General features: G+C 40.4%; 99 protein-coding genes, 4 tRNA genes and 1 pseudogene (1 of these 104 running past the window's edge). 65 read left to right on the top strand and 39 right to left on the bottom strand.

Annotated elements, in window-relative coordinates:
• Both ACSLUK_RS14090 and queF read right to left on the bottom strand, forming a co-directional pair.
• A protein-coding gene (locus ACSLUK_RS14090) for a GGDEF domain-containing protein (protein WP_448549304.1) crosses the window boundary here: on the bottom strand, positions 1-357 show its beginning. The gene continues 1,248 nt to the left of window position 1, outside the view; the window shows 357 of its 1,605 coding nt (coding positions 1-357); its start codon is at positions 355-357; its stop codon lies off the left edge, out of view.
• 219 nt (positions 358-576) lie between these two features.
• On the bottom strand, positions 577-1,422 hold the full coding sequence (gene queF, locus ACSLUK_RS14085) for an NADPH-dependent 7-cyano-7-deazaguanine reductase QueF (protein ID WP_448549303.1): 846 nt from the start codon (positions 1,420-1,422) through the stop codon (positions 577-579).
• Between the two features lie 50 nt (positions 1,423-1,472).
• Here queF and syd point away from each other — a divergent pair, with 50 nt between their 5' ends.
• Positions 1,473-2,033, top strand: a complete 561-nt coding sequence (gene syd, locus ACSLUK_RS14080; RefSeq protein WP_448549302.1) for a SecY-interacting protein — start codon at positions 1,473-1,475, stop codon at positions 2,031-2,033.
• Between the two features lie 8 nt (positions 2,034-2,041).
• On the opposite strand, the gene ACSLUK_RS14075 is transcribed toward syd, so the two are convergent.
• The gene (locus ACSLUK_RS14075; protein ID WP_448549301.1) at positions 2,042-2,371 is read right to left on the bottom strand and encodes a hypothetical protein; all 330 of its coding nucleotides are present in this window, start codon (positions 2,369-2,371) and stop codon (positions 2,042-2,044) included.
• A 184-nt stretch (positions 2,372-2,555) separates the two neighbouring features.
• Here ACSLUK_RS14075 and ACSLUK_RS14070 point away from each other — a divergent pair, with 184 nt between their 5' ends.
• Positions 2,556-2,933, top strand: a complete 378-nt coding sequence (locus tag ACSLUK_RS14070; RefSeq protein ID WP_448549300.1) for a DUF3192 domain-containing protein — start codon at positions 2,556-2,558, stop codon at positions 2,931-2,933.
• Between the two features lie 265 nt (positions 2,934-3,198).
• Positions 3,199-3,840 carry a GNAT family N-acetyltransferase gene (locus ACSLUK_RS14065; protein ID WP_448549299.1) on the top strand — a complete coding sequence of 214 codons (642 nt, stop codon included), beginning with the start codon at positions 3,199-3,201 and terminating at the stop codon, positions 3,838-3,840.
• Positions 3,841-4,573: 733 nt separating this feature from the next.
• Here ACSLUK_RS14065 and ACSLUK_RS14060 read toward each other — a convergent pair.
• Positions 4,574-5,650, bottom strand: a complete 1,077-nt coding sequence (locus tag ACSLUK_RS14060; RefSeq protein WP_448549298.1) for a hypothetical protein — start codon at positions 5,648-5,650, stop codon at positions 4,574-4,576.
• 762 nt (positions 5,651-6,412) lie between these two features.
• On the opposite strand from ACSLUK_RS14060, the gene ACSLUK_RS14055 reads away from it, so the two are divergent.
• Positions 6,413-7,575 (top strand): IS3 family transposase gene (locus ACSLUK_RS14055; RefSeq protein ID WP_448549297.1). Its coding sequence is split into 2 segments (ribosomal slippage): positions 6,413-6,668 and positions 6,668-7,575, totalling 1,164 coding nucleotides; the frame shifts between segments, so codons are not numbered across the junction.
• A gap of 1,217 nt (positions 7,576-8,792) precedes the next feature.
• Here ACSLUK_RS14055 and ACSLUK_RS14050 read toward each other — a convergent pair.
• Positions 8,793-9,095: a DUF3301 domain-containing protein gene (locus ACSLUK_RS14050; protein WP_448549296.1), complete on the bottom strand. Its 303-nt coding sequence runs from the start codon at positions 9,093-9,095 to the stop codon at positions 8,793-8,795.
• Positions 9,096-9,125: 30 nt separating this feature from the next.
• Positions 9,126-10,151 carry a DUF3549 family protein gene (locus tag ACSLUK_RS14045; RefSeq protein ID WP_448549295.1) on the bottom strand — a complete coding sequence of 342 codons (1,026 nt, stop codon included), beginning with the start codon at positions 10,149-10,151 and terminating at the stop codon, positions 9,126-9,128.
• A gap of 80 nt (positions 10,152-10,231) precedes the next feature.
• On the opposite strand from ACSLUK_RS14045, the gene ACSLUK_RS14040 reads away from it, so the two are divergent.
• Both ACSLUK_RS14040 and truC read left to right on the top strand, forming a co-directional pair.
• Positions 10,232-10,588 carry a YqcC family protein gene (locus ACSLUK_RS14040; RefSeq protein WP_448549294.1) on the top strand — a complete coding sequence of 119 codons (357 nt, stop codon included), beginning with the start codon at positions 10,232-10,234 and terminating at the stop codon, positions 10,586-10,588.
• Positions 10,588-11,361, top strand: coding sequence for a tRNA pseudouridine(65) synthase TruC (gene truC, locus ACSLUK_RS14035; protein WP_448549293.1), 774 nt, complete (start codon positions 10,588-10,590; stop codon positions 11,359-11,361). The genes ACSLUK_RS14040 and truC overlap by 1 nt, the downstream gene beginning before the upstream one ends.
• Positions 11,362-11,383: 22 nt before the next feature.
• Here the strand turns inward: truC and ACSLUK_RS14030 are convergent, their stop codons facing one another.
• The 5 genes from ACSLUK_RS14030 to ACSLUK_RS14010 form a co-directional block, all read right to left on the bottom strand.
• Positions 11,384-11,725: a hypothetical protein gene (locus ACSLUK_RS14030; protein ID WP_448549292.1), complete on the bottom strand. Its 342-nt coding sequence runs from the start codon at positions 11,723-11,725 to the stop codon at positions 11,384-11,386.
• Positions 11,726-11,976: 251 nt separating this feature from the next.
• Entirely contained in the window at positions 11,977-12,807 is an 831-nt protein-coding gene (gene dapD, locus ACSLUK_RS14025; protein WP_448549291.1) for a 2,3,4,5-tetrahydropyridine-2,6-dicarboxylate N-succinyltransferase, read from the bottom strand.
• A 19-nt stretch (positions 12,808-12,826) separates the two neighbouring features.
• Complete coding sequence (gene glnD / locus ACSLUK_RS14020) at positions 12,827-15,472, bottom strand: [protein-PII] uridylyltransferase (protein ID WP_448549290.1); 2,646 nt, start codon at positions 15,470-15,472, stop codon at positions 12,827-12,829.
• Positions 15,473-15,499: 27 nt separating this feature from the next.
• Positions 15,500-16,288: a type I methionyl aminopeptidase gene (map, locus tag ACSLUK_RS14015; protein WP_448549289.1), complete on the bottom strand. Its 789-nt coding sequence runs from the start codon at positions 16,286-16,288 to the stop codon at positions 15,500-15,502.
• A gap of 120 nt (positions 16,289-16,408) precedes the next feature.
• On the bottom strand, positions 16,409-17,011 hold the full coding sequence (locus ACSLUK_RS14010; RefSeq protein ID WP_448549288.1) for a hypothetical protein: 603 nt from the start codon (positions 17,009-17,011) through the stop codon (positions 16,409-16,411).
• A gap of 380 nt (positions 17,012-17,391) precedes the next feature.
• Here ACSLUK_RS14010 and rpsB point away from each other — a divergent pair, with 380 nt between their 5' ends.
• The 19 genes from rpsB to ACSLUK_RS13915 all read left to right on the top strand — a co-directional run bounded on the left by rpsB (position 17,392) and on the right by ACSLUK_RS13915 (position 39,406).
• Positions 17,392-18,120 carry a 30S ribosomal protein S2 gene (rpsB, locus tag ACSLUK_RS14005; protein ID WP_448549287.1) on the top strand — a complete coding sequence of 243 codons (729 nt, stop codon included), beginning with the start codon at positions 17,392-17,394 and terminating at the stop codon, positions 18,118-18,120.
• Positions 18,121-18,217: 97 nt separating this feature from the next.
• Positions 18,218-19,051 carry a translation elongation factor Ts gene (gene tsf / locus ACSLUK_RS14000; RefSeq protein ID WP_448549286.1) on the top strand — a complete coding sequence of 278 codons (834 nt, stop codon included), beginning with the start codon at positions 18,218-18,220 and terminating at the stop codon, positions 19,049-19,051.
• A 131-nt stretch (positions 19,052-19,182) separates the two neighbouring features.
• Positions 19,183-19,923 (top strand): UMP kinase, encoded by a 741-nt coding sequence (pyrH, locus tag ACSLUK_RS13995; RefSeq protein ID WP_448549285.1) that lies wholly within the window; start codon positions 19,183-19,185, stop codon positions 19,921-19,923.
• A 62-nt stretch (positions 19,924-19,985) separates the two neighbouring features.
• Positions 19,986-20,507, top strand: coding sequence for a ribosome recycling factor (gene frr, locus ACSLUK_RS13990; RefSeq protein ID WP_448549317.1), 522 nt, complete (start codon positions 19,986-19,988; stop codon positions 20,505-20,507).
• Positions 20,508-20,584: 77 nt separating this feature from the next.
• A complete protein-coding gene (uppS, locus tag ACSLUK_RS13985) occupies positions 20,585-21,325 on the top strand; it encodes a polyprenyl diphosphate synthase (RefSeq protein ID WP_448549284.1) in 741 nt (246 codons plus the stop codon).
• A 25-nt stretch (positions 21,326-21,350) separates the two neighbouring features.
• On the top strand, positions 21,351-22,217 hold the full coding sequence (locus tag ACSLUK_RS13980; RefSeq protein WP_448549283.1) for a phosphatidate cytidylyltransferase: 867 nt from the start codon (positions 21,351-21,353) through the stop codon (positions 22,215-22,217).
• Positions 22,218-22,220: 3 nt separating this feature from the next.
• Positions 22,221-23,441 carry a 1-deoxy-D-xylulose-5-phosphate reductoisomerase gene (ispC, locus tag ACSLUK_RS13975; protein ID WP_448549282.1) on the top strand — a complete coding sequence of 407 codons (1,221 nt, stop codon included), beginning with the start codon at positions 22,221-22,223 and terminating at the stop codon, positions 23,439-23,441.
• Position 23,442: 1 nt separating this feature from the next.
• On the top strand, positions 23,443-24,798 hold the full coding sequence (rseP, locus tag ACSLUK_RS13970) for a sigma E protease regulator RseP (RefSeq protein WP_448549281.1): 1,356 nt from the start codon (positions 23,443-23,445) through the stop codon (positions 24,796-24,798).
• A gap of 35 nt (positions 24,799-24,833) precedes the next feature.
• Positions 24,834-27,308: an outer membrane protein assembly factor BamA gene (gene bamA, locus ACSLUK_RS13965; RefSeq protein WP_448549280.1), complete on the top strand. Its 2,475-nt coding sequence runs from the start codon at positions 24,834-24,836 to the stop codon at positions 27,306-27,308.
• A 63-nt stretch (positions 27,309-27,371) separates the two neighbouring features.
• Positions 27,372-27,890 (top strand): OmpH/Skp family outer membrane protein, encoded by a 519-nt coding sequence (locus ACSLUK_RS13960; protein ID WP_448549279.1) that lies wholly within the window; start codon positions 27,372-27,374, stop codon positions 27,888-27,890.
• A gap of 155 nt (positions 27,891-28,045) precedes the next feature.
• Positions 28,046-29,086: a UDP-3-O-(3-hydroxymyristoyl)glucosamine N-acyltransferase gene (gene lpxD, locus ACSLUK_RS13955; RefSeq protein WP_448549278.1), complete on the top strand. Its 1,041-nt coding sequence runs from the start codon at positions 28,046-28,048 to the stop codon at positions 29,084-29,086.
• On the top strand, positions 29,079-29,558 hold the full coding sequence (fabZ, locus tag ACSLUK_RS13950; RefSeq protein WP_448549277.1) for a 3-hydroxyacyl-ACP dehydratase FabZ: 480 nt from the start codon (positions 29,079-29,081) through the stop codon (positions 29,556-29,558). Before lpxD ends, fabZ begins: the two co-directional genes overlap by 8 nt.
• Positions 29,559-29,573: 15 nt before the next feature.
• Positions 29,574-30,362 carry an acyl-ACP--UDP-N-acetylglucosamine O-acyltransferase gene (gene lpxA, locus ACSLUK_RS13945; RefSeq protein ID WP_448549276.1) on the top strand — a complete coding sequence of 263 codons (789 nt, stop codon included), beginning with the start codon at positions 29,574-29,576 and terminating at the stop codon, positions 30,360-30,362.
• A 3-nt stretch (positions 30,363-30,365) separates the two neighbouring features.
• Complete coding sequence (gene lpxB, locus ACSLUK_RS13940; protein ID WP_448549275.1) at positions 30,366-31,547, top strand: lipid-A-disaccharide synthase; 1,182 nt, start codon at positions 30,366-30,368, stop codon at positions 31,545-31,547.
• Positions 31,547-32,155, top strand: coding sequence for a ribonuclease HII (rnhB, locus tag ACSLUK_RS13935; RefSeq protein ID WP_448549274.1), 609 nt, complete (start codon positions 31,547-31,549; stop codon positions 32,153-32,155). Before lpxB ends, rnhB begins: the two co-directional genes overlap by 1 nt.
• Before the next feature lie 14 nt (positions 32,156-32,169).
• Positions 32,170-35,691, top strand: coding sequence for a DNA polymerase III subunit alpha (gene dnaE / locus ACSLUK_RS13930; protein WP_448549273.1), 3,522 nt, complete (start codon positions 32,170-32,172; stop codon positions 35,689-35,691).
• A gap of 70 nt (positions 35,692-35,761) precedes the next feature.
• Positions 35,762-36,718, top strand: coding sequence for an acetyl-CoA carboxylase carboxyl transferase subunit alpha (gene accA / locus ACSLUK_RS13925; RefSeq protein WP_448549272.1), 957 nt, complete (start codon positions 35,762-35,764; stop codon positions 36,716-36,718).
• A 37-nt stretch (positions 36,719-36,755) separates the two neighbouring features.
• Positions 36,756-38,162 (top strand): tRNA lysidine(34) synthetase TilS, encoded by a 1,407-nt coding sequence (gene tilS, locus ACSLUK_RS13920; protein WP_448549271.1) that lies wholly within the window; start codon positions 36,756-36,758, stop codon positions 38,160-38,162.
• 56 nt (positions 38,163-38,218) lie between these two features.
• Positions 38,219-39,406 carry a dicarboxylate/amino acid:cation symporter gene (locus ACSLUK_RS13915; RefSeq protein WP_448549270.1) on the top strand — a complete coding sequence of 396 codons (1,188 nt, stop codon included), beginning with the start codon at positions 38,219-38,221 and terminating at the stop codon, positions 39,404-39,406.
• A 709-nt stretch (positions 39,407-40,115) separates the two neighbouring features.
• Here the strand turns inward: ACSLUK_RS13915 and ACSLUK_RS13910 are convergent.
• Entirely contained in the window at positions 40,116-41,429 is a 1,314-nt protein-coding gene (locus ACSLUK_RS13910) for an SPM autocatalytic domain-containing protein (RefSeq protein ID WP_448549269.1), read from the bottom strand.
• A gap of 760 nt (positions 41,430-42,189) precedes the next feature.
• Here ACSLUK_RS13910 and ACSLUK_RS13905 point away from each other — a divergent pair.
• Positions 42,190-43,092 (top strand): DMT family transporter, encoded by a 903-nt coding sequence (locus ACSLUK_RS13905; RefSeq protein ID WP_448549268.1) that lies wholly within the window; start codon positions 42,190-42,192, stop codon positions 43,090-43,092.
• A 62-nt stretch (positions 43,093-43,154) separates the two neighbouring features.
• Here the strand turns inward: ACSLUK_RS13905 and ACSLUK_RS13900 are convergent, their stop codons facing one another.
• Positions 43,155-44,999: a DUF885 domain-containing protein gene (locus ACSLUK_RS13900; RefSeq protein WP_448549267.1), complete on the bottom strand. Its 1,845-nt coding sequence runs from the start codon at positions 44,997-44,999 to the stop codon at positions 43,155-43,157.
• Between the two features lie 150 nt (positions 45,000-45,149).
• Between ACSLUK_RS13900 and ACSLUK_RS13895 the strand changes: the two genes are divergently transcribed.
• Positions 45,150-45,596, top strand: a complete 447-nt coding sequence (locus ACSLUK_RS13895; protein WP_448549266.1) for a GNAT family N-acetyltransferase — start codon at positions 45,150-45,152, stop codon at positions 45,594-45,596.
• A 69-nt stretch (positions 45,597-45,665) separates the two neighbouring features.
• Here ACSLUK_RS13895 and ACSLUK_RS13890 read toward each other — a convergent pair whose 3' ends face one another.
• The gene (locus ACSLUK_RS13890; protein WP_448549265.1) at positions 45,666-47,000 is read right to left on the bottom strand and encodes a M20/M25/M40 family metallo-hydrolase; all 1,335 of its coding nucleotides are present in this window, start codon (positions 46,998-47,000) and stop codon (positions 45,666-45,668) included.
• Positions 47,001-47,177: 177 nt separating this feature from the next.
• Positions 47,178-49,439 (bottom strand): YgiQ family radical SAM protein, encoded by a 2,262-nt coding sequence (locus ACSLUK_RS13885; RefSeq protein ID WP_448549264.1) that lies wholly within the window; start codon positions 49,437-49,439, stop codon positions 47,178-47,180.
• 312 nt (positions 49,440-49,751) lie between these two features.
• Here ACSLUK_RS13885 and ACSLUK_RS13880 point away from each other — a divergent pair, with 312 nt between their 5' ends.
• On the top strand, positions 49,752-52,253 hold the full coding sequence (locus ACSLUK_RS13880; protein WP_448549263.1) for a S9 family peptidase: 2,502 nt from the start codon (positions 49,752-49,754) through the stop codon (positions 52,251-52,253).
• 69 nt (positions 52,254-52,322) lie between these two features.
• Here ACSLUK_RS13880 and ACSLUK_RS13875 read toward each other — a convergent pair whose 3' ends face one another.
• Genes ACSLUK_RS13875 through rrtA form a run of 3 tightly spaced genes read right to left on the bottom strand, consistent with a single transcriptional unit; the run spans position 52,323 to position 54,543 of the window.
• The gene (locus ACSLUK_RS13875; protein WP_448549262.1) at positions 52,323-53,111 is read right to left on the bottom strand and encodes a substrate-binding periplasmic protein; all 789 of its coding nucleotides are present in this window, start codon (positions 53,109-53,111) and stop codon (positions 52,323-52,325) included.
• Positions 53,111-53,905, bottom strand: a complete 795-nt coding sequence (locus tag ACSLUK_RS13870; RefSeq protein WP_448549261.1) for a substrate-binding periplasmic protein — start codon at positions 53,903-53,905, stop codon at positions 53,111-53,113. Before ACSLUK_RS13870 ends, ACSLUK_RS13875 begins: the two co-directional genes overlap by 1 nt.
• Positions 53,906-53,934: 29 nt before the next feature.
• The gene (gene rrtA, locus ACSLUK_RS13865) at positions 53,935-54,543 is read right to left on the bottom strand and encodes a rhombosortase (protein ID WP_448549260.1); all 609 of its coding nucleotides are present in this window, start codon (positions 54,541-54,543) and stop codon (positions 53,935-53,937) included.
• Between the two features lie 57 nt (positions 54,544-54,600).
• Here rrtA and ACSLUK_RS13860 point away from each other — a divergent pair, with 57 nt between their 5' ends.
• Positions 54,601-55,185, top strand: coding sequence for a tRNA-uridine aminocarboxypropyltransferase (locus tag ACSLUK_RS13860; RefSeq protein ID WP_448549259.1), 585 nt, complete (start codon positions 54,601-54,603; stop codon positions 55,183-55,185).
• A gap of 33 nt (positions 55,186-55,218) precedes the next feature.
• Positions 55,219-56,979, top strand: coding sequence for a gamma-glutamyltransferase (gene ggt / locus ACSLUK_RS13855; protein WP_448549258.1), 1,761 nt, complete (start codon positions 55,219-55,221; stop codon positions 56,977-56,979).
• A gap of 110 nt (positions 56,980-57,089) precedes the next feature.
• On the opposite strand, the gene ACSLUK_RS13850 is transcribed toward ggt, so the two are convergent.
• On the bottom strand, positions 57,090-57,530 hold the full coding sequence (locus tag ACSLUK_RS13850; RefSeq protein ID WP_448549257.1) for a hypothetical protein: 441 nt from the start codon (positions 57,528-57,530) through the stop codon (positions 57,090-57,092).
• A gap of 194 nt (positions 57,531-57,724) precedes the next feature.
• Positions 57,725-58,693, bottom strand: coding sequence for a cysteine synthase A (gene cysK / locus ACSLUK_RS13845; RefSeq protein WP_448549256.1), 969 nt, complete (start codon positions 58,691-58,693; stop codon positions 57,725-57,727).
• 209 nt (positions 58,694-58,902) lie between these two features.
• Here cysK and ACSLUK_RS13840 point away from each other — a divergent pair, with 209 nt between their 5' ends.
• Genes ACSLUK_RS13840 through ACSLUK_RS13825 form a run of 4 tightly spaced genes read left to right on the top strand, consistent with a single transcriptional unit; the run spans position 58,903 to position 62,359 of the window.
• Positions 58,903-59,748: an AAA family ATPase gene (locus ACSLUK_RS13840; RefSeq protein ID WP_448549255.1), complete on the top strand. Its 846-nt coding sequence runs from the start codon at positions 58,903-58,905 to the stop codon at positions 59,746-59,748.
• A 13-nt stretch (positions 59,749-59,761) separates the two neighbouring features.
• Complete coding sequence (locus ACSLUK_RS13835) at positions 59,762-60,934, top strand: vWA domain-containing protein (RefSeq protein WP_448549254.1); 1,173 nt, start codon at positions 59,762-59,764, stop codon at positions 60,932-60,934.
• 23 nt (positions 60,935-60,957) lie between these two features.
• Positions 60,958-61,782 carry an RDD family protein gene (locus tag ACSLUK_RS13830; protein ID WP_448549253.1) on the top strand — a complete coding sequence of 275 codons (825 nt, stop codon included), beginning with the start codon at positions 60,958-60,960 and terminating at the stop codon, positions 61,780-61,782.
• Between the two features lie 46 nt (positions 61,783-61,828).
• The gene (locus ACSLUK_RS13825; protein WP_448549252.1) at positions 61,829-62,359 is read left to right on the top strand and encodes a hypothetical protein; all 531 of its coding nucleotides are present in this window, start codon (positions 61,829-61,831) and stop codon (positions 62,357-62,359) included.
• Positions 62,360-62,375: 16 nt separating this feature from the next.
• Here ACSLUK_RS13825 and ACSLUK_RS13820 read toward each other — a convergent pair whose 3' ends face one another.
• The 3 genes from ACSLUK_RS13820 to ACSLUK_RS13810 form a co-directional block, all read right to left on the bottom strand.
• Positions 62,376-63,176, bottom strand: coding sequence for a substrate-binding periplasmic protein (locus ACSLUK_RS13820; protein WP_448549251.1), 801 nt, complete (start codon positions 63,174-63,176; stop codon positions 62,376-62,378).
• Positions 63,177-63,202: 26 nt separating this feature from the next.
• Positions 63,203-65,587, bottom strand: coding sequence for a carbohydrate binding family 9 domain-containing protein (locus ACSLUK_RS13815; protein WP_448549250.1), 2,385 nt, complete (start codon positions 65,585-65,587; stop codon positions 63,203-63,205).
• 151 nt (positions 65,588-65,738) lie between these two features.
• Positions 65,739-68,120 carry a carbohydrate binding family 9 domain-containing protein gene (locus ACSLUK_RS13810; protein WP_448549249.1) on the bottom strand — a complete coding sequence of 794 codons (2,382 nt, stop codon included), beginning with the start codon at positions 68,118-68,120 and terminating at the stop codon, positions 65,739-65,741.
• 258 nt (positions 68,121-68,378) lie between these two features.
• On the opposite strand from ACSLUK_RS13810, the gene ACSLUK_RS13805 reads away from it, so the two are divergent.
• The 10 genes from ACSLUK_RS13805 to ACSLUK_RS13760 all read left to right on the top strand — a co-directional run bounded on the left by ACSLUK_RS13805 (position 68,379) and on the right by ACSLUK_RS13760 (position 73,450).
• Entirely contained in the window at positions 68,379-69,107 is a 729-nt protein-coding gene (locus tag ACSLUK_RS13805; RefSeq protein ID WP_448549248.1) for a DUF599 domain-containing protein, read from the top strand.
• Positions 69,097-69,597: a DUF2919 family protein gene (locus ACSLUK_RS13800; protein ID WP_448549247.1), complete on the top strand. Its 501-nt coding sequence runs from the start codon at positions 69,097-69,099 to the stop codon at positions 69,595-69,597. The genes ACSLUK_RS13805 and ACSLUK_RS13800 overlap by 11 nt, the downstream gene beginning before the upstream one ends.
• A gap of 34 nt (positions 69,598-69,631) precedes the next feature.
• A complete protein-coding gene (gene dnaQ, locus ACSLUK_RS13795; RefSeq protein WP_448549246.1) occupies positions 69,632-70,354 on the top strand; it encodes a DNA polymerase III subunit epsilon in 723 nt (240 codons plus the stop codon).
• Entirely contained in the window at positions 70,342-71,655 is a 1,314-nt protein-coding gene (locus ACSLUK_RS13790) for a TIGR03503 family protein (protein WP_448549245.1), read from the top strand. The genes dnaQ and ACSLUK_RS13790 overlap by 13 nt, the downstream gene beginning before the upstream one ends.
• A gap of 158 nt (positions 71,656-71,813) precedes the next feature.
• Positions 71,814-71,890: transfer RNA gene (locus tag ACSLUK_RS13785), tRNA-Asp, on the top strand.
• A 26-nt stretch (positions 71,891-71,916) separates the two neighbouring features.
• A tRNA-Asp gene (locus ACSLUK_RS13780) sits at positions 71,917-71,993 on the top strand.
• Between the two features lie 42 nt (positions 71,994-72,035).
• A tRNA-Asp gene (locus ACSLUK_RS13775) sits at positions 72,036-72,112 on the top strand.
• Positions 72,113-72,187: 75 nt separating this feature from the next.
• Positions 72,188-72,264: transfer RNA gene (locus ACSLUK_RS13770), tRNA-Asp, on the top strand.
• Between the two features lie 179 nt (positions 72,265-72,443).
• Positions 72,444-72,902, top strand: a complete 459-nt coding sequence (locus ACSLUK_RS13765) for a hypothetical protein (RefSeq protein WP_448549244.1) — start codon at positions 72,444-72,446, stop codon at positions 72,900-72,902.
• An 83-nt stretch (positions 72,903-72,985) separates the two neighbouring features.
• Positions 72,986-73,450 carry a cupin domain-containing protein gene (locus ACSLUK_RS13760; protein ID WP_448549243.1) on the top strand — a complete coding sequence of 155 codons (465 nt, stop codon included), beginning with the start codon at positions 72,986-72,988 and terminating at the stop codon, positions 73,448-73,450.
• A gap of 43 nt (positions 73,451-73,493) precedes the next feature.
• On the opposite strand, the gene ACSLUK_RS13755 is transcribed toward ACSLUK_RS13760, so the two are convergent.
• On the bottom strand, positions 73,494-73,793 hold the full coding sequence (locus ACSLUK_RS13755; protein ID WP_448549242.1) for a hypothetical protein: 300 nt from the start codon (positions 73,791-73,793) through the stop codon (positions 73,494-73,496).
• A 105-nt stretch (positions 73,794-73,898) separates the two neighbouring features.
• Positions 73,899-74,333, bottom strand: a complete 435-nt coding sequence (locus tag ACSLUK_RS13750) for a GNAT family N-acetyltransferase (RefSeq protein WP_448549241.1) — start codon at positions 74,331-74,333, stop codon at positions 73,899-73,901.
• Between the two features lie 192 nt (positions 74,334-74,525).
• Between ACSLUK_RS13750 and ACSLUK_RS13745 the strand changes: the two genes are divergently transcribed.
• From ACSLUK_RS13745 to ACSLUK_RS13730, 4 genes are all read left to right on the top strand, one after another.
• Positions 74,526-74,684 (top strand): MerR family DNA-binding transcriptional regulator, encoded by a 159-nt coding sequence (locus tag ACSLUK_RS13745; protein ID WP_448549240.1) that lies wholly within the window; start codon positions 74,526-74,528, stop codon positions 74,682-74,684.
• Between the two features lie 346 nt (positions 74,685-75,030).
• The gene (locus ACSLUK_RS13740; RefSeq protein ID WP_448549239.1) at positions 75,031-75,291 is read left to right on the top strand and encodes a MerR family DNA-binding protein; all 261 of its coding nucleotides are present in this window, start codon (positions 75,031-75,033) and stop codon (positions 75,289-75,291) included.
• A 131-nt stretch (positions 75,292-75,422) separates the two neighbouring features.
• Positions 75,423-77,243 (top strand): acyl-CoA dehydrogenase C-terminal domain-containing protein, encoded by a 1,821-nt coding sequence (locus tag ACSLUK_RS13735; RefSeq protein WP_448549238.1) that lies wholly within the window; start codon positions 75,423-75,425, stop codon positions 77,241-77,243.
• Positions 77,244-77,423: 180 nt separating this feature from the next.
• On the top strand, positions 77,424-79,475 hold the full coding sequence (locus tag ACSLUK_RS13730; protein ID WP_448549237.1) for a spermidine synthase: 2,052 nt from the start codon (positions 77,424-77,426) through the stop codon (positions 79,473-79,475).
• A 72-nt stretch (positions 79,476-79,547) separates the two neighbouring features.
• On the opposite strand, the gene ACSLUK_RS13725 is transcribed toward ACSLUK_RS13730, so the two are convergent.
• Positions 79,548-79,967: a VOC family protein gene (locus ACSLUK_RS13725; RefSeq protein WP_448549236.1), complete on the bottom strand. Its 420-nt coding sequence runs from the start codon at positions 79,965-79,967 to the stop codon at positions 79,548-79,550.
• 173 nt (positions 79,968-80,140) lie between these two features.
• Positions 80,141-80,737 (bottom strand): hypothetical protein, encoded by a 597-nt coding sequence (locus tag ACSLUK_RS13720; RefSeq protein WP_448549235.1) that lies wholly within the window; start codon positions 80,735-80,737, stop codon positions 80,141-80,143.
• Positions 80,738-81,132: 395 nt separating this feature from the next.
• Here ACSLUK_RS13720 and ACSLUK_RS13715 point away from each other — a divergent pair, with 395 nt between their 5' ends.
• Both ACSLUK_RS13715 and paeA read left to right on the top strand, forming a co-directional pair.
• Positions 81,133-81,867: a substrate-binding periplasmic protein gene (locus tag ACSLUK_RS13715; RefSeq protein WP_448549234.1), complete on the top strand. Its 735-nt coding sequence runs from the start codon at positions 81,133-81,135 to the stop codon at positions 81,865-81,867.
• Positions 81,868-82,151: 284 nt separating this feature from the next.
• Positions 82,152-83,471: a polyamine export protein PaeA gene (gene paeA, locus ACSLUK_RS13710; RefSeq protein ID WP_448549233.1), complete on the top strand. Its 1,320-nt coding sequence runs from the start codon at positions 82,152-82,154 to the stop codon at positions 83,469-83,471.
• A 112-nt stretch (positions 83,472-83,583) separates the two neighbouring features.
• On the opposite strand, the gene ACSLUK_RS13705 is transcribed toward paeA, so the two are convergent.
• On the bottom strand, positions 83,584-85,494 hold the full coding sequence (locus ACSLUK_RS13705; RefSeq protein WP_448549316.1) for an aminotransferase class V-fold PLP-dependent enzyme: 1,911 nt from the start codon (positions 85,492-85,494) through the stop codon (positions 83,584-83,586).
• A 306-nt stretch (positions 85,495-85,800) separates the two neighbouring features.
• On the opposite strand from ACSLUK_RS13705, the gene ACSLUK_RS13700 reads away from it, so the two are divergent.
• Both ACSLUK_RS13700 and ACSLUK_RS13695 read left to right on the top strand, forming a co-directional pair.
• Positions 85,801-86,808: a YncE family protein gene (locus tag ACSLUK_RS13700; protein WP_448549232.1), complete on the top strand. Its 1,008-nt coding sequence runs from the start codon at positions 85,801-85,803 to the stop codon at positions 86,806-86,808.
• Between the two features lie 267 nt (positions 86,809-87,075).
• The gene (locus ACSLUK_RS13695) at positions 87,076-88,329 is read left to right on the top strand and encodes a S41 family peptidase (protein WP_448549231.1); all 1,254 of its coding nucleotides are present in this window, start codon (positions 87,076-87,078) and stop codon (positions 88,327-88,329) included.
• A gap of 162 nt (positions 88,330-88,491) precedes the next feature.
• Here ACSLUK_RS13695 and nth read toward each other — a convergent pair whose 3' ends face one another.
• The 9 genes from nth to ACSLUK_RS13650 form a co-directional block, all read right to left on the bottom strand.
• Entirely contained in the window at positions 88,492-89,124 is a 633-nt protein-coding gene (gene nth / locus ACSLUK_RS13690; RefSeq protein WP_448549230.1) for an endonuclease III, read from the bottom strand.
• A gap of 34 nt (positions 89,125-89,158) precedes the next feature.
• Positions 89,159-89,860: an electron transport complex subunit E gene (gene rsxE / locus ACSLUK_RS13685; RefSeq protein WP_448549315.1), complete on the bottom strand. Its 702-nt coding sequence runs from the start codon at positions 89,858-89,860 to the stop codon at positions 89,159-89,161.
• Between the two features lie 2 nt (positions 89,861-89,862).
• The gene (rsxG, locus tag ACSLUK_RS13680; RefSeq protein ID WP_448549229.1) at positions 89,863-90,492 is read right to left on the bottom strand and encodes an electron transport complex subunit RsxG; all 630 of its coding nucleotides are present in this window, start codon (positions 90,490-90,492) and stop codon (positions 89,863-89,865) included.
• An 11-nt stretch (positions 90,493-90,503) separates the two neighbouring features.
• On the bottom strand, positions 90,504-91,550 hold the full coding sequence (gene rsxD / locus ACSLUK_RS13675) for an electron transport complex subunit RsxD (protein WP_448549228.1): 1,047 nt from the start codon (positions 91,548-91,550) through the stop codon (positions 90,504-90,506).
• 4 nt (positions 91,551-91,554) lie between these two features.
• Positions 91,555-94,044 carry an electron transport complex subunit RsxC gene (rsxC, locus tag ACSLUK_RS13670; RefSeq protein WP_448549227.1) on the bottom strand — a complete coding sequence of 830 codons (2,490 nt, stop codon included), beginning with the start codon at positions 94,042-94,044 and terminating at the stop codon, positions 91,555-91,557.
• A 9-nt stretch (positions 94,045-94,053) separates the two neighbouring features.
• Positions 94,054-94,608 (bottom strand): electron transport complex subunit RsxB, encoded by a 555-nt coding sequence (rsxB, locus tag ACSLUK_RS13665; RefSeq protein WP_448549226.1) that lies wholly within the window; start codon positions 94,606-94,608, stop codon positions 94,054-94,056.
• Positions 94,608-95,189, bottom strand: a complete 582-nt coding sequence (gene rsxA, locus ACSLUK_RS13660) for an electron transport complex subunit RsxA (RefSeq protein WP_448549225.1) — start codon at positions 95,187-95,189, stop codon at positions 94,608-94,610. Before rsxA ends, rsxB begins: the two co-directional genes overlap by 1 nt.
• Positions 95,190-95,356: 167 nt before the next feature.
• Positions 95,357-95,695, bottom strand: a complete 339-nt coding sequence (locus ACSLUK_RS13655; RefSeq protein WP_448549314.1) for a GNAT family N-acetyltransferase — start codon at positions 95,693-95,695, stop codon at positions 95,357-95,359.
• A gap of 54 nt (positions 95,696-95,749) precedes the next feature.
• A complete protein-coding gene (locus ACSLUK_RS13650; RefSeq protein ID WP_448549224.1) occupies positions 95,750-97,630 on the bottom strand; it encodes an EAL domain-containing protein in 1,881 nt (626 codons plus the stop codon).
• A gap of 476 nt (positions 97,631-98,106) precedes the next feature.
• Between ACSLUK_RS13650 and rimP the strand changes: the two genes are divergently transcribed.
• The 10 genes from rimP to ACSLUK_RS13600 all read left to right on the top strand — a co-directional run bounded on the left by rimP (position 98,107) and on the right by ACSLUK_RS13600 (position 110,440).
• On the top strand, positions 98,107-98,565 hold the full coding sequence (rimP, locus tag ACSLUK_RS13645) for a ribosome maturation factor RimP (protein WP_448549223.1): 459 nt from the start codon (positions 98,107-98,109) through the stop codon (positions 98,563-98,565).
• Between the two features lie 24 nt (positions 98,566-98,589).
• Positions 98,590-100,086, top strand: a complete 1,497-nt coding sequence (gene nusA / locus ACSLUK_RS13640; RefSeq protein ID WP_448549222.1) for a transcription termination factor NusA — start codon at positions 98,590-98,592, stop codon at positions 100,084-100,086.
• Between the two features lie 22 nt (positions 100,087-100,108).
• The gene (gene infB / locus ACSLUK_RS13635) at positions 100,109-102,775 is read left to right on the top strand and encodes a translation initiation factor IF-2 (RefSeq protein ID WP_448549221.1); all 2,667 of its coding nucleotides are present in this window, start codon (positions 100,109-100,111) and stop codon (positions 102,773-102,775) included.
• Positions 102,776-102,858: 83 nt separating this feature from the next.
• A complete protein-coding gene (gene rbfA, locus ACSLUK_RS13630; RefSeq protein WP_448549220.1) occupies positions 102,859-103,257 on the top strand; it encodes a 30S ribosome-binding factor RbfA in 399 nt (132 codons plus the stop codon).
• 3 nt (positions 103,258-103,260) lie between these two features.
• Complete coding sequence (truB, locus tag ACSLUK_RS13625; RefSeq protein WP_448549219.1) at positions 103,261-104,214, top strand: tRNA pseudouridine(55) synthase TruB; 954 nt, start codon at positions 103,261-103,263, stop codon at positions 104,212-104,214.
• Positions 104,215-104,365: 151 nt separating this feature from the next.
• Positions 104,366-104,635, top strand: coding sequence for a 30S ribosomal protein S15 (gene rpsO / locus ACSLUK_RS13620; protein WP_448549218.1), 270 nt, complete (start codon positions 104,366-104,368; stop codon positions 104,633-104,635).
• 188 nt (positions 104,636-104,823) lie between these two features.
• Complete coding sequence (locus ACSLUK_RS13615; RefSeq protein WP_448549217.1) at positions 104,824-105,516, top strand: flagellar brake domain-containing protein; 693 nt, start codon at positions 104,824-104,826, stop codon at positions 105,514-105,516.
• Positions 105,517-105,814: 298 nt separating this feature from the next.
• Positions 105,815-107,944 carry a polyribonucleotide nucleotidyltransferase gene (gene pnp, locus ACSLUK_RS13610; RefSeq protein WP_448549216.1) on the top strand — a complete coding sequence of 710 codons (2,130 nt, stop codon included), beginning with the start codon at positions 105,815-105,817 and terminating at the stop codon, positions 107,942-107,944.
• Between the two features lie 145 nt (positions 107,945-108,089).
• Positions 108,090-108,980: a protease adaptor lipoprotein NlpI gene (nlpI, locus tag ACSLUK_RS13605; RefSeq protein WP_448549215.1), complete on the top strand. Its 891-nt coding sequence runs from the start codon at positions 108,090-108,092 to the stop codon at positions 108,978-108,980.
• A gap of 23 nt (positions 108,981-109,003) precedes the next feature.
• Entirely contained in the window at positions 109,004-110,440 is a 1,437-nt protein-coding gene (locus ACSLUK_RS13600) for a tetratricopeptide repeat protein (RefSeq protein WP_448549214.1), read from the top strand.
• 18 nt (positions 110,441-110,458) lie between these two features.
• Here ACSLUK_RS13600 and ACSLUK_RS13595 read toward each other — a convergent pair whose 3' ends face one another.
• Positions 110,459-110,668, bottom strand: coding sequence for a hypothetical protein (locus ACSLUK_RS13595; protein WP_448549213.1), 210 nt, complete (start codon positions 110,666-110,668; stop codon positions 110,459-110,461).
• Between the two features lie 267 nt (positions 110,669-110,935).
• On the opposite strand from ACSLUK_RS13595, the gene ACSLUK_RS13590 reads away from it, so the two are divergent.
• The gene (locus tag ACSLUK_RS13590; protein WP_448549212.1) at positions 110,936-112,603 is read left to right on the top strand and encodes a SufS family cysteine desulfurase; all 1,668 of its coding nucleotides are present in this window, start codon (positions 110,936-110,938) and stop codon (positions 112,601-112,603) included.
• On the opposite strand, the gene tcdA is transcribed toward ACSLUK_RS13590, so the two are convergent.
• Positions 112,596-113,396 carry a tRNA cyclic N6-threonylcarbamoyladenosine(37) synthase TcdA gene (gene tcdA / locus ACSLUK_RS13585; protein WP_448549211.1) on the bottom strand — a complete coding sequence of 267 codons (801 nt, stop codon included), beginning with the start codon at positions 113,394-113,396 and terminating at the stop codon, positions 112,596-112,598. The two genes, ACSLUK_RS13590 and tcdA, sit on opposite strands and share 8 nt — an antisense overlap.
• Positions 113,397-113,858: 462 nt before the next feature.
• On the opposite strand from tcdA, the gene ACSLUK_RS13580 reads away from it, so the two are divergent.
• Both ACSLUK_RS13580 and ACSLUK_RS13575 read left to right on the top strand, forming a co-directional pair.
• A complete protein-coding gene (locus ACSLUK_RS13580; RefSeq protein ID WP_448549210.1) occupies positions 113,859-114,845 on the top strand; it encodes a GlxA family transcriptional regulator in 987 nt (328 codons plus the stop codon).
• 387 nt (positions 114,846-115,232) lie between these two features.
• Positions 115,233-115,343: pseudogene (locus ACSLUK_RS13575) on the top strand (IS110 family transposase); the annotation flags it as partial.

Genomic DNA, 115,343 nt, shown 5'->3' with positions numbered 1-115,343 from the left:
TAATCCTTGAATTTTTTGTAGCGCCTTGCCTGCACTATGAAAGCTTTCGTGCATTTGATTGATTTGCTGTTCATTGTGCAAACTATGTCGTGTAAGGATCTGGGAAATTTCAACAATTAGATCTTCAACATCTGAAAATGTCGATGAATTATTCAACGTGTTTCTCAGTTTTGCCAGTTTGTTGTCTAGCAAAACATCGATGCCTTTTGTGGCTAGAGATAGTTTGGCGATAAACTGCGCGAGTGAGTTCGTTTGGTGTTTAAAGTCGTCTTCAAGCGTTGCTCGAGAGTTAATGGCTGTTTCCAGCTTTCTTTTTAGCGCAATGATTTGAGTATCTGTGCTTGATAACTGACTCATGAATGTAATTTTTCCTTAATCTAAACTGCAATTCACTCTAACGGAATATTAATGCAGACACTGACAACAACGTTATCTCAAATGAACAGCGTTTTATATAATACTAACCATAAGTCAGCAAAAAGTCAGCAACGAAAAACCGTGTTGGCGCATAATATACTAACTTTCTGAAAAACAGTCTTTTACTGGGTGATATATTAGGGAAATAGTGCCGCTTCGTTATTGTCTATGTGTCCTGAAATTAGGTAACTCATCTAGGTGAGTACTTCTAAACGGATTGATGTCTAGTCCGCCACGCCGAGTATACCGAGCATATACCGTAAGCTTCGTTGGAGCACAAATCTTCATGATATCAGCAAATATTCTTTCCACGCATTGTTCATGAAACTCATTGTGTTGGCGAAATGAGATGAGGTACTTCAAAAGAGAGGCTTTGTCGATAGCTCTTCCCTGATATTCAATGACAACACTTGCCCAGTCTGGTTGATTGGTAATTAAGCAATTCGATTTGAGTAAGTGACTGTGCAAAACTTCATCAATGATATCGTTGCTTTCTGTACATTTAAGAAGTTCTGGCTTTAAATCGTAGTGTTCAATTGATACGTCGATATCATCAATGCATTCGCCTGGTAACTGGCGTGTTTCGATAGCGTCAAATTTATCTACAGGATGTAAACTGACTTGTGATTGTTGTCCAGCAATTTGGCTTAAATCTCTACTCATAATTGTCTGAACAGCATCTATATTCTCAAATTTACTTTGATTAAAGCTGTTAAGGTAAAGTTTGAACGATTTTGATTCGACAATATTAGCGCTCGTACACGGAAATCTGAATTCAGCCACTGCAACAATCGGCTTTCCTTTGTTGTTTAGCCACGAGACTTCGTATCCGTACCAGACATCTTCACCTAAGAAAGGTAAGGAATCACTCTGAATGTCGATCTGATCTCGGTTTAAACTTCGCGGCACACCTTGTAGAAGATCTGGCGAGTAGGTCGACTTATACTCGGTCGATTTACCTAAAGTTAATGATTCTAAAATCGATGCGTTGCTATAATTGCTCATATTCAAACTTCGTGACTATTTTTCACTATTTTAAAGGATAATCTTCATTGATGAAATCGCTTAATCCATCGGTTAGTAATAATCTTAAATTGTTTGCAAAGAAATATGTAGAAAGATATGTGGATAAATACCAACATCTTCCTCTTGTTGAGTGCGACGAAAATTGGCCTTCTGAGTGTATTCAAGGAAATAACGACGCTCAAACAAACTTGTGGCAACCGATTGAAGTGCAAGAAAAGCTGTCATTTGACAATATTGAAACCGCGCTAGACATTAACCTGCATGATGACATAAGAGCCTATTTTACTACTCTCTATAGTGATAGCCTGCATGCAGCATGTAGTGAAGGTGAACTTTCTTTGTTACTTCCTTGGAGTCAGAAAGACTTTGAGCGATTACAAGAAAACATTATTGGTCATGTTTTAATGAAGAAAAAATTAAAGCAGCCGGTCACAGTTTTCTTTGCCGTTACTGATGACGAAGATTGTATTCTTTCGGTAAACAATCAAACGGGGGAGGTATGGGTAGAGCGAGTCGGGTGTGAACCCCACAAAAAACTAGCCGACTCGATAGCAGAATTTATTGAGCAATTGCAACCTGCAATACCGTAGCGTTACTGCTACTTTTTTGATTTCAAAGCTGTTATCTCTGCTTTTAACGATGAAATTTGTTCGCGAAGGACTAAAATTTCCTCGGATAATGGAGTAATAGCCTGTTGTATCATTTGCGCTATTTGTGGCGAAAGTGTCTCATCTTCCTTTTCACTTTCGTCTAAAGATATATTGGCATTGGTAAAGTTTGGATCATGTTGCCAAGTTTTGAGCACCGTGATTATTTGGGGCAGTGGAACCTTATTGCGTAGTCTGGTTTTAATCTTGGCAATTGTTGGTTGCTGGCCCTCATTAGCAATTTGATTAGCTATGGCTATAATTTGGTCGTTAATCGTCATAATGAACATTGTTGACTGTAAATTTCACTATATATTAGCTAAAAAACCCAAAGAAATCTCTATCGAATTTTTTGGTTTTTTTTAAAATGTTAAAATAATCAACAAGATACCTTTTTTGGCCTAAGTTTTGCCTTTCTCAATTCAACAATTAATTATGAATAGAATAATCCAAAAAGGGAATCTCATGAAAAAATCACTTATTGCACTTTCTTTAATCGTTCCAATGACCGTGGGGCTAACTGGTTGTGTTGTAGCTATCGGCGATGATAGTGGTTCGCATGGTTTAGTACATGATGCCGGAGATCGTGAATATAACAATCGTAAAAAGATTGCCAATTTAGTTTTACATTCATCGTATGAAGACGCGTATCGACAATTGGGCGTAGCAGATTTTACAGAAAATTATGAAGCCGATAGCAAAATCGTTAAAGTGTTGTATTACCGAACACATAGACTTCACAAAGATGGATTAACGACAAAAGACGAATGTACTTATTTACGCTTTGAAGATGGGAAATTAGTGGACACTGGTAATGGTGGAGAATTCCAACGCAATCGCTAGTCGTAATAGTCTTTATTATTCATAAAAACCAGCAACAATTGTTGCTGGTTTTTTTGTTGATTTCTCAAATGTTCTTCAGCTTGATGCATCGTTCAAATATTGACCTAACGAAATGTTCCTTGCTATGGTAACGCAGCAATTACAAATAATAATTTCACACATATATGGTATTGTTTATAAATATCAATAATTTATCTGTTTTATGATTTAGGGTAAGGCCAACTCAACATAACAATAATTAAGTATAATTTGAGGAAAAGAGTTTATGACCGAAGTAGTTTCAACAGCAACCGCAAACGATATTCGAGCGGCATATCTGACAGCAAATGAGCTTAAATTGGCGGCGTCCTTACTTTACCAAGCGTACCATGATGATCCGGTTTTTCTAGAAATATTTCAAAGTGATGAAGGGGATTACGAACAAAAACTAAGAACATCAATTCGTGAAGAGCTAGCAGTTTTTTGGCAAGCTAAGCAACCAATTATTGGCTTATATTTAGGAGAGACTATGGTTGGTGTAGCTTGCCTAAATAGCCCTGATGACGGTGTTGCGACGGATAGGTTTTGGCACTGGCGTTTAAAGATGTTACTAGGAGCGGGCTACTTTAGTACTAAACAAATGATTGAAAAAGAACGCTTAGTACTATCGGCTGTACCAATGAAAAAATTTCACATGCTGTCGTTTATCGCAATACATCCTTTGCATCAACATCATGGCTTTGGTCATTATTTAATGGCGGCGGTTAATACGTTGTTAGATGAATATCCAGAAAGCGAAGGTGTTGCCGTTTATGCAACTTCTGAAAAATATCAAGCATTCTTTACTGACGTCGATTACGAATTCATTAAGACAATAACCGTAGGAAGTGTTTCTGGTGCATTAATGGTGCACTATCGAGATACTTAGCCTTAGCGCATAAAGTCAACGTTGCAATGCATGCGAATTTTTCTTAAAAGCGTGTTTGCACATATTTCATTAGTGCATTGAATTTATAGTGATTTTTCTTATTTTCTCCGCAAAAGTGTTAGCTCAATTTCCGATTAGATATTTTATTTGTAAGACATGTCGCACATTGTTGTGAGATATTGAGGTTTTGACAGTCGATATGTTTACATTGGTTTTTTGTAAGTTGTTGTAATTCTTTTGTTTTGTTTGGTGGTTGTATTCGCTGTAACAAAAAAGAAACAAAATTTTTCATTTTTGTTACTTTTGAATCTGGATAGGTAACGTATTATTACAGTTGTCAGGAAGACAAAGGCAAGGGATGCCATAACAAGGATTGTCGGAATACATTTGTGAACATGGAACTTCAGGAAGAAGTATAAACACAAGGGATGTTACGGATCAATCATATGGATGTGAAACTCACGGAAGATATCACTGGAAGATTACTAAGGAAGCGTGATTATAACTGCGGAATGGTTATAGCTAAGGAAAGTATGAGGAATCGCTTGGATAGCGAATAGGGAATGCTAAGGACAGCCATTATGGATGAAAGGGATCACTAAATGATGCAGGATGCATAAAGCTAGTTTAAGAAATGCGGCTCATGGAGAGCCGCATTTTTTGTTTTATTTTTCACAATTTTACAAAAACCTTAGTCAGTGTCGAATTGTAAAGTTGCGATTAGTTGAATTAGTTAATAGTCTACCTTATCTGCATAGTACGGGTGACGTCCCAAAGCTGACTGACTCCCCTTTAAAGAAAACTCATAACCACACAATGTGAAATCACCACGAAGTGCAATTTGCTTCAATAAGCTTTGTGTATCAAGTGGTGAAAAGTGTGCAAAATAATCGGTTGCATGCTCAACTATCACCTCAATGGTGCGAATGCCGTCGCCATTGTTAAATGTAATTTCTTTGCAACTATTGTCGCCCTTTAATGTGAGCTGTTGCCAATAGACACCATCTTGCTGTTCATCTGCTTGCCAATTAATAATTAAGCCGTCGTGCTGTGAGGCATATAAAGTAAAATCATCAGGCATATTTAGCATATGTTGACGCTCAATAGCTGTTTCAATTATAGGCTCTTCTTTGTCAATAACCGGTGAAGGCTGGGATACTTCGGTATTGTTTAGGAATGAAACACTTATCATCCCGCCTAAAATGATTGTGATACCAGCAGCTATTTGTAGCTTATATTTTGTTATTAGCTCTCTTACTTTAACGCCAACGTCGTTATCAGCACTGTTATTGTTGTGTTGCGTAACAAATTGTTGCTCGTCGTTATGGGTAACATTCATTGCTACATTAGCACTAGGCGCGCCTGCGAATGTGGGCTCAATTCTACTTTTACTTGTAGCTGCTGACTCATTTTTTATTGATGCTAAATCAATCGGTCCACAATACCCCATAATGTATGACTTTATTGGTGAGCTAGGGTAGGTGAGTAAGCTAAGCAAAAAGCCAATAGCCGCAATGAATGGCACATAAGCAAGAAAAGACGAAACAAACAATGGAAGCATTCCTAGAACAAAGTAGGCCGCGCCTCCTGCAACAAAGGGAGTAAACTTCCTTTGTGCATCATTGGCTCTTCTATAAGCCGACATAGTAATAGCGACGGCTGCCAGTAAAAGGATAACGATGGAAACCACAAGGTTATTAAACATGGCTGATAAAATAAGAAAGCTGATAGTCGATGTGGCGACAATCGAAGAATACCTTTGACGATTGTCAAATCCTTGCAGACAAAATAATGATTTTAGAAGCGGCACTACTATCCCCTGAAAATAACTGCGTGAAAAATGCTTCTATTTTTCACAATAGACTCATATAGCGTAAGGTTACAGAAATTTATGCACTTTGTCAGGCATCAAGGAGAGATTTAATCTGATATTGGGGGGATGCCTATTTACTAGCAAATACTTTGTGAGTACAAACTGAAAGATGTGCTTGTTTTTGTGTAAGACATATCTCAATAGTTTGCCGGACAAACTAGGTTTTAAAATATGGTTAAATTTAATAATTAACTATAAAACAATCTGTTACGGTTTTTGTTCGGCTGTTTTTCTCTAAGAGGTCTTAATATTTCATTTTTGCAGCTAGTAACTAATTAATTCTTGCGTAAACTTAAAAGTGTTAGGACGACTTGGTTAAGGATAACTAAAAACTGAATTAAGTTTATGGATGAACTAGGTTGATACTACTTGTACTGGCATGGATGGATATGGAAAAGGATTCACAGGAGTGATGGTTTCCAGCGAAGCGTAAACGGAATTTAACATGGACGTAAATGGATGCAAGGGCACAGGGAGTGTTAAGGAAGAATCTTCGCAGATAGCCGATCAAAAAACGGATTGTCTACATAACAGGATGTTACCTCAGGATGAGGCGAGTGGTATTAGGGTAAAGGACCTACCTAACCGAAAATAAGCGACTTTATGTCGCTTTTTTCGTTTTTGACATTGTTTGTTGTGATTCAATAAAACCGGACACCAATTTAGGTGGTATTATTGCCACTCAACTAGAGGTGTTCCATGGCAAGAAAACGTCGTAATTTTACAGAAGAATTTAAATTAGAAGCTGCTAGTCTTGTATTGGATGAAGGTTATTCGATACCTCAAGCAAGCCGTTCACTTGATGTTGGTGAAACAGCTTTAAGGCGCTGGGTTCAGCAACTTCAAAAAGAACGAGGTGGTGAAACACCGCAAACCAAAGCATTAACTCCTGAGCAGAAGAAAATCCAGGAATTAGAGGCTCGTATCAATCGTTTAGAACGAGAGAAGTCAATTCTAAAAAAGGCTACAGCTCTCTTAATGTCAGACGAAATGAACAATACTCGTTGATAGACCAATTAAGTGAGTTTGAATCTATTGAATTGGTCTGTGATGTTTTAGAAGTTCCTCGCTCAAGTTATTACGATTACAAGAATCGAGATACATCAATCAAGCCTGAAGATGTTGAACTTAGGGCAAAGATTAATGAGCTCTTTTCGCTAAGCAGAAGCTCAGCAGGTAGTAGGACACTTGTCGCAAAGCTGTCTGAAATAGGCTTGAATGCTGGAATATTCAAGGTGCGCCGCATCATGAAAGATATGCAGTTGATTTGCAAACAACCAGGCCCTCATGCCTATAAGAAAGCAACAGTTGAAAGGCCGGACATACCGAATCACCTAAATCGTGAATTTGATGTTTGTCGTCCCAATCAAGTTTGGTGCGGTGACATTACCTATACTTGGTTAGGTAACAAGTGGGTTTATCTCGCTGTCGTTCTTGACTTGTTTGCACGCCGCGTAGTCGGTTGGGCATTATCTGATAAGCCAGACGCTGCCTTGGCAGCTAAAGCCTTAGATAGAGCTTATGAGCAACGTGGTAAACCCAAAGGCTTAATGTTTCACTCTGACCAAGGCAGTCAATATGGGGCGACAAAGTTCAGGCAACGATTATGGCGATATCAAATTAAACAAAGTATGAGTCGCCGTGGAAACTGTTGGGATAATGCGCCAATGGAAAGGCTATTCAGAAGCTTAAAAACAGAATGGGTACCGCCAATTGGTTACCGCTCACTCAAAGAAGCTGAAAAAGATATCAGTTTCTATTTGATGGATTATTACAACTGGCAAAGGCCGCACAGTAATAATGAAATGATTGCTCCAGCAATTACGGAAGAAAAACTTAACTTACTGTCCGGAATTAGTTGACCACAACAGTTAATATTTTCAATAGGACCGAATACTCATCTACGCACATTATGTTGCTCGTGAACTGACACAAAATGCTCTCTCAGCTGTAAGATATCACCTAATAAATTGTCAGATAGATATGCTACAAAATTAGCGCTTACTTTTGGTAACTTGTTTAAATCAGTACCTTAGCGTGAACTGGCATAAATTATCTCAACTTTCCATTACAGATGTCACTGTTTTGTCATGAACCGCTGCATATAATTATTAGTGAAAGGAGTTGATGTTCACCCTAATGTGAAAAGGTCTCCCAAGGAAGAAGTTTTGAATGGACACACGATTTTTGTTGAGGGGTGTAAAAAGGACTTATAAGGAAACTCGAAGGCAGCGTAGGACGCTACCGTTTAAGGGATGAAAAAACTGGGAAAACGTTTAATGGATGAACGGTCAGGGAAATGACAATTTGGGGTGTAAAATGTAGTTCTAGTCATATTTAACATGCTTAGATAAATGGAATACAAGGAGCCGTAATAGCAAGGACGCTACAAGGATGGATAAAGAGGATTTGTAAGGAAGGACTATTGATGACAACGACGAGCTTTGTCATACGAATATTGTTAACCCAGTTGTTGTTCTTATTTTTTAACTAGTACACTTTCTAAAAGGGTCGCTACTTGGTGCAACTAACTTATCTAAAGTTACCCCAATTTTGTCGCCATTGGTATTTAAGAATTTGCCCTCAGTAATTGTAGGATATTGCTTACAAGTTTGTCAGAAATGACGGCAAATAAAATATCATTTAAATCTAAGTTGTTGATTGCCATTTTTTTATTGTTCACAGTACAAATTTTGCAATTTGTCGTATTTTTTTTGTTAGAAATTCTATGGAAATTCAAGCAATAGCTTTCATACTTAGTTATGTCAGGAAGACGGGTTAGGATGACCCAACAGGCAGTGATACTTAGGATGAGAAGAGTGTTTGTAAAGCATTAAGTAAATGGATGAAATGGATACACATGGAGTGTTTTTCTTCGATACAGTGAACAAGGATTTTCAGTAGGAAACGTAGAACTTTTCCGAAAGGAAATATAGTTAATTATCATTTATAGGAATTGGTGATAGGCCAAAGAAATGGAATTAGCATGGAAATTCGCATACATGCAATGGTCAAGGATGGCAGATGAAAAAAAGCGACATTCAGTTGTCGCTTTTTTCTTGTTTCAGTTTTAATGCGTTTAATTGATTCGATATGCTGGGATATCAATATTTTTAAGTTTATATCCTGCTAACGTAATTGTCCCTTGATACTTTGATTGCCCATCACCGCTAAACTCAAAAATGTATTCTGTTTCAAAATAAAATCCCATTCGTTTAGAAAACCTAACTTTATTAGATGACCTTGCAATGGCAATAAACTGTAATTGCTCTTTTTGACAATGCTGTACTGCAAACCTTTTTGCCGACTCAGCCACTTTACGCATGTGCGTAAAAAACCAAACTATGAGTGCAATAAAGAGTAATAAATAAACGTTTTCCATTAAATATTAACCAAATAGTGTTGTGTAAATTTATTGAGCGTTGAAAAGACTGCCAATTGCCGTAGCAAGCTCAGCACTTCTTTCGCTAGATCGCATACAGCTGAATATTACCTGGCGTAGCTCAGGTATTGCCACTAAATCTTTAAATATTGCCTGAAACAATGGCAGATTATCTTTTCGTGCCAGATGTTCCAAGTAAGCGCTCATCATTTCGGTATTAGCTAAGGAAGACCAACATCTACCAGCCAAAGTAATGACTATTTCGTCAGAAAGCGTTTTTTCTGCCATTAGTTTTGCTAAGAAGGCCTGTACAAACAGATGTGTTGATGACGATGCTAAACAACGAATTAAATAAGGCTTTACTTCTTGTGCTGCAACATCATGGTAATCAATCACGGTACTGAGTGTATCTGCAGAGAGCTGGATATTTTCAATCGCCGTTGATAAGGGCATTAATACTTCGTTAGGCAGCGATGATAATGACCGCGCAATAGCGCTTTCAATGTCTTTATCAGATTTTGCTTTTACAACTATATCGCTAATGCCTTGTACACCAATATCATGCCATTGACTCAGGTCGGTATCAGTGGAACAAAAATACTCATATGTGCGTTGATAGTACTGGCTGGCTTGTTTCATTAGCGCTTGGTTTAACTCACTGTGTAGAAACGCTAGCTTATATTGTGGTGGTGTAAAATTATATGGGTTGCTTTGCAGAAGCTCTTCTTGTTTTTCAGTTGGATCAACGCTGAGATTACTGCCTAAAGCTTCAATTATTATGGCGAGAAAGTGGTTTCGTGCGCCTTGATTGAGTAATCCGCGCTCATCTAGGGGTAACTTTACAAACCATAAGTATGGTTGTGCAGTAACTTTCTGCCAAAATGCGATCGCGATGCATGCATGCCCTTGAATCGGGTACGGGTAAGGTAGTTGATTATGTTCAAATTTTTCGAAAGTATCTTTTGACAACTTGTCTATTCTTCTGCCGATGTCGTATACGCGATACTGGGAACCAGACAAAGTTAATAATTCAGAAATGGTAGAAATCGAATCCATAGCACAGAAATTTATCGAAATAATGCGGCATTATAGAGATAATAACCCTTTAAAACCATCTAATCTGATAAGAATTTATTGTGCATGAAACTAATGAGTCACTAACTCAACTTTTAAATTCACTGGTGTCTGAGTTAGATAAACTTGGATTATGGCAGGAAAGTCGCCCGAGCGATGAAGCGCTGAACAGTAGCGTGCCATTTTGTATGGATACGTTGGCGTTTGAACAATGGTTACAGTTTGTTTTTATCGAAAAGTTACGACTGATGATGCAATTAGGGAAACCGCTACCAAGTAATATTGCCATCTGTCCTATGGCGGAAGAAGCATTTGCACATCATGGCGAAGACGCAGCAAATATTATTAATACCATTGCCGATATTGATGAACTACTGAGCGGCACTCGCCAGCAACAAAATTATATAAGAACCAAATAATGTCTGACACTTTATTTACCGAAAAGCCCGAGCTGAACATTTTGTTTCAGGACGAACATCTTGTCGCCATTGATAAACCTGCTGGCTTATTTGTCCATCGCAGTTATTTAGATAGACACGAAAAGTATTTTGCCTTGCAGCTACTCAGAGATCAGCTTGGTCAATACGTTTATCCGTTGCATCGTCTAGATAGGCCAACTTCTGGCGTCTTATTATTTGCTTTAAATGAAGAAACAGCGCGAAAAATGGGAAAAATATTTGAAGAAAAGCAAATTCAAAAAGAATATTTTGCACTTACTAGGGGGCACCTTATAGATAGTGGCGTTATTGACCATCCCTTAAAGGAAAAACTTGATAAGCTTGGCGATAAATTTGTAAATACAGATAAAGCGGCACAAGAGGCTATATCATATTATGAGTCGATAATTACGGCTACGCTTCCTATTGCTGTGGGAAAATATGATTCGGTAAGATACTCGTTAGTCAAAGTAGCGCCACAAACGGGGAGGCGGCACCAAATACGACGCCATTTGGCACATCTAAGACATCCCATAATTGGTGATATAAATTATGGAGATAACAAACAGAACCCATTCTTTATATCGCACTTTGGCTTTAAGCGATTGATGCTATTTGCCCAAAGCTTAACATTTCGTCATCCATACACTGGGCAAGAGATAGTTGTTAATGCGGAATTTGATCAGCAGTGGCTTAGCGTTTTCGAACGTCTCAATTGGCCACTATCGGTAATCAAAAAGTACATTACCGAATAGAGCTACGCGATTTAGCTTTCAATTAAATAGGGCCATTAATAAAAATGGCGTTTTTGTCTTGATTGACCAAATGGCTGAACTGAAAAATTGGGCGTGTTTCACTTGCTGCACGTTTTTCACCAGTAATGAACACAGGTGCAACACTTGGCATATTCAGGTCGAACGCTGAATATTGTTGATCAAATTGACGGGTAAATGCCATCATCAGCTGTTGATCTTGTGGAATCGGACGATTGAGTAAACTAACCAGTAGCTGATGATCTGATACAAGCGGACGCTTTTCTTGATAAGCAATTTTAGTCGACTGGCAAGCGAGCAGTTGGCTACATAAGATTAAGATTGTGATTAAGGTAAATTTATTCATAACGGCATATCTATTAACAACTGATATAAGTAGTAGGGCAATCAATATGCCAATTGAATAAAGTTTTTTATTAGTGAATGAATTTTAAAGAGTTTATGTTGAATATTTGCGCTAAGAACTTAGGTGTTCTTGTGAGAGGAAGAAACTAGCGTCAAAAAACTTACGCTTGTTTATGGCTATCTTTGGATACTGCATAACAAAAAGCCAAACAATTATTGCTTGGCTTTAGTCATACGTTATTACTAGTTGTGTTATTCGTCAGAAACAGAGCGCAATAATGCATTGATGCCTATTTTAGCTCTCGTTTTTTCATCGACTTTTTTCACAATAATCGCTGCATATAAGCTATAACGACCACACTTAGACGGTAAGTTGCCTGGTACTACAACAGAACCAGCTGGAACACGGCCATAGTGGATCTCACCAGTTTCTCGGTCAAATATGCGTGTGCTTTGGCCAATATACACACCCATAGAAATTACGGCACCTTGTTCAACAACAACACCTTCTACTATTTCAGAACGCGCACCAATAAAACAATTATCTTCAATAATCGTTGGCCCAGCCTGCAAAGGCTCAAGTACACCACCTATACCTACGCCGCCTGATAAATGCACGTTTTTACCAATTTGTGCGCAAGAACCAACAGTCGCCCAAGTGTCGACCATAGTTCCTTCATCAACAAAAGCACCTATGTTTACGTAGCTTGGCATCACGACAACATTTTTGCCTATAAATGACCCAGTGCGAACAGTGGCTGGTGGCACTATTCGCACACCTTCAGCTTTAAACATCTCATTGGTGTAATTAGCGTATTTCAATGGCACCTTATCAAAATATTGGCTTTCATTCCCATCAATAACCTCGTTATCCCATACGCGGAACGACAGTAATACTGCTTTTTTAAGCCATTGATGAACGACCCATTCCCCTGCGATTTTTTCAGCAACTCGCGCTGAGCCATTATTCAAAGCTGCAAGTGCGCCTGTTACCGCTTGCTTTACTTCATCTGTTACAGTGCTAGGTGTGATATTCGCACGGTTCTCAAATGCACTTTCGATTATCTGTTGTAAGTCAGACATGGTTATTCCTATTTTGTTGTCAGTGATGAGCAAGACTGGATTTCTCGCATAGTTTGTCACTAAGTTGTCGTTGCTCTTCAAGTGTTAAAGCTTTGCCATCGGCGTTCGATACCGTAAATACGTCTTCCGCTTTTTCGCCAAAAGTTGTTATTTTAGCACTGTAAATACGTATATTAAGTTCTTGAAATACTCGCGCAATGCTTGCGAGTAAACCAGGCCGATCAAGCGCGACAATTTCTATCAGAGTACGGCTCTTGCTACTCGAATTTAAAAAACTTACTTGTGTTGGAAAAGTAAATTGTTCGAATCGCTTCGCCAGTGGTTTAATCTTAAAATGTTGTTTTTTATTGGTAATGGCTTCGGATAAAGCTTGCGCAATACCCATAGCTCGGTAGCTGTCGTCTATAACGCGATTTTGTTGGTCGAGAATAACAAATGTATTGGCGGTATAGCCTGTTTTACCCGTAATTATCTTGGCATCAAGTATGTTTAGGCCTTTTGAACCGAGCAAAGAAACGATAGTAGCAAATATATTTTTTTTGTCTTTCGTGTAAACAAAAACTTCTGTGCCACCGCGATATGGTTTCGGGCTAATCAAAACTAAAGGTTGATTTTGATCATGTTTGATTATGTGCTCACAATGCCAAGCAATTTGGGCAGGCGCATAACGTAAAAAATAGTCAGCTTTAAAGTTGTGCCATATCGCTTGGATTTCAGATTCTTCAATATGATGTTCGGTAAGAATTTCTATTGCTTGTTGTTGGTTTTCTCTAATTTTAGCGCGTAAATCGACAGGCTTTTCTAAGCCTCGTCTGAAGGCACGCTTAGTGCTAAAGTACAGCTCTTCGAGTAAATTTGCTTTCCAGCTATTCCATAAACTTTCGTTGGTTGCACGCATGTCAGCAACCGTCAAACAGTACAAATAATCTAAATGGGCTTCATCCCTAACAATGCTGGCGAATTTCTTGATAACTTCAGGATCCGAAATGTCACGGCGCTGTGCAGTAATTGACATTAACAAGTGGTATTTCACGAGCCAAGAAATCATTCGCCCATCGTGATCGTTTAGATAATGTATGCGGCTAAATTCTAACGCGTCAACCGCACCGAGCTCAGCGTGATCACCACCACGGCCTTTAGCGATATCGTGAAAAATCCCTGCGAGGTACAGCACTTCGGGTTTGCGAATACGTTGTACAATTTTGCTACATAAAGGGTATTCTTCGTTATATTCACTTTGACTAAAACGGTAAAGATTTTTGATCAGACGATAACTGTGCTCATCTACCGAATATGCGTGGAACAAATCAAATTGCATTTGACCTACAATATTGCGCCAAGCTGGAAGGTATGCGCCTAAAATTGAATGTCGGTGCATAAGTGAAAATGCTAAGCCAGGGCCTTTCGGATGCTTCATGATAGCAATAAATAATCGTCTGCACTCTGCATAATCCATCATGCCAGATACTAATCTACGGCGCGCATTTCGCATTAACCTTAATGTTTCTGGGTGCATGTCGGTGACGTCTTCCCGTTCAGCGATCAACAAAAACATTTGCATGATTTTTACTGAACGCATAAAGACTCTGCGATTGGTCACTTTGATTTGACCATCGAGTACGACGAAGTCATCGTTTATGCGAGTTTCTACTTGATGTTTCTTATTTTTGATAATGGCGTAGTCAAAATGTTGTAGCAACATTTTGTTTAATTCTGAAACACGCCCAATAATGCGGAAGAAGCGCTTCATCATACGTTCGATGGCGAGCTTTCCTTCATCGCCAAAACCCATTAAGGCAGCAACATCGGCTTGATAATCGAATAGCAGGCGATTTTCACTTCGGCCGGCAATAAAATGCAGCGCACAACGCATTCGCCAAAGATAATCCTGACACTCGAGCAACTCAAAAAATTCATTACTCGTTAAATAATTATGCTCTACCAATTCTTCTAATGAGTCTGCTTCAAAATGGCGTTTAGCGACCCAGCCAATGGTTTGAATGTCTCGAAGACCTCCTGGGTTGGCTTTGAGATTGGGCTCAAGTGTATAAGCGGCACCGTGATATTGTTGGTGACGATGCTTCTGCTCTTCTCTTTTTGCCAGATAGAACTTTTGCGTTGTCCAAAAAACGTCTTCATTAAGTAACGGTGTAAGGTGTTGCGTTAGCGTGTCGTTACCACATACCTGTCTCATTTCCATAAGATTGGTTGCAATAGTGACATCATTGACGGCCTGTTTAAGGCACTCTTTAATGCTACGAACGCTATGGCCAATGTCGAGCTTTATGTCCCACAACTGCGTAATAAAGGCGGAAATCTTTTCTGCCAATTCATCTTCAACAGTATCTTGGGTCAACAATAAAATGTCGATGTCTGAGTAGGGATGAAGTTCACCTCTACCATAACCCCCTACGGCGATTAACGTAAGCTGATATTCATCTAATTGGTGTTGGCTCCAAAGTTTAATTAGTACCTGATCTATGTAATGCGCACGTGCGGCAACGATATTGGTGACATCGTCAACGAGAAATTGTTGTTTCTGCCATTCACGAAAGCGTGTATTAAACTCACAAATTTCTTGGCTAGAAATTGTTGGCGCCGTTATTGCGTACGGCGCCAAATATTCTTCAGGTATGTGAAAATCAGGACTATGCAATGGAGGCATCTCTTTTTATTTATAAAGCATATAGCACTAGTTATGTAAAACTCTTGGAATGGTATCATCTTTGCGCAATGTAAGAATTTCACAACCTGTTTTAGTCACTAAAATAGTGTGTTCCCATTGCGCAGAATTTTTAGCGTCGATTGTGTACACAGTCCAATTGTCTTCTTTATCTAATAAAGTATTGGCCCGACCTAAATTAATCATCGGCTCAATAGTAAAGCACATTCCTTCTTGCATCTTTGTCTTGTCATTATTTTTGTAATGAACAATTTGTGGATCTTCGTGAAACTCTTTGCCTATGCCGTGACCACAGTATTCCTTAACAATAGAGTAGCGGCCAGCTTTCTTAATGAACTTTTGGATAGTCGTGCCTATTTCACCAAACGGGACACCAGGTTTGACCTTTTTAAGTGCTAAATAAAGCGATTCTTGAGTGATTCGACAAAGACGCTTGTCTTCAGGGGAAACTTCTCCCACTAAAAACATCTTACTGGTATCGCCGTGGTAACCGTCTTTTATCACGGTAACATCAATGTTGATGATATCACCATCTTTAAGAGGTGTATCATCTGGAATACCATGACAAACAACATGGTTTACTGAAGTACAAATAGACTTTGGAAAACCATGGTAGTTTAATGGCGCTGAAATAGCGTTTTGAACTTTATCTGTGTACTCTGCACAGATATTATTCAATTCGTTAGTGGTGACCCCAGCTTTAACATGAGGCTCAATCATTTCAAGTACTTCTGCAGCAAGCTTGCCTGCTACGCGCATTTTTTCTATCTCTTCCGGGGTTTTAATTTCTATCGACATTTATGCCTCAGTATGTCACTCGATGAGTGTTATTCTTCTATAATTTTACGCTAATTCTACACGTTTTTAGTGTGATTCCCAATGGAGACAGCACGTGTAGAATTTGTTGAGGTGATGCGGTTATTTAAGCTCTAATTTAATTGCATCAACGATGGCTTCTGGCGCCTTTAGATAAAGGTTATGGTTTAACAAGACCAGTTCTTCATTAGTGGCGAGTAATATCGCTGGTGTGGCGCTTGTGCCAATCACTTCTTGAATTTCGTGTATGTCGCCAAGCGCGTATTCAGCATCTTTGGTTAATTTGTCTGCATTAAATACTTTGGCTGGAGGCGATAACTTGAAGGAGTCAATGATGTCCTCAAAATCCGCTTTAGATTGCATCGGATTGCCTTCGTTAAATAATGCGTGTTGAATAGCGTTCAGTACAGGAAGTGCATTTTGCGGTTGTTTGGCGCATATCCAAGACATTAAATTGGCTGCGATGGTTGAGTCTACACTCGTTTTAAGTTGTGCGATGTATTCATCGGCCATGTGAATACCACTTTCCTCAGTAACCGCTGTAACAGCAGAGCGGCTTATGTGTTCGTCACCTTCATAGCGAGCGCAGTGCCATAAATGTAGAGAAATTTCAGGCATTTTGCTGTTAACTTCATTAATTAGTCGAGTGCTTGCCATGCTCCAAGGGCAATGGCTATCGTAAATAAAAAATAACTCTGCAGACATATTATTACGTATAGGTAGTCAAAATAATGTGCAATATTTTAACGCTTGTTTGGCAGTAATCCCACTATTAAACGACAACAATTTTTTTACCGGTAATAAAATGCCGGTTTAGAAAAGGGTAAATAGGAGTAGTTGTGTAAATAAACAGCTAATTGCTGGCTTTAAGTTGCGGGTTGTGGTATAAAGCACGCCGCCGAACGGTAATTCGATTTTTAGTTAGTATTTTAAGTGAATTTTGTTTTGTTCAATCGGTAAATTTAACCGTACTAAAATAGTACATAATTAATAAACTCACATACATCTTGCAAAGATATGCCGGGGTGCCTGAATTGGTCGTGCATATTGGGTGTATGGACGCTTAACCCCAAGAGGAATTTAACATGCCAAACGTTTCTATGCGCGATATGCTTAAGGCCGGTGTTCACTTCGGTCACAAAACACGTTACTGGAACCCAAAAATGAAAACTTACATTTTTGGTGCTCGTGACAAAGTGCATATCATCAACCTTGAACAAACTGTTCCTATGTTCAACGAAGCTCTAGCTTTCTTGTCAGGTGTTTCTGCGAAAAAAGGTAAAGTTTTATTTGTTGGTACTAAGCGTGCTGCAAGTGAAGCTGTTCGAGCTGCTGCATTAAAATGTGATCAATTCTACGTAGACCACCGTTGGTTAGGTGGTATGTTGACTAACTGGAAAACAGTTCGTCAATCTATCAAACGTCTTAAAGATCTTGAAGCTCAAAGCACTGACGGTACTTTTGATGCTTTGACTAAGAAAGAAGCGCTTATGCGTACTCGTGAAATGGAAAAGCTTGAAAAGAGCTTAGGTGGTATCAAAAACATGGGTGGTTTACCAGACGCGTTATTTGTTATCGATGCTGACCACGAGCACATTGCAATTAAAGAAGCTAACAACTTAGGTATTCCTGTAATTTCTGTAGTTGATACTAACTCAAACCCAGACGGTGTTGATTACATCGTACCTGGTAACGATGATGCGATCCGTGCAGTAACTTTATACTTAGACTCAGCAGCTAACGCTGTGTTAGAAGGTCGTGAGAAAGACATCGTTGTTCAAGCTGAAAAAGACGGCTTTGTTGAAGCTGAGTAAGCTTTACTAACTCGTTTTATTTCACTGTTGCCACATTAGTTTAATACTGCTGTGGCAACGTATTTAGAATTTATTTGAATATTTGAGGAATTAACTCATGGCAATTACTGCTGCACAAGTTAAAGAATTACGCGAGCGCACTGGCGCTGGCATGATGGATTGTAAAAAAGCTTTACAAGAAACAGACGGCGATATGGAACTTGCAATTGAGAACATGCGTAAGTCTGGTCAAGCTAAAGCGGCTAAAAAAGCAGGTAACATCGCTGCTGAAGGCCAAATCATCATTAAAGATGGCGCACTAGTTGAAGTTAACTGTCAAACTGACTTTGTTGCTAAAGACGACAACTTCTTAGCATTTGCTAACGAAGTAGCTGACGCTGCTGCTGCATCAAAGCCTTCTATCGAAGAGTTACAAGCTCAGTTCGAAGAAAAGCGTATTGCGCTTGTTGCTAAAATTGGTGAAAACATCAACGTACGTCGTGTTGCTTATGTTGAAGGTGCTGCAGCTTCTTATAAGCACGGTGCTAAAATTGGTGTTGTTGTTGCTGGTGAAGGCGACGCTGAAACACTTAAGCACGTTGCAATGCACGTTGCTGCTTCTAAGCCTGAGTACGTTAACCCTGAAGACGTACCAGCAGACGTAGTAGAAAAAGAAAAGCAAATCCAAATCGATATCGCGATGAACGAAGGTAAGCCTGCTGAAATCGCTGAGAAAATGGTTACTGGCCGTATGAAGAAATTCACAGGTGAAATTTCTTTAACAGGTCAAGCATTCATCATGGAACCTAAGCGCACAGTTGGTGACGTTCTTAAAGAAAAAGGCGTTTCAGTATCAAGCTTTGTTCGTTTAGAAGTTGGTGAAGGTATCGAGAAGAAAGAAGAAGATTTCGCTGCTGAAGTAGAAGCGCAAATCGCAGCTGCTAAAGGTTAATTTTTAGTCATATAAAGTGACTCAAATTATCTTTTTTCAGTTTAGACTTTCGATAGTTAGCTAAACGTATTAAAATAGCCGCGGTCTAAATAGACCGCGGCTATTTTTTTACCTATAGGAATGTTTATTGTATGAGCATCAACCCCAAACCTAAGTACCGTCGAATTCTTTTAAAACTGAGTGGTGAAGCATTGATGGGCGAGGAAGGCTTCGGTATTGATCCGAAAGTCCTTGACCGAATGGCGCAAGAAATAAAAGAGCTTATTGAGTTAGGAATTCAAGTTGGATTAGTTATCGGTGGTGGTAACTTATTTCGTGGTGCTGGCTTAGCAGAAGCTGGAATGAATCGTGTTGTTGGCGATCAAATGGGGATGTTAGCAACTGTCATGAATGGCTTAGCAATGCGCGACGCATTGCACCGAGCATTTGTCAATGCACGCTTAATGTCTGCGATAGATTTAGCCGGTGTTTGTGACACATACAACTGGGCTGATGCTATTGGTATGCTTAAGTCTGGCCGTGTTGTAATATTCAGCGCTGGTACAGGTAATCCATTCTTTACTACGGATTCAGCTGCGTGTTTACGCGGTATAGAAATTGAAGCAGATGCTGTATTCAAAGCGACAAAAGTAGACGGAATATATTCAGATGACCCTGTGAAAAATCCTGATGCAGAATTATACTCTCATCTGACATACCAAGAAGTACTTGAAAAAGAATTAAAAGTAATGGATTTAGCGGCATTTACTTTGGCAAGAGACCATAATATGCCAATTCGTGTTTTTAACATGAATAAGCCAGGTGCATTACGCGCTGTGATCATGGGTGACGAAGTAGGTACCACCATAGATCATGGTATTGAAGCAGAATAACTTATATAGTTTTTAAGGAATTATCAGTGATTAACGATATTAAAAATGACGCTCAAGAGCGTATGAGTAAAAGTATTGAAGCATTTAAGAGTAATCTTAACAAGGTAAGAACTGGCCGTGCACATGCCTCTTTATTAGATAATATTTCTGTAGAATATTACGGTACGGACACTCCTTTAAACCAAGTAGGTAATGTTTCTGTACCGGATGCACGTACTTTAGCAATCACAGTATTTGATAAAAGTATGATTAGCGCTGTTGAAAAAGCGATTATGGCGTCAGATTTAGGATTAAATCCATCATCTCAGGGTACGTTAATTCGTATTCCTTTACCTCCGCTTACAGAAGAACGTCGCCGTGATTTAGTTAAAGTGGTTAAAGGTGAAGGCGAAAATAGTAAAGTCGCTATTCGTAACATCCGCCGTGATGCTAACTCAGATATTAAATCTTTGAACAAAGATAAAGAAATCAGTGATGATGAAATGCATCAAGCTGAAGACGAAATTCAAAAAATTACCGACAAATTCGTTAAACAAGTTGATGTTATTTTGGCTGATAAAGAAGCCGAATTAATGGAAATTTAATTTTACGTAAGTTAAAAAAACGCCGTAGTGTATTGTGCTATGGCGTTTTTGTATTTAGTTATATAAATGGAGCGTTTGTGAGCACATCGGGAGCTAAATTACCCAAACATGTCGCCATAATAATGGACGGAAACGGACGTTGGGCTCAGGCACAAGGAAAAAATCGCGTATTCGGTCACAAGAACGGTGTTGAGTCAGTAAGAGCGGTTGTTTCTACTGCGCGAAAACAAGGGGTTAAAGCGCTTACATTGTTCGCATTTAGCAGTGAGAACTGGCAACGACCAGAAGCTGAAGTTAGCGTGCTAATGGATTTATTCATGTTCGTGCTAACCAGAGAAGTTAAAAAGCTGCATAAAAACAATATTCGATTCCAAGTCATCGGTGATGTAACACGTTTTTCGCCAAAGTTAATTAGCAAGATTCGCGATGCGGAAGCATTAACTGAAAATAATGATGCCTTAACATTATCAGTTGCTGCGAATTATGGCGGGCGGTGGGATATCACTAATGCAGCAAAGACGCTTGCACAACAAGTTAAAAATAACGAACTATCTGTCGACGAAATCACAGAACAAGCGTTGCATCAACACACATCTTTAGCTAACTTACCTGAGCTTGATTTATTAATTAGAACAGGTGGTGACTACCGCATAAGCAACTTTTTATTGTGGCAGGCAGCATACGCTGAATTCTACTTTACTGACATTCTATGGCCAGACTTTAGAGAAACTGAGTTTGAAGCAGCCTTAGCCTCTTTTGATCAACGAGAAAGAAGGTTTGGGCAAACAGGTGAACAAGTCAAAAATAACGATAAATAAAACAAACATGACATAAGGGTTTTCTTTGCTTTTACAACGTATTATTACAGCGCTTATACTAGCGCCATTAGCGATAGCAGCAATATTTTATCTGCCACTGGCTAATTTTTCTGCATTGATCATGTGTATCATGGCCATCGGTGCATGGGAGTGGGGCCCCTTAATGGGCTTCGACAACAAACGTAGACGTTTGGCATTTGTTGGCGCCACTGTGGGGTTAATTAGCGTATTGTGGTATTACTTTCCGATAGAATCCTTGTGGCTTGTAAATGATGAAATACAAGAAGGCGCATATTACATTTTATGGTTAGCCGTTGCTTGGTGGCTTGTCTCTGCTGCACTAACATTCTTATACCCTCGCTGCAGTAAATTTTGGTCTAGTCATCGTTCGATTCGAGGTGTTTTTGGCTGGTTAACCTTGGTGCCAGCGTGGCTGGCTTTCATGGTGATCAGAAGCCACGAGTATACGACAGACCCTTATCACGGCGCGCAATTAATCATGTTTCTATTCTTGATGGTTTGGAGCGCTGATATCGGCGCGTACTTTGTTGGTAAATCCATAGGTAAACGTAAACTTATGCCAAACGTCAGCCCAGGTAAGACGCTTGAAGGTTACATTGGCGGCGTTGTATTTGCGTGTGCCATGATTGCTTTGGCTGGCTACGTGTTAGATTGGAATCAGCAGCAATATCATCTTGTACTCATCGTGACAGTTATCATCACGACTATTTCAGTGCTAGGCGATTTGAACGAAAGTATGTTAAAGCGTCAGGCTGGGGTAAAAGACAGTGGAACGATTTTACCTGGCCATGGTGGTATTCTTGACCGTATCGACAGTTTAACAGCTACTGCTCCGGTATATGCGCTTTGCTATGTCATGCTAGGCTGGTAACGAATGCGACAATTATGTATTTTAGGTGCCACAGGTTCTATTGGTTTAAGCACTTTAGACGTTATACGTCGTCATCCTGATAAATTCAGCGTTCATGCGCTTACAGCAAATTCGAGTGTTGATGCGATGTTGGGACTGTGTCAGGAATTTAAGCCTAAAGTTGTTGTAATGGGCGATAATGCGGCAGCAGAGCAGTTGAAGCAAAAGTTAACTGCACTAAGTATCTCAAACATTGAAATCGAGTTTGGCAAGCAAGCGTTGATAGACATTGCTGCATCAGCCGAATCTGATACCGTAATGGCTGCAATCGTAGGGGCGTCTGGGTTAATGCCAACTTTAGCGGCCGTTAAGCAAGGCAAGCGTGTATTATTAGCGAATAAGGAAGCGCTGGTCACTTCTGGCCAAATATTTATTGACGCAGTCAAATCGTCTGGTGCTCAGTTACTACCTATTGATAGTGAGCACAATGCGATATTCCAATGTCTGCCGCAAACATTTCAAGAAAACTCCTTACATGAAACAATTCAATCAAATGGCATAAGCAAGATATTACTAACCGGCTCAGGTGGCCCTTTTAGAACCCTCGACATTGATAGTCTGGAACACGTTACGCCAGATCAAGCTTGTGCACATCCAAACTGGGACATGGGACGAAAAATATCTGTAGACTCTGCCACAATGATGAATAAAGGATTAGAGTTTATTGAAGCAAAATGGCTATTTAACTTACAGCCGAAAGATATTCAAGTTGTTTTACATCCACAAAGCACAATACATTCAATGGTACAATACAAAGACGGTTCGGTACTCGCGCAAATGGGTAATCCAGATATGCGAACACCTATCGCCCATGCGTTGGCGTTTCCAGAGCGAATAGACTCTGGCGTCGAGCCGCTCGATTTTTTCACTACGGCTTCGTTTGATTTTGAGCAACCAGATTTTGCGCGTTATCCCAACCTAAAGTTAGCTATTGACGCATGTGAGCAGGGACAAAGCGCTTGTACAGCGCTTAATGCAGCAAATGAAATTGCAGTAGATGCTTTTTTGAACGATGTAATTAAATTTACCGATATTGCAAAAATAAATGAAACTTCTGTGAAAAAATTTGTCTATGAAAGGGTAGAATCTATTGATGATGTACTGGATATTGATAAGAGAGCCAGAGAGTTCGCGAAGTCTTTAGTGGATGCAGTAGATAAGTTCAAACCAGAGGTAGATGTTTAACGTGTTTGATTTTATTTGGAATTTGGCTTCATTTATAGTGGCGTTAGGTATTCTCGTCACTGTTCACGAGTATGGTCACTATTGGGTTGCCAAAAAGAATAATGTCAAAGTAGAGCGATTTTCTATAGGGTTTGGTACGCCTATTTGGCGTAAGACGGATCGTCATGGAACTGAATTTGTTATTGCGTTAATTCCGCTTGGCGGCTACGTAAAAATGCTAGACGAGCGGGTTGATTCGGTTGCCGAATCGCTAAAACCATTAGCATTTAACAATAAAACGGTGTATCAACGGATTGCTATTATTGCAGCAGGACCACTTGCTAACTTCTTGTTTGCTATTTTTGCTTTTTACCTCATGTTTCTTATTGGTGTACCTTCGGTTAAGCCAATCGTAGGGGATTTAGCTCCTGCCTCATTAGCTGAAAAATCAGGTATTCCTGCGGGTGTTGAAATAAAGTCGGTGGCGGGTGAGCAGACGTTAGATTGGGCTGATGTCAATCTTTTGCTAATCGCTAACATGGGAGAAAGCGAAGTTCCGGTTTCCACAAAAACTTCAGAGTCGGTAAGTGAGCGTGTTTATAACCTGAATTTGACTGAGTGGAAGATTGATGCAGACGAAGGCTCTGCGGTGCATAGCATTGGTTTTGTGCCGTATCGACCTAAGGTATTAACCACTGTCGCCAACGTCGTTAAAGGAAGTGCTGCGGAAACTGCAGGTATTCAAACGGGCGATAAGCTCGTCGCAATAAACGGCCAACAATATACAGACGATTGGGTTGGTTTTAGTAATGAAATAAGAGCTTTCCCTAATAAGAAAGTGATTATCACGGTCTTGAGAAACGAGACGTTAGTGCATTTAAGTGCAGTTCCGAAGGCGGCCGTGGTAAATGATAGTGAAATAGGTCAATTGGGGGTTTATCCAACAATGGAGCCGTATCCTGAAGAGTATCGAATTGAAATTACTTACGGGATTGCAGGTGCCCTGTTTCAGGCTTTAGCAAGAACTTGGGAATTAACCACGCTAAGTTTTGAAATGATTGGCAAGCTTGTTACTGGCGATGTGTCAGTGAAAAACTTGAGTGGCCCAATTGCTATTGCGCAAGGAGCAGGTAATAGTGCAGAGGTTGGATTAGTATATTTTTTAGGCTTTTTAGCCTTAATTAGCATTAATTTAGGAATAATTAATATTTTACCGCTTCCAGTACTTGATGGCGGGCATTTAGTTTATTACCTTATAGAGCTTTTAACGGGCAAACCTGTGCCAGAAAAGGTGCAAGAGTTAGGGTTTAGATTTGGTGCAATAGCATTGCTGGGCTTGATGAGTATCGCAATATTTAACGATTTAACGCGATTATAAAGAATAAATAACAAGTAGTTAAAGATAACAATTCTATGATGATGAAAAAAATTGCGCTAGCAGTACTAGCGGGTGCGTTAGGGACTTCTGCATATGCGTCGAACGAGTTTACCGTCGAAAATATTGAGATCAAAGGCCTTCAACGTGTTGCATTAGGTGCAGCATTAACGCATATACCATTCAATGTCGGCGATCAGTTAAACGATTTTCGTATATCGCAATCAATCAAAGCGCTATATAAGTCAGGTCACTTCAATGATATTTCTGTATTTCGTGATGGCAATCGCGTTATATACAAAGTGCGCGAGCGTGAAACGATCAGCGAAATTACCTTTGAGGGCAATAAAGACCTTAAAGAAGAACAGTTGATAGAAAGTCTTGATGGCAGTGATATTCGTGTGGGTGAAACCCTTGATCGTACAATAATCACTGGTATTGAAACGAGTATGGAAGACTTTTACCACAGTGTTGGTAAATATAATGCTGACGTGAAAGCTGAAATTACCCACTTGCCTCGAAACCGGGTTAACATTAACTTTAAGTTTACTGAAGGTGATGCAGCGGCTATCCAGCAAATCAATATCGTTGGTAACGAAGAATTTAGTGATGAAGAACTACTTGACCGGATTGAGTTAACCTATGACTCTCCTTGGTGGGATTTCATGGCACAAGATCGCTACCAAAAGCAAACGCTTCAAGGCGATATGGAAACGATAAAAAGTTACTATTTAGATAGAGGCTACTTGCAATATAGGGTCGACTCTACTCAGGTTTCTATGACGCCAGACAAGCAATCGGTTTATATCACACTCAATGTTTCTGAAGGTGAGCAGTTTACCGTAAGTGAAGTTGACTTTGTTGGCGATATGGCAGGGTTTGAGAAAACGATTAGAGCGATCAACCCGTTAAAGTCAGGTAAGTTATACAACGGCGCGGAAGTAACCTATACCGAAGAAACTATCTCTCGTTTCTTAGGGCGTTTTGGTTATGCTTACCCTAAAGTGACGACTATTCCAGAAATCAATGAAGAAGATAATACGGTAAAACTGTCTATCTCAATTGATCCGGGCAAGCGAATTTATGTCAATCGTATTAACTTTACTGGCCACCATGTAACAGAAGATAGCGTATTACGTCGTGAAATGCGTCAATTTGAAGGTGCTTGGTTATCAAATAGTTCGGTTGAAGCGTCTAAGTCATGGTTACAACGTTTACCATATCTTGAAACAGTTGAGTTTGAAACGGTACAACTGCCTGGTGAAGATGACTTAGTTGATGTTAATTTTGAAGTAAAAGAACAACCGTCAGGTTCATTCACAGCAGGTGTTGGCTATGGTTCAACAACAAAATTGAGCCTTAATGCCGGTATTCAACAGAATAACTTCTTAGGAACAGGTAACCGTTTAGCGTTTAACATCAACACCATTTCCTATTCACAAAGTGTCAGTGTTTCGTATACCGATCCGTATTTTACGGTTGATGGTGTGTCGCTAGGTGGAACGGTCTTTTATAACGAGTTTGACGCTGGTAGCGCTAACTTGGTTGAGTACAACAACAAAACTTATGGTGTTGGCTTAACGTTTGGTTTCCCTGTTGATGAATATATACGTTTGAACTTCGGTGTAGGCTACAAAAACAACGGTATTACTCAGCTTGAAACTTATGAGCAAATTCAGAAGTTTTACGAGTTATATTCAGATCCGAATGATCCAGATTCTGGGCTAGAGTTCCAAAACTTTGATTTTTCTGCGGGTGTTTCGCGTACAACGCTTAACCGTGGTACGTTCCCAACAGCAGGTTCTCAGCAAGTACTAACGTACAAAATGACAACACCAAATTCGGATAACCAGTACTTCAAGTTAAATTTAGATACTAAATGGTACTATCCATTAACAAGAGATCAGAAATGGACTGTGTTAACTCGTTTCCAATTGGGTTATGGTAACGGGTATGGCTCTATTAATGGTAATGATCAAATTTTACCATTTTGGGAAAACTTTAGAGCAGGTGGTTCTGATACATTGCGTGGCTTTGAAACTAACATCGTAGGCCCACGTGCAATATTCAGATATCCAACACAAATTGACGGTACACCAGATCCAACAGGCAGTGGTAGTGGCTGTTGTTTAGGCCCAGATCACGACTTTATTAATATTTCCCGACGTTCAGTAGGTGGTAATGCAATCGCATTAGCAGGTGTTGAGCTAATCGTGCCTACACCATTTGTTGACGAAGGGTTTTCAAATAGCGTACGTACTAGCTTATTCGTTGATGCGGGTAACGTTTGGGATACTGAATTTAGAATAGAAGACTATCAAGATCTTGCTCCACAGGAACGAGAGAAGCTTGCCGACTATTCTGATGTTGGTCGATATAGAGCGTCTGCTGGTTTATCAATACAATGGCTTTCACCCATGGGGCCAATGATATTTAGTTTTGCCAAAACGTTGAAAGAAGAGCCGGGTGATGATACAAGCTTCTTTAGTTTCAATATTGGTAAGACATTTTAAAAATGCATTTATAGCCCAAACAATAAAAATAACGGGCAGCTTATCTACAAGTAGGAGAAGAAATTGAAAAAATTTATCAAATCAATTGCATTAGCGACAGTAGCGTCTGGTGCAATTTTATCAAGTGCTGCATCAGCAGCTGATCAAAAAATTGCGGTAGTTAACTTCCAAGAAGTCATGGCTAAAATCCCTCAAACGGCTGCAGTAATGCAGAGTTTAGAAGCTGAATTCAAAGATCAGAAAGCTGTTTTAGCACAACTGCAAAAAGATCTTCAGTATTATCAAGAGAAAAAGAAGCGCGATAGTTCTTTGATGAGCAAGAAAGAAATTGAAGACCTAGACAAAAAAATGGGTGAGTTATTCCAAGAATACCAAACTAAAGGTAAGGAATTACAAGATGCTGCTGGCGCTCGTCAAAATGAAGAACAAAACAAAATTATTGCGTTGGTACGTCAAGCTATCGATGGCATTGCTGCTAAAGATAAGTTAGACCTTGTACTTCAAGCGCAAGCCGTTGCATTTGTTAAGCCAGATGCAAATATTACTGATAAAGTGGTAGAGCAAGTAAGCAAATTAAACTAGTCGCTAGTTATAGATAACTTGCTGAAACATTACATTTTTAACAATACTATTCGTTAGGCGGATAGTATTGTTTTCGTTTATAATGCCGTAAAATTTTATCCCAGCGCAATAATTGGCTGGGTAATGTTCTAATTTATAGTTTAGAAGGCGTTCATATGAGTTATTCATTAGCCGAATTGGCCGAGAAAATAGATGGTACTGTGCACGGAGATGGTACGATACAGATAAACAGTTTGTCGACACTAATCAATGCTGGTGAAGGGCAGATCGCGTTTTTATCGAATTCCAAGTATCGTCAACAACTTGCAGAAACTAACGCGAGCGCGGTTATCATAAACGAAGATTGCCTTAACGAATGCCAAACAAATGCTATTGTGATGAAAAATCCTTATCTTGGTTATGCATTGGTTGCTCAGCTTTTAGACACAACCCCATTGCCAGCATATAGCATACATCCAAGTGCAGTGATTGCGGATTCAGCAATCATAGGAGAAAACGTTAGCATCGGTGCAAATGCTGTTATTGATGAGGGAGCACGAATTGCCGACGGCGCATCTATTGGTGCGGGGTGTTTTATCGGCAGAAATGCTCAAATTGGCGCTCATACCAAAATATGGGCTAACGTAACAATTTATCATGAAGTTGAGCTAGGTGAGCATTGTTTAGTTCAAGCGAATACTATAATTGGCTCAGACGGCTTTGGTTATGCAAATCATCAAGGACAATGGCATAAAATTCCACAATTAGGTTCGGTTATCATTGGCAATCGAGTCGAAATTGGTGCAAGTACGACGATTGATCGTGGCGCATTAGGGAATACTGAAATACACGATGGTGTAATCATCGACAATCAAATCCAGATTGCCCATAACGTTATTGTGGGCGAAAACACGGCTATTGCAGCCTGTAGCGTTGTAGCTGGTAGCACTGAGATAGGGAAAAATTGCACGATTGCAGGTATGGTCGCAATAAATGGCCACATCAAAATTAGCGATGGTAGTGTATTTACAGGCATGTCGATGGTAACTAAGCCAACTAGAGAGCCTGGTGTCTATTCTTCAGGCATTCCTGCGCAACCAAATCGCGATTGGCATAAAATGAATGCTCACATTAGAAAGTTGCCTGCAGTTAATGCTAAAATTAAACAATTAGAACAAGAAATTGCCCAGTTGAAATCTGGCGCAACAGATGAATAATTTACGAAAGGAACGTACATTGGACGCTCAAAATAACACCCTTAATATCGAAGAGATTAGAGACTTAATTCCACATCGTTACCCAATGTTGCTTGTTGATAGAGTGCTTGATTTTGAACCGGGCAAATCATTGCACGCGATCAAGAACGTATCAATCAATGAACCAGTCTTTAATGGTCATTTCCCAAACTATGCTATTTTTCCTGGTGTTTTAATTTTGGAAGCATTAGCACAAGCAACGGGCATTTTAGGGTTTAAAACGACGCAAGGGAGAGGCGAAGATGAAATGTATTTGTTTGCTTCTATAGATAATGCGAAGTTTAAACAACCTGTGGTACCGGGCGATACGATGCATTTGCATGTAGAATTTATCAAAGAACGTCGCGGCATGTGGAAGTATTACGGAGAAGCTAGGGTTGATGGAAAAGTCGTATGTTCGGCTGACCTAATGTGTGCGCGTAAAGCCATTTAACAGGAGCACTGTAACTTGATTCACGAGCAAGCAACAATTCACGAACAAGCCATCGTAGAAGAGGGCGCGGTTGTTGGTAAAAACACAGTAATAGGTCCTTGGACATACATAAGTAAAGATGTTGTCATTGGTGAGAATTGTACAATCAGTTCTCATGTTGTTATTAAGGGACCGACGAAAATTGGTAACGGTAACAAGGTCTTTCAGTTCGCAACTTTAGGTGAAGAGTGTCAGGATTTAAAGTATGACGGTGAACCTACAGAATTAGAGATTGGCGACAACAACGTTTTTAGAGAATGTTGCACCGTTCACCGAGGCACAATACAAGATGACAGTTTAACCAAAATTGGTAGCAATAACTTATTCATGGCTTATACGCATGTTGCACACGATTGCGTAATAGGTAACAACTGTATTATGGCAAATAATGCGTCGGTTGCCGGTCATGTTCACGTTGGTGACCATGCAATTTTAGGCGGTATGTCGGGTGTACATCAATTTTGTCATATTGGCGCGCATAGTTTCGTTGCAGCTAATGCCTTAGTGCTAAAAGATGTTCCTCCATACGTAATGGCATCAGGCGATAGCGCAAAACCATTTGGTTTGAACAGTGAAGGGTTAAAACGCCGAGGATTTAGTAAAGATACCATCAGTGCGATCAAACGCGCCTATCGTAGTCTATACCGCCAAGGCTTGTCTGTAGAAGAAGCCACTGCCAAAATGTTGTCCGAAGATGGTGAATTTGATGAAGTTACGAAACTTGCTGAGTTTGCTCGTACATCAAGCCGCGGAATCATTCGATAGTCTATGAGTGCAAATGAAAAAATGTCGCAGCAGTGCTGCGACAAGCCCGTTGTAATTGGCATTATTGTTGGAGAGCACTCAGGTGATACGTTGGGAGCCGGCATGATGTCATCGTTATTACAGCGTTTTCCAAACGCGAAGTTCGTTGGTATTGGTGGCCCTAAAATGGAAGCGCTCGGCTTTCAATCATTGTTTGCAATGGAAGAGCTTGCCGTTATGGGCGTATTTGAAGTACTTGGTCGATTGCCTCGTTTACTTCATATTCGAAAACATATCGTCAACTTTTTCAAAGATAACCCACCTGATGTATTTGTGGGTATAGATGCTCCCGACTTTAATTTGCCTGTTGAACATAAATTAAAAGCGGAAGGCATTAAGACAGTGCATTATGTCAGCCCTTCCGTATGGGCGTGGCGAGAAAAACGCATTTTTAAAATTGCTAAAGCAACCAACATGGTGCTTTCGTTGTTACCTTTTGAAAAAGCGTTTTATGACAAACATCAAGTGCCTTGTACATTTGTTGGGCATCCATTAGCAGACGATATACCACTAGTCTCTGATAAAAAACGGGCAAGGGAGAGTTTGGGCTTAGCTAAATCAGATAAGATCTTGGCTATTATGCCTGGGAGCAGAAGCGGTGAACTAATGCGGTTATGTAAACCATTTTTAGAAACTGCAATAAGACTCCAAGCGAAACACCCTGAGCTTAAATTTGTTGCTCCTATGATTAGTGACAAAAGAGCAACGCAATTCAAAGCCTTAGTACAGGAATTTGCCCCTACATTAGATGTTTCGGTTATCGTTAATCAAACACAGGCCGTTATGGCTGCCAGTGATTGCCTACTCATGGCGTCAGGTACAGTAACGTTGGAAGCCGCTCTTGTTAAACGGCCAATGGTGGTGTGTTATCGATTCAACTCATTGACATATCACATGTTTAAAGGCTTCGTTAAACTAAAGTGGTTTTCATTACCTAACTTATTAGCGAATAGCGAATTAGTACCTGAACTACTGCAATCTGCGGTGACTGTCGAAAATATCTTACCACTAGTTGAACAACGTTTATTTGAAGAACAGCAATCGTTAAATGAATCATTTACATCGATCCACCTCCAGTTGAAACAAGATGCCAGTGAAAAAGCCGCTCAAGCAGTTGAAGAGTTAGTGTTAGAGAGAGTAAGTTAATGGCAAAAGTGAGTAAAGAACTGCCTCCTTTCAAATATCCTGTCGCTTATTGCATAGCTGGCGTTGACGAAGTTGGTCGAGGGCCGTTAGTTGGTGATGTGGTTACTGCAGCAGTCATTCTTGATGCTGAAAACCCAATTGAAGGGCTAAAAGATTCAAAAAAATTGTCTGAAAAAAAACGCAATGTGCTTGCTGAAGAAATAAAAGAAAAAGCGGTTGCTTGGCACATAGGTCGTGCAACGCCAGAAGAAATTGACACATTAAATATATTGCATGCCACCATGTTAGCTATGCAACGCGCTGTGCAAGGATTAAGCGTACAGCCCGATTATGTACTCGTTGATGGTAACAGAACACCTAATTTTGGCGTGCCATCTGATGCAGTTGTTAAAGGTGATGGTCGTGTCGAAGAAATCAGTGCAGCGTCTATATTGGCTAAAGTCGCACGCGATCAAGAAATGATTGAGCTGGATAAGCAATATCCAGAATATGGCTTTGCCAAACACAAAGGGTATCCAACAAAAGATCACTTGAGTATTATTCAAGAGTTAGGCGTGTTAGATTGCTACCGTCGCAGCTTTAAACCTGTCGCTGCATTGATCAAATAACATAGAGCATTAGGATGTCTGAACAACAAGAACAAACAGACGAAATAAGCGTCAATTCACCACCGAAATTCATTCATTTACGTTTGCACAGCGATTTTTCAATGTGTGATGGCTTGAACAAAGTTAAAGCTATCATTGCCAAAGCTGCTGACTTGAATATGCCTGCAATTGCGTTAACCGATCAAACCAACCTATGTGGCTTAGTTAAATATTATCATGCCGCTCATGGTGCGGGAATTAAGCCGATCATTGGCAGCGATTTTTGGGTTAAGAGTGAAGAGCTTGAAGATGAGCTGTTTCGCCTAACGGTTATATCATCTAATAATTCTGGCTATAAAAACCTTACGGAGCTTATTTCTAAGGCTTACTTAAGAGGGCACGTTCAAGGTAAGGCTGTTCTTGATAAAGAGTGGCTGGTTGAACATGCCGAAGGCATTATTATTCTGTCTGGTGCGCGTGAAGGTGATGTTGGTAAAGCCTTGCTCAAAGGAAACCAAGCCTTAGTCAATACCTGCATTCAGTTCTATCAGCAACACTTTGCTAACTGTTATTTCCTTGAATTAATTCGCACAGGGCGAGACGACGAAGAAAATTACCTGCATTTAGCCGTACAACTTGCTGCTCAATTTGATTTACCTGTTGTTGCAACAAATGAAGTCGTGTTCTTATCAGAGCAGGATTTTGAAGCGCATGAGATACGAGTGGCAATTCATGATGGCTTTACCCTTGACGATAAACGCCGACCAAAACGGTATAGCCCTCAGCAATATCTTCGTTCTGAAGAAGAAATGCTTGAATTGTTTGCTGATATTCCAGAAGCATTAGCAAACTCTGTTGAAATAGCCAAACGCTGTAATGTCACCGTAAGACTCGGCGAATATTTCCTACCTGACTTTCCTACCGAAGGAATGAAAATTGACGATTTCTTGATTAAGGTATCGGAAGAAGGTCTTCAGGAAAGACTTGAGTTTTTATTTGATAAAGATGCACCTGATTTTGCTGAGAAGCGCAAGCCATACGATGAACGATTAAAGATCGAGCTTGATGTAATCAACAACATGGGGTTCCCAGGTTACTTCTTGATCGTAATGGAATTCATACAGTGGAGTAAAGATAACAATATCCCAGTGGGACCAGGGCGTGGTTCTGGTGCGGGATCGTTAGTGGCTTATGCGCTAAAAATCACCGATCTAGATCCACTCGAATTTGACTTGCTATTCGAACGTTTTCTTAACCCTGAACGTATTTCTATGCCTGACTTTGACGTTGATTTTTGTATGGATCGACGTGATGAAGTTATTGATCATACCGCTGAGCTTTATGGTCGAGACGCGGTATCGCAAATCATAACATTCGGTACTATGGCTGCAAAAGCCGTTATACGAGACGTTGGCCGAGTACTAGGCCACCCATACGGGTTTGTTGATCGTATTTCTAAATTGATACCTGGCGATCCGGGTATGACGCTTGCGAAAGCGTTTGAAGTTGAACCTAAGTTACCTGAAATTTATGAACAAGACAGTGAAGTGCGTGATCTGATCGACATGTGTCGTATTTTAGAAGGAACTACGCGAAACGCCGGTAAACACGCTGGTGGTGTGGTTATTTCACCCACAACGATTACGGATTTTGCACCATTATATTGTGATGATGAAGGCAAAAACCCGGTAACCCAGTTTGATAAAAACGATGTTGAAGATGCTGGGTTGGTTAAGTTTGACTTCTTAGGTCTAAGAACGCTTACTATTTTACAGTGGGCCATCGAAATGGCCGACGAAAAGCTGATTAAAGCGGGCAAAGAACCGATCGATATTGCCGCCATTCCGCTGGACGATAAAGATTCGTTTAAAGTGTTGCTTGCGGCACAAACTACTGCCGTTTTCCAGCTGGAATCGTCGGGCATGAAGGCACTTATCGAGAAACTAAAGCCGGATTGCTTTGAAGATATAATCGCTTTGGTAGCATTGTTCCGTCCGGGTCCGCTAGACTCAGGGATGGTAGATAACTTTATTGAACGTAAGCACGGACGTGAAGAAGTATCTTATCCAGATGCCCAATGGCAACACGAATCTTTAATTCCTATTTTGGAGCCAACTTACGGCATTATCTTGTACCAAGAACAAGTAATGCAAATTGCACAGGTACTTGCTGGGTATACCCTTGGTGGCGCAGATATGTTGCGTCGTGCGATGGGTAAGAAAAAGCCTGAAGAAATGGCTAAGCAAAGGGCGGTCTTTGAAGAAGGTGCAAAAAGCCAAGGGGTTGATGGCGAACTTGCCATGAGAATCTTTGACTTGGTTGAAAAGTTTGCCGGATATGGATTTAACAAGTCTCACTCTGCTGCTTACGCATTAGTTTCATATCAAACCCTTTGGATGAAAGCTCATCATCCTGAGCCATTTATGGCTGCGGTTATGTCGGCGGATATGGATAACACCGACAAAATTGTCACCTTAGTTGACGAATGCAAGAACATGGGGTTAACGCTGTTGCCGCCTGATGTTAACAGTGGCCAATATAAATTCACTGTTAATGAAAACAACGAGATAGTTTATGGTATCGGAGCGGTAAAAGGTGTCGGTGAAGGCCCAATTGAAGCAATAATTGCAGCACGTGAAGCTGATGGGCCATTTAAAGATTTATTCGATTTTTGTGCACGCGTTGACCTGAAGAAAACCAATAAACGTGTGCTAGAGCGTCTTATCAAATCGGGTGCCATGGACAATTTGGGGCCACATCGTGCCGCGATGTTTGCGTCATTACAAGAAGCAATAAAAGCCGCAGAGCAGCACGCTAAGGCACAAGCCATAGGGCAAGATGATCTGTTCGGACTAATTAATGAAGAGTCTGAAGACACTCGTCAAGCATTTAAAGAAGTTCCACCATGGCCGGAAGAAGTGTGGCTTGACGGGGAAAAGGAAACGCTAGGTTTATATTTAACTGGCCACCCAATCGATCGCTATCTTAAAGAGATAAAAAAATACGCTTCCGGTAGACTGGTCTCGATGCAACCCACAGGAAAAGACAAATCGGCAACGGCAGTTGGGTTGGTTATCGGTGTACGCGTGTTAGTGAATAAACGCGGTCGACGCTGGGCTTTGGTAACGTTAGACGACAAAAGTGCACGCATTGATGTTCGATTATTTCCAGATGACTACGATAATTTTGCAGAATTGCTTGTAAATGACGCAATTTTAGTCTGTAAGGGACAGGTCAGCTTTGATGATTATTCGGGTGGTATTACAATGACCGGCCGAGATATAATGACCATTGCGGATGCACGTGAAAATCATATATCATCAATAGATGTGCATGTGGAGCGCGAAGCGATCAGCGAGCACTTTATAAACGAATTTAATCAGGTATTGTCTCCATTTAAAGATGGTACTTGTCCGATACGTGTGTTTTACCAACGAAGTGAAGCACAAGCTATGTTAAAGCTCGGCGTTCAATGGCGTGTAACGCCTGCTGATAAGTTATTAAATGAACTTAGAGTATTACTTGGTGATGAAAGAGTCGCCATGCAATTTAACTAGCCGTATAAACTGATAATTAAATAATGCGAGAAGCGCATTATTCAAACAAAAAATTAGGTAAATTAAATATATGTCACTAAATTTTTTAGACTTTGAGCAACCGATAGCAGAACTTGAAGCGAAAATTGAAGAGTTAAGATTAGTTAATAAAGGTCAAGAATTAAACCTTGATTTAGAAGAGCAAATCACTCAATTACGTGAAAAGAATTCAGAACTAACCCGTAAGATTTTTGCCGATCTTGATCCGTGGCAAACGGCGCGCGTTGCTCGTCATCCTCAACGTCCTTACACATTAGACTATATTTCACGCATGTTTACTGACTTTGATGAATTTGCCGGTGATCGTGCCTATGCTAATGATAGTGCCATTGTTGGCGGTACTGCGCGTTTAGACGGTATGCCAGTGATGATTATTGGCCATCAAAAAGGGCGCTCAACTAGTGAAAAAGTAAAACGTAATTTTGGTATGCCACGTCCTGAAGGTTACCGCAAAGCATTACGTTTAATGGAAATGGCTGAACGCTTTAATATGCCGATCATTACATTTATCGATACTCCAGGTGCCTACCCAGGTATTGGTGCTGAAGAACGTGGTCAAAGTGAAGCGATTGCTAAAAACCTTCAAGTGATGTCACGATTAAACGTACCGATTGTTTGTACGGTTATTGGTGAAGGTGGCTCTGGTGGCGCATTAGCGATTGGCGTGGGTGATCGCGTTAATATGCTGCAATATTCGACTTACTCAGTAATTTCACCTGAAGGGTGTGCATCAATCCTTTGGAAAACGGCTGAAAAAGCGTCGACAGCGGCTGAAGCTATGGGGATTACTGCGGATCGAATTAAAGAACTTAATTTGATTGACGAAGTTGTTGCTGAACCATTAGGTGGCGCGCATCGTGATATGGATGAAATGGCTGCTGTATTAAAGCAAACTCTTAAGTCTGAATTGGCGGAGCTTGAAGGTCTTGCTAAAGATGAACTTATTGAAAAACGCTACCAACGTTTAATGTCGTACGGTTATTGTTAAACGAATTAGCGTTACTGGTTCGTAAGCACCTGCTGTTATGCATAACATACTCGCTCAGCTTGCGAAGCAACTGTCAAAAATAGAAAACACACCGGTTATCGTCGCCTTTAGTGGTGGCGTTGACTCGTGTGTTTTATTGTCTGCGTTGGTTGAACTTAAATGTTCAGCCATCATTCAAAATCCAATATATGTCTGCCATGTGAATCACGGTTTGAGTCCAAATGCTGACGATTGGCAACAGCACGCTGAGCAACTCTGTAAAAAATATCAACTTCCTTTCATCGGTGAACGCGTTAACGTTAATGTTAAACGTCGTCAAAGCCTTGAAGCGGTGGCACGCGACCTCAGATATAATGTGTTGAGTACTGTCGCAAAAAAATATAACGGCGTGGTATTAACTGGGCACCATTTAGACGATCAAGCAGAAACCTTTTTGTTGGCACTAAAGAGAGGCGCGGGCATAAGAGGGTTAGCGGCAATGCAACCTGAAATGACACTAGAGGAGTATTCGCTACGTATTCTACGCCCACTGTTGTCGATATCGCGTAAAGCTATTGAAGCATACGCCAACGAGAAACAGCTGTCATGGGTTGAAGACGAATCTAATGTTGATATCAAATTTGACCGTAATTTCTTGCGCCAGCAAGTCATGCCCTTACTTTCGGCACGTTGGCCAAGTATTTCTACGACTATCGCGCGAAGTGCATTTCACTGTCAGTCTGCTAATGAACTATTAAATGAAGTTGCTCAAGAAGATTTTCAGACAGTAGCGAATGCTGATAGTTGCCTTGATTGTCTAAAGTTGTATCAACTGTCACAGAACCGCATCAATAATCTGATACGATTTTGGATTAGCCAATATTCTTCCGTTTTACCTAGCCAAGTACAGTTACATGAAGCAATGAAACAACTGAGCAGCGATGAAGACAAAACGCCGGCAGTGAAGGTTGGTGAACTTTGGCTTAGAAGATATAAACAACGCTTGTATCTTACTCCTGAATTTTCAGATGTGAGTGACTGGCAACAAGTAATCAAGCTGTCAGAAATTGCGCCAGAGATTACAAACGAAATTAAATTGCCTGATGATCTTGGACAGTTGACGATAGCAAAAGGTCTTACGTTAAACGAAGAATCGTCAAATACGTCTGGCAACAAAAGTTCTTCTTTAGCGTTTTCGTTGCCTAACAACTACTCTGAATTGAAAATAGTGTTCGCACATGATAACCCCGTGTGCCTACCTGATTATCGCCAACATTCACGAAAACTTAAGAAAATCCTTCAGGAATTAAATATTCCTGTTTGGCAACGACAACGAATTCCCTTTGTTTATTGTGACCAGCAGTTGGTTGCAGTAATAGGCTATTTTATTTGTCAGCCTTTCTTGCCTCAGTGCCACCCAATTAAATTGTCTATACACTGGTCTAGCACTGAACTATCAGGTTAGAATGACCGCTACGTTACACTCATATAATTATAATTATTACAGCTGTTGGAGTTCTTATGAATTTAGTATTGAAATTAATTGCGGGTATTGTTGCCGGTATATTAATTGGATTGTACGCCCCTGAATTTATTATTCAGTTAGTTTTTACCGTGCAAAACCTGATTGGCCAACTCATTAAGTTTACTATTCCTCTTATTATTTTGTTTTATATTGCCAGTGGGATTGCATCGTTGCCAAAAGGCTCGGGTTCATTGCTTGGTAAGACGGTTGGTTTAGCTTACGGTTCTACTATTGTTGCTGGCTTTGTCGCGTTTTTAGTCGCTAGTACCATCTTACCGGGCTTTACGTCAGGAAGCGGCATCGAAGCGGTGGAAGGGGAGAAGCTAAAGGGCTTTATTGAGATTTCAATTACACCATTGTTTGATGTGATGACAGCATTAGCAATTGCATTTATTTTTGGTATTGGAATCAGCGCAACCAATGCTACTGGCTTAAGAAACGTGCTCAACGAAGCAAAAGACGTGATTGAGTTATTGCTAAGCAAAGTGATTATTCCTGCATTGCCATTTTACATTGCCGGCGTATTTGCGGAAATGACTGTTGATGGTAGCGTGTTTAGCACGTTAAAAACATTCGGTGTTGTTTTAGTTCTTGCGATTGTTATGCATTGGCTGTGGATTACCTTGTTGTTTGTGATGACAGGTTTAGCAATGGGGCGTTCGCCAGTAACCTTATTAAAGAATATGTTGCCAGCTTACTTCACTGCATTAGGTACTATGTCTAGTGCAGCTACTATTCCTGTGTCACTTCGTGCCAACAAAGCAAATAACGTGAGTGATGGTGTAGCTAACTTCACTGTACCACTTTGTGCTTCAATTCACTTAAGTGGCTCGACAATTACGATTGTAACTTGTGCGACTGCCGTTATGTTATTAACGCCAGAACTATCACTACCAGGACTTGGCGCCATTACTGGCTTTATTTTGATGCTTGGTGTGACGATGATCGCAGCGCCTGGCGCACCGGGTGGGGCGGTAATGTCAGCACTTGGCTTATTGGCAAGTATGCTTGGTTTTACTGATGCAGCACTTGCACTCATGATCGCGTTGTACATGGCACAAGATAGCTTTGGCACAGCATGTAATGTTACAGGCGATGGTGCTATCGCTTTATGGGTCGATAAGTTTGCTGGTGAAGAAGGCTTAGTTAGCCCTCACGAAAAAGTAGAAGATTCACTGAGCTAGTCATTAAAGCGACTCAAGAAACTTTAAAGGGCAACGAATCGTTGCCCTTTTTTATGGATCGTGTCTGACCCGTCCTGAATAAGGTTGACACTTTTATGACTTTATTATGAACACCTCACACAGCTGAAATTAGTCAGATAGTTAAGAATCTGTACGTAGAGCGTTACTATCTACGATGTCAAAAATATTAAATATGTTTTATTTCAATGTTATGTGCTTTGCAAAATTGTTCCAAATCGGTCGATAAATTATCTGCGTTGGTATACTTGTACCATTGCTTAATCTTAAATAATTGATTCATTGAATTGTTAAATTGTATAGTGCAATGCTTATCGGTTGAACCGCAAATTATAGCTTCTTTTGCCGTACTTAAGTCTACTCTAGCGCTACCAAACAAGAGTTTATTCTGCTGAATATCTATAGTAATTAATTTAGGCTTTGATAGCTCGAAACCCAAATATATTATGACCATAGGCAGAAAAAGAAGAGATAGATAAACTAAATTAATCCTCCTAAATGTAGTTGGTTCATGAGCCCAGTCAGTAGGTATGGGCAATATTAGATATAATAGAATACTAATTATACTTATCGTAATTGCTGGAATTTGGCATTTTAAAAATAATGCGTACGAAAAATGGAAATTAATAACTCCTCCTTACAGCTTATATTCTAGCGTGGACAAATTGCTTCCACGCTAGAATATTATTGCTTAATTTATTTTTGCTTTCAAAGATACGCTAGCTGCCAAGCCATCGTTGATATTAACATGGTCTCCATTCTCGTTTTTATAAGTAGCTGAAAATTTGAAAATATTATCATACTTAACGCCCTTTGGAGCCTTCCTATTTTTGGGCTTTGTACTTTTTAAATTGAGTGTCAAGTTTAGGCTAGCTAATGGTTTAACCTCACTAGCTTCACATATGCCATTCTCATTATAATCATCCCATATAAATAGTTTTTCATATACATTATCTTGACTATCAATAATCCCATCATTTTGGTAATCAAATAACTTTAAACCTTCCAAATCTGTTGCCATTTTCTTTCTAGAAAATAAAGAAAACATGATTTCCGTGCGGCTGTCTAAAATACCCGAACTGTTCCAATCTGCGAATAAAACAGCATTTCCTTTTTTAGGCCACGTTACGTCATCAAGAACACCGTCATTGTTAACATCAATTTTAAATTTGGATTCTTTGACATCTATGAAGTCAATACCATTTTGATCCATATCCAATACTATTGGCGGGATCATGCAAAATTCAAGATATTCAATACTGTTAGGATTTAAAGCTGCGCAATAAACAGCGTTGTAGACATCTTCACTAAATTGATAAATATTAGGCAAATCAAAGATAAAGTTAGAGTTCTCCAAAAGTGCTTCAAAATCTATGTTTTGAGCAATATCATCTCCCAATGACTCTATTTCAGGTAATAGATAAATAGCAGATACAACTATTGCACCTGTTGAAATTACGGCAGCCGCCGGTAAAGAGGACGTCGCCATCAACGTTAATCCTGATGCAAGTTGTTCTATAGAGGCTGCAGCTATAAAAACGGCTAACTCACTGCCCGCAAGGCCAAACTCTTGATTAAGTACATGGTTGCTGATTTGTATGCCTGAGCTTAGCCGATCTATTAGTTTTACTCCCTGACTATAGGCAGCATCTAATTTTTGTATCATTGCATCAGAGAGGTTGTAAGTGGTTTTAAGGTATGTGATTAACCATTGAATTCTTTCTACAATATGTATTAAGTCCGCAATGCTTTCCGAGTCCCATGCTGTTTTATCATGGCTTTCCACTATGGCATTGTTAATGTCCTCCTCTGTTAAATGACTAGAGTACGGATTTCCACCATAGTTATCTAATATAACCTCATTATTATCATAATAATAACCGTAGTTTAGGTCCCCACCCCCACCACCGCTTTCGATTGTACAGTACTCTTTATAAACTGTTTTTCCACCGTCGGTTACAACTGGTCTAAACTCACAATTAACAAGTGCGTCTGCATAGGCCAAATTAGTTATCAATAAAGCAGAAGAAGTGAGAATAAGTTTTAGTGAGAAAGGTATTTTTTTTTAACTTCATAATAGTCCTTCAAAATATTTATTAGCCAAAAAGGAGAACTGGTCTAATGAACTCAAGAACTCCTTTTCTTGATCGTGAGTAATAGTTAAGACTCACTAAAGTGATATTAATCTAATAGAAATATTTGTGTCAATTTGTAAGTATTGTAACAATTTATGTGGTGTGGTAAATGGGGGTTGCTGTAATGTGATGCGTGAGTATTTAAGATTACTTTGCTTATATAGGTGAACTCTAGAATTACGTTGGTATTGGCAGTCATTTTACTTAACAAAGGTTAATGAAATTTAGTAATTGTACTAGATTGAAAATGCTATAAAAAATTGAGGGAAAGCGACTGTTTATCTTTGTGATTTAATTCCATAAAGGGAAATCAAATGTTAACCTTTTTCATTGAGCGCTCACCGGAATTTTTTAGGTGAAAAAGTTGCTTGACTAAATGTTAATCGTCCAGCACTATGAAAATATACGTTAAATAAAATTGTACATTAGATGAACCAACTCAATACCCAATTAAATCAATCAACAGTGAACAATCTTTGGATTGTGCACCCGTTGGTGTATTTGTTGCGGTAAAGGTTCTGAGAATAATATTTAATGAAAAACCGCGGCAAATGAGCTGCGGTTTTTTTTACCTCAGCTTTCTTGGCGCTTCAGCTTGAAAATTATGCATAGCAAAACAAGGAGAAAGCAATGTCTGTGTCGATCGCCTATTTGGTGGTAATTCTTATTTGGTCAACAACGCCACTTGGTATCTTGTGGAGTAGTGAATCAGTACACCCAACAATGGCGGTTTTATTACGCATGGTTATTGCGCTCGTTCCGGCTTGGCTAATCATCTTGTGTAGCCGTATTCGCATGCCGTGGCATATGGACGCGATTAAACTTTATAGTTATTCGGCAATTGGTATTTTTGGTGGCATGTCGCTATCGTATTTTGCGGCTAAGTATATTCCTTCAGGTTTGATGTCACTTATATTTGGTTTTTCGCCAATTTTATCAGGGATATTGTCAAAGTATATTTTGAATGATGCTTCATTTAATTTAACGCGCAAGGTTGCGCTATGTGTTGCCGTAGTTGGGTTGGGTATTGTATGTGTCGATAATTTATCGCTATCTGAAGACGCCTATATTGGCATTATGCTTATATGTTTAGCGGTGTTCTTTTTTAGTTTAAGTGGCGTATTAGTCAAGAGTATCAATATTAGTATTCATCCGTTGGCTACTACTGCTGGGTCATTATTGCTTTGTTTACCTTTGTTTATTATTAGTTGGTTGATAGCAGATGGTAATGTATCAACACAAGAATGGACGACGAAATCTATCGCGAGCATTGTGTATTTAGGTTTAGTAGGGTCGCTGGTTGGGTTTTTGGCGTATTTTTACGTATTGCAAAAACTTGAGGCCAGTACCGTGGCATTAGTTACTATGATCACGCCAGTCATCGCAATCTCGCTAGGGGCATGGTTAAACAATGAAGCAATCAGTTTAAATCTAGTAATAGGTGCTATTGGGATTCTTATAGGCTTAGCCATTTATCAATGGGGTCATGCTCTTGAAAAATTACTGCTAAAATGGCGCAGAAAGGAAGCGTAAAAATAGGAAATAAAAATGCGCCATTAAGGCGCATTTTTTAGTTAAGTTTCAAAATAGTTAGTCTACGCTTTTTCCTTCGCGATATACTCATCAACCATATCTTCGAGAACATTGAGTGGCAGTGCACCGTTTGTTAATACAACATCGTGGAACTTACGAATATCAAACTTTTCACCTAAGGTTTCTTTCGCCTTTTTGCGTAGTTCAATAATCTTTAACATGCCAATTTTATAAGCAGTTGCTTGCGATGGCATAACGACATGACGCTCAACCATTTTAACCGCGTCAGATTTAGCATTTGGGGTGTTGCTCACGTAATATTCAATCCCTTGATCACGCGTCCACTTTTTCGTGTGGATACCCGTGTCGACAACTAATCGACAAGCGCGCCATAATTCCATCGCTAAACGACCAAAATCTGAGTATGGATCTTTGTAGAAGCCAATTTCTTTCGGGATCATTTCAGAGTATAAGCCCCATCCCTCACTGTATGCCGTATAACCACCGAATTTTCTGAACATTGGAATATTTTCAAGTTCTTGTTTTAGGGCGATTTGCATGTGATGACCTGGAATGCCTTCATGATAAGCCAATGCTTCCATTTGGTAAGTTGGCATTGCTTCCATTTTGTATAAGTTAGCGTAATAAAGACCTGGTCGAGAACCATCAGGCGCAGGTTGCTGGTAGAAGGCTTTGCCTGCTGATTTCTCTCTAAATGCTTCAACACGCTTCACAACTAAATCAGCTTTAGGCTTGGTGATAAATAACTTGTCCAACTCGCCTTTCATAGTATCGATCATGGCAGTCGCTTCTGATAAATAGCGCTTACGACCAGCTTCATTGTCGGCATAGTAAAACTGGGGATCAGTACGCATGAACTCGAAGAATGCTTGCAAATCACCCTTGAATTTCACCTTTTTCATGATTTCACGCATTTCGTCGTGAATGCGAGCAACTTCTTTTAAGCCAATTTCATGGATTTGGTCAGCTGTTAAATCTGTCGTTGTTGTACGCTTCAACGCGTTATTAAAAAATGCCTCGCCGCTTGGAAACTTCCATGCCCCATCTCTGGTATCTGCACGTTGTTCCAATTTTGTTAAATAACTAACCAGTGATGTATAGCCTTCTTTAAATGGACCTGTTAATGCCGCTTTAGCCTGTGTAATTAGTGCAGACTTTTCTTCTTCACTTAATGACAATTTTTCAACTTTTCCCGAAAAGTCGGCTAGCAGTGTACCTGCGTCTCCACTATCAAACGGCGCGCCGACAAGTAAATTATTAGAGTCACGAATTACATGTTCAAAAACAAATTTAGGTGCGATGATACCTTTAGCTTCTCTTATTTTGAGCTGATCTATCAATTGTCCTAAAAAGCGTTTGGTATCAATGAGGCGAGCAACATAATCTTCTGCTTCTTTCTTGTTACTGACACTGTGTTGGTTTATTAATAATGAAGGAATTTGGCTGTGATAACCAAACATCTGGTTCACCGGGTAGTTGTGATGGCGCCATTGATGGTCTTCAATTGAATTTTCCAATTGTTGGATAAAGAGCTGGTAGCTAAGTTTCGTTTGTTTATCTAGCGCGTCAAAGTTAAGTGCTTTAATTCTAGCAATCGCTTTTTTTGTATGCTCTAGCTCGGCTAGTGTGTTTTCTTCAGAGATATCATTCCACTTATCATAATCTGTTTTAATGCCTAAATATGTTTGCATAATAGGGCTGCGATTAACCCCTTCCATATAGATCTCATCAAATAACTTATTCGCTTTTTCAGACTCGCTAAGTTGCGCTTGTTGAGCAGTTTGACTGTCTGATTTATTGTTAGCACTCGAATTTGATGTTGAAGTACACGCAGTCATTAAAGATAGCGCTATCGCACTGGCGATGAAGGATTTTGATAATTTCATAATTCGTCTCATTGTTATTGTGTTTGTTTGCTAAGCGCAGCACATTCAATCTATCATAGATTAGATATTAAAAATTTACGATAACGTGGCTTAATTACTTTGTAAATATTTGTCTTAGTTATCAAATCATAAGGTAAAGGTTTGCGTTTTATGGGTAAAACCATACGTTTTAGACGTGCAACGCCAGAAGATAAGCCATTTTTGTTAAGGCTTAGGCAACTCACAATGAATGAATACTTGCGCAGTGCAGGCATTGAAACCTCGGCGCAGTATCATTTATCGCGTATTGAAGAGTATTTTGAAGATTCAAATATTATTGAGTATGAGGAGCAGGCGATAGGGCTAATCAAGTTGGCATTCATAGGCGATAACATTCATATTCGTCAATTTCAAATCATGCCTGAATTTCAAGGGCGTGGCATTGGCTCTCGGGTATTAGTACTTGCGCAGAAGAAAGCACAGGAAAGGGAACTTGGTGTGACATTAAACGTGCTACTGGCTAACCCTGCACTGGCTCTTTATCAGCGGCAAGGATTCGAAATTGTAAGCCAGAACATGTTAGAGTTTCAAATGCGTTGGGTTGCAGACAAGAACTAAATCGTTTAATGCTGGCAACACTGAATGTCAGCGTCGCTATTGAGCAACGACGCTGTTTTAATAGCCAAATTAATAGATTTTACCTTTTCCTCTCACTTTGCTGGTATCTACTCGAGTGGGAGTAATACTGCCGTCAACAAGTCCTTGGCTGGCAATTGATAAATTGTGAATGACTTGATAAAACGAATCTAAGTCTAAGCTGGCAATATCGTCAGATACTTGATGATAATGCTGATCTTTGTCTAGCTGTGTACTACTAAAGCTATGCGCTGGCACACCTAATCGAGCGAGTGTGGCATTGTCAGAGCGATAAAATAGATTTTGCTCAGGGTAAGGATCTGCATGAATTTTAGCATTTTCGCCCGGCAGTGACTTGTTGAGCAACTCGCCTAAATTTGATCGTTCCATGCCTGTCATCCACACGCGACCTGCACCAAACTTAGATGGTTTACCAATCATTTCGATATTCATCATGGCAACAACACTATTCGGGTCAAGCTGTTCTGAAAAGTATTTTGAACCGAAACCACCGATTTCTTCCGCAGTAAACGCGCTAAATATAAGTGTTCTGCTGTTATTGCCTTGCTTGGCATAGTGCTCGGCAAGATTGATGACGGCAGTAGTACCCGATGCGTCATCATCAGCGCCGTTGTAGATAATATCCTCGCCTTCGCCACCGGTGCCTAAATGATCATAATGGGCAGAAAATAGCACATTTTCGTTAGGTTTTTGGTGACCCTTGAGTACACCAACTACATTGGTGAGTTGTTGCGTTTTGTGTTGAGTTTCAGCTTTTATGTCGAATGACTCAATGTTTGGTTCGTCGCTCATTACCATGACAATAGCGCCTTGATGTTCGAGCGATAGTTTATTTAGGCCGCGCGCAAAGTAATTGCTGTAACCGTGAAATAAACGTTCGTGTTTTGAATGAATAATGACAAGGTGCTCGCCACCCACTTGATTTAACTCACCCAGCTTTGCGCGCATATCGTCATTTTCGCCAACGAAATGTGTTTGAACATTGTCATTGTTTTTTTGCCAGTGTAACTGTTTCATCGTTGACGCCATTCCTAACTTCTCGCTGGCAACTGATTTACCATTGAGCATGACCGTTAAGCTTTTAGGTTGGATATTGGTGATTGAAAAAGTTTGCAAAAAGCTTTTTTCACCAGCTAAAGGCGTTAGTCCTAATTCAGCAAAACGCTTTCCTATATATTCAGCGGCTTTGTCAATTTCAGGAGAAAAACTCGCACGACCTTTTAATTCATCGCTGGCAAGGTAAGTTATATCTTTAATAACTTGTTGCTTGGAAAGTTGATAGGCATGACTGCTTGTTGAATAAGTGATTGTTGGCAGGGCAAGTGATACTGCCAACACTAAGGCGGTTTTGCTAAATGTTTTCATAGTGATTTGTTTTTCTAATTCTTTGGTGTATTCACTATTAAACAGATAGTTAACAAATGCAATCTAAACCCGTCAATCTACGGATTGAACAAACGGATAGAAATGTAAACATTTGTATCGCCGCTAAAAAGAAGAAAGAAGTCATGATGGCAACGAAAAAGTTGCCATCGATTCGGTTTACTTCTTATTTGGACGTTTCTTGAATTGATTATCGCTAAAACGTGTTAGGCCTTCTTTGCCAGGTCGTGTACGGCTAGTGCTTATTTTGTTTCGACGCTGGCCTGGTGAAGTTTTAAGACCTGCGGCGTTATTTTTGCCACGCCCTTGTTTTTTATAATGTTGATAATCTTTCTCGCTGCGAGTTTCAGCCGGCACTAAACATTCTGGGCGACTGCCAATGAGTTTTCTAGCTAAGCCCATTTTGGTCAGTGCTTCTCGTATCATCGGCCAGTTGGCTGGATCATGGTAACGCAAAATAGCTTTGTGTAGACGACGTTGTCGGCCTCCTTTAGGTACAGGCACACTAGCGCTGTTTTTCTTAACATTACGCAATGCGTCAATTTCTGTGTGGTAAAGCGTGGTTGCGTTTGCCAGTGGCGAAGGATAAAAGTTTTGTACTTGGTCTAATTTAAAGTCGTTCTCTTTTAGCCATAATGCCAGATTAACCATATCCATGTCGGTCGTGCCAGGGTGCGCCGAAATGAAGTAGGGGATTAAATACTGCTTTTTGCCAGCCTGTTTCGAATACTTGTCGAACAAAGTTTTAAATTGGTAGTAGCTGCCCATACCGGGCTTCATCATTTTATTTAATGGGCCTTCTTCGGTATGTTCAGGAGCTATTTTCAAATAACCTCCAACATGATGCGTTGCGAGCTCTTTCACATAATCAGGATCTTCAACGGCAAGGTCATATCGAACACCTGAAGCAATCAGTACTTTTTTAATGCCTTTAACTTGGCGTGCACGACGATATAAATTGATAGTTGGCGTGTGATCTGTATCTAAATGCCCACAAATGGTAGGCCAGACACAAGAAGGTTTACGACAAGTGGCTTCTGCCTTAGGACTCTTGCATCGCAATTGATACATGTTTGCCGTTGGGCCGCCTAAATCCGAAATGACACCAGTAAAACCCGGCACCTTTTCTTTGATGTCTTCGATTTCCTGTATGATAGATTCTTCAGAACGGCTTTGAATAATGCGTCCTTCATGTTCGGTGATAGAACAAAATGTACAACCGCCAAAACATCCGCGCATAATGTTGATTGACGTTTTTATCATGTCATAGGCGGGAATTTTAGCTTTACCATATGTAGGATGCGGCACTCGCTGGTATGGCAGGCCGAATACACCATCCATTTCTGCTTCGCTTAACGGGTATGCGGGCGGATTTAACCAAATGACGCGGTCACCATGACGTTGCACAAGTGGCTTTGCAGAGCCTGGGTTAACTTCCTGATGGAAAATGCGTGATGCGTGCGCATACAACATCTTGTTGTCTTTTACTTGCTCATAAGTAGGCAAATTAATATATGTTGTTAACCAAGGTTTTTTCTTGTCTTCCCACGACTTATTGCGATAATCCTGAATATTGATTGGCTGTGGTGTTGTGCTAACGTCTTTTTCGACAGTTTTAACTGCTTCGTCAGTTGATTTGTCGCTACAGCTTTCAGCAGTCATATCTTGATATGGGCTAGGAATCGGATCAATCTTGCCCGGTTTATCAATTGAGCGAGAATCTATGCCATGCCAGCCAGGTAATGCTTGCTTAGCCAGAAAGGCGGTGCCACGAATATCGGTTAACGATTTAACCGATTCGCCTTTTGCTATGCGATGACTCACTTCAACCAGTGGCCTTTCTGCGTTGCCATAAATCAGTAGGTCAGCCTTTGCATCGAACAATATAGAACGGCGTACTTTCTCTGACCAATAATCATAATGGGCGATTCGGCGTAAACTGGCCTCGATACCGCCAATAATCACAGGGGTGTCTTTATACGCTTCTTTACAGCGCTGAGAATATACTAACACTGCACGGTCAGGGCGCTTACCCCCTTCATTGTTTGGTGTGTATGCGTCATCGTGACGAATTCTACGTTCTGCAGTGTAACGGTTAATCATTGAATCCATGTTACCTGCGGTAACACCAAAATATAGATTAGGTTTTCCTAACTGCATGAAGGCGTCTTTTGAATGCCAGTCGGGTTGAGCGATGATTCCAACACGAAACCCTTGCGCTTCCAACATACGACCAATGACTGCCATGCCAAAACTTGGGTGGTCAACATAGGCATCACCAGTAACTAAGATGATGTCACAACTATCCCAACCTAATTCGTCCATTTCTTTTCGTGACATGGGTAGAAATGGCGCGTTGCCATAACATTCGGCCCAATATTTTGGATAATCAAACAGTGTGGTTTTTGGTAATGGAATCATTATGTAGCCTAGGTTAACCAGTAAATACTATTGCGCCCACAATCTTTTAATCACTATAAGCATTTCTAATTCATTAAAAACACTCACGTTATTAGTAAGGTGATAATTCTTTAGTCGCGCCATAGCAATGCTATTTGGTTGAGGACGCGCGATTATAACAAATCCTTAGTGAAAACGCAGTAGTTGTGATAAACAGACGGTTATTCAAGATGAGCGTATAGATGAAATTGCATTTTCGGGGTTACAATTGAATTGGCTAACGTTACACTGACTGAAGCATTCCACATTCAATAATGATAATAGAATACTGATATGAAAAAACATTTACTTACCATCGCGGTGACCATGGCGTTATCGGCGTGTGTTACCACAACGGACGAATCAACTGCAAAAGCGTCAACTTCCACTGTCTCAACAGCTGCGAAAGTGACGAGATACGATGCTGTAACTCAAAATAATGTTCAAGCACCAGTAGGTGTAAATAATGAGCATGCTATCACTTTAGAAAAAATCATGTCAGATCCTGATTGGATGGGGCGTTCGCCCATGTCTTGGTATTGGGGGGACGACAGCAATACCGTATTTTATAAACAGAAACAGCAAGGTAATCCATTAACAGATTTGTACAGTGTGTCACTTGTCAATGACATTAAACACGAACAAGTCCCTTTGGCGAAGTTACATCAAGCCTCTGATAGTTACGCTATCGAAAATAACGAGGGCACCGCAGAAGTTTATGTGTTTAAAGGCAATGTGTTAGTTAAAGATCTTCGCTCAGGAAAAACTCAACAGTTAACGCATACTTCTGCGCATGAATACAATGCGATGTTCCTCACCAATGGTAATGTGGCTTATCGTGTCGGCAATAAATTTTTTGAGCATGACCTTAAAACAAATCAAATCAAAGAATTAGCAAGCTTATTATTGCAAGATAAGGCCGAACAAAAAGAAAAAAGCTATATCGCGCAAGAGCAGCATGAATTGATTGAGTACATTGCTTTACAAGCGCGTAATAAACAATTAGCTGATGAGCGCAATGAACAGCTTAAAGCACAAAATGATTCTATTACCGAATCGGAATTTTACTTAGGTAAAGATAAGCGAGTTGTGCATGCGGTGTTATCGCCTTCAGGCGACAAAATGCTGGTGAGCTTAACCGCCAATAAACCGAGTCGTGACGACAGTGACATCATGCCAAATTATATTGCGGACGATGGTCACGTTAAGGCGGAGTCGGTGCGTCATCGCGTTGCCAACAATCGTGAATATAGTGAAGAGCTTTTCTTACTTGATCTTAAATCTGGTCAACAATTCCCTTTACACTATGATGCTCTTCCCGGCTTTTATGAAGACGTACTTGCGGACGTTAAGGCTGAAAATCACGCTCTGAAAGGTGAAGAGTACCGTTCAGAGAAAGGCCCTCGTAATTTGCATGTTATCAATGGCTGGATGGCCGGGGATTCCATAAAGTGGAATAGTGACGGCACGCAATTGGCGATGATGCTAGAGGCGTGGGATAACAAAGATCGCTGGTTAGTAACTGTTAATTTATTAGAAAATAGTCTGGTTTCACAACACCGACTGCATGATGACGCGTGGATTAACTATACCTTTAATGAGTTTGGCTGGTTAAATCACTCAAACAAGTTGTATTATCTTTCTGAAGAGTCAGGGTATTCACACCTTTATTTGAAACCATTGAAAGGCAAGGCTAAAGCATTAACATCAGGAAAGTTTGAAGTAAGTGATGTTACGCTGACTGATGATGACTCTCGGTTCATATTTAAAGCGAATAAGAAACACCCTGGTATTTATGAGATCTATCAAGTAGATGTTGCCACTCATACACTTACGGCATTGACAGACCTTGGTGGTTTTAATGAATACAGCCTGAGCCCAGATGAAAGCAAATTGCTTATCGAACATTCAACTACCACGATGCCTCCAGAATTGTATGTGCAATCAATCGGTGAAAGTCAGCATGCACAACGCATTACATATACTGTTTCTGAAGAATTTTTGAGTATGCCATGGACTGCTCCTAGCGTAGTGGCAATTCCTTCGTCATACCAAGACGAGCCTGTTTATGCTCGCGTATATTTACCGAAGAACTTTGACCAAACGGCAGAAAAAAATCGTGCTGTGATGTTTAGTCATGGCGCTGGGTATCTGCAAAACGCCCATTTAGGCTGGTCAGGCTATTTCCGCGAATTCATGTTTCATAGCATGTTAGTGCAGCAAGGTTACGTTGTTATAGACATGGATTATCGTGCCTCTAAAGGCTATGGTCGGGATTGGCGAACAGCTATTTATCGTCACATGGGGAAACCAGAAGTCGAAGATATGCGTGATGGTGTGAATTGGCTTGTGGAGAATGCTAATGTAGACCGTGAACGTATTGGTACCTACGGCGGATCTTACGGTGGTTTTCTAACATTAATGTCGATGTTTACCGCCCCTGATTTGTTCCAGTCAGGTGCGGCATTACGCCTAGTATCTGATTGGGCTTATTACAATCATGGCTATACCTCGAATATACTCAATACACCTAAAGACGATGCGATTGCGTATGAGCGAAGCTCGCCTATTTATTTTGCTGAGGGACTACGTAAACCATTATTGCTCAACGCGCCGATGGTGGATGACAACGTATTCTTCCAAGATACGGTTCGATTAGTACAACGGTTAATTGAGCTTGAGAAAGAGAATTTTGAAACGGCAATTTACCCTGTAGAGCCACACGGATTTGTTCAGCCTAGTTCTTGGCTAGACGAGTATCGCAGAATTTATAAGTTGTTTGAAAACACTTTATAATCAAATGAAGCCATGGACGGCACGTATTTTCGCCTTAACGGCAAATACCCACTACCATCTTAACGATGGTTACTCTACAAATGCGACAAGGGGAGATTCTTGTCGCCATTTATTTATCAATGTTTGATAAGTACCGTCTTTTCTAAGCGCTGACATTGCCGTTTTTAACGATGCCACCATGTTTTTGTCGGTTGCCAAACTGCAGGCGAAATAAAAGTTAAGCGGCAGGTTCTTAATTTCGTAAACCCGGCGAATTTTATCAACCGCTACCCCTGCAAGTTTTGCGCGATATGGCATCGTAATATCATCAGCCAAGATAAAGTCGATATCAGGTCGAGCAATTACCAGTCTAAACAAAGAGTGTGTGCTATCAACAACATATAAGTTTTCGTTCTCGACAAACCCACGTTCAAGCAATGCTAAATGAGTAACATCATCTTTTATCACTGCAATGGTGTGCTTTTTGGCATCTTCTAATGTCTTTAGCGTGGGAGCATTAGGGGAATTTACGCCAAAAACTACGGTGTTTGTGATTGTAATAGGGCCAACCCACTGAAACTTGTCGTTGCGTATGGGCAGTTTTGCCATTGAATAGATGCAGGTGTTTTCACGCTTAAGGGCGAGGTTATAACTTCTTGTCCATGAATAAGCGTTAAATTGTGCGTTGAGATCTGTCCGTCGAACAGTTTCCCGAATTAATTCGGTTGCGAAGCCTCCAATGCCGAAATTGTCATCAATAACCTGTAACGGCGGTAAATGTTCAGTGACAATAAACAGATCTGGTCTGCTATCGCTACATACCGCTAAATTTGAAAAAAGAATTGAAAAAGGGATAACAAATTTTCTAAAACCAATCATTACTTCGTTACATCTGGAAACTTATGAATAGACCAGCGCCGTAAAATATTCTGATATTCACCGCTCTGTTTTACCCATTCTAACGCATTTGACAGCGCTTCAATAATAGATTTTTCAGTGGAAAGGCTACAGGCAACGTAGAAATTGATAGGATTTGCGTTAACTTTATGAATTGCAACAAATTGCTCGGGATCCATTTTATTATAAATTGCGCGGTAGTGAATAGTGAGTGGATCCGCGAGGATTAGATCAATATATTTCTTCGATTTAAGTAACTGAAGTAACGAGCGCGTATTGTTTACAACATACAGGTTTTTGTTTTCAATGAATCCTGCGTTGATAAGGTATTGATGAGTAAAGTCGTCTCTTAATACGGCAGTACGGTAATTTTTGGCACTCTCTAGTGATTTAATGTCAATTTGTTCGACACGATCTTTTACGGTAATAAAGTGGCTATCTGTCGTCGCGACTACTTCAATCCACATAAACTTATTTTCTCGCTCTTGAGTGCGGGCGATGGAATAAATACAGGTATTTGGGCGTTGGAGAGCTAAGTTGTACGCCCTTGTCCATGAATAGATGCTGATATCAGGTGTGATTTTTGCGCGCGCCAATGCTGCTTCAAGGATTTCCGTAACAAACCCTTCTACTTTGGTTTTACCTATAATTTGAAATGGCGGCAAATGCTCAGTGACAAACTTAAGAGGGATTGCTCGAGATTCTGTAGCATGCAGTGGTGTATAAACACAGCACAAGACAATAATGAATATGAGCATTACGCGAATACTATTCATCGCTATACCCTCTTGTTACATGACTGGGCTTAGCGATTTCTACGTTGGTACCAGATAAAATAAAAGAGTGAATAAATTCCACCTGCAATTGCTCCCCACATATGTGCATCAATAGCTACATTTGCATTGATTAACGCTGATACATCTGCGCTCGGCCCGTACAATTGCTCATGTAGTACTTTTAATGTTAGACCAAGCAATAAAACATATCCGGTCTTTTCACCATCACGAATATCGTGCAAGCTGCCGAAAACAAATACTCCATGCAGCACACCGGATAACCCAACATACAATTTAAGTTCAGGCGAATATCCAAAAATAAGTAAGGCCGTACTGGTACAAAGCACAACTAGCAATAAGGCGTATTGTCGGATTGTGTAGAACTGACCATGAAGTAACCATAGCATGAATAGACCCGCACAATTTAGGAGTAAATGAGCGGTATTGGTATGAAAAAAATGACCAGTAATTAATCGCCAATATTCGCCCGCTGAAATGGCTGCGCGATCAAAATTAGCTAACGACGACCATGATTCTGCATTGATATGGCAAATTAACACAATCAACAACACGGAAACGGGCCCGACTAATTGTTGCGTAGACATTGGCAATTGCGCTTGTTTAAATGAGATTTTCATAAAATGCTGATAAACTTCCCGAACATTAGCCTTTGGGTCGAAATTTTTTAGTTAATTATGACAAGACGTTATTGTAACGTATGTTGCAGGCCGGAAGTAAGTTGTATCTGTCAATTTACGGTCGAAGTTAATAACAATGTTCATGTTGTCGTACTGCAACACACTAGTGAAGTAAAACAAAGTAAAGGCAGCGTCACTTTATTATCGTTGTCGTTAAACAATTGCACTTGTATAGTAGGAGAGGATTTTCAGGCGAATGCTCTGTTCAAAGACGTTTTACTTAAGTATCAAGGTAAAATCGCACTGTTGTATCCGAGCGAGCAGGCTGAATTAATCAATGACACGCTAAAATCAATGCATGATATTCAATGTGTCATTGTACTGGATGGCACATGGAAAAAAGCATACAAGATGTATCAACTCAATCCATTATTGCATACGTTGCCTCATATAAAGTTGCCTGATGAGTTTGAAAGTTTGTATGCAATTCGAAAAACCACCAAAAAAGGTGGGTTGTCTTCTCTGGAGGCATGTTGCCATACGTTGAATGTACTCGATGGTCAAATTGACAAATACGAGCCACTGCTCGAACGTTTTAAGGCATTTAATACTTACTTGTCGTCTTTCAACAAAAGTCGGTAACTGTAATCATTAATTTTAACTGGTGCTTGTTTAATGAAAAAAACACATCTATTTACGTCTTTAGCATTAACCTTTGGGTTAATTGCTAGCTGTTCAACGTTTGCTTTTGCTGATGTCAAACGTGAGGTACGTGAGCCAGAAGCTGCAACTGGCCTTACACAACAAAAAGCGGTTACAACAAAAGAGTTTATGGTGGCTACTGCCAACCCGTACGCGACTAAAGTGGGTAACAATATTCTAAAAGCCGGTGGCAGTGCTATCGATGCAGCAATTGCAGTACAGCTCGTTTTAACACTCGTCGAGCCGCAATCATCTGGCATTGGTGGTGGTGCGTTTATTTTGCATTGGGATGAACAACAACGCGCAATTACTACATTTGATGGCCGTGAAACTGCACCTAAAGCGGCCAAAAGTGATATGTTTTTAGACCAATCTGGAAAAGCAATCCCATGGATTAAAGCGGTAGTTGGTGGACGATCCGTTGGTGTGCCCGGAGTTCTAGCATCGTTGAAGATGGCACATGATAAATATGGAAGATTGCCTTGGGCTGATTTGTTCACAGACGCGATAAAATTAGCTGATGGGGGTTTTCGGGTTTCACCTAGATTGCAAAAATTAGTCGAGATGGAGTTTAATCCTGGGGTCGCGCAGCTTGATGCTACTCGCAAATATTTTTTTCCAGATGGTCGCCCGCTAAAAGCAGGTGATAAGCTTAAAAATCCAGCATTGGCTGAAGTTTATAGAAGTTTGGCAAAAGAAGGGGTTGAGCCTTTCTATCAGGGCTGGATAGCGAAGAACATTGTAAATGCAGTACAAAATTCGTCGATAGCACCGGGCGTACTGTCTTTGGATGACATGAAAAATTACCGTCCAGTAGAACGCGCAGCTGTGTGTAATAGTTATCGTGAACATAAAGTATGTGGCATGGCACCGCCTAGCTCTGGTGGTATAACCGTATTACAGATATTGTCACTACTTGAGCCGTATGAGCTAAACAAGCGACCATTTGAAAATGTCCACACCGCTCATTTATTCACTCAGGCATCTCGTTTAGCATTTGCCGATCGCAATCGCTATATTGCAGACAGCGATTTTGTTCAAGTGCCAGTTGATGGCTTACTCGCTCCGGAATATATCAAAAGACGTAGTCAAGAAGTCAATATTCATCAGGATATGGGCAAAGCGGTGGCAGGAAATCCTGTGGAAGAGCTGGCTTATGCAGATGATGATGCGTATGAACTTCCTTCTACCAGCCATATTTCTATCGTTGATAAGTATGGAAACGCGGTATCTATGACTACAAGCATAGAGATGGCATTTGGATCCGCCGTGATGGTTGACGGATTTCTATTGAATAATCAACTTACTGATTTTGCGTTATCGCCAATGCGTGACGGTGAGTTGGTGGCCAATCGTGTCGAACCACTTAAGAGGCCTCGTAGTTCAATGGCACCAATGATGGTTATGTCGCCTTCAGGCACATTAAAACTTGTTGTTGGCTCACCAGGTGGCAGCCGCATTATCAATTATGTCGCGCAAACTATATTGGGTGTAATTGATTGGAAATTAGATCCGCAACAGGCGATCAATATGCCCAAATTAACGAATCGTAACGATGTCACTACACTCGAAAAGGGCACCTCGATTGTTAAGTTAAAATCAGGTTTAGAAGCAAAGGGCCATAAAGTTTTTGTTCGTGATCTCAATAGTGGCATTCAAGCAATTCTGGTGAAATCACATACGCTAGTTGGCGGTGCTGATCCGCGTAGAGAAGGCAAAGTGATGGGCGAGTAGACTGATTTGAATTGTGTGTAGCAGATGCTTGAACAAACAAGTAAAATTTTGAAGTAGTAAACGAATAAGAGCACCTATTGGTGCTCTTATTTATTGAAAGTTTGAAAAAGTTAAAATGGATCTTTTAAAATCTTATTGATTAGCCACTTGTCGTCTACTTGAACTAATGACAAACGTTTCACATCCCTGAACGTGTCTTCATTGTACGTTCCCTCAAAGTAAACGGTGACAGTCGCTTTGTCTTTAAACTGCTCCCTCACTTTAACGCCACTATCGTCTGGGGTAATAACCACCTTATCGTATGACATATTAAACATATGACGAGCAACCGCATTCGGTGATTTATAATGCAACATGATGCGCTTGAGTTTAGGGGTGCATGCTTCTGCTGCTTTCGCGACGTTCTTTTCATTGTAGAGTGCGTCAAAAAAAGCGACTGCGACTAATTCAGGATTTTCAATTTCACTGATAGGCTCTTCCTTGTTTTCACAGCCAATGAGAAATACCGCGATAAAAAGGCTAAAAATGTATTTGTTAAGAATTTTTTCCATAAGATTGCATCTAAATACTTAAGTTAGTTTCATATTACATTAAGAGTGTAGGCAAATTCTAATAATTTTTATGTATCAGCTAGCGATTTGTTTTTGATGCCAAAAATGATTGCGTAAACGGAATACCTTGTAACCATAAACACAAAAAGCGCCCTCAAGGACGCTTTTAAATGGTGGATAGTTAAAATAGTGAATTATTGCACTAATTCTTTTTCAGAGAACTTGTCACTGAATAGTGGACTTGAAAGGTAACGTTCTGCTGAGCTTGGTAAAATAACCACGATGTTTTTACCTTCATTTTCTGGTCTTTCCGCAAGGCGCTTAGCTGCAACAACGGCTGCTCCAGATGAAATACCCGCTAAGATACCTTCTTCTTTCATTAATCTATGCGCCATTTCCATTGCTTCATCGTTCGTTACTTGCTCAACAGCGTCAATCAAACTTAGATCTAAGTTACCAGGAATAAAGCCTGCACCAATACCTTGGATTTTGTGTGGGCCTGGCTTTAATTCTTCACCAGCCAATTTTTGGCTAATAACCGGTGAATCGGTAGGTTCTACCGCAACAGACGTAATAGCTTTACCTTGTGTTTGCTTGATGTATCGGCTTACACCAGTGATTGTGCCACCTGTACCAACACCCGCTACAAAAATGTCGATGTTGCCATTTGTATCTTCCCAAATCTCTGGACCAGTAGTCTTTTCGTGAATTTCTGGGTTAGCTGGATTGTCAAATTGTCCAAGTAACACATATTTGTTTGGATCAGACTCTGCAATTTCTTTTGCTTTAGCAATCGCGCCGCCCATGCCTTTAGGACCTTCAGTTAATTCAAGCTTAGCGCCTAATGCTGCCAGTAACTTTCGACGTTCTAAACTCATTGTTTCAGGCATCGTTAATGTAATTGAATAACCACGTGCTGCCGCAACAAAAGCTAATGCGATACCTGTATTACCACTAGTAGGTTCAATGATTTCCTTGCCTTGTGTAAGTACGCCACGCTTTTCCGCATCCCAAATCATGTTTGCGCCAATGCGACATTTAACGCTGAAGCTCGGATTACGTGCTTCCATTTTGGCGTATACATTGCCAGAAGCTACACGATTAAGTTTTACCAGTGGCGTATTGCCAATTGAGGTTGAGTTGTCTTCAAATATGTTAGCCATTGTCTTATCCTATTGGCAGAAATTAGTTCCCTATCGTTGAATAAAAACGCGATAGGTTAAAATTAGTTCGTTTGAAACGTTTTAATTAGATTCGTTCCAGCTTACTGGTTAAGATTAGCTATATAAAAAAATAAAAGAAGTGAAATTTAGTTTACTTATATTCTAAATTGGAATAACACTGCATTTCATCCAAAGTTGTAAGGAATAACATGACATCCTTTAAAGGTACTGACAATTACATCGCATCAAACGAATTACAGTTGGCCGTTAATGCTGCGGCAACACTCGAACGCCCATTACTTATAAAGGGTGAGCCTGGTACAGGTAAAACAATGCTAGCGGAAGAGTTGGCTAAAAGTTTAGATACTGAGTTAATCGCATGGCATATTAAATCGACAACTAAAGCCCAACAAGGTTTATATGAATATGATGCCGTTTCTCGATTGCGTGATAGTCAATTAGGCGATGAAAAGGTGCATGATATTGGTAATTATATTATCAAAGGAAAGTTGTGGCAGGCATTTACAGCGGGTAAAAGGCCTATTTTATTGATCGATGAAATTGATAAGGCAGACATAGAATTTCCAAACGATTTACTATTAGAACTCGATAAAATGGAATTTTTTGTCTACGAGACTCAAGAACGTGTAGTTGCTAAGCAAAGACCAATCGTTATCATTACTTCGAATAATGAAAAAGAATTACCAGACGCATTTCTTCGTCGTTGTTTTTTCCACTATATTCAATTTCCAGATGCACAAGAAATGCGCGACATTGTTAACGTACATTTTCCTAATATCAAGAAACAATTATTAGATGAGGCATTAACTTCTTTCTTTGATTTACGAGAAGTTCCGGGCTTAAAGAAAAAGCCATCAACTTCTGAGTTGATAGACTGGCTGAAATTGTTGCTAGCAGAAGATATTGATGCAGCTACATTACACGACGCGAGACAAACTAAAGCAATCCCCCCATTGCATGGTGCGCTGTTGAAGAACGAACAAGACGTACATTTGTTTGAGAAGTTAGCCTTTATTCATCGTCGCAATAACTAGTGGCTGAATAGTTATGCTAATTGGATTTTTTCTGAAACTGAGAGAATACCGTGTCCCATGTACCATACGCGAGTTGCTAGACTTGCTCAAAGCGATGGAGCAAGGAGTTGTATTTGCGAGTATTGATGATTTTTACACCATAAGCCGCGTTGTTTTGGTCAAAGATGAAGCATTTTTTGACCGCTTTGATCGCGCATTTGCTGACTATTTTAAAGGTGTTGCAGATGTCGAACTGGACCTGTCGAACATCCCAGATGAATGGTTAATGTCACAATTGACAAAAACATTATCTGAGGAGGAAAAAGCCAAAATTGAGTCCTTAGGTGGGTTTGAGAAGTTGATGGAAACATTGGCGGAACGTCTAAAAGAACAGAAAAAACGCCATCAAGGTGGTAATAAATGGATTGGCACAGGAGGGACGTCACCTTTTGGTGCTGACGGTTATAACCCAGAGGGCGTTCGCATTGGTCAACAGGAATCTCGGCACAGAAGGGCGGTGAAAGTTTGGGATAAAAGGCAATTCAGGAACTTAGATAGTCAAGTTGAATTGGGGACGCGAAACATGAAAATCGCGTTAAGAAAGCTACGAAAGTTTGCTCGTACTGGTGCTAGTCAGGAACTAGATATAGATCACACTATAAACGCGACTGCAAAAAATGCTGGCTATCTTGATTTACACATGAAACCTGAGCGACACAATGCAATAAAACTATTGATGTTTTTTGATGTGGGCGGTTCGATGGACGATCACATCAAAATTTGTGAACAGCTATTTTCTGCCGTGCATACCGAATTCAAGCATCTTGAGTTTTTCTATTTTCACAATTGTGTTTACGAACAAGTGTGGCGTGATAATGCACGTCGTCATCAGGAAGGCATTGATCTGTTTCAGGTGTTACACACTTACAGTCGTGATTACAAAGTTATTTTTGTAGGGGATGCTACGATGGGTCCTTATGAAATCACTTATCCTGGAGGGAGCGTTGAACACTGGAACCAAGAGGCAGGAAGCGTTTGGATGCAACGAATATTGAGCCACTTTGATAAGTGTATTTGGTTAAACCCTCAACCTGTAGATGCCTGGCAATATTATCCATCCATTTCGTTAATGAGTAAAATCGTTGGACAGCAAATGTATCCGATGACGCTTGATGGGTTATCTGAAGGCATTAAGGCGTTAATGTAAAGAATAGAAAAGGAAACTTGCGATTGAAAACTCAAGACGCTGACAGCAAATGCTTAACAGCTGAAGAAACAAGGGAAGTACTCACGCCATTTGCGTTTAAAATTGACGAGTCACTATTTGGTATTCCATTGTCAAAACCGTGGAAACGACTCATCGCAATATTAGCCGACCTGTTCCTCGTGTTATTGCTTACTGAAACTCCCGGAGAGCTCTTAGCGATTGTCATAGCGATTATTTTCTTCCGGTTGGGTAATCGAAAGCGGACTGAAACTTTAGGAAAAAACTACGGACTGAGGCGTCGCATGATGCGATTCATAGGGGCGTTTATTATCTTTATTTTACTGATCTCAACTTTACCTCGGTTGTTCGATAAAGGGGCTGAATTAATCAATGGTGAAGAGGGCAAATCAACGTCATCGATAACGATTGAGGTCGAAGCGCCAGATAAAGCGACTGAAAACAAACGTGAGGTCGCAAGTGTGATTGACGACAGTATGACGAAGCAAGAGGGGGGCTACTTAGGCATTGATTGGCTAAAAGGAGTCATTCACGATCTCGGATTGAGCTTTGGTTGGGCTGCTGTTTATTTCACTATATTTACTGCACTGTGGGAAGGGCAAACTCCGGGTAAGCGCTTAATGGGAATTAGAGTATTACAGCTCGATGGCACACCACTGTCTATTTCTGATAGTTTTGGACGTTACGGTGGTTATGGTGCCGGTTTAGCAACTGGGTTATTGGGTTTCATGCAGGTTCTTTGGGATCCAAATCGCCAAGCCATTCACGATAAGATCTCAGCAACTATCGTGGTAGACGCACATATAAAAATTAATTGGAAAACCAAGTAAACAAAAATATTACGTCATAATTCAAACAAACAATAAGAGAAAACACATGATTAGACATATTACATTATGGATTACAGCGAGTTTACTGCTGATAAGCCAATACGCACATGCGGGTGACAAAGAACTAGCACCACAATTACAGGTATTTGCACCATACCTAGGTACATGGCAGTCAACATTTGATACACCAGCAGGAAAACCGCCCGTGGTTGATGTGTCCATGTGGGAGCGTCATTTAAATGGAAATGCAATCAGAACATTACATTCAATTAATGACGGTGAGTATGGTGGTGAGTCAATTATCTTTTTTGATAAAAATCGTAATTCTTTAGTGTTTTATTACTTTACGACCGCTGAATTTTTTACCACTGGCACGATCGAAATGGTAAGCGATACAAGTTTTGTCGCCTATGAAGATGTAGAAGGGAATGCTGACGGTATTACAAAAGTTAAGTCAGTAAGTGAAATGTCATCTGAAAAGATGACCGTTTCTACGTCATATTTGAAGAAAGGGAAATGGACAGAGCCAGAGCGTCGTGTATACACGCGCAGTAGCAAATCTGTCATATTCAAATAATTCTAACCTTCAATGACTAATGAGACTGGGCGCCAATATACTTTTCGATAATTGTCTGGTCTCGTTTATCTGCCAAAAATGCCGCTAAAGCGTGATTGAATTCGTCGCGTAATTTTGCATTATGAAAACCAACGTATGCATCAACTGGTGGGATCAGGGCAAAATTTAACACTTTACTGGATACATTAGTATTCAGCCCTAGTTGCTCTTCATAATCTTTCAGATAATAGTAAAAAATATAATAATCAAGCACGACGACATCAACGCGGTCTGCCATAAGTAACGCTGGCAGTTTTGACATATCGTGGAATTCACGATAATAATTTTGTTTTGTCATTTCTATAAATTGCTCACCAAAATAACCTGTTGCCCCTTGAAATGTGGCTACACGTTGATTCTTAATGTCTGTGAGTTTTTCAAAACTGTATTGACGATGCTTTTTTGTGAAAACAGTGGGGCGATATTGAATAAAAGCGTCAGACAGATAGATGTTTTCTTTATCGGTTTCAAAAAATGTTGGTAAGAATAAGTCTGCTTGCTTGTTTAGGACCAATTGACGACCTCTTTTTAATGAGGCACACGTAATTTGCGTTTCAAAGCCTAAATTACTTAATACGGCTTTAGCAATGTCAATATCTATGCCCGATTGTGTTTTAGCAATCATATGTGGTGGCCCGTCATCACTCACCATGACAAGGCCTAGAGATTCTTGCGCGTAGGAAAAACTTGCTATGAAACAAAACAAGCTAGCCACCAATGGTTGTAACAACCATTGGTGGCTAGCTTGAAATTTATCAAAGAAGTGTAGTGCTGGCAAAAACGCTCCTCAAACGAGAGAATTATCTACTTCATCCACGCATAACTGATTTTAGTGAAAAACGTTCGTTCTTTTCGCTCTAAACCATTGAGAAAGTCATCTTGTACATTGCTGTCTGAATAGCCTAAGAAAAATACGGTTTGTGGATTCACTTTATAAGCATAGATCAGCTGAGTTGATAAATCTTTATTGGTTTTTGAAACGCCAATAAATGGATTGTTATCGGGATTTCTTTCGATATCGCTATGTACTAAATTAAGCTTCAAATAACTTTTAACGTCAAATTGATAGGTAAGTCTAAGCTCGTTCAGTGCAGCCTTATAGACATATTCAGCGCTCGCGTTTTGATGAGGTTTTGCATCTAATTGGCTGGAAGTAAAGAAATAATCTAACTCCAAATGTTTAGTTACATTGTAAGTGATATTTAGATCAAGCTTATAATGGTCGCCTAAACGATTATTTGAGTAGTCAATACGATCTCCCCACTCATATTTAAAATGCGTGTACAAATCAGCACGTGGCTGTAATGAGCCGTAGATATACATTGAATCTTGCTCGAACAATGTCGTGTTGTCATCGATGCTTAGCACTGATTCATCGTGGCGTAATCCTACTTTATCGGTACGATAAACATAATATTCGAAATAGGATAACATTGGCCCGTCAACGCCAATACCAGCTGCATAGGTTTTCTCGAGTAATTCACCTTGCTCATTGTGTTTGATGTGCCACTCGCCATACAAGGCTGTTTCTGTCCACCAACTGGCTTCATCCCCGTAAAAATAGTGCTCTACAATTGCTTCAGAAACTTCATAGTCGGCTCTTGGCATAAAGCCTAAATCAGCACGGAAATCTGTGCCAATCTGCTCATGGTTTAACGCTATGTTCCAATACTCAGATTCATGCAAGAATCCGAGTTTCATTGCTTGATCGGTAAAGCTACCATCTTTTTTAGTACGTAATACTTGTTCGGAGAAGTCACAATCGGCAAAATTACAATCTACATCGTCTGGTGCTTCACACGCGCCTTCACCTTCAGCGTAACAAAAATCTTTGAATAACGTTGATGGGTATTTTGATTCTGAGCTTAATAGTTGTGCGGTGACGCTATTGGACTCATCAAGTTTGTATTTGGTATCTAAGCCGAACACGTAATTGTGATATTCGTCAGCTTGTCTAAAGGTTCCAATGGTACCAATTGACCAGTCTTCATTAGCATCATAGCGATATCGCACTGAACCTGAATGACTTTCTATTCCTAAGCTGGCGATGTCTGAGCTTGTATTACCCGGTACTATAAAATTTGTTTCAGTGTCATGAGATACGAATATACCGTAGCTGTGTTTATCTTCAGTGCCTGTTAATTTAGCGCCGTAGTCAGGGTCTGCGATGTTTCGTGTATAAACCAAATCGTAGTTAGAACTAAAGTAGTCACTATTTTCTAGGAAAAATGGACGCTTTTCTTCAAAAAACAATGAAAAAGTCTTATTGATACTCAACTGGCCTGCATCTGACTCTACGGTTGAAAAATCAGGGTTTAGCGTTAGATTGAGTAAGGTATTTGAGTTAATGCCCCAACGTAAGTCTAAGCTGGCTTCAATATCATTTTTACTTTGCCAGTCTTGATCAGTGTAAACATTTCTGGTTTCGTGACGGTTTGCCACAAGCGCAGGGGTTAACATAATATTTTCCCCTACTTGAGCTTGTTCAAATCCCTCAAGTACTGGATATTGGCATAACCAGCATGCGTCGTCTCTGTTCAGCGGTACGTGTGATATACGTAGTCGGTTGTCGCGCGGGTACATGCGCAATAACTCAAATGCCCATTGCTTTGTTTCATTTTCGGCATCAAAGTTTAAAATGCGGTAGGGAATGGCGATCTCAACTTGAAAGCCTTTTTCGGTAATTTTACCGTAGGATTCCCATATGCCATCCCATGCAGTGTTTGACTCGCCCGTCATTACATTCTTGATGCTGTCGTTTTGAACGCCTAGGGCATTAACGAAGAATTCGTAGTTGAGTCGACGGTGGTTAAATGTATCGAGTTTAATGCCTACAATATCATCGCCCCATTTAGTATCACGGTCACCTAAAAAACTCTGAATTTTTGAAGGGTCAGGATCGTCCGCGATAAATGCGATGTATATGTACTCACCATTTTCGATGAGCATAGCGGTTGTTTTTACCGGGCTAGGCGTGTTTTCAAAGGGATCATTGACAAGGTTTAAGTCAAATTTGATTGCATCCTGCCACAATGCGTCATTGAGTTCACCGTCGATAACAGCTGATTGCGTCGTGCTTGGTGCTTGGTATCGTGTATGTTTGTCTGGTGTTTGCGCAAATGACGTCTGATGCGTAGACAGTATGGCGAGCAAAGAAGCTACAGCGCTATACTTCTTGATTAGAGACATCTCTTCTCCGTACTAAATTATTGTTATTAGTTTCCTTTGGCGGGATTGTGTCAGAGATTTGGTTGTAATACAATTTTTAGTGTTAACTATTTGTTAATGTCGCAGTTTTATTTCAGAAATCTAACTGCGACATGAAACGGAAAGGGAGCCGCTATTTCATCCAAGCATAACTAACCTTCATAAAAACGGTGCGTTGGTCTTGTTCAATATCACTAAACCTTTCACTACCACCGTAATGATCGGAATATCCTAAGTAGAATACCGTTTGTGGGTTTATCTTATAAGCATAAAGTAATTCTGTTGCCAAATTCTTACGGTAACGGTCTATTTCATGCGGTGCCTGATATATATAATTATTTGGATTACGGCTGGTGTTGTTATAAATGATGCTTAAGCGCAAAAAACTCTTCACATTAAATTGATAGGTTGTGCGCCAATCAAATAAACGCGCAATAAAAACATTGGCGTTGTCGGCATCAAGCTGTCGGTATGTTTGTTTTAACTTAAATTCAAGGTGTTGATTTACGTTCCAGTTTATTGAGGTATTTAGTTGGGTTAGCTCGCCTAATCTATTGTTGCGATAATCAATGGCGTCGCCAAATTTTACACTAGCATGTAAGTTTAGGCCGAGCGCCGGTTTAATGCTGCCTGACAGGTTGAATTGTTTTTCCGTAAACAGGGTAGTATTCCCCTTGATTGCTAAGTCGCTACCGTCGATACGACTGCCAACCAAATCTCGGTGAGAAAAAGCGACGCGTAGATGAGAGTTCATTTTAGCGTTGATTTGTGCACTAATATCAAACTCTTTTTCGATGAGTTCACCATTATCGTTATGGGTGATATCCCAGTCCGAATAAATCTTAAATTTATTCCAAAATTTTCCCGGTTGTGCATACCATTTACGTTCGCCACCAACAACAAATTTGTTGTAATCGACTTGCGTCATAAAACCTAAATCGCCACGAAAGCCACTATTTATCTTGTCGTAACTAACGCGATAGTCCCAATCGCTATCGCTGTGATAATAGCCTGCGCGTAGCGCATTCCCGCTAAAAGGCTTATCCATTTTTGTACGCAGCACTCGTTCATTAAATTCGCAATCATCGAAACCACACGCTATTTCATTGGGTGATCTACAGGCATCTGATTCGTCTGATTCACAAAATTGTTTAAACAAGTCAATTGGGTAATCAGTTGATGAATACAGTGATTGAAATTTGATGACATCAGATGTGGTAAGTCGTTTCCGCGCATCAATACCATGCACAACGTTGTCATAGCCTTCAGACTGACGAAGGGTGGATATCCAGCCAAATGTAGTGTTTTCATCGTAATTGAATCGGTAGCGAATTGCAGCAGCTTGTGAAGTATCATCAATTGTGGCTACAGATGAACTGCGGTTGCCCGGGATCAGTATATTAGTAGATTCATCGTCGGTGATAAACACGCCTAATGCGTGGTCACCTTGTCGGCCAGTCAGTTTCGCGCCATAACCCGGTGCATTAATATTGCGGGTATAAACAAGGTTAAAGTTAGTATCAAAATAATCTGCATTGTCGAGGAAGAAAGGTCTTTTTTCTTCATTGAATAAGGCAAAGTTATTATTAATGTCTAGCTGGGCACTGTCTGTTTCTATGGTTGAAAAATCGGGATTAATGGTCGCGTTGAGTAAGATGTCAGGAGTGATCCCCCAACGTACGTCTAAACTTGCTTCACTGTTATTGCTGCGCTCCCATTTATTGTCTGCGTTAAGGGATTCACTGACGCCTGTGACTAATGATGGCGTGACGATAAGATTGTCACCTTGTTTAGCGCCTTCAAATCCCGTCGCTGTAACGAGTTGGCAAATTTCACAATTATTGTTTCGATCAAGGTATATATTTGACAGCCTCAGGCGCTCGTCTCGTGGGTAAATTCGAAGCAGCTCAATTCCCCAGTCTTGTGGTGATGATGACTCTGCAAAATTAAGCATGCGATAAGGTAATGCCATTTCGACGACATATCCTTTATCGTTAATCTGGCCTGCTGCATGCCATATCCCATCCCAAGCATCACTTTCTTTTTTAGTGACTTCATTTTCGATGCCGTCAATTTTGACGCCCAGTGGATTAACTAAGAATCGATATGCGCTACGTTGGTCATTGTAGGTGTCTATTTTTATGCCTACGGTATCATCACCCCAAGCTTTATCTCTATCTCGCAAAAAAGCACGGATTTCTTCAGGGTGAGGATCTTCGGCCATAAATGCGATGTTAAGCGCGGAGCCATCATCAAAAATCAACGCCTCGGTGTATACCGGACTAACAATATTGTTATAGGGGCGCGTTACATTGTTAATGAGAATTTTCTTTGCGTTTTGCCATTCCGAAGCATTGATTTCGCCGTCTACTTCGACTTGATTATCTAGTCTGGGAATCGCCAATTGAACTGGAAAACTATCAGGGGAGTTGTAGCTATTGAACGCCAATGCCTGAGGGATAGTTGCGGACAAAATTGTAACAAGTGTTATTAATGACGATTTAACTCGCTTCATGCGGGCGATACCTCTATGTCATTGTTTTAATATGATGAACGAAATAGCTATGCTAAAAAAACAGCCTTAAGAGTCAATGTATTTACGATAACTGACATCGTTGATAAGACTAAATGAAACAAATTGCAAACAATTGATAACATGTTAACAAAGCCTTTCGATGGATAAACATGTAACCACGGTAAGAAAAAGCGTTTTATTCAACGGTTGATACGCATATAATTTCTAACACTCAATAGATTGGATAGAGGTAATGTAGTGATATTTTCCTGGCTGGATGTATTAGCAGTGGTTTGTTTTTTTGTATCTTGGTCTGGTTATACGTGGTTTGCACGTAAAAAGGCGAAAACGACTGATTGCATAGCGCGTTCATTGCATCAACATCGCATTCATTGGATGTATGAGCTGATGACGCGTGACATTCGAGTAGGGGACGCGGCATTACTCGCAAATCTTGAACGAAATATTGCGTTTTTTGCTTCAACTACATTACTGGTAATTGCGGGTGTTTTGACATTATTCGCGCAAGTCGAGAAGCTCGAAGAAGTTATCGCCTCGATTCCTTTTGCTGCTGATCCCCAACATGATCTGATTCAAATAAAACTTGGCTTGCTTGCTTTTATTTTTGTGCTGTCTTTTTTTCAATTTACTTGGTCAATGCGCCAGTATGGCTTTTTAAATGTAATGGTTGGTGCTGCACCAATAGATGAACCAGGTACTGATGAGGGCTTACGAAAGTATGCCAAACAAATGGCAGTTGTTCAGGATCAAGCTGCGCATTCGTATAACTATGGTTTGCGTTCATATTATTTCTCTATGGCAGCGCTGGGATGGTTTTTTCACCCGGTTTTGCTCATTGTAATGAGCCTCTTTATAGTTCACACACTTTATGTGCGTGAATTCAAATCGAAAGCCGTTAGAGCAATCACGGCTGGGCAAGGCTTGCTAAAAGCCAGTCGTTCAAAAAAGTATGACAATGAAGACTAACGTACACAAACATCAATATGCGGATTTAAAGCCGACTGATTTTGATAAATTTGACTGTGTCAAAATATCGCCAATTATATATCTCGCGCTGATGTTTGTACTGAAGGCATATTTAGTTTGGATATTAACCGTTACTAATATGCAAGATCGGGCTAGCATTATTCAATTTTTCTACCCTGATAAATGGGTATTTTTCGTTAATCTTGCTTCTGGTGCAGTTGGCATACTGGCACTTGTTGTGCTTACCTTAAGGCGACCAGATACTGCGCAATGGGTGAAATGGTTATGGCAAAGGTACAATTTACTAATAGTTTTTGCCCTAATTTTTGACTTATTGATAAATATTGCGGCAGTCTGGTTATGGAGTATAGGCAATTATCAATGGATTTTAACGACGTCAATCATTGCAGTACTTATCACGATTTGCTTATATAAGAGCAAACGCGTCAACATTAATTTGCAAGAATTTCCCGAAAAGCTACCTGAGTAGCTTGCGAGCAGGTGTTTAATTTAGAAAGGTCAACATGACAGATAAAGTAGAAGAACGACTAGTAGTACTCGATACGGAAACCACTGGTATTAACCCTAGAGAAGGGCATCGTATTGTAGAAATTGGTTGCGTTGAACTGATCAATCGCCAGTTAACGGGACGAACGTATCATGCTTATATAAATCCATTGTTTGAAATGGAACAGGAAGTAATCGATGTCCATGGATTAACCAATGAGTTTTTACGTGATAAGCCTTTGTTTGATCAGGTTGCCGACGAGTTTATTGATTTCATAAAGGGGGCAGAACTCATTATTCATAACGCGAAATTCGACGTTGGCTTTATGGATCATGAGTTTGGTATGGTTCCTCGTGGGTTACCAAAAACCGAAGACATTTGTACGGTTACCGATACCTTAAAAGTGTCAAAGGACGAGTTTGGGTCACCTAAAACACTTGATTATTTGGCTAAATTTTACCGCGTTGATGGCCTTATTGACCGTACCTACCACGGCGCATTAATCGATGCCCAGTTGCTAGCGTTTGTTTACATTGAAATGACACGTAAGCAATCGGCATTGAATCTTTCTGTTGGGGATGGTGGGGCTGACGGCGCAGATGCCAATGCCATTCGCCGCTTACCCGAAAATAGAGAAGCATTAAAGATTGTGCATGCTACTGCCGATGAATTAGAAAAGCACAAAGAAAGATTGGCAATTATTGCTGAGAAGGGGAGTTCGCCATTATGGGGCGAGTAGCGAAAAAAATTGGCGTTGGTATGGCTGTATTACTGTCGGCTATGTTAGTGACAGCGCAAGAGACAGAAGTGAAATATTATGAGGACACTAATGTCACCAATCAAATTCCGTTTTTTGAGAATCGATTTCGTATCGATGCTGAACTTGATGAGATAACCCTCATCTTTTATCGCCGCAGCGGTTCCACACCTATCATCCTTGTACGTCCTGATGGCAGCAAATTACGTATCAACAATTTACCCGATGACGGGAAAGTTGAGTGGTTTGACGATCGGACATTTGACATGATTAGAATTCGTCAACCTATGCCAGGACCCTGGCAAGCAGTAGGCGAGATCTTACCGAATAGTCAAATCATGGTGGTTTCTGACGTTATGCTTAAGGTGGATCCGCTTCCTGAACTCGTCATGTCAGGAGAGACGCTCAAAGTAGTAGCGCAGGTTTTAAACGGTGATAAGGTTATTGATGATCCTCTGTTTAACGCTGTTATTCATTTAGATATCGACTTTTTCAGTACCAATAACTCAAATTACGATAATTTTGGTTCTGATAATGTGCAAATAGGTTCTTTTAGAGATGATGGCTATGAATTAGATGAATATGCGCGTGATGGCATATTTACCGCGGAATTTGAACTGAATTTCGCTGCTGGTGAATGGGTACCTGTTTATAGCGTTAAAATGCCTATGGCGACAAGGGAATTACGTCAGCAGCCAGTGATTATTCAGCCTAACCCTATCACGCTTAGCGTGGAGACGACCACTGACGAGCTTTCAAGCCATAAGCTAAACATTCAAATCAATGAAGAATTAGTGTTGCCAGACACACTTGTATTTCAAGGCAGGATCACATTTCCGGATAAACAAACCGAACCGTTCTCTATTACAACAGGAACAGGCGCAGTGCGATTAAAGGAGATAGGTTATACAGAACCTGGTATTCATCGTGTTGTCTTAAATGCGTTTGGCCAAACTGTAGATGGAAGGGAGTTTAGGTTGGTTGTACCTGAGTACGCATTTAATGTGGAGCGTGTTGGTGGTCCATTGGTGCCAACATTGGATGAAAATGGTGAAATTGTTGCTGAGGGTGAAGAAGCTAGTAATATTGAGTCGCTTAAGAATGAAATAGAAGCCAATCAGCAAGCCCTGGAAGAGGCCTTAGCCGCTGCAAGAGAAATGCAGATTGCCAAAGCAGAAGAAAAAAAGTGGCAAAACATCACATTAATCGTAGTTGGCAACATTATTATCGTGTTAATTGCGGCAGTTGCATTCTTTGTTTTAAGACGAAAACGTAAAAATTAGTGGTAAAACGCCGGACAATTGTTTTGTTTTTCGGCGTTTTGGTTGGTATTTGCGCATATGACATTAAGTTGAAAAAAAAGTGTTGACGCCATGGATTTCTAACCGTATTATTCACGCCGCTTTCAACGACAAGCTGTTGAAACAGTAAAGTGATATGCGGAGTGGTAGTTCAGTTGGTTAGAATACCGGCCTGTCACGCCGGGGGTCGCGGGTTCGAGTCCCGTCCACTCCGCCAATTCATTTTACAGTTTACATCTCTGCGGAGTGGTAGTTCAGTTGGTTAGAATACCGGCCTGTCACGCCGGGGGTCGCGGGTTCGAGTCCCGTCCACTCCGCCACTTGATGTAATGTTTGTTAGTTGAAATTAAGCGAAATATCGCGGAGTGGTAGTTCAGTTGGTTAGAATACCGGCCTGTCACGCCGGGGGTCGCGGGTTCGAGTCCCGTCCACTCCGCCAACATCGCTTAAATTTATAAGGGAAGCCTTTAAACTTACCGTAGTTTGATAATTGTTCAAATTACACCCATAGCGCGGAGTGGTAGTTCAGTTGGTTAGAATACCGGCCTGTCACGCCGGGGGTCGCGGGTTCGAGTCCCGTCCACTCCGCCAATTATCTTATATACCCTTTTCTTGTTAATATCTCACTACTTTTCTGAATAATTCATCGCCTTATGCAGTGCTTTACTTGCTATTTTGTTATCAACACTTTTTATCCTGAATAAACCCTGTCATGATAAGCTTCAGAGTTTTTGTATCTTTGACTTCGTTGATAACGCACAAGGTTTTTTATGAAACATGCAGTTTTAGTTTTATTGTTAGGTATAACCGCCTGCTCACACACCACACCAATTGAGCGAGGTAAGCAAAGTTTCCATACTAAAATTGGCGATGATGGCAGTAAAACTTTTATTTATGGCATAGAGCTATCGCCAGAAGTGATTAGAGATACACTAAAGAGCAAGCAGCGAGAACTAGAACATTCTACGCAAAGTCGTTCTCAAAGAGGTGAGCAAAGTAAACGCCAATCTCCGTCATCCCGACGTGGTTCAAACAACAACGTTTTCGGCTTAGATAAGAAATCATTGCAGCGCCAACTCGATTTGTTACTACAAAAAAATCAATACTGTCGGGAAGGGTATATCGAACTTGATAGCTTTATTGATAAGACAAGCGCACATTTTCGCGGTGAGTGTAATGATAGCGCGACAGAGGCCGATAGGAAAAAGTTCGCTCATTTAACACGTTAAGTTTCTATAGTTGCTATTCTGCAACTTCTGATAATTTTTTCTATACTGTCATTCATAGGACAATGATTGACAGTAACAGAATCATGAAATCACCCGTCAATATGGTCGATGTACCTGCTGAATATGACAAGCCCTTTCCAACGCCGCTCAAACTCAAGCTTGGCAAAACGGAGTTGCGCCGCTTAGGCGAATATTTCAATTTAACGAAGATTGGGGTGAACCATGAAGTAATAATGCCTGGCGGCATGTCTGCGTTACGTCACTGGCATACTGATTCAGATGAAATTGTGTTTATTCTACAAGGTGAGGCTGTCTTAAAAACAGAGAGCAAGTCAATTGTGATGCAACAAGGAAGCTGCGTTGGGTTTAAAGCGGGTGACGCTAATGGCCACCACTTAATTAACGAAAGCGAGGAAGTTTTAATTATCCTTGTTATCGGCAATCGTTCCGAGCACGATCAAGTAATTTATAGTGATGATGATCTACAGTGGATTAAAGACGGTAATCACTATGTTGCGGCCAAAAAAGATGGCACGCCATACAATTAGCCAGTATTAATTTATGTTGCTTTTAAAGCAAGCCGTCGCAGGTCTATTGACCCAAGGTGGTGAATACTCCAACCGCCAACTCAGCCCATATATAGCAAAATAAACTCAATAATACTGCAGCGATAAGCCACTTTTTACTCGGATTAATCCTGCTTAGTATCACGAAGGCAAAACCCGTTGTTAAACAAAGTAGTGCCATTACTACAAAGTCAGCAAGCTGCCAGTTAACCTCACTGGAATACTGGTTTGCAATTAAAGGAATGAGCAACACGAACAAAGTGCCCAGAGCAAGCCTTAAAAAATCGTGTTTTTTCAGTGCCAATTTACTTGAGATTTGTGCCATATTTCACCTTTAGATTATGAGAAAGTGTTGTTAACTACTTATCTTGGTAATCAAGTGTATTTGTTTAATGCTTTGTGCTCAAACGATTAAAGTATTTCGCCCTATCTATAGCTTGATTATTGCTAACATATCTTCGTTGTCTTCATCCATTCCAACTTCAACAAAACCAAAGCTTGAATAAAATGTTTTTGCCACTGGGTTGTTTGGATTATAGCAAATCTCAATTTCTTTGAGATTCTTGTCGGTGGTTATTTCTTCAATAGCTAATGCAAGCGCCTTTCTGCCACAGCCATTATTCTGGAATGCTTGGTCTATCATGAAGCGCCAAATAGAGACTTTAGTCGGTGTTTCGTAGACCCACATCAAAAATCCAACAGGTATGTTTTCTTGGTAAATGCCACGTGTGATATAGCCTTCGTTATAGAAAGACTCGACCAGCGACCACATATTGCATGCAACATATGCTTGTTGTTCCTCTGTGACATCTAAATCACAGATAGCTTCATAATTGTCCTTATTAACGTCACGCAATGAGATCATATAATATCCTAATTATTGTTTGTGTTTATGTAGTAAATTGAGGCAAATAATTGATAATCAATATTTTATAAATAATTTACGCATTATTTATTACTCCCTATATCGGCCAGTTAGCAAATTTCAAATTAACACCTGTAATTGCCTGTCTTTTGATTCATGTTATATTGAACTTTACGTTAAAGTTAACTTTAAATGGTTTGGATGGATATTTCTAAGGTTGCAAAATTGTCTGGCGTTCCTGCTTCCGCATTACGCTTTTATGAGGAAAAAGGATTGATTCACTCAATTGGTCGTCACGGGTTAAAACGCAACTTTGCGCCTAGTATAATACCAAGTGAAATAAATATTTGACCAGTTCAGAGCTATGTCAGGGAAGTTAGAACAAAGCAAATTGATGCTGTTGTAGTCATTCTCGGTTTTGTCTCCTGAGTCACTCTACCTCCTGCATCCATGCAGTCGTCCATCAAAGAAATTTGTGAAGTTATCACTTTCCTGACAAGCTCCCAAGGGCGAGTTTAAAAGGCTTATATGCTGCGTTATTGATTTTGATAAGGTTCCTACATGGATGTAGGACATTAGGGCAACGCAGGACGCAGTTGCCGAGAACTACCATTAACTGCAATCAATGCCTTGCCTCTAAGCCTTTTAACTCTCGCTGAATGATCAAATATTTAATTCAATTGGTATAATAGACAGGTTGGCGCTAATTGCTCTTGGTCAGCGTGCGGGCTTATCGCTGGACGAGATTGGTCAAATGCTCACTAAAAAAGGTGCAGATATAGACCGTGACTTGTTGATGAAAAAAGCAGATGAGTTTGAACAGAAAATCCGTGAATTGACTGCAATGAGAGATGGGCTCAGGCATGCGGCCAAATGCACCGCACCGAATCACTTTGAATGCCCGAAATTCATGCGCCTCGTGAGCTTAGCTGCGAAAAAGAAAAAAATAACTGCTTGATGTTAAATCTGTTTCACGCCTATCGAGTTGAGACTGTTTATCATGCTTTGTGGTATGACCAGTTGTGTTTTTTAAACAACTGTCTTAGTATGAATTAGACTTAATCTAATAAAATGCTAACGGAGTAACTCATGTTAAGTTACAAAGCACCACTCACTGATATTCAATTCCTGTTTAACGATGTTTTTAAATTTTATGATCATTTTGCACAGTTTCCTGAGTTTGAGGAAGCGACACCTGATCTGGTTGATGCCATTTTTCAAGAGTGTGCAAAATTTTGTGAGAATGAATTGCTCCCATTGAATCAATCAGGTGACAAAGAAGGTTGTCACTTTGAAAATGGGCAGGTATACACGCCTAAAGGGTTTAAAGAGGCGTATGACCAATACGTGGCGGGTGGCTGGCCAAGTTTGTCGCATGCTGTAGAGCACGGTGGGCAAGGGATGCCGCCTTCTCTAGGATTGGTGAAATCTGAATTGATGGGGACGTCAAACTGGTCTTGGACTATGTATCCAGGCTTGAGTCATGGCGCAATGAATACGCTAGAAACCCACGGTACAGATGAACAAAAAGCGATTTATCTGACAAAGTTAATTGAGGGTGTTTGGACGGGTACTATGTGCTTAACTGAGCCTCAATGTGGTACTGATTTAGGTCAAGTCAAAACAAAGGCTGTGCCGAATGGTGATGGGACCTACAATATTTCAGGTACTAAGATATTCATATCTGCCGGTGAACATGACTTAACTGAGAACATTATTCATATAGTGTTAGCGCGATTACCTGATGCACCAGAAGGTACCAAGGGGATTTCGTTGTTTATTGTTCCTAAAATGTCGGTCGACGCAGAAGGCAACATCCAAGCAACCAATGGTGTTACCTGTGGGTCTATTGAAGAAAAAATGGGGATTAAGGCGTCCTCTACAGCCGTGCTTAATTTTGATAATGCACAAGGGGTGTTGATAGGTCCTGAAAATAAAGGACTAGAATGTATGTTTACCTTCATGAACACGGCGCGTGTTGGTACAGCACTTCAAGGTGTTTGTGCTGCAGAACTTGCTTACCAAAATTCGCTTAACTATGCCAAAGAGCGGTTATCTATGCGCTCATTATCAGGTACTAAAAAGCCAGATTTAGTGGCTGATCCTATTATTGTTCACCCTGATGTACGTCGAATGCTTATGACGCAAAAAGCCTTTGTTGAAGGGGGGAGGGCGATGATTTACTACGCCGCCAAACTCGTAGACGTAATAGAGACCTCAAAAGACGAAAAAGCTAAAAAGCGTGCAGACTATCGATTAGGCTTTGTCACACCAATCTTAAAAGCATTTTTGACCGAAATAGGTAACGAGTGTGCAAGCGAAGGATTACAGATATTTGGTGGTCATGGCTACATAAAAGAGTGGGGAATGGAACAAATCGTCAGGGATGTACGTATAGCTACACTGTATGAAGGTACCACAGGCATTCAAGCGCTAGATTTATTGGGAAGAAAAATTCTGTTAAGTCGAGGAAAATCGTTGAAGAGTTTTACAATGGAGGTTCTGGCGTATTGTAAAGATCATAGTATGATTTCAAGTAACCCTCATAAGCGTCAAATGAATCGGTTTATTTGGCCACTCAGTAAGGCCATCGCTAACTGGCAGCAATATTCTTTGCGTATAGCGTTAAAAGCGAAAAAAGATCGTGATTTTGTTGGCTCGGCATCGGTTGATTATTTGATGTACTCTGGTTATATCATGATGGCCTATATGTGGGCGCAAATGGCACAAACATCATATGAGAAACTGGCTGGCGAAGTAGAAAATAGAGATTTTTACCGAGCAAAAATCAAAACAGCTGAGTTTTACTTTGAGCGATTATTACCGCGCACTAAATCACTTGCAGCAACTATGATGGCTGATCCTAAAACGTTAATGCAATTGGATGATGAGCTGTTATCATTCTTGTAGATTGGCCTTTCGCATCTAATCCGCGAACCCTTGAAGATAGAATGTAGTTAGGGTTCGCTATTTAATTTTGTTCTCTTTTGACTTGCAAGCTACTTTGGCAATTCCAACCAAAATTTAATCTAGGAAGTTGTCACTTAATTCGTTAATATCTCGCCTTTGTTTTTTGATTTTGTGAAGGTTATGTCCCGCGTCATTATAATTTTGTCGATCTTTATCGGCGCTTTTCTCTTATTTCAAGTGCAACCGTTAATCGCAAAAGTAATATTACCAAGGTTTGGCGGCGGCGCGGCCGTGTGGACTGCGAGTATGCTGTTCTTTCAGGCGATATTGTTTCTTGGCTACTTGTATGCGCATCTGTTGACGCGTTGGCTACCTCCTGTAAAACAATGGATTACACACACTTTATTGATTGTGTTTAGTCTATACTGGTTACCTATTGGTGTTAAAACAGACACTTTCTACCTGATAGATGGAGCACCAGCGTTATCTATTTTTGTCACGCTATTTTCTGCGGTTGGCGTGCCTTATTTTATCCTGTCGTCAACAGGTCCTATTGTACAGCGATGGTTAACTTACTTTCATACCCAAACGTTACCCTACCGATTGTACTCTGTATCTAACATTGCATCGCTATTAGCCCTAATTAGTTTTCCGTTTTTTGTTGTCCCGTACCTTACCAGTGAGCAGCAGCAGGGAACTTGGACAGTGGGCTACGGTGTATTTGCTTGCCTCATGTTGGTTCTTCTATTTTCATTTTGGCGAAACAAAGGCGAGATTATTTCTACAGCATTTACTACCGAGGCACAGGATTCCGACAAACAGCCATTACCTTCATCTATTATCGCGTTATGGTTGGTGTTATCAGCGATAGGCGTCGTACTGCTGGTGGCAACAACGAGTGCAATGACCCAAAACGTACCACCGGTACCTTTTTTGTGGATTTTACCGTTAAGCTTATATTTATTAACGTTTATTATCTGCTTTCACTCCAGTCATTGGTATGTGCGTTGGTATTGGTTAAGCTTTTTTATTTTGGGTGCCTTACTTGGAATTTTAATGCACTTTATCGGCTCGCAGTTTGACATCGTGTCGCAAGTTCTTATTTATTCCAGTATTTTATTTTCGGGTTGTATGATTTGTCATGGTGAGTTAACGCGCATTAAACCGGGGGCACAGCACTTAACTTTGTTTTATCTAATGATGTCACTTGGTGGCTTCTTAGGTAGCGTTATCGTCACGTTTGTCGCTCCTCAGATTTTCGATTATTTTCTAGAATATCCACTGGCACTTATTACCGTGCTTTTATTGATAGCACTATCAAACACAGTGAAATTTGGCGAGCAAAATGCTAAACAAGCATGGGTATCTGAAGTCGCGTTATGCGTTGGCGTGTTGCTTGCTGTTGGCTTTTCGTTGTTAAATCAGCAGTATGTAAAACGAGATGTATTTAGCGCACGTAACTTTTATGGTGCGCTTAGTGTTAAAGACGTCTCTGTTAACGGTAAAACCGAGCGACGCCTAATTGATGGAACAACATCACATGGTACGCAATATATTGATGCTGACGAAATACACATACCGTTAAGTTACTATCGAGCACAAACTGGTGGTGCAATTGCGTTTGAAGCATTGGCAGACAATGTAACTAATGCTGGCTTTATTGGCCTAGGCGCAGGTGCTTTAGCAGCTTATGGAAAAGAAGGTGACTCGTTCTACTTTTATGAACTTAACCCTGCGGTACTGTCAGCGGCGCAAACTTACTTTAGTTACTTACGTGAGAGCAGAGCAGAAACTCAATTTACATTAGGCGATGGCCGTGTCTCACTACAACGAGAGCTTGATTCAGCAGTAAAACGTAATTTTGATATATTGGTCATCGATGCATTTTCAGGCGATAGCATACCTCAGCATCTCATTACAATTGAGGCAGTGGCTTTATACTTAGAACATTTATCAGAGCAAGGAATTATCGCGTTCCATATTTCAAATACGCATTTGAATTTGAAACCCTTAATTGTCGGTATCGCAAAAGCGCTTAAGTTGGAAGCTGTGTATTTTAAAAAATCCGGCGACCAAACGGGTGAGCATGATACAGAGTGGATGTGGCTGACCAATAACAAGCACGCACTGTCACATACCAGTGTTATTCGATTCGGAGAACGTATACTCCCACATGAAGATGGCATTGTATGGACGGATGACTTTAGTCCGTTGTTGTCCGTACTTAAGTAAACGCTAGCTCCTAGCAGCAAATGGCGTAAAGCCAATTGCTGCTCAGTATTCACGTATTAAAAGTTATTGGTGTTACCAATTCCCTATGTTTTCCATGTCTATCCATGGCTGCTTAGGAGGTAAGGCTTCACCTTTTTGTAGTAGTTCAATTGAAATGCTATCGGGGGACTTTACGAATGCCATATGGCCGCAACGAGGTGGGCGATTGATCGTAATGCCTGCATCCATTAGTTTTTGACAAGTTTGGTAAATATCATCTACCTCAAAAGCGAGGTGACCAAAACTTCTGCCTACATTGTATTGCTCTTCTGATTCCCAATTGTGTGTTAATTCAATTTCTGCACCACCGTGTTCAGCCGCAAGAAAGATCAAGGTGAATTTTCCTGCTGGGACATCTTTACGTCGAACTTCGTGCAAACCTAATAGGTCGACGAAAAATGCAAGCGATTCTTCCACGTTAGATATTCTTATCATTGAGTGAAGAAATTTCATTAAGTACTCCTTTGGGGACTGTATATAAATGCTTTTTTGAATAGCCACTGTATAGGTTTGTCCTTTGAGGTTAATATTCAAGGTACATCTGACAAATTGCTTAAATAAAGTTTCACTATTCAATAACTGATAGTCATGTTTAGATTTTTTGGAAATATGACTAACAATTGCGCTTACGTCTCGGGAATTGAGTATTCGATTAGCTCCTCAACATACTTATAATCATCTTGGATTTGCGTTAGCTTAATGAAATTTTTAATTGCTGGCGCATACCAATATATTTCTTCTGTGTCAGCACTATAACCTCTCGAATTTGTAATTTTACCTTTGTATCTAATGGTGTAAGCCATAAAGTTTCCAGCCGCTACTTTTTCTTGTTTGAAAGATAGCACTTGGGCTACTTGGCTGGTTTTGCCATCTGTACCATCTTGGCTTTGCCAGTGTTGTTCGTACGTCCATTTTTTCCCTACTTTTAGCGGCCAGTGGTATCGAGGAGTAGTGCTTTGATTGGGCGCAATCACATCTGTTAATAGAATTGAATGGTCGCCACTTTTTAAATGTAAGGCACCGTCAACACTCACTATTTCTTTGGTGTCTGTTCCTTTGGCACGTATTTCACCTTTAGACGTCACCCCTCTGTATTTCCAAATCCATTTTTCACCAACCTTATAATCTTCAAGTATTGGTTGCTGATGAGCTGCTTGTTGCGTAGCAACGGCATGGGCACTAAATGCCGTAAGTAAAACAAATATTACAGTGTGACTTTTCACTTTAAATTCTCCTTGTTCAGATTAAATCTATTCAAATTATAGTGGCAGTGTTCTTTGTGGATTTTGTGGCAAATCGACGCCTGCTAATTTAATGATTGCAGGGAAAAATGCATGACTAATACATGATTTTTAGTGACTTTTTGTGACATCTGATGGAATCCTTCTATTATTTGGCAGAACTGGAGATAAATTCTAGATCTATGTTTTACTAATAAGGAACATCGTGTGAATAGAAACACGCTTTATATAGGTAAAATCAATATTGTATGGTCAGTCAATTGATAAGTATGGTAAATAGGACAAATAGATTGACTTTGATGACGGTTAAGTGATTGTATAATTGCATAATGAAAAACATGGAGATTATTTTTCGTGTAAGTTGTCGAGGTACTAAATTGAGATTTGTTGTTGTATTACTAGTCTTATTTTCATGTTCACTAAGAGCAGAGCAATTACACTTTGTAGCAGAAGATCTTCCGCCTTATCATTTCATAGACAAATTTGGTCAAACTCAAGGTGTATTAGTCGATATAGTTAAAGCCGTTGCCAAACAAGCGAAAATTGAATATACCATCGAACTATACCCTTTTGCTCGCGCATTCAATCTACTTAAAGCCAAACCTAATGTATTAATGTTTTCACTACTTAAAAGCCCAAGTAGAGAAGAACAATTTATTTGGCTTGGGAATATTTTTCATAATGCCGCCTACTTAGTAGCACTAAAAGGCAGTAAGCCTCAGTTAGCTAATCTAGAGGAAGCTAAAGCTTACACAGTAGGAACGATTCGAGGCTATTATAGTGAAGTATACCTTCGAGAAGCTGGCTTTGAAGAGGGAGTAAATTTGTCGCTAAGTGTTAGGTACCAAGAATTATGGCAGATGCTATTTAACAATCGTATCGACTTTGTCTTAACGAATACGCTTTCTTTAAATAGCGAATTAAATAAATTGGGGCTCGATGTAATACGTATCGAACGAACGCTTGAGTTGACTGACTTTCCATATGAATTGCATCTTGCTGCAAACCTGTCGCTTGCCCCGTCAACCGCTAATGCATTACAACAGGCGCTGATAACCATTAAAGCTAACGGTGAATATCAAAAGATTCTAAAACAGTGGGACATACACTAGGGTAGTGGTCTGGTTTTTTATTACAACCAGCATGTAGTGAGCCATAATAAAGAGGTCAAGCTTGAATTGGAACAAGGCTAGGATTAGATACGCCAACTTAATCTAGTGACATTGCACAAAGCGGTGTAACATTTAACAATTTGATTTTATTGAAATAAATTTTATTTTTTATCAGCAAAACAAAATTGTTGCTGTCTAACTAATATTCAATAATAATTGCTCGCTTTTTTTGTGAAGCAAATCGATGGTTGGCGCCCGGTCAACCCCGTTAATTGGAGTAAAACATGAGTGACTTATTAGGCATTGCCATCTTAATTTTATTTGGTGCCTTGTTTGCTATGTCAGAAATTTCCATTGCCGCTTCGCGGAAAATCAAGTTGAAAGTCATGGCTGATGAAGGCAATGATAAAGCTGAAGCTGTAATGCGTTTGCAAGAGCAACCAGGTAGCTTTTTCGCAATGATCCAAATTGCGCTCAATGCCATTGCTATTTTGGGCGGCATCATTGGCGAACAAACTCTGACTCCTTATACTGCTAGGCTCGTAGCGCTGGTATATTCTGGTCCATTGGCAGAACAAATTAGCTTTGTGTTATCTTTTTTAGCCATCACTTCGTTATTCATATTGTTTGCCGATTTATTGCCGAAACGCATTGCCATGATCATGCCAGAAGCTGTCGCCTCAAGAATCGTCGGCCTGATGAATGGCATCACCTATGCGCTTTCGCCATTTGTCATGTTTTTTAACAGCATCACAAATCTCGTGTTGCGTATTTTTAAGATGCCCACGGTTAGAGAGGATGTGGTCACTACTGAAGACATCGTCGCCATGATGGACGCAGGAGCCGAACATGGCTCATTGCAGCAACAGGAATACCAACTGTTGGGTAACGTGTTCGAATTAGAGGGGCGAACCTTGCCCACTGCTATGACTACACGAGACGCCATCATCTATTTTGATATCAAAGACGACAGTGCAACCATCAGCGCTAAGATATTAGAGCACCCACATAATTACTTCTTAGTATGTGACGGCCACTTGGATAAAGTCGTTGGCTCAGTCGAATCGAAACAGATTTTACGCCAATTGCTTAAGGGTGAATCTACTCACTTGAGTGACAGCATGATCCAAAAGGAACTTTTGTATTTACCCGAGACGCTAACCTTGTCGGAAGCCCTTAACGAATTTAAATCTGCGGGGCAGCCGTTTGCCTTAGTGGTAAATGAGTACGCTATGGTCGTAGGTCTTGTGACGTTAAAAGATTTGATGAGCAGTTTCATGGGGAATCTAGTCACCATCCACGGTGATGAGCAAATAGTTCAGCGTGATGCTAATTCTTGGTTAGTCGATGGTGTGACGCCGATAGTAGACTTAATGAAGCTACTAGACATCGCTGCATTTCCGAATGATAACCAGTATGAAACCCTTGCCGGATTCCTGATTTATACGTTAAAACGAATACCAAAACGCACTGATTACGTGATCCACGACGGATACAAATTCGAAGCCATAGACGTTGATGGCATCCGAGTCGAACAACTCTTAGTCACGCGCTTGACTGAACCTTCGGCAATAGCAAACGAAGACACGAATTTGGTACAGTAAGTTGTTTTAGCGCAACTTGTTTTTACGACTCACGCCATAACGCTTGCATGGCAGCAATGTTTTGTGACATTGCTGCCGAGTGAGAGGGTTTGTATGAACTAAACGGTTGCCTTTACTTGTTTACTTTGTCTTTAAGCACATAGATCTCGCCATCGAAACTGCCCTGTATTGTCAATCCTTGTCCCGCCAACTCTTTGAGGTAGTCGATATGATCTTGTGTGATATGCTGGCCCGGCACCAAGAGCGGAATGCCCGGTGGGTATGGAGTAACTAAACCGGCACAAATACGGTTGTTGCTCTTGCTGATAGGCACAGATTCGCGCTCGCCATAGAACGCGTCGCTTGGAATACAGGCTAGGTTTATAGCAGGTAAATTCTCAGGCAAGCGGGAGCGCCTCGTCGATTTTGATAGTTTCACCTTACCGCTGTCGAGTTTCTTCAAGGCATTATACAAACGAATGATCTTCGAACGCGTGCCCCCAAGTGTGAGTAAAACCAAAATGGTGCTGTGTGTGTATTTCTCTATCTCAAGGCCAATTTCGTCCAGCAGGAATTTATGAATATCTTTTAATGAATACGGCAACTCACTGATGTCGATGAGAATTTTTAACGGATCGTGTCCCATATTGTCATCGCTAAAGTGTGGGAATATTTTCATAAAATCTTGTTTACCAAGCACTTTAATATGTTTGAGTGATGCCATCTGTTGTTTAAATTCTTCCACGTGATTCAACAAGGCATTGAGCAATTTATAGCCTTCCATCTCCAATTGCTTCTGGCAGACATCGAGAGAGGCAATAAGCTGATATTTTGGCGATGTGCTGGCATAGATGCTATAAATTTCACGGAAAAAATCAGCATCGAAATCGGGATCATTTATATGAATATAAGACGCCTGAGAAAATGCTGACACCACTTTATGCGCTGAATGGGTAACATAGTCGGCTCCAGCATGAATGGCGGAATAATAGCGTAAGCTCGGGTGAAACAGCGAGTAAGCAAACCAAGCTTCATCGATAAACACCTTAATACCATGTTGATGAGCAAAATCTACCACTTGTTTCAGATCACTAAGCAGGCCATCGTAGGTGCAACCAGTGAGCACCAGCAATTTCGCATCGGTATTTTGTTCAATCGCAAGTTTAATGTCGGCTAATGACGGTGGTGCGAAAATGCCATATTTCGGATTTAAAATACTCGATAAATAGATAGGGAAACTGGCAGATTGCAGAATGCCATAGTGCACAGATTTGTGGCAATTACGGTCGATGATTACTTTATCCCCTTTGCGAAGTAGCGTTTGCAAAATAATCTTATTCGAGGTGGACGAGCCGTTCGTGACAAAATAGGTGCGCTTCACCTCAAACGTCGCGGCCGCCGATTCTTGGGCGCGGCCAATGGTGTTGGTACTGTCTGATAGTGAGCCTAACGAATCCACAGATACTGAGAGATCACCGACGAATACATTGCGGCCATAAAACTGATAAAAATCTTTGATATAAGGAGAGTTTCTAAAACTAGAACCGCCGCTATGACCTGGAGTGTGCCATGAATCGTTTGCTTCGCCAACGTAACGGCGATACGCTGTCCAGAAAGGGGTTTCTGCTCGGTCATCGAAGTCGTTGATCATATAGCCTAAAATCGCTTCAGGATCGGAAATTACTTCATCCTTGAAGAAGAAAGACTCGATTTCTTCTGATTCGTTGACGATTTCCAGCCCTTTTGTGTCGTCGCCAATTACATAAACCGGCAACTCGATACGTATTTCCTTTAGCTGCTCGATAAAGTGACTGTAAGTTCGTTCGCCAACCTTGTTGTGTACATCCCAACTCAGCACCACGGCCTGAATATCACCGTCTTCTTCCACAAATTCCAACGCTTGTTTCAGTTTGAGACATTCGATTATATCTATATGAATATCACTTCGTTCAAAATTAGGAATAGTGCTCGATAGATTCGTTGAAAGCTCATGCAAGGTGGCTGGGTCTTGCTCAATTAACAAGATACGAAATAAAGGTAACATAGGGCTATTCGCCATGAAATTTTTTAATACTCAGTAGCATAACCAAAGGATTGTAACTTGTGAAATTAATACTTTGAAAATGTTTCATTGATTATGCTATTTCACTTGCATGCTTGTACGTATGAATAGATTTTATTTACAAGGCTTGAAAACTAATTGAAACCAAAGCCCTGATACTCTTAGCTTAAAGAGCAGCAAGAAATAGGGAAGTTAATTGAGCAGGTTTGACAGGCAATAATTTCTTACACAGCGTTTTTGTCTTCGTTATTGGAAATATATAATCTGTTGGAATAATAAGGAGATAATATGAAAGTTTCTAATTGTTTATTCTATATACTTCTGTCCGGATGTCTTATCAGTATTTCTTCGTTAGCAAGCGAAATACATTTATCGGGAACATTAGTCGTCGTAAATAAAAAGGATGACACGGTTAACTTCATTGACCTAGAGAGCCGAAAAATCAAATTTACGCGTTCAACGTCTAAAGGGCCTCATGAATTAGCAATGAGTGCGGATGGACGTTTGGCTGTCGTCACAAATTATTCTGGCGGTAATAGTTTAACTGTTTTTGATGTTCAACAAGCTAAAAAGATAAAAACCATTGATTTGACTAATTACCCTTGGCCACATGGTGTAATGTTTTTGAACGACCAGCGAAGAGTGGCAGTATCTTCTGAAGGCTCCGATAGTGTAGTCATCGTTGATATTATTTTAGGTCAAATTACCAAGGTCATTGGTACTAAGCAAAAAGGCTCTCACATGGTGGCACTGCCTAAGTCTAGCAAACGCGTATATACCACCAATATGCATTCGAATACGGTATCAGAATTAGATGTTCATTCAGGTGCGTTGCTGCGAAAAATATCAACGCCTAATATACCTGAAGCTATCACGGTCAATAAAGAGGGGGCAGAGCTGTGGGTCGGGAGCAATGAAGATGGCTTGGTGACAGTATTTAATCTAACTAACAGTAAAGTGATTAAGCAATGGAGTGGTTATCGCTTTCCTTATAGAATTTTACTATCTAGTGATGAGCAGTTTGGCGCGATCCCTGACTATAGAAAAGATACGCTCGATATAATAGATATAAGAAACAAAGAGAAAGTGCACCAGATAGAATTTGATAGGGGAACTGGACCTAAAGGGCTAGTTTTTCATCTTGATGATCGTACTTTATTTTTATCTGCCTACGGCAAAGATAAGGTTTTGGTTATCGATACAAAATCAGGCGAAACGCTATTTGAATTGCCAACAGGAGGTGGGCCTGATGGTATTGGGTATTCGCCTTTGAAATTGCCAAAGTCTTATTTCTGATAGCAGGTGTTAACAAGTAGCGAACGGCAGTAGCCAAAACTGTCTATTTATCAGGGATTATTCTTGTTAAATGTCTACTGTTTATCAAGTTCTTATTATTTGGTTTGTTGGTGATTTTTAATTTAATCAATGGGTTATTGCGGTTTGGTGAAGATGTCTATACCGTTGGTAAATAACCTAGTGCTTGCTACTTCTAATCTAACGTGAATCCTTTAACCTGATATAAAAACGGTATATCCGTTTTGATGTTAAAGAGGGAAGTAAAGCATGTTAGCTTGGAAGGTAGTTGCTATTAATTTTATAGTTTTAGCGTTAGTTGGGTGTGTAAATGAAGATAAAAATAAAGATGATGCCCCATTGGGTAACATTGAAATATCCTGCGCTACACAACTCGATAAGAATGAATCTTTATGGCGAGTATTAAATTATCGTTATTTTTGGAATGACGAACTTGACCAAAGCACCAATCTATCGGATTTTGATTCTCTTGCTGCGCTAATTGAAGACGTAAAACGAAAAAATCCACAAGACCGTTTTACGAGTATTCAATTACCTGAAACTGGCAGCCTAGTCGATGCTATCGAAAATGGCAGTATGTTAGACAATGGGCTAACACTCACCTTTTCAAACGATAGGAGCGCAGTTTTAGCAAAACTAGTATGGCCTAATAGTCCGGCGAGTGAACTGGGGATCAAGCGTGGAAATAAGATTATTTCTATATCAGGTGTGTCTATTGCTGATCTACTTGCATCAGAAGAAGAACCACAAAAGACAATAATAGACCTATTGTATAATAGCAACGAAGTAGCCATACACTGGCAAGATCATAACAACGATGAGCATCACGGTGTACTTTCTCAGCGCCGTTTCGATTTGCAAACCGTGTTTCACAGTGAAGTCATTAACATAGAAGCTAGCAAAGTCGGTTATATGGTATTTTCAATGTTTTTGCCAACTTCTGTGCCTGAACTTAATAATGCTTTTGAGCTGTTTATTGATGCTGAGGTTGAGCACCTTATCATTGATCTGCGTGCCAATGGTGGAGGATGTTGTGTTGATGGCCTTGAGAGTCAGATTGCAGGAGATTACGTTATTGGTAATCTCGCGGGGCGAACAATATTTAACGACAATTTAAGTGACAGGAATAGTTCGTTTCTTTTCGGCTTAAATGACAGCATACCTGCTTTTAATATGAATTCAGTGACATTTCTTACCAGTAAGAATAGCGCTTCAGCAAGTGAAGGTTTGATATCGAAACTATCACCCTACATCGAAGTTAACACCGTTGGAGAGCAGACATATGGAAAAACAGCGGGACAAGCTATTCATAGTATCTGTGGAGAGACGGTGTACCTTACAGAATTTACTATTGAGAATGCTATTGGTGAGCGTATTCCGCCTGAAGGGCTTTCGCCAACATGTTACGTAGAAGACACTTTTAAACCTATATGGGGAGATCCTACCGACCCAGTATTGGCGGAAGCACTTTACCTATACAATAATGGATATTGCTCAAATTAAGTAATACAGGCTTGAAAGTAAAAGCGATTAAATGATGACATTTGCTACATAAGATTGGCGCTATTGGGTAGCGCCAATTTTTATTGTTTCTGGCTTGCTATCAGAGAAATAATTTTCAAAACAATCATTAAGTTAATCGAATGGGGTTTTCACAAAGCAGACTTATTCTGACTTTTCTTTAAACTCACACAAATCTTCAATAATACAAGCACCACATCTTGGTTTACGGGCAACACAGGTATAGCGGCCATGTAAAATTAGCCAGTGGTGTACGTCAACTTTGAATTCTTTGGGAACCACTTTGAGTAGTTTCTGTTCCACCTGATCAACATTTTTGCCTACAGCAAATTTGGTGCGGTTAGAGACACGATAGATATGAGTGTCAACTGCTATGGTAGGCCAGCCGAAAGCAGTGTTAAGCACTACATTAGCGGTTTTTCGACCAACGCCGGGTAGGGCTTCTAAAGCTGCGCGGTCTTCGGGAACTTCTCCACCATGTTTATCTACCAAGATTTGACAGGTTTTGATCGTGTTTTCTGCTTTGGTATTAAATAGGCCAATAGTTTTAATATAAGACTTTAGTTTTTCTAGCCCTAAATCAAGAATGGCTTGCGGTGTATTTGCTACTGGATATAACTTATCGGTTGCTTTGTTTACGCCAACATCTGTCGCTTGTGCTGAGAGCAATACAGCAATTAACAGTTCAAATGGCGTTGAAAAGTTTAGCTCTGTAGTTGGATGAGGGTTGTCGTCTCTTAATCGGGTAAGTATTTCAAGTCGCTTTTCTTTATTCATAGTATTTTTATTATATTTGTTATTAGACTAACACCTAATTGTCAAAATTAACGCGTACGCGTTCAATCGATTGTTCTTTTTTAGATTTTGGTTGCTTGTCTTTTAAGTAATTATCGATTGCGTTTTTACCCGCAATTAAAAAGCCCATTGCGATAAAGGCACCTGGCGGTAATATGGCAAGTAGAAACTGGCTATCAAGTTTGAATACCTCAATTGTTAATACGGTTGCCCAATCGCCAAATAGCAGCTCTGCACCATAGAATAAGGTACCCTGACCAAGTAGTTCGCGAATAGCACCTAACACGACAAGTACAAGCAAGAATCCAAGCCCCATCATGAAGCCGTCAAATGTTGCTAGGTTGACAGGATTTTTAGATGCATAAGCTTCTGCGCGGCCGATAATTGCACAATTGGTGACAATCAAAGGAAGAAAGATACCCAACGATTCGTATAGATCATAAGTAAATGCATTCATGAGCAACTGAACACAGGTGACGAATGCGGCAATTATTAACACAAAAATGGGAATACGAATTTCTTTTGGTACCCAATTTCTAATCGCTGATACAGTTGCATTGGAACATACCAGCACGAAGAGGGTTGCCAGTCCTAAACCGAGGGCATTGATAACGGTTGACGTTACGGCTAACAGCGGACACAAGCCAAGTAATTGTACTAATCCCGGGTTGTTTTTCCATAACCCTTGCCAAGTCAATTCTTTTAATTCATCGGAAATGTTCACGATTTACTCCGGCACAGTTGTTCATTAGCCAACAGGCTATCTTTGTGTTCATTAACATATAACACAGTGCGTTTTACCGTATTTACTACGGCTCTAGGGGTAATGGTCGCGCCAGTGAATTGATCAAATACGCCACCGTCTTTTCTAACTCCCCAACGCATATCTTTCTCACTTTCTACATGGTTGTCGGCAAAACTCAATATCCAATCATCTTTACGCAATTCAATCTTGTCACCTAAGCCTGGTGTTTCTTGGTGTTTTAGCGTTCGAACGCCCGAAACTGTTCCGTCTAATGTCATGGCAACAATCAAGTCTATGTTTCCATTATAGCCGTCAGGCGCTGATGTCGTAATTGCGATTGCTACGGGGTTGTCGTCTTTTTTAGCAATGTAATAAGTTTGTAGCTTGGAGCTGAATGATTGATCATTGAGTAAATGACAATCCTGATATAAATCATTGTTATGAGAACTCGGCTCAATAATACTTGCGAGTGTATTGAGCAGCTGCGCCTGTTCTTGTCGCTCTATGCGCGGTTGTGTGAGCAGGCTGATTATACCAACGATGGTTGTTGCAACAATGGCATAAATGGCAAGCAACATCGCATTTTTTTGAATGGCATCTTTCACGCTAACTCCTCTTAGTGTCCGTAAGTTCTAGGACGTGTGTATTGATCAATCAGTGGCGCAGCCATGTTGCACAATAACACTGCAAAAGCGACAGCATCTGGATAGCCGCCATATTTGCGAATGATAAATACTAGAAAGCCTGCGAGTGCACCGAAAATGATTCGTCCTTTCGTACTTGTAGCGCCAGAAACAGGATCTGTGATGATAAAAAAAGCCCCAAGCATTACTGCACCATTTAACCAATGGAACATCGTTGAAGCGTTGGTGTCAGGGCTGACCGTAAACGCAATTAACGTACAAACAAAAAGGCTGAACAAAAAACTCGCGGGCGTTGCAAGCGGAATTGCTTTTTTAGCTAACAGAATAATCCCACCTAATAAGAAGGCGCCATTTAGCCATTGCCATCCCACGCCAAAGTGGTCGCCAATAACCACAGATCGCATGCTTTCTTCGATAGTCTTACCTAGTGTTAAATTTGTTTTCACTGTATCAAGCGGTGTAGCCATAGTAACGCCATCAATGTGTGTTCTAAGCTGCTCTACCGAATAGCCTTCTCTTGTGAAATCTGAAAAAATAACATACAAGGTATCGATAAAACCTAGGTCGACATTCATTAGTGATAATGGTGGTTGCCAAGAAGTCATTTGCACCGGAAATGAAATAAGTAGCATCACATATCCTGCCATGGCCGGATTAAAAGGATTATGACCTAATCCACCGTATAGATGTTTGACAATTGCAATGGCAAACACAGTCCCTAATACAGATATCCACCACGGAGCGAGTGCAGGCAAACTAATACCTAATAATACCGCTGTCACTATTGTGCTTCCATCAAACAATTCATTGCTAATGGGGCGCTTACGTAAGGATAAGATTGAAAATTCCGTAAACAATGCAACGGTGATAGCAAGCGTTATATGGATGAGGTTGCCCCATCCAAAAAAGTACCATTGCGTTAATATTCCGGGAATGAGTGCGTAAATGACGAGCCGCATTAATGCAGACGTTTTACTTTGTACATGCTTATGAGGTGAACTTGCGATCCAAAATGTCATGACGTTATTCAGACTCTAATTGTTGTTTTTTAGCTTTAGCTTTTGCAATGGCAGCCGCTATCTTTTCTTGTTTTGTTCGGGCGACGCTCGCAACAGGCGATGGTTTCGTTGCCGACTTTTCTTCCAATGCTTCTTGTGAAGATGCCTTGGAAGTGTTTGTTGTAACAGTATTTTGCTTTTTGGCTTTAGCTTTTGCGATCGCTGCTGCTATTTTAGCTGATCGATCATCGGTATTTTTATTGGTCGATTCTGTAAGAGGTTCTTCAACGACTGCAGAGTTTTCTTGGACCTCTGTTACAGACTCGGCCTTTTGCAAGCTATCTTGGGATTCTGCTGGTTTGGACGCTTGTTTCTTTGTTTTGGCCTTAGCGACAGCAGCCGCAATTCTGTCGGCTTTCGTCTTCTTAACTGTTGTACTTTCTTCTGTGATTTCTTCTGTCGTATTGTTCAGTGCCTCATTTTCTTTTGATTCAGCACCAGAAGACTCTGTATTGGACAAGGCTTCACTGGCTTGTTTTTTCTTGGCTTTCGCTTTTGCCACTGCAGCCGACACTCGGTCTGATTTTTTTGGCGGTGGCGTTTGTTCAACGTCGTCAATCGCGGCGGCGTCATTGTTCTTAGCTAATTTTTTTGCTTTAGCTTTTGCCACTGCCGCAGACACTCGTTTTGACTTCGTTTCTTGATTTGTTGTTGCACTGCTGGCATCAGAAGCACTTACTTCAATAGATTGAGGCGTTTGCTCAACAGCGTCGGATTTTTGTGCTTTTTTAGCCTTCGCTCTAGCGATCGCATCTGAAACTTGTGCCTTTTTATCGTCTTTTACATCGTTGCTGTTGTTTTGCTCTACCTGCTCGCTTTGTTGTGCTTGTTTCTTTGCCTTAGCTCGTGCTATTGCGGCAGCTGCTTTTGATTTTGCAGTTGTTTCAGGTGCTTCGTCGCTAATACCTTGGTTCTTTTTCGCTTTAACGCGGGCTAGCGCGGCAGCAACAGCGGATTTCTCTTTAGTGCCTTCAGATGAGCCTGAATTCATGCGTGCTCTTCGCGCTTCAGACGCTCTACGTTGTTTTTCTTCGCGGGCTTTTTTCTCACGCTCTAGTCGTGCTTTTCTCGCTTCAAATCGTTGTTTCGCTTTTTCCGCTTTTACATCAGCCAACTGCTGCTGTCTAATTTCAGCTTTTGCGACACGATAATAATGTACTAATGGAATGTGGCTAGGACAAACATAAGCGCATGCGCCACACTCAATACAATCAAACAAGTTCAACTTATTGAGTTGGTCGTGATCTTTCGCTTTAGCGCTCCACTGTAATTCTTGCGGCAATAATAAGCTCGGACAAACGTCGGCACATTGACCACAACGAATACACTCGATTTCTTGTGAATCATTCGGTATTTCTTCTTCGCTGGGGGCAAGGATACAGTTTGTAGTTTTTACTACGGGCACTTTTGGAGAAGGCAAACTGAATCCCATCATTGGCCCCCCCATAATGATGTGCTTTTTGTTATGTTGTTTATAGTTGCATTGTTCAATTAAGAACTCTATAGGCGTACCAAGTAACGCCCATACGTTTTGTGGTTTTTCTAAGCCTTGCCCACTTACCGTAACCACACGTTCAATTAATGGTTTGTCATTTAGTACGGCATCTGCGATCGCGTAGCAAGTGCCAACGTTTTGCATAACAATGCCAAGTGCACTAGGCAGTACACCAGAGAGCACTTCTTTACCTGTTAGCACCTGAATGAGCTGTTTCTCACCACCTGTAGGGTAAATCGTTGGTAATACACATACTTGAATTTTTTCGTTATGTGCACTCAACTTTTGCAAAGCGTCAATTGCTTCAGGTTTGTTATCTTCAATACCAATTAAGATATGCTTGGGCGAAATGATGTGATCGAGGATTTCAATGCCGTCGATGATCATCGCGGTTTGTTCACGCATCAATAAATCATCAGCAGTAATATAAGGTTCACACTCGGCTGCATTGATGATCAAAAAATCAATGGGGGCAATCGTTCCAACCTTGATATGACTTGGGAAGCCAGCCCCCCCCATGCCAGAAATACCCGCTTGGTGTATCTTGCTGACAATGTCAGATTTATTAAGTTCGCGATAATCAGTACATATTTGTCGCTCACACCATTGGTCTAAGCCATCTGTTTCAATCAGAATACAGGGTTCAGACATGCCTGATGGATGCGCAATGACACATAATTCGATAGATGAAATAGTACCGCTAGTAGGCGCGTGCACTGGCACTGCCATAGGCGTTGAATTTTTTGTGAGTGGCTGTCCCTTTAATACTTTTTGACCTACTTCCACGATAATGTCACCAGCGTCACCAATATGTTGACGAACTGGTACTCGTAGCAGTGGCGGAATTGCCATTTTTTTGATCGGTTTATCTGTGGTTAAAAACTTTTGGCTAGGTGGATGAATCCCGCCATGAAATTTCCAAAATTTTCCGCGCTTAATGCGTTCGATAATAGATTCCAAAATTTCTACCTAATCCACTTGAACTACAGGAATACTGTTAAGATCCCACTGCCAATCTTTAGTTGTTTGGGCAATAGGAATCATTTTAATACAATCTACAGGGCAGGGTGCTACGCATAAATCACAGCCTGTACATTCATCGCTGATAATCGTATGCATCTGTTTTGTCGTACCTATGATCGCGTCAACAGGGCATGCTTGAATGCACTTAGTACAACCAATGCAATCTTCTTCAATGATAAAGGCGACTTTAGGTGTATTATCCACATCATGTGCTTCATCAAGCGGCTGAACTTCTACGCCCATTAAGTCAGCTATTTTTTTTATGGTCTCTTCGCCACCAGGGGCACATTTGTTGATTGCCTCGCCGTTTGCTACTGCTTCAGCGTACGGCTTGCAACCTGGGTAACCACACTGACCACATTGTGTTTGTGGTAATAGCGCGTCGAGTTGCTCGGCAAGTGGATCACCTTCAACTTTAAAGCGAATTGAAGCAAAGCCCAGTAATGCGCCAAATGCGGCTGCGATAAGTCCCAGCACTAGAATTGCAATAATTACAGACATTAAAACTTCACCAACCCAGAAAAGCCCATAAAGGCTAAAGACATTAAACCAGCTGTAATCATGGCAATGGCAGACCCTTGAAACGGTGCTGGCACATCTGCATTAGCGAGTTTTTCACGCATGGCTGAAAACACTATTAACACTAAAGAAAAGCCGACCGCTGCGCCAAAGCCATAAATAATAGACTCAAAAAAGTTATGCTGTTCATACATATTGAGTAACGCAACCCCCAACACTGCACAATTAGTGGTGATAAGAGGGAGGAATATTCCCAATAAGCGGTACAAATTGGCACTAGTTTTATGAACAACCATCTCGGTAAATTGTACAACGACGGCTATGACGAGAATGAATGACATCGTGGTTAGAAATTCGATGTTCAATGGTGCGAGCACATACGTATTGACCAAATAGCTCAGTAATGAAGCCAACGTCATAACGAACGTTGTGGCAAACGACATGCCTATCGCGGTTTCAGTACGCGAAGACACTCCCATAAACGGGCAAAGTCCTAAGAATTTAACTAGGACGAAATTGTTTACTAATACTGTACCAACAAGTAGCAGCAGGTAATCAGTCATGCTTATTTAACGAGATTATTAACGAATACAGGTATTATCCGTTGTTATAAAGCAAGAAACAACATGCAGAGCCAAGACTTATCAGATTAAATTTCAAATTTATGACGATTTTGGTAATGAATTTGTACAATATTTCATAAACCTAATACTAATGCTGTCGGTGTATATTATGTTGATTGATAAATCTCGGGTTGCAAAATTTCCATGAAGGTGTCAGGTGAATTGAGCGGGGTAAAACCAAATTTTTGGTATAAGCCATGTGCATCGCCTGTTGCCAGCACTTGTCGTCGTAAGTCTTGTAGATCAGGATGCGCTTGAATAAAACGCATCAATTGTTTAGATAATCCTTTTTTTTGGTAGGATGGGTCAATAAAAACGTCAGCCAAATAAGCAAAAGTAGACTTTTCGGTAATCATTCTCGCAAAGCCAACTTGTTCATTGTTTTTGGTGCATACGCCAAAACAAAGTGAGTTATCTATGGCTTTGTTCAATGTCTTGATTGGAATGTTTTTTGCCCAGTAAGTGTTTGAAATATGCTGGTGAACATAGCATCTTGTTTCTTATATCGCTTCCGGTTTGCCTAAATAATACCCTTGACAACCATCAATGAACAATTTGTCTAACATGAATTTTTCTTCTTGGCTTTCAACGCTTTCAGCGAGCACGGTAATGCTTAATCGATGCGCCAAATCCACCATAAGTCTGAGGAAATATTGGTTATTCTTATCTTCGTCAATGTCTCGCGTATAGGTGCTGTCCATTTTTATAAAGTCAGGCTTTAGTTCACGGAAGAATTTGAAAGAAGTTAAGCCGACCCCAAACCTTTCTACTGTTATTCGCGCACCTACGCGATGAATCATATCGATAAAACGTCTACTTGATTTGATGTTCTGTTGAAGGCCTTTTTCAGTAATTTCAAAAACTAGCTGCGCTGTTCTTTTCGGATCTCGAAGGAGTTTACGTTCAAGCCAAATCAGAAATTGCTCGTCGTGTATACTACGAGAATTAACATTGATGCCAAATATTTGTTCGCGTAGATTTTTGCTCGTTATTTCGTTAAGTGTTTTTTCGATGATCATCTTATCTACTGCAACGATACGATCTAACTTTTCTGACATCGCGATAAAAGATGCTGTTGGAAGCATTTCATTGGCGCTATTAAGAAAGCGTGCTAATACCTCTCCATAAACTCGAGTATTGCGATCATTAGGCTTAATAGGTTGAACGAGCAAAGTGACACGTTGATTTTCTAATACATTATCGATTTCTTGTCGCCAGTTTTGGTTGCCATAGCCAGCACTACTGCTTTCAAGAATGTCGATATCTTTTTGTGCATGCCAGGCATTCAGCTGTTTTGTCTGCGCAACACTAATGCCAGTGTCTGCCAGTGCTAAAATCTCGCCTAAAGGCTTCATGCGGTCAAAGGCAACTAAACCAGTATAAGCAACAGAGTCTAAGCTTGCAGATTGCTGATAGTCGTTAAATCGTGCCATTAATTCTTCCGCATACCTTTCGGCTTCTTTAATTGTTACATTAGGTAATATGGTGGCAAAGTCTGAGCTATTGAGTCGAAATATGTTTGATGATTTATATTTAGCGCTTTCTGATTTAATGATATCGGCAATGTTGCAAACATACTGGTCACCTTCATTGTAACCATGGATTTGGTTAATGGTTTGTAGTTCAGAACAGCGGGTGATGGTCAATACGCCAAAGTCGGGTGCTTCGTCACTATCAAAATACTGAACAAACTTACTGCGATTCTCTAATTGCGTGACTGGTTCAACGTATGCTGCGGTTTCTAATTCGAGCTTGCCATCATTAAATGAAGCTAATAGGTCGTCGATCTTGTTGAGAGCTTCATAAAGTTCGGTAAACTCTAATTCGTTGGTGAAACGACTCTTTTCTATCTTCTTACCAATCGAAAGCGTTTTAATATCTATTGTGATCTGGCGAACGATTGTTTCAATCAATTTTTTATAGCGCGTTAAACTCATCTTGCCGGCTAAAAAGGTAAACATCAATGTTAACGTTACTACAATAAGCACAATAGACAGGATGAAGTTGATATCGCTGGTAAAGTCTAATCGGTAGGTAAGCTTGAACTCAGAAGTGCTGGGTGAAAGCGCCTGAACTTGAGGGCTTAAAAACGAAACTAATGGATTAACAGGCGATTCCATAATTTGCAGCGTGTCACCAGTCGCTTTGTCTTTAATGGAGATGTAAGCGTATTGCTGGCTACTTTTTAACTTGTTGAAAACACTGGCTACGTCTTCTTTCGTTTCAAGTTGAACAATTAATGCTGAAAGCAAGACATTATGCGCAAGCTGATTTTCTTCAAGTTGCTTTGACACGGTAAAAAGGGCAAAAAAAGTGAAAATAACGCTAAACAATGCGCTTAACAACATGTTACGTAGCAATAAATGCGAATATGTATACATCCCAACCCTTTAATCTATTTATTCTTTCAAGGCAAGCTAACTAATTTTATATCATGAAAATCTTCGATTTGCTAACCAATTGTAAATTAACTCTTTTACGCTATAAATGTAACGTCAGGTATAACAAACTCAATAACTTACATTCATTATAGTTGGAAATTATAACTATTCGCTTTTTTTCCTATAGGAAAAGGTATTTAGGCTTGTTATTAACGGATGCAGTCTGTATAATTCGCTCAACTTTTAGCTAAAGCAATGTTCACTGAAAGCAGATATTTGTTATGTAACAATTTCTGTTTATTATTGTTTTAGTGAGTTATCGGGTGTTAATCCGGTAACGCTTAATGCGGGTTCAGTGAAAAGTAGGCCCCGTGTTAAGGGGTTTTTTTGTGCCTTTTGTTTTGTAAAAAGTCACAATGACAGCAAAGAATTTTACGCTGGGCTATATGCCCTTTTTTTGTATCTGGAGAATATGATTGGCTAAGTTTGAACATAAGTTAGCAGAGATGTTAAGGCCGGCCGTTGAAGTAACGGGTAAGGAATTATTAGGTATAGAATTTATCAGCGCGGGCAAGCATTCTGTGTTGAGGATATATATTGACCATGAAAATGGCATTAATGTTGATGATTGTGCAGAAGTCAGCCGTCAAGTCAGCGCAATTCTTGACGTTGAAGACCCGATTAGTACTGAATATAACCTGGAAGTGTCTTCTCCAGGGTTAGATCGACCATTATTTACCTTAGCGCATTTTGAAGCCGTTGTAGGTGAAAAGGTTGATGTGAAATTATCAATGCCATTGAATGGCCGTCGCAAGTTTAAAGGCAAACTTGTTGCGGTAGAGAATGATGTTTTAGTGGTTAACGTGGACGGTGAAGATTACGAACTTATTATCGGTAATGTCGATAAGGCGAATCTTGTCCCTTCATTTGAATAATAACGAATATTTAAGGCTATAAGCATGAGTAAGGAAGTATTACTAGTCGTAGATGCCGTTTCTAACGAAAAAGCACTACCACGTGAGAGCATTTTCCAAGCAATGGAAACCGCGTTAGAAACAGCGACTAAGAAAAAATATGAAGGTGACATTGCTGTACGTGTATGCATTGATCGCAAAACAGGTGAATTTGACACTTTCAGACGTTGGTTAGTGGTAGATGATACTGTTGACGAGATGGAGAATCAATACGCCGAAATCAGCCTAGCTGCTGCGCAATATGACGATCCTGAAGTTAAAGCAGGTGACTACATTGAAGAACAAATTGAGTCAGTAAAATTTGATCGTATTACTACGCAAACAGCTAAACAAGTTATTGTTCAGAAGGTTCGTGAAGCAGAACGTGCACTAGTTGTTGATGCGTATCAAGAGCAGTTAGGTGAATTAATCACAGGTGTAGTTAAAAAAGCTAGCCGTGAAAATGTGATTCTAGATTTAGGCAACAACGCTGAAGCGATTATATATCGTGATGATATGCTTCCTCGCGAAGTGTTTCGTCCAGGTGACCGTGTAAGAGGTTTGTTGTACGCAATTAAGCCTGAAGCACGTGGCGCACAATTATTTGTTAGCCGTACAAAGCCTGAAATGCTAATTGAACTATTCCGCGTAGAAGTACCTGAAATCGGCGAAGAAATGCTAGAAATCAAAGGTGCTGCACGTGATCCAGGTTCTCGTGCAAAAATTGCAGTTAAAAGCAACGATAAACGTATCGACCCAGTTGGTGCATGTGTTGGTATGCGTGGCTCACGTGTACAAGCAGTGTCAGGTGAGTTGGGTGGCGAGCGTGTTGACATTGTATTATACGACGATAACCCTGCGCAGTTTGTTATCAATGCGATGGCTCCAGCTGAAGTTGCGTCAATTATTGTTGATGAAGACAAAGGCACCATGGATATTGCTGTTGAAGAAGGCAACTTAGCAATGGCAATTGGTCGTAGCGGTCAAAATGTTCGATTGGCAAGCCAGTTAACTGGTTGGGAATTGAATGTCATGACAGTTGATGACATGAATAGCAAACATCAGGCAGAAAATGACAAAGTACTTAACTTGTTCACTGAAAAGCTGGACATTGATGATGACTTTGCAACGTTACTTGTTGAAGAAGGCTTCACTTCGTTAGAAGAGATTGCGTATGTACCAGTAGCTGAACTACTGGAAATTGACGGTATGGACGAAGATATTGTTAATGAATTACGTGATCGTGCAAAAGCGGCATTAACTACACAGGCATTAGCAAGTGAAGAATCACTTGAGAATGCTGAACCTTCTGAAGACTTGTTGAGTTTAGAAGGATTAGAGCGCCACTTAGCATTTGTATTAGCAAGTCGTGGCGTTGCGACTTTAGAAGACCTTGCAGAGCAAGGCATTGATGATTTAGCAGATATTGAAGAATTAGATGAAGCAAAAGCCGGTGAGTTAATCATGGCTGCGCGTAATATCTGTTGGTTTAATGAAGAATAAGATTACCGGGAGAATACAATAGATGGCAGATGTAACAGTAGAAGAACTTGCCAAAGAGATCGGAACGCCGGTAGATAAATTAGTGAGCCAATTGGCAGACACTGGCGTTACCAAATCTGCAAGTGACTCAATAACGCAGCAAGAAAAAGAAGCGTTACTTGAACACTTGAAAAAACAGCATGGTGATGATTCGTCAGCTAATCCTAGCAAAATGACGTTGAGTCGTAAGAAAAAATCGACTCTCGTTATGGGAAGCGGCAGTAAAGCAAAGTCTGTGCAGGTTGAAGTTCGTAAGAAAAGAACATATGTGAAGCGTAGTGAGCTAGAAGAGCAACAGCTTGCTGAAGCGCAAGCTAAAGCTGAAGAAGAAGCGCGTTTAGCTGAAGAAGAAAGATTGGCAGCAGAGAAAGCACAAGCTGAAGCTAAAGCCAAAGCTGACGCCGAAGCAAAAGTAGCTAAAGAAAAGGCTGACGCAGAAGCAAAAGCTAAGGCAGACGCAGAAGCTAAAGCCAAAGCCGCTGCGGTTGAAAAAGCGAAAGAAATCGATGAAAGCGTAAAGCAGGCACCGCCTGTTGTAGAAAGCGCAGAAGAGCAAAAAATTCGTTTACAGCAAGAAAAAGAAGCGGAAGAGAAAGCTGAGCAAGAAGCGAAAGCTGCCGCTGAAGCTGCAAAAAAATTAGCTGAAGAAAACGAAGCTCGCTGGAAAGCGCAAGAAGCTGAACGTAAAGCACATGAAAATGATGTTGTACATTTAACAAGCTCTAAATACGCACAAGAAGCGGAAGATGCGATTGATTCAGAAGAAGAAGGTAGTCGCCGTCGCCGTAAGAAGCGTAATCAGGCTGATAAATTAGCCAAAGGCAAAGGTAAGGGTAAGAAAACTTTAGCTGCGCCGCAAAGCTTAAAACATGGTTTCCAAAAGCCTGTTGAAGCAAAAACGAAAGAAGTGCGTATCGGCGAAACAATCTCGGTTGCTGAATTAGCTAACAAAATGGCTGTTAAAGGTGCTGAAGTTGTTAAAGAAATGTTCAAGATGGGCGCAATGGCAACGATTAACCAAGTTATCGACCAAGAAACAGCTGCATTAGTGGCTGAAGAAATGGGCCATACCGTTATTTTGGTGAAAGAAAACGCGTTGGAAGAAGCGGTATTATCAGATCGTGGTGATTCAGGTGATTCCGTAACACGTGCGCCAGTCGTTACTATCATGGGTCACGTTGACCACGGTAAAACGTCATTGCTTGATCACATTCGTGAAGCAAAAGTTGCAGCTGGCGAAGCGGGTGGTATTACCCAGCATATCGGTGCATATCACGTTGAAACTGATCAAGGTATGATTACATTCCTTGATACACCAGGTCACGCAGCGTTCACTTCAATGCGTTCTCGTGGTGCTAAAGCTACTGATATCGTAATTATCGTGGTTGCGGCAGATGACGGTGTAATGCCTCAGACGATAGAAGCTATTCAGCATGCTAAAGCAGCAGCGGTACCAATTGTTATCGCTGTGAACAAGATGGATAAAGAGACGGCGGATCCAGACCGTGTTAAGACTGAGTTGTCTCAACACGACATCATTCCTGAAGATTGGGGTGGAGATACGCAGTTTGTCCACGTATCAGCTAAGTCTGGGTTAGGTATTGATGAATTACTTGATTCTATTCTTCTGCAAGCGGAAGTACTTGAATTAACAGCTGTTGTAGACAAAATGGCGAACGGTGTTGTTATCGAGTCTAAACTTGATAAAGGCCGTGGTCCGGTTGCAACTGTATTGGTTCAAGAAGGTACATTGAGGCAAGGTGATATCGTATTGTGTGGTCTTGAATATGGCCGTGTACGTGCAATGCGCGATGAATTAGGTAATCAAATTGAAAGTGCAGGCCCGTCAATTCCAGTAGAGATACTTGGTTTGAGTGGTGTGCCACAATCTGGTGATGAAGCGACAGTTGTTAAAGACGAACGTAAAGCACGTGAAGTTGCTCTTTATCGTCAAGGTAAGTTCCGTGATGTTAAACTTGCTCGTCAGCAAAAAGCTAAGCTTGAAAATATGTTCTCTGACATGTCAAAAGGCGAAGTATCAGAAGTTAATGTGGTACTTAAGTCTGACGTACAGGGTTCACTTGAAGCCATTTCAGATGCACTTGTTAAATTGTCAACCGACGAAGTACAAGTGAAAATCATTGGTTCAGGCGTAGGTGGAATTACAGAAACTGATGCTTCATTGGCTGCCGCATCAAACGCAATCGTAGTTGGTTTTAACGTACGTGCGGATGCATCTGCTCGTAAAGTTATCGAAGCTGAAGGTGTTGATTTACGTTACTACAGCGTTATCTATGACTTGATTGACGAAGTGAAACAAGCGATGAGTGGTTTGCTTGCTCCTGAATTTAAGCAAGAAATCATTGGTCTTGCGGAAGTTCGTGATGTGTTTAAATCACCTAAGATTGGTGCCATCGCAGGTTGTATGGTTACTGAAGGTCTTATTAAGCGTAATAACCCAATTCGTGTTTTACGCGAAAATGTTGTTATTTATGAAGGTGAGCTTGAATCACTTCGCCGCTTTAAAGACGACGTTCAGGAAGTTCGTAACGGTACTGAATGTGGTATTGGTGTTAAGAACTATAATGACGTAAAAGTTGGTGACCAAATCGAAGTATTTGAAACTGTTGAAATTAAGCGTACGCTTTAATAACAGTTGGAATAGAGACGATTAAGACTATGGGGGCAATTGCCCCCATTTTAATCTGAATTAGAATAGTTTAGGAGAAGTATATGGCAAGAGAGTATGCTCGTACCGATCGTGTTGCTCAGCAAATTCAGAAAGAAGTTGCCATGATTATTCAACGCGAAGTAAAAGATCCGAGATTAGGCATGGTGACAGTGTCTGCTGTAGAAGTGACTCGTGACTTAGCTTATGCAAAGGTATTTGTGACATTTTTCACCGTTGGAGAACAAAATGTGGCAGATTCCATCGTAATTTTAAATGAAGCCGCAGGATTTATTCGTTCGTTACTGGCGAAACGAATTAAGGCGCGCATCATGCCCGAATTACGTTTTGTTTATGATGAATCAATGGTGGAAGGTGTTCGAATGACCAACCTTGTGAACAAAGCAGTTGAAGAAGACAAACGCCGAGCACAAGACAAAAATGAGTCGTCAGAGGAAGATTAGTACATGGCGAAACGTAGAAAAGGTCGTGCCGTTCATGGCATTGTGTTGTTAGATAAACCTTACGACATATCATCTAATAATGCATTGCAAAAAGTAAAACGCATTTATTTTGCGCAAAAAGCTGGTCATACAGGTGCATTAGATCCCTTAGCTACAGGTATGTTGCCTGTTTGCCTCGGCGAAGGCACTAAATTTTCACAGTTTTTGCTTGATACGGATAAGACTTATTTTGTTACTGCTAAGCTAGGTGTTCGTACTACAACGAGTGATGTTGATGGTGATATTGTAAGCGAGCGCGAAGTCAATGTTTCGCCTGAACAATTAGCACAGGCTATCGATAAATTCCGTGGCAAAACACAACAAGTTCCTTCAATGTTCTCGGCACTTAAATATCAAGGTCAACCCTTATATAAGTACGCTCGAGAAGGTATTGAAGTGCCGCGTGAATCTCGTGAAATCGAAGTGTACCGTTTGGATTTGTTGCGCTTTGAAAACGATGAAGTTGATATGGAAATTCATGTTTCAAAAGGCACTTATATTCGCACGATAGTTGATGATTTAGGTGAACTTTTAGGATGTGGTGCTCATGTAACTGTGCTAAGAAGAGTCAGCGTTGGCAGCTATCCGGCTGATAAAATGGTGACACTTGAACAGCTTGAATCATTGCTTGAGGAAGCGAGAGCGAAAGATATTCAACCATCTACATTATTGGATCCGCTATTGTTACCGTTAAATACGGCGGTGACAGGGATGCATCCTGTATTTATAGATGAAGAATCAGCACGCTATCTACGCAACGGAAACCCTGTTCAGGCAGTAAATTCACCAGTGAGTGGCTTAGTTCAAGTTATTATTGGTGATGATGTCGAAAGTGGGGAGTTTATTGGTGTTGGCTCGATGAATGACGATGGACTAGTTGCACCTAAACGTATAACTGTGGTTGATGAACCTCAATAAACAACTTAACTTGTTTGATATACGTTAAACCCACGCAAATTTAAGTTGCATTCGTTTTGAGAGTTGTTAGAATACGCGCTCTTGAATTCTTGGGCTGAATTAGTGTTTGGCTCAAGTAGATTTATATTTTTAACACTAAAAGGTATTTATTATGTCTTTATCTGCTGAACAAAAAGCTACAATCGTTGCTGAATACGCAACAAAAGAAGGTGACACTGGTTCTCCAGAAGTTCAAGTTGCTTTGTTAACTACACAAATCAACCACCTACAAGGTCACTTCAAAGAGCACATCCATGATCACCACTCACGTCGTGGTTTATTACGCATGGTTAGCCAACGTCGTAAACTTCTTGACTACTTGAAGCGCAAAGACAATGCTCGTTACGCGACTTTAATTGGTAAATTAGGTCTACGTCGCTAAGACAAGATTTTCTGAAAAAGGAGCCTTATGGCTCCTTTTTTTTGGCTTTTTATTTTTCAAACATGCCACAAATCAACAGCATAGATTTTGATTTTTTTTCCATTTCCTACCATCATTTAAATTATCTTAGCTTAAAGGGATTTATACCAATTGATTTAGATGGTTAACTCAATGGTATTTTAGATTTGATGGCCAATGTTATTGAAAATAGAGAACAGAACAAAACCAATACCGTATGCTTAGAAAAGGGGATAGAGTTATTACCTGTGGGCGCTAATGTTACGTTTGAGATTGAGCGTACTGACGTTGTACAGGAGAAATTCAAATCACAATACATTGGCTATCAAGTAGACCATGCCTTACTGTTTAAGATGCCATCTTCTACTTTGGCAAAACACCCTGAACTTCTTAACCCAAGCAACATAATGACGGTACGAGCATTGTCAACTCAAGGCGAGGGAGCCATTATCGCATTTCGGAGTACGATTCTAAGGCATTATGCACCACCTTTTGCGATGTTGGCGGCAAGTCTTCCTGATAAAATTCAGTTATATTTATTGCGTCACGAACCTAGATTTAGTTTAGATTTAGAGGCGAATATCAAGATAGGGGACCAGGCCTTTGAAGGAGGTCTTGAAGATATTTCAATCAGTGGGTGTTGTTTTTGTTGTTGTGACGTGCCAAATGTGGAGATTGAAGATTCGTTGACTATTGTACTGAGCCAAGCGCAAAACAATAAAACGTTTAAGTTTAACGGTGTATTAAAAAATATTCGGAAGGTAAACAACGCAACATTTTTAGGGATAAGCTTTAATAAGGATTCACTGAAAGATGTTGAAATTATGCTGCAAGAGTTTGTACTTAGGGGCTCAAGAGTGTGATCGCACATGGCAATTTTTTGAAGCCTATTTCGAACGTTGTTTGCTAGAAGCATTTTCTGTAACTGACATATTTTGAGTGCAGTTTAAGCGTACATTGATTTAATTTAAATAAACCCGCCAACATTTGCGCTAACCCTCTAGTAAAACTCGCGTTTGCCGTTATAATTAGCGGGCAAAATTAACATGTAAATATGCCAAGCTGTATAATCATTTGAATATTCAAAACACATCATTAAATTTCAGTATTCAGATGATTGTACAGATTGGTTTCAATTCTAAAAAAATAAGGAATTAACGAGTGACTCCAATTACAAAAACATTTGAGTTCGGTCAACACAAAGTAACACTAGAAACAGGTGTTATTGCAAGACAAGCTACAGCAGCCGTTATGGCAAGCATGGACGATACTAGCGTATTAGTTTCTGTTGTAGGTAAGAAAGAAGCTGTTCCAGGACAAGATTTTTTCCCGTTAACAGTTAACTATCAAGAAAGAACGTACGCAGCAGGTAAAATTCCTGGTGGATTTTTCAAACGTGAAGGTCGTCCTTCTGAAGAAGAAACATTAATTGCTCGTTTGATCGATCGCCCAATTCGTCCTTTATTCCCTGAAGGGTTTACTAACGAAGTACAAGTAATTATTACAGTAGTTTCTGCTAATCCAGAAATCCCTACTGATATTATTTCTTTACTTGGTACATCTGCAGCATTAGCTATTTCAGGCATTCCATTTAGTGGCCCAGTGGGCGCGGCTCGCGTTGGTTACCAAGACGGAAAATACCTATTAAACCCATTGAGTTCTGAATTGGCTAGCAGCCAGTTAGACTTAGTTGTATCGGGCACAGAATCAGCTGTACTTATGGTTGAATCAGAAGCAGCTGTTTTATCAGAAGAAGTGATGTTAGGTGCTGTAGTATACGGTCATGAACAAATGCAAACGGCTATTCAGGCGATTAATGAATTCGCAAATGATGTGAATACACCAGCATGGGAATGGGCTGCGCCTGAGAAAAATGTTGCGTTGGCAGATAAAATTGCTGAGCTAGCATCTGCTGAGTTTGAACAAGCTTATCAAATCACAGAAAAAGCTGCGCGTTATGAAAAAGTGGGCGAAATTAAAGCCGCTGTTTTAGCGAAGTTACAAGAAGGCCTTGGTGAAGACGAAGCGCTAGATGAAGGTGAAGCAAAAGAATTACTTCATGATTTAGAAAAGAAAGTTGTTCGTGGTCGAATCACTCAAGGCGCTCCGCGTATCGATGGTCGTGATCCAGAAATGATACGTGCGCTTGACGTAATGACAGGTGTGCTACCAAGAACTCACGGTAGTGCGGTATTTACCCGTGGTGAAACGCAAGCCTTAGTAACGGCAACTTTAGGTACTCAGCGTGATGCACAACGTCTTGACACGCTTATGGGTGAAAAGACAGAAAACTTCATGTTGCACTACAACTTCCCTCCATACTGTGTAGGTGAAACTGGTTTTGTTGGTTCACCAAAGCGTCGTGAAATTGGTCATGGTCGTCTTGCAAAACGCGGTATTCAAGCGGTTATGCCGTCTGCTGACGAATTCCCGTATGCAGTTCGTGTAGTATCGGAAATTACAGAGTCTAACGGTTCATCGTCAATGGCTTCAGTTTGTGGTACTTCACTAGCGTTAATGGATGCAGGTGTACCAATTAAAGATTCTGTTGCAGGTATTGCAATGGGCCTAGTTAAAGAAGGCGAGAACTTTGTTGTCTTGTCAGATATCTTAGGTGATGAAGATCACTTAGGTGATATGGACTTTAAAGTAGCGGGTACTGGTAACGGTATTACTGCTCTTCAAATGGATATCAAGATCGAAGGTATCACAAAAGAAATCATGCAAATTGCATTGAATCAAGCAAAAGCTGCACGTATTCATATTTTGAGTGTGATGGACGAGGCGATTAATGAGCACAGAAATGACATCTCTGAGTTTGCGCCACGTATTCATACGATGAAGATTAGCGCCGATAAGATCCGCGAAGTGATTGGTAAAGGCGGTGCAACGATTCGTCAATTAACCGAAGAAACTGGCACTACTATCGAAATTGAAGACGATGGTACAGTTAAAATTGCGGCAACTGACGGTGACCAAGCGCGTGACGCGATTGCTCGTATCGAAGCATTAACTGCTGAAATTGAAGTGGGTCGCATTTACACTGGTAAGGTAGTAAGAATTGTTGATTTTGGTGCATTTGTGAATGTACTTCCAGGTAAAGATGGACTAGTACATATTTCTCAAATTTCAGAAGAGCGCGTTAATGCGGTAACTGACGTATTGACAGAAGGCCAAGAAGTGACGGTTAAAGTACTTGAAGTAGATCGCCAAGGCCGCGTGCGTTTAAGCATGAAAGAAGCTGCAGAAAAGAAAGAAGAAGCGTCAGCTGAATCTGACTCTGCAGAGTAAAAATAAAAAAATGTCACAATTTATTATTAAGTTGTGACGCTTTTTGCGAGCAAAATACTACGATTATGTTAGTATCAAAGTATCGCAGTCATATTAAAAATGGGAGCCTGTGGCTCCCATTTTTGTTTAAATTGGTTAGGTATTAATGTCAATTAAATCCGCTTTTACGTTGTCAGTATGTGCAGTGGGCCTTGTGCTTTCAGGCTGTATGAGTACTCAGAATATTTCGCAAGGGGTTGGTGAACTTGTTATAGCTGAGCCAGTTCCTGTCAATTATAAATCTGAAATCGCATTGGCCAAACTGACTGAAGTGCTAATGCGTGCAGAAGTCACTGACTCGCAGCGTGCACAGTTGTTTTATGATAGAGGCGTTGTGTATGACAGCGTGGGTTTGAGGTCATTGGCTCGACTCGATTTTAATCGAGCATTAAGTTTAGAACCAACATTAGTTGACGCATACAATTTTATCGGCATTCATTACACTCAACTGCAAGAATACAATCAGGCCTATGATGCTTTTGATTCTGCGCTTGAATTACAGCCCAACCATAATTATGCCTATTTAAATCGTGGTATCGCTTTGTATTATGGTGGCCGACCAAGTTTAGCCGTAGATGACTTAAGTACGTTTTATCAGTTAAATCCATCTGATCCATACAGACTACTGTGGCTCTATATTGCTGATAGAGAAATTTCTCCTGAATTAGCAGTATCCAGGTTAAAGAGTAACAGTCATCATATTGATGACTCTGTGTGGGCAAAAAATATTATTAGTTTGTTTAGCGGAGACATCAGTCAGCGCGAGTTTATTCGCCGTTTAACGTTGCAGGTAAGATCAAACAAAGAGCTAAGTGAAAGACTGTGCGAAGCGTATTTTTACTTAGGTAAGTACAGTGAATTTAGCGGCCGAATCAATGATGCAAGTAATTTCTACAAACTTGCGCTTGGAACCAATGTGTACGAATTTGTTGAGCATAGATACGCCAAACTGGAACTTGACTTGATCAAACAGGCAATGGTTGAAGTAAATAATTAGGTACACAGGGTTAGCAAGTTACGATGTGGGTTAAGTGGTTTGTCATTGCATTTTTGTTATTAATCCCTACCGATCATTATAGTCTTTCGGAATACTTGGCGCATGTTGTAACTCAAGGGAGTGCATCATCACAGGAGCTAAAACTCGCACAAACGTATAGCCCCAAAACATATCATCGTTATCAATACCAAAATGCTCAAAAGGGTAGTCGAGACTGGCTAGACGCTGCCGTCTATCTTGCACAGTCTTCTGCACGCTACGCAATTGCACTTGGTCAATTCTTCGAAGCGCAGCACGAGCAAAAGCTAGCTGATAAGTGGTACTTGCATGCACTAGGGTTAAATGACTTAGACACAAAAGGAAAGGAAGCCGTCGCTGCTTATTTATATGCACAAGGTCGCTATGAGCAAATAGAGCAAGTTGTTTCGTCTTCTGAACAAAGTACTGTATTGCTTGATTATCTTATTGATGCACATCTTGCATTGGGTAACATCAATAAGATTCGCGATATACTGCAAGCCCGAGAGCAAACGCAGTGGTCTAAAGACACCATGGCAACGCTGAATAAGTTTCAAGTATTCAAACCGATACTAATTGACTCCCAGCAATGTGAAACGAGTATTCAATTATTTGCCACTAATAAGGAAGATCTAAGGCGAGCAGAACAGCTAATTAAGTTAATCGAACAAAAGGCGGTAGGCCGCTATTTCTGCTTTGAGCAAGTGAAATATATCGCGCTATCTAAGTTAAATTGTCAATTGGACGCGACGAAGGCGATACAATGTGATGAACATATTTGGAAAGATAATGTACAAGGAATTGCGGCTCGTTATATTGGTGTGTTGTTGCCTGAGGGCGGAGCTAATGTTCATGAAGGCATATTTTATATCGACAGGAAGGACTCGGTTGATGTATTTGCCCACGAAATCTGGCATTTGTTAGGGTTTGTCGATGAGTACCCGTTACCTATTGGGCATGTAGATTGTCAGACTCAGCAGCTAACCGCGATTGCTCCCAATGTAGTTGTTACACCTACAGTTTTATTTGAAGATAGACAATCCGCGCGCGAAATGCTACTCAAAGCCGTGCCTTGGGCCGACAAAATAGCGCCAACCACACCAATTCTTGAGCGAATAGATAACATGTGGCAAATTGGCACGCCTGCAAGCTATGCAAATGAAATTGGTTTATTTCCTTCGAATACATGTGACAATTCTACAATGCATGCATTTAAGGCAGTTGGTTATTTTACTTCGCTCGAATATCAGGAAATGACCGTACCATCGCTTTATCACCAATTGGCAACAACAAGCGCTAATGAGTTTGTTCACCCAAGTTACCACTTTAATATTGCACTTGCTAATGAAAGGCGAGGTTATACAGCTCTAGCGAGAGAGTGGTTATTGAAAACCCAATTCGGTATTTCAAATCATCACTCTCTGCAACAGAACAGCGAATAAACATACTAACAATACCTGCTAGATATGGCTCGTTTTGAAAATGATAAGCTCTCGCCGCATTCGTATTTTAGCTTGTTGTTTAAGAATGTAGCTTTTTGTTGGTCGAACACGTGCAACTGGCCACATAGCTGCATGATGATTGCGTTCCTGATTATTGGTATTTTCTTGACTACTTCGTCCCTGAGGTGCCATTTTCTCGGTTCGTTTGAACCAACAAAATAAAGACATTTGGCTTCCCCATTAATGACTCCCTATAGGTATAGTCTAAAATACGGTGGTTACCTAATTGGAGGCTACGCGACGTAAGCTATAGAGGTGTCATGAAATGATGGCTGATATTTACTGCAGGTCGAAATTTCACTGCAAAATCCTAAGATTAGCCGCTGGTCTATTTATCTTGAACATGAATTATGTTGTGAAAGATTCTTATAGAAGTTTTATTGCTATACATAGGATATAATTAGGTCAAATTAATCTAAAAATAACTCGCCACTAATGGATTCGTTTGATATTAAAGCTTTTAGAGCATTATTTCCTATCTTATCTTCATCTAATACCATTTACTTTGATAATGGGGCGACAACCCACAAACCTAGATCGGTAATTGACGCGATAAACATGTTTTATAGTGAACAAAATGCCAATGTCCACCGCTCTTCTCATCGGTTAGGTGCTCAATCTACTTCACAGTTTGAAGCAAGCCGACAACGTGTTGCTCGTTTTATAAATGCAAATAATGAAAAAGAAATTATCTGGACAAAAGGAACCACAGAGGCGATTAATTTAGTCGCAGCAACTTGGGGCGAGGTTAACATAAAAGCAGGTGACGAAATTGTTTTGTCACAAGCGGAACATCACGCCAATATTGTCCCGTGGCAGCAGTTAGCATTGCGCAAGCGAGCAAAGATAATCGTAATGCCGCTAACTAGTGAAGGCACTGTTGATATAAAAGCTGCAAGAAAATTAATAACGGCGAAAACGAAAATTGTGTGCTGTTGCCATATTTCCAATGTAATAGGCAAAGTTAACCCTATTGAAGGCGTTATTGCTTTAGCACGTAGTGTTGGTGCAAAAGTGTTAATTGACGGAGCACAAGCAATTGCAAGCATAAAAGTAGATGTGCAAAAACTCGATTGTGATTTTTACGCATTCTCTGCACATAAAATGTATGGTCCAACGGGTTTAGGGATTTTGTTCGGTAAAGCTGAATTACTCGAAAGCATGCCGCCATATCAACTTGGTGGTGAAATGATCAAATCAGTGTCATTTGAACAGACAACGTTTAATGAAATTCCATTCAAGTTCGAAGCGGGTACGCCAAATATTTCGGCAGTTGTGGCAATGGACGCCGCGATCGATCTTATAGAAATGTATCGTCTAAACTCAAAGCACACCTACAAGCAGCAATTAGTTGACTATACCTATCATCAGTTGAAAAAGCTGCCTGCAATAAACCTGCTTGTTCAAGAAAAGCCTGATATTCCGTTATTTAGTTTTACGGGTAATTTTGCTACCAAGGATTTGGCATCTGCACTTGACGCTGCCAATATCGCCGTGCGTTCTGGTTACATGTGCGCTATGCCGCTAATGGAAGCCTTTAGTATTCAAGGATGCATTCGTGTGGCTTTAGCACCTTATAATACGATTGAAGAAGTAGATCGTTTGGTAAGCGTACTTGAGGCATTTTTGCAGGACGAACAAGCAAACGCGGCACAGAACGGTCAACTTACTCCGGCTGCAATTGAACCATTGTCAACTAACAGCGATGCACTCGTAGCACAATTTTCTGCACTTAAAGGCTGGGATTCGAAGCATAGACAAATCATGTTGTTTGGAAAATCGTTTGCACGCATGGCTGATGAATTTAAAACCCCAGAGAGTCTCATTACGGGCTGTGAAAGTGATGCTTGGTTAGTCGGAAAACTTAGTTCTGACAACCGTCTAATGCTACAAGCTGATAGTCAGGCGCGAGTAATAAGAGGGTTGCTTCATATTGTTTTTGCTGCTTATCAGGATAAAACACCTAATGAAATATTAGCATTTGATATTGAGCATTACTTTACACAATTGGGACTGATTGAGCACTTAAGCCCGTCAAGAGGCAACGGACTCAAAGCAATAGTTACGAAGATTAAACGTTTAGCCAATGAGTATGCTAGCTAGTCGAATTGTCACGATTGCATTTGGCTAAATATTTTTTGAGAGCGTGGCCAACAGCGAAGAATGCAAACGAAGCCGTAACATGTGTTGCGGCACCAAAACCGGTGTTGCAATCAAGCTTCATTGCACCGTCTGCATTTTGCTTGGCCTGACAAACCTCACCATTTTCGTCAGGGTAAGATAGCTGTTCAGTAGAAAAGACGGCGTCTATCGAGAACTTTCGTTTTACGTTGCGAGAAAAGTTATATTCACGTCTTAACTGATTTCGTACTTTCGCTAATAATGGATCTTGGTAAGTTTTTGCCAAATCGCAGATCTCAATTTGTGTTGGGTCAATCTGGCCACCAGCACCGCCAATTGTAATCATGGAAATTTTGTTTCGCTTGCATCTAGCGATGATGGCAGATTTTACATTGACCGAGTCTATTGCATCTACGACATAATCGTATCCGCTGTGAATATGCTCTGACAAATTCTCCAGTGTAATGAAATCTTCAACTTGGTTAACCTTACATTCTGGGTTGATTGCTAATATACGTTCAGCCATTACCTCGACTTTACTTTCGCCAACAGTGTGCGTTAAGGCATGTATTTGGCGATTCACATTGGTGGTACAAATATCGTCAAGATCGATGAGTGTAATTTGCCCAATTCCTGAACGCGCAAGCGCTTCTGCTACCCATGAACCGACACCACCAATGCCAATGACACAAAAATGAGCTTGTGAAAAACTGTTTAATGCATTTTGCCCATAAAGGCGCGCAATACCACCAAAGCGCTGACTGTATTCTGACATGCTTATTACTAGCTAATTAAAATTGGCAGGCATTATATCAGTTTTTCTCATTCCGCTAAGTGTTAATCGCTATGTTTTACTTAAAGGGGTTAACGGCAACAGAAACAAATCCTAGACAGTGGAGACTTGTGCGCTAACAGTTGTTTGTTCGTTGATGTCTTTCTAAATCCAACGTGCATAACTGCTTGTTCTAGATAAATGAACACTGCGCACGTAACTAGAAAACCTAGCGGAATAAACAACAACTTTGATGTGAGTGATGTTTGATAACACAAAGGAATTATTGCCAGTGTAGTGAGTGAAAGCACAGCTAATGAACGAATAAAATAATGGTACGCCTTAAGTGAGAGTTTCATAACATTGTCCTGTCCTATGAAGTTAATCTTATTTTATCCATTGACCAATTTAAGTACAGGTGGCATATTTGACACATTTAGTGCCAATTGTGCCACGGTGTTTGCTATGAAAATTTGGGTACTCGCAACAGATGCTTGTATGGTGTCAGCTGTTTACGGTGTTTTAGATGTCTGTATTGCAGCTAATTATTGCCTACAAAAGCGTTATGGAAAAGACGTTGAAGAAAAAATAGACTGTCAAATTGTAACAATTAACAATAAACCTGTGATGGGGTATAACGGTATTCAAATAGCGCCAACAGCACAAATCAGTAAAGACGAAGTGCCGGATGTCATCATTGCGTCAGCTGGCGTTGAGGTGGTGATTGCTTGTTGCGGTGACGATATAACTTACGTTAATCAAAAGGAAATCAATGAATGGCTGCAGTATTGCCATCAAAAGGGCACGTTGATCACCAGTTTTTGTACAGGAAGTTTTTTATTAGCGTCTGCTGGTGTTTTAAATGGCAAGGTGGCGACAACTCATTGGCGGAGTGCAGATTTATTTCGTCGTGTTTTCCCATTCGTTAAACTCGATTGCGAGCGGCTAATTATCGATAATGGTGATGTGATTTGTTCAGGTGGTTCTATGTCGTACATAGATTTGTCTCTATATCTCGTTGAAAAATATGCAGGCAAGGACATTGTATCTGATTGCGCCAAGTATCTAGTATTTGATCCTGTCAGGCAGAAACAATCGCCATATGTAACTTTTGAGCGGCAGAAAAAGCACGATGATCAGGCCATCCTTAAAGCTCAAGAGTGGTTGGAGTCCCATTATCATAAAGAAGTCTCTATTGATGCATTGGCCGATCATGTGGGTTTAGGTGCACGCACCTTTAAACGTCGTTTCAAACTAGCAACTAACGAGAATCCTATTAGTTATTTACAGCGTATTAGGGTAGAGCGGGCAAAAGATAAATTAGAGAAAACAACGGAACCTATTAATAATGTTATTTGGTCTGTAGGTTATGAAGATGTGAGTAGTTTCAGGCAGCTGTTCAAACGATTTACCGGTTTGACGCCCAGAGATTATCGTCAAAAATTTTCTTAAGCTTTATTGAGTGTTGTTCATTAACATTGAGCACGTCCTTCGACGAGCTCAGGATGAGCGAATATAGTCTAAATGTGAGCGGGCTTAAATCATCCTTCGATACGTCGTACCTCCTACTCAGGACGTACGGAATTAGTTGACCACAACACACAACACCCCGTTCGATGTAATGGTCTCCTCCACCCATAATCGGCATCTATGTGCCATGATTGTAGTGTTAACTCAACAATCAAAATGGAGAAGACCATGACTAACTTTAGTGTATTAGCAATAGATTTAGCAAAACATTCTTTTAGTTTCGTACTTTTAAACAGACAAGGTCGCGTTGAGAAAAAAGGTACAGTATCAAGAGCTCGGTTATTAAAGCTCTTTTCAACACTTAAATTTGACAAGGTAGCGATGGAGGCCTGCTCAAGCGCTCATTATTGGGCAAGGCTGTTGTTGGAAAAGGGACATACGGTGGAATTATTACCCCCACAGCATGTGAAAGGTTATTTG

Source organism: Thalassotalea fusca (genome assembly GCF_053485835.1).
Note: the sequence above shows the minus strand (reverse complement) of the source record. Positions and strands in the feature narration are given on the sequence as shown.

What these genes read in the sequence shown, in the direction of transcription:
- queF (WP_448549303.1), bottom strand. Translation starts at nt 1,422, where the DNA reads ATGAGCAATTATAGCAACGCATCGATTTTAGAATCATTAACTTTAGGT.
- syd (WP_448549302.1), top strand. Translation starts at nt 1,473, where the DNA reads ATGAAATCGCTTAATCCATCGGTTAGTAATAATCTTAAATTGTTTGCA.
- ACSLUK_RS14075 (WP_448549301.1), bottom strand. Translation starts at nt 2,371, where the DNA reads ATGACGATTAACGACCAAATTATAGCCATAGCTAATCAAATTGCTAAT.
- ACSLUK_RS14070 (WP_448549300.1), top strand. Translation starts at nt 2,556, where the DNA reads ATGAAAAAATCACTTATTGCACTTTCTTTAATCGTTCCAATGACCGTG.
- ACSLUK_RS14065 (WP_448549299.1), top strand. Translation starts at nt 3,199, where the DNA reads ATGACCGAAGTAGTTTCAACAGCAACCGCAAACGATATTCGAGCGGCA.
- ACSLUK_RS14050 (WP_448549296.1), bottom strand. Translation starts at nt 9,095, where the DNA reads ATGGAAAACGTTTATTTATTACTCTTTATTGCACTCATAGTTTGGTTT.
- ACSLUK_RS14045 (WP_448549295.1), bottom strand. Translation starts at nt 10,151, where the DNA reads ATGGATTCGATTTCTACCATTTCTGAATTATTAACTTTGTCTGGTTCC.
- truC (WP_448549293.1), top strand. Translation starts at nt 10,588, where the DNA reads ATGTCTGACACTTTATTTACCGAAAAGCCCGAGCTGAACATTTTGTTT.
- ACSLUK_RS14030 (WP_448549292.1), bottom strand. Translation starts at nt 11,725, where the DNA reads ATGAATAAATTTACCTTAATCACAATCTTAATCTTATGTAGCCAACTG.
- dapD (WP_448549291.1), bottom strand. Translation starts at nt 12,807, where the DNA reads ATGTCTGACTTACAACAGATAATCGAAAGTGCATTTGAGAACCGTGCG.
- glnD (WP_448549290.1), bottom strand. Translation starts at nt 15,472, where the DNA reads ATGCCTCCATTGCATAGTCCTGATTTTCACATACCTGAAGAATATTTG.
- map (WP_448549289.1), bottom strand. Translation starts at nt 16,288, where the DNA reads ATGTCGATAGAAATTAAAACCCCGGAAGAGATAGAAAAAATGCGCGTA.
- ACSLUK_RS14010 (WP_448549288.1), bottom strand. Translation starts at nt 17,011, where the DNA reads ATGTCTGCAGAGTTATTTTTTATTTACGATAGCCATTGCCCTTGGAGC.
- rpsB (WP_448549287.1), top strand. Translation starts at nt 17,392, where the DNA reads ATGCCAAACGTTTCTATGCGCGATATGCTTAAGGCCGGTGTTCACTTC.
- tsf (WP_448549286.1), top strand. Translation starts at nt 18,218, where the DNA reads ATGGCAATTACTGCTGCACAAGTTAAAGAATTACGCGAGCGCACTGGC.
- pyrH (WP_448549285.1), top strand. Translation starts at nt 19,183, where the DNA reads ATGAGCATCAACCCCAAACCTAAGTACCGTCGAATTCTTTTAAAACTG.
- frr (WP_448549317.1), top strand. Translation starts at nt 19,986, where the DNA reads ATGAGTAAAAGTATTGAAGCATTTAAGAGTAATCTTAACAAGGTAAGA.
- ispC (WP_448549282.1), top strand. Translation starts at nt 22,221, where the DNA reads ATGCGACAATTATGTATTTTAGGTGCCACAGGTTCTATTGGTTTAAGC.
- bamA (WP_448549280.1), top strand. Translation starts at nt 24,834, where the DNA reads ATGATGATGAAAAAAATTGCGCTAGCAGTACTAGCGGGTGCGTTAGGG.
- lpxD (WP_448549278.1), top strand. Translation starts at nt 28,046, where the DNA reads ATGAGTTATTCATTAGCCGAATTGGCCGAGAAAATAGATGGTACTGTG.
- fabZ (WP_448549277.1), top strand. Translation starts at nt 29,079, where the DNA reads ATGAATAATTTACGAAAGGAACGTACATTGGACGCTCAAAATAACACC.
- lpxB (WP_448549275.1), top strand. Translation starts at nt 30,366, where the DNA reads ATGAGTGCAAATGAAAAAATGTCGCAGCAGTGCTGCGACAAGCCCGTT.
- rnhB (WP_448549274.1), top strand. Translation starts at nt 31,547, where the DNA reads ATGGCAAAAGTGAGTAAAGAACTGCCTCCTTTCAAATATCCTGTCGCT.
- dnaE (WP_448549273.1), top strand. Translation starts at nt 32,170, where the DNA reads ATGTCTGAACAACAAGAACAAACAGACGAAATAAGCGTCAATTCACCA.
- accA (WP_448549272.1), top strand. Translation starts at nt 35,762, where the DNA reads ATGTCACTAAATTTTTTAGACTTTGAGCAACCGATAGCAGAACTTGAA.
- tilS (WP_448549271.1), top strand. Translation starts at nt 36,756, where the DNA reads ATGCATAACATACTCGCTCAGCTTGCGAAGCAACTGTCAAAAATAGAA.
- ACSLUK_RS13915 (WP_448549270.1), top strand. Translation starts at nt 38,219, where the DNA reads ATGAATTTAGTATTGAAATTAATTGCGGGTATTGTTGCCGGTATATTA.
- ACSLUK_RS13905 (WP_448549268.1), top strand. Translation starts at nt 42,190, where the DNA reads ATGTCTGTGTCGATCGCCTATTTGGTGGTAATTCTTATTTGGTCAACA.
- ACSLUK_RS13900 (WP_448549267.1), bottom strand. Translation starts at nt 44,999, where the DNA reads ATGAAATTATCAAAATCCTTCATCGCCAGTGCGATAGCGCTATCTTTA.
- ACSLUK_RS13895 (WP_448549266.1), top strand. Translation starts at nt 45,150, where the DNA reads ATGGGTAAAACCATACGTTTTAGACGTGCAACGCCAGAAGATAAGCCA.
- ACSLUK_RS13890 (WP_448549265.1), bottom strand. Translation starts at nt 47,000, where the DNA reads ATGAAAACATTTAGCAAAACCGCCTTAGTGTTGGCAGTATCACTTGCC.
- ACSLUK_RS13885 (WP_448549264.1), bottom strand. Translation starts at nt 49,439, where the DNA reads ATGATTCCATTACCAAAAACCACACTGTTTGATTATCCAAAATATTGG.
- ACSLUK_RS13880 (WP_448549263.1), top strand. Translation starts at nt 49,752, where the DNA reads ATGAAAAAACATTTACTTACCATCGCGGTGACCATGGCGTTATCGGCG.
- ACSLUK_RS13875 (WP_448549262.1), bottom strand. Translation starts at nt 53,111, where the DNA reads ATGATTGGTTTTAGAAAATTTGTTATCCCTTTTTCAATTCTTTTTTCA.
- ACSLUK_RS13870 (WP_448549261.1), bottom strand. Translation starts at nt 53,905, where the DNA reads ATGAATAGTATTCGCGTAATGCTCATATTCATTATTGTCTTGTGCTGT.
- rrtA (WP_448549260.1), bottom strand. Translation starts at nt 54,543, where the DNA reads ATGAAAATCTCATTTAAACAAGCGCAATTGCCAATGTCTACGCAACAA.
- ACSLUK_RS13860 (WP_448549259.1), top strand. Translation starts at nt 54,601, where the DNA reads ATGACAAGACGTTATTGTAACGTATGTTGCAGGCCGGAAGTAAGTTGT.
- ggt (WP_448549258.1), top strand. Translation starts at nt 55,219, where the DNA reads ATGAAAAAAACACATCTATTTACGTCTTTAGCATTAACCTTTGGGTTA.
- ACSLUK_RS13850 (WP_448549257.1), bottom strand. Translation starts at nt 57,530, where the DNA reads ATGGAAAAAATTCTTAACAAATACATTTTTAGCCTTTTTATCGCGGTA.
- cysK (WP_448549256.1), bottom strand. Translation starts at nt 58,693, where the DNA reads ATGGCTAACATATTTGAAGACAACTCAACCTCAATTGGCAATACGCCA.
- ACSLUK_RS13840 (WP_448549255.1), top strand. Translation starts at nt 58,903, where the DNA reads ATGACATCCTTTAAAGGTACTGACAATTACATCGCATCAAACGAATTA.
- ACSLUK_RS13835 (WP_448549254.1), top strand. Translation starts at nt 59,762, where the DNA reads ATGCTAATTGGATTTTTTCTGAAACTGAGAGAATACCGTGTCCCATGT.
- ACSLUK_RS13825 (WP_448549252.1), top strand. Translation starts at nt 61,829, where the DNA reads ATGATTAGACATATTACATTATGGATTACAGCGAGTTTACTGCTGATA.
- ACSLUK_RS13815 (WP_448549250.1), bottom strand. Translation starts at nt 65,587, where the DNA reads ATGTCTCTAATCAAGAAGTATAGCGCTGTAGCTTCTTTGCTCGCCATA.
- ACSLUK_RS13810 (WP_448549249.1), bottom strand. Translation starts at nt 68,120, where the DNA reads ATGAAGCGAGTTAAATCGTCATTAATAACACTTGTTACAATTTTGTCC.
- ACSLUK_RS13800 (WP_448549247.1), top strand. Translation starts at nt 69,097, where the DNA reads ATGAAGACTAACGTACACAAACATCAATATGCGGATTTAAAGCCGACT.
- dnaQ (WP_448549246.1), top strand. Translation starts at nt 69,632, where the DNA reads ATGACAGATAAAGTAGAAGAACGACTAGTAGTACTCGATACGGAAACC.
- ACSLUK_RS13790 (WP_448549245.1), top strand. Translation starts at nt 70,342, where the DNA reads ATGGGGCGAGTAGCGAAAAAAATTGGCGTTGGTATGGCTGTATTACTG.
- ACSLUK_RS13765 (WP_448549244.1), top strand. Translation starts at nt 72,444, where the DNA reads ATGAAACATGCAGTTTTAGTTTTATTGTTAGGTATAACCGCCTGCTCA.
- ACSLUK_RS13760 (WP_448549243.1), top strand. Translation starts at nt 72,986, where the DNA reads ATGAAATCACCCGTCAATATGGTCGATGTACCTGCTGAATATGACAAG.
- ACSLUK_RS13755 (WP_448549242.1), bottom strand. Translation starts at nt 73,793, where the DNA reads ATGGCACAAATCTCAAGTAAATTGGCACTGAAAAAACACGATTTTTTA.
- ACSLUK_RS13750 (WP_448549241.1), bottom strand. Translation starts at nt 74,333, where the DNA reads ATGATCTCATTGCGTGACGTTAATAAGGACAATTATGAAGCTATCTGT.
- ACSLUK_RS13745 (WP_448549240.1), top strand. Translation starts at nt 74,526, where the DNA reads ATGGTTTGGATGGATATTTCTAAGGTTGCAAAATTGTCTGGCGTTCCT.
- ACSLUK_RS13735 (WP_448549238.1), top strand. Translation starts at nt 75,423, where the DNA reads ATGTTAAGTTACAAAGCACCACTCACTGATATTCAATTCCTGTTTAAC.
- ACSLUK_RS13730 (WP_448549237.1), top strand. Translation starts at nt 77,424, where the DNA reads ATGTCCCGCGTCATTATAATTTTGTCGATCTTTATCGGCGCTTTTCTC.
- ACSLUK_RS13725 (WP_448549236.1), bottom strand. Translation starts at nt 79,967, where the DNA reads ATGAAATTTCTTCACTCAATGATAAGAATATCTAACGTGGAAGAATCG.
- paeA (WP_448549233.1), top strand. Translation starts at nt 82,152, where the DNA reads ATGAGTGACTTATTAGGCATTGCCATCTTAATTTTATTTGGTGCCTTG.
- ACSLUK_RS13705 (WP_448549316.1), bottom strand. Translation starts at nt 85,494, where the DNA reads ATGTTACCTTTATTTCGTATCTTGTTAATTGAGCAAGACCCAGCCACC.
- ACSLUK_RS13700 (WP_448549232.1), top strand. Translation starts at nt 85,801, where the DNA reads ATGAAAGTTTCTAATTGTTTATTCTATATACTTCTGTCCGGATGTCTT.
- ACSLUK_RS13695 (WP_448549231.1), top strand. Translation starts at nt 87,076, where the DNA reads ATGTTAGCTTGGAAGGTAGTTGCTATTAATTTTATAGTTTTAGCGTTA.
- nth (WP_448549230.1), bottom strand. Translation starts at nt 89,124, where the DNA reads ATGAATAAAGAAAAGCGACTTGAAATACTTACCCGATTAAGAGACGAC.
- rsxD (WP_448549228.1), bottom strand. Translation starts at nt 91,550, where the DNA reads ATGACATTTTGGATCGCAAGTTCACCTCATAAGCATGTACAAAGTAAA.
- rsxB (WP_448549226.1), bottom strand. Translation starts at nt 94,608, where the DNA reads ATGTCTGTAATTATTGCAATTCTAGTGCTGGGACTTATCGCAGCCGCA.
- rsxA (WP_448549225.1), bottom strand. Translation starts at nt 95,189, where the DNA reads ATGACTGATTACCTGCTGCTACTTGTTGGTACAGTATTAGTAAACAAT.
- ACSLUK_RS13650 (WP_448549224.1), bottom strand. Translation starts at nt 97,630, where the DNA reads ATGTATACATATTCGCATTTATTGCTACGTAACATGTTGTTAAGCGCA.
- nusA (WP_448549222.1), top strand. Translation starts at nt 98,590, where the DNA reads ATGAGTAAGGAAGTATTACTAGTCGTAGATGCCGTTTCTAACGAAAAA.
- infB (WP_448549221.1), top strand. Translation starts at nt 100,109, where the DNA reads ATGGCAGATGTAACAGTAGAAGAACTTGCCAAAGAGATCGGAACGCCG.
- rbfA (WP_448549220.1), top strand. Translation starts at nt 102,859, where the DNA reads ATGGCAAGAGAGTATGCTCGTACCGATCGTGTTGCTCAGCAAATTCAG.
- truB (WP_448549219.1), top strand. Translation starts at nt 103,261, where the DNA reads ATGGCGAAACGTAGAAAAGGTCGTGCCGTTCATGGCATTGTGTTGTTA.
- rpsO (WP_448549218.1), top strand. Translation starts at nt 104,366, where the DNA reads ATGTCTTTATCTGCTGAACAAAAAGCTACAATCGTTGCTGAATACGCA.
- ACSLUK_RS13615 (WP_448549217.1), top strand. Translation starts at nt 104,824, where the DNA reads ATGGCCAATGTTATTGAAAATAGAGAACAGAACAAAACCAATACCGTA.
- nlpI (WP_448549215.1), top strand. Translation starts at nt 108,090, where the DNA reads ATGTCAATTAAATCCGCTTTTACGTTGTCAGTATGTGCAGTGGGCCTT.
- ACSLUK_RS13600 (WP_448549214.1), top strand. Translation starts at nt 109,004, where the DNA reads ATGTGGGTTAAGTGGTTTGTCATTGCATTTTTGTTATTAATCCCTACC.
- ACSLUK_RS13595 (WP_448549213.1), bottom strand. Translation starts at nt 110,668, where the DNA reads ATGTCTTTATTTTGTTGGTTCAAACGAACCGAGAAAATGGCACCTCAG.
- ACSLUK_RS13590 (WP_448549212.1), top strand. Translation starts at nt 110,936, where the DNA reads ATGGATTCGTTTGATATTAAAGCTTTTAGAGCATTATTTCCTATCTTA.
- tcdA (WP_448549211.1), bottom strand. Translation starts at nt 113,396, where the DNA reads ATGTCAGAATACAGTCAGCGCTTTGGTGGTATTGCGCGCCTTTATGGG.
- ACSLUK_RS13580 (WP_448549210.1), top strand. Translation starts at nt 113,859, where the DNA reads ATGAAAATTTGGGTACTCGCAACAGATGCTTGTATGGTGTCAGCTGTT.